Here is a 113,601-nt window from a genome sequence, read left to right as displayed (position 1 = left end):
ATCATGTAGGCCGGGAGCCGTTCGGCCAGCGCGGCCCGCAGGTCGCCGGGGTCGGCGGTGCCGACCAGGTAGGCGACCAGGGTCTCGCGGTGGACGGCGGCGACGGCCTGCTCGACGGCGGGGTGGCTTTCCAGCGCCGACTCGATCTCGCCCAGCTCGATGCGGTGGCCGCGCAGCTTGATCTGGTCGTCGGTGCGACCGAGGTATTCCAGGGTGCCGTCGGCGCGGTGCCGGGCGATGTCCCCGGTGCGGTAGAGACGGCCGCCGGGGGGACCGTACGGGTCGGGCACGAACCGGGCGGCGGTCAGGTCGGGACGGTGCAGGTAGCCGTGGGCCAGGCCGTGCCCGCCGATGAGCAGCTCACCGGGGGCGCCCTGGGGAACCGGGTCGAGGTGGTCGTCGACGATGTAGACCTGGGTGTTGGCGATGGGGCCGCCGATGGATACCCGGTCCGGGTCGGCCGGGATCTCCCAGGCGGTGGACCAGATGGTGGTCTCGGTGGGGCCGTAGACGTTGACCGACCGGCCGGTGCGGGCCCGCAACTCCTTGGCCAGCGGAAGGGGAAGGGCCTCGCCGCCGACCAGGGCCGTCACCGAGGAGTCGGCGTAGCCCGCCGCCAGCAGGACCCGCCAGCCCGACGGGGTCGCCTGCACATGGGTGACACCCTCGGACGCGACCAGGTCGGCCAGCAGACGGCCGTCCCTGGCCGTATCGGAGTCGGCGACGACGGTGCGTCCGCCGGTGACCAGCGGCAGGTACAGCTCCAGCCCGGATATGTCGAACGACAACGACGTCAGCGCCAGCCACACATCGTCCTGACCCGACCCCAGCGACTCCCGCATCGCCACCAGGAAGTTCAGCAACGCCCCGTGCGGCACCACCACACCCTTGGGCCGCCCGGTCGAACCGGAGGTGTACAGCACATAGGCCGAATCCGCCGGATCCACCACGCCAGGCGGGTTGCCGGCCGGATAAGCCGAGTGATCGGCGTCCAGCTCCAGCACCGTGCCACCGAAAGCCGGCAACCGCTCACGCACCCCACCGGACACCAGCGCCAGGCGCGCACCGCTGTCGGCCAGCACCAGCTCCACCCGCGCCGCCGGATACTCCGGATCCAGCGGCAGATACGCCGCCCCCGCCTTCAACACCGCCAGCATCCCGGCCAGCGTCTCCGCCGACCGGCCCGCGTACAGGGCCACCACCTGACCGGGCCCGGCCCCGGCCGCCCGCAACCGCCACGCCAGCCGGTTGGCCGCCGCGTTCAGTTCTCCGTAGCTCCACCGCACCCCGCCGGCCACCACCGCCGGCCGCTCCGGCGCCCTCGCCGCCCACTCCTCGAACAGCCCCACCATCCCGGGCGAGGCCGGCAACGCCAGCGCGGTGTCGTTGAGGGTGTGCAGCACCCGCTTACGCTCGGCGCCGTCCACCCGCAGCAGCCGTGACAGCCGCGCTCCCGGCTCGGCGGTGACGCCGTCGAGCAGACGGACGAACCGGGCCGCGAATCCCTCGATCGTCCCGGGGTCGAACAGCGCCCCGTCGTAGCCGAAGGTCAGCTCCAGCCCGCTGTCCGACATCCAGGCGTCCACCATGAGGTCGAACCGCGCCGGGGTGTGGTCGGCGTGGAACACCCCCACCGTCGTCTCCCCGAGGGTGTCGTTGCGGGCGCCGACCTGGGTGTGCAGGATGAACATGGTCTCGAAGACCGCCGCCGGGCCGGCGTCGCGCGCCCCGCCGAAGAGCCGTTCCATCGGGATGTCCTGGTGGGTGAACGCCTCCAGGACCGCCTCACGGGTCTGGCCGAGCAGGTCGGTGAACGCGGGATCGCCGGACAGGTCGCCGCGCACCACCACGGTTCCGGCCAGGTAGCCGATCACGGGCTCCAGTTCGACCCGGTCCCGGCCGGCGACCGCGGTCCCGACGGGGATGTCGTACTGCCCGGTCTGCTGGGCGAGCAGCGACTGGTAGGCGGCGAGCATCACCATGAACAGCGTCGTGCCCGTCGTCCGGCCGAGGTTCTCCAGCGCGGACACCGTCCGGGGCGGCAGCGTGGCGCGGTGGAAGGCGCCCTTGCGGTCGCCTCCGGGGGAGCGTGGATGGTCGGTGGGCAGGTTCAGGGCGGGGACCCCGGCCAGCCGTTCCCGCCAGAACTCCACGGCGGCGTCGCCCTCCCCCGCCGCGTCCCGTTCCCGCCGCCAGTGCACGACGTCGCCCTGGTGCAGCACCGGCTCGGGCAGTTCCCGTCCCTCGTAGAACGCGACCAGGTCGGCGAGGAGCACGTTCTGCGACCAGCCGTCGCCGATGATGTGGTGGAGCACCACGCACAGGACGTGCTCGCGCTCGGCGAGCCTGATCAGGGTCGCCCGCAGCGGAGGCGCGTCCGCCAGGTCGAGCGGCGCGTTCACCCGTTCGGTCACCAGCCGCCGGGCCTCGGTCTCCCGCTCGCCCTCCGGGAGGGCCGAAAGGTCGAAGCGTTCGAGCGGGAAGGGGGCGGGCGGCTCGACCACCGGGAGGAGCACGCCGTCGGTCTCGGGGAACCGGGTGCGCAGCGCCTCGTGCCGGGCCACGACGCGGGTGAGCGCGGCGGCCACGCGGTCCTGGTCGAGCGGGCCGCGCAGCCGGTACGCCAGGTAGACGTTGGAGATGTCCTTGGGGTCGAGCCGGTGCAGGAACCACATCCGTTCCTGCGCGGCGGACAGCGGTGGCGGGGTCCCGGCAGGGCGGGGACCGAGCGGCACCGAGGACGTCTCCAGGTCCTGCACGGCCGCGGCGAACGCGGCCACGGTCGGGCGGGCGAACAGCGCCTGGACGGGGACCTCGACCCCGAGCCGCGCGGTGAGCCGCGCCGCCGCCTTGGCCGCCAGCAGGGAGTGGCCGCCGAGCAGGAAGAAGTCGTCGTCGGCGCCGACCGCGTCCAGCTTCAGGACCTCGGCGAACACCTCGGCCACCTGGCGCTCGGCCGCGGTCCGCGGCGCCGCTCCCGACCCGGCTTCCGGGAGTTCCGGCCGCGGCAGGGCCTTGCGGTCGATCTTGCCGTTGGGGGTGAGGGGCAGGGCCTCCAGCGGCACGAAGACCGTGGGGATCATGTACGCCGGGAGCCGTTCGGCCAGCGCTCCCCGCAGGTCGCCGGGGTCGGCGGTGCCGACCAGGTAGGCGACCAGGGTCTCGCGGTGGACGGCGGCGACGGCCTGGCGGATGCCGGGGTGGTCTTCGAGGACGGACTCGATCTCGCCGAGTTCGATGCGGTGGCCGCGCAGCTTGATCTGGTTGTCGGTGCGGCCGAGGTATTCCAGGGTGCCGTCGGCGTGATGCCGGGCGATGTCCCCGGTGCGGTAGAGACGGCCACCGGCGGGACCGTAGGAGTCGGGGACGAACCGGGCGGCGGTCAGGTCGGGACGGTGCAGGTAGCCGTGGGCCAGGCCGTGCCCGCCGATGAGCAGCTCACCGGGAGTTCCCTCGGGGACCGGGTCGAGGTGGTCGTCGACGACGTAGACCTGGGTGTTGGCGATGGGACGGCCGATGGAGACGCGGTCCGGGTCGTTCGGTACCTCCCAGGCGGTGGACCAGATGGTGGTCTCGGTGGGGCCGTAGACGTTGACCAACCGGCGGGTGCGCGCGCGCAGGTCACGGGCCAGGGGAAGGGGAAGGGCCTCGCCGCCGACGAGCGCCGTCACGCCGGGGCCGGTGAAGTCCGCGGCCAGCAGGACCCGCCAGCCCGACGGGGTCGCCTGCACATGGGTGACACCCTCGGCGGCGATCAGCTCGGCCAGCAGGCGGCCGTCCCGGGCGGTGCCGGAGTCGGCGACGACGGTGCGGCCCCCGGTGACCAGCGGGAGGTACAGCTCCAGCCCGGATATGTCGAACGACAACGACGTCAGCGCCAGCCACACGTCGTCCCGGCCTGTATCCAGCAGCTCCCGCATGGCCACCAGGAAGTTCAGCAGTGCCCCGTGCGGCACCACCACACCCTTGGGCCGCCCGGTCGATCCGGAGGTGTACAGCACATAGGCCGGATCCGCCGGATCCACCACGACCGGCGGGGCCTCGGCCGGATAAGCCGAGTGATCGGCGTCCAGCTCCAGCACCGTGCCGCCGAAGGCGGGCAACCGCTCACGCACCCCGCCGGACACCAGCGCGACCCGAGCCCCGCTGTCGGCCAGCACCAGCTCCACCCGCGCCGCCGGATACTCCGGATCCAGCGGCAGATACGCCGCCCCCGCCTTCGACACCGCCAGCATCGCGGCCAGCGTCTCGGCCGACCGGCGCGCGTACAGGGCGACGACATCCCCGCGCCGCACCCCCGCCTCCGCCAGCCGCCAGGCGAGCCGGTTGGCCGCCGCGTTCAGTTCTCCGTAGCTCCACCGCACCCCGCCGGCCACCACCGCCGGCCGCTCCGGTGTCCCCGCCGCCCACTCCTCGAACAACCCCACCATTCCCGGCAGATCCGGCAGCTCCCGCGCGGTGTCGTTAGGATCCAACTGCTGGACCGAGTCGTTCGAGATCTCCCGCTGCGGCGTTTCGCGCATCGCGCCATCCTCTGTCGGACAGGTGTGGTCGTCCCAGCTCGAAGGTCGTTTCAGGCGCCCGCCAACCGGTGCCAGGTGGTGCCTATTGGTGCCTCGGGCCTCGCGTGGAAGCGAGCACGACGGCATCCGTCACGCGAAGGTGGAAACCTGCGTGGGAACGCTCCCACGGAACTGTCAGGGTAAGGAGCGGCTCCCTTTAGGTCAAGATCGAATCGATATGCACCCCTGCCGCGCGGCACCGAAAGTGCACATAATGCCGGACTGAAACCTTTACAGGGCGATATCGAGAACATTACAAAGTTTGTTCACTTGACATCCCTCGCAGGTGATTCCACTCTCTTTGCTGAAACCTTCCGGTGGACCATGGAGAAGCGCCCCCAGGTCGGCCCCTGCAAAAGACCGGAGAAGGGAATGAAACCGACCGAGGAAGTCGGCACCGGGATCTCCGGCACCGCCCCGTCCCCCGGACCGCCCGCCGAGGACACCCCGTGACGGAGGGCCAGGCGGAGCGGCTGGCGAGCCTGTCCGACCGGCGGCGCGAGCTGATGACACGGCTGCTCGCCCAGAAGGCGGCGGCCACGGCCATCCCGCGGCTGCCACGCACCGGGGCCCCGCTGGAGTGCTCCCACGAGCAGCGCCGGATCTGGCTGGCCGGGCAGGCCACCCCGGAGGCCGTCCCCCCCAACGTCACGCTGGGCGTCGCGGTCACCGGCGAGCTCGACCCGGCCCGCCTCTCGGCGGCGCTCACCGCGCTGGTGGCCCGGCACGAGTCGCTGCGCACCCGGTACACGGCGATCGACGGCCTGCCGTACCAAGTCGTCCGCGCCGCGCAGCCGGTGCCGCTGGAGCTCCTCGACCTGACCTGCCTTCCGGAGGAGGAGCGGGAAGCGGAGGCGCTGAAACTTTCCCTCACCGCGGCCGGGGAACGGTTCGACCTGACGCATGGCCCGCTGCTGCGGCTGACGGTGTACCGGCTCGGCCCGCTGGAGCACCGGCTGTTCCTGGTCTGCCACCACATCGCCTGCGACGGCGGTTCCGTGGGCCTGGTCGCGGACGACCTGGCGGCCCTGTACTCCGGCTCGGACCTCGCGCCTCCCCCGGACCCGCAGTACGCCGACTACGCCGCCTGGTCGGTGAAGCGGGCCCGGGAGCGCGCGCCGGGGCGCCTGCCGTACTGGCGGGAACGGCTGGCCGGCGTCGAGCCGGTGTTCCCGCGCATCCCGCACAAGGCCGGCACCGGACGCGGCAGCGCGACCACGGCCGTGCGGGTCCGCCGCGACGTGGTGGACGGCCTGCGCCAGACCGGTCCGGCCACGCCGTTCACCGTGCTGCTGTCGGCCTACCTGATCCTGCTGCACCGGCTGAGCGGGCGGCGCGACCTGGTGGTGGGGATGGTGACGACCGGTCGCGGCCGGCGCGAGCTGGAGCCGGTCGTCGGGTGCTTCATCAACCTGGTGCCGCTCCGGGTGAGCCTGCCCGGCGACTTCCCGGCGCTGCTCGCCCAGGTCAAAGAGGCAGTCGCCGGGGCACTGGCCAACGAGATCCCCTTCGACGCGCTCGTCTCCGGCATCGGCGGCCACCGCCTGCCCGGCGTCCACCCCGCCTTCCAGGCGGCCGTCGTGCACCGGGACGACCCGGCGCCCCCGCCGGGCTGGGAGGGTCTGCGCGCCCGGGTCTGGGAACACGAGGTGGACGACGCCAGCTTCGACCTCGGCCTGACCGCCACCCCGAGGGGCGAGGAGTACGAACTCGCGCTCACCGGGCGGCTCGCCCGTTTCACCCCCGCGGACCTGACGGACCTCACCGGACGCCTCCTCGGCATCCTGCGCGATCCGGCCGTCTGAACCAGGCCACCCCGACGGATCAGCCCACCTCGGCCGGCGGGACGAGCGGGGCCGACCACCGGCTGAGCCTGAGGACGTCCTCGGCGATGCTTGAGCCGGTGGCGGGGCGGAAGGGCGGGACGGGGTGGGCCTTCGGCCCGATGACCAGGCCGGTCCGCCCGTCCAGCGAGGCGTCCGTGGCGGCGAGGATCGACGGCCGCGCGGCCACCGACGCGGGGCCGGACGTGGCGCGTTCGAAGGTGCGCCGGACCAGCGGCCAGAGCAGCCGCAGCCCCGGCGAGACGATCGCGGGTGACCGCATGGTGCCGTCGGTCATGTCGGTGGCGGCGCCGCCGGGGTCGGCCGCGAAGACCGAGATGCCCGTGCCGCGCAGCCGCTCGGCCAGATTCAGGGTGTACGCGAGGTTGGCGAGCTTGGCCCGGCCGTACCAGTGAAAGCCGTAGTAGCCACCCGGCGGCTCCACGGCGTCGAAGGTGCGCTTGGCCAGCCGGATCGACCCCGAGGTGACGTTCACGACGCGGCTCGGCCCGCCGGCATGGAGCGGCTCCAGTAACAGCTCGGTCAGCAGGTACGGGGAGAGGTGGTTGACGGCGAACGTCGCCTCGATCCCGTCCACCGTGCGCTGCCGCTTCGCGAACATCGCGCCGACGTTGTTCACCAGCACGTCCAGCGGCCCCTCCCCGGCGAGCCGGGCGGCGAGCGCCCGCACGGCACCGAGCGACGCCAGGTCGGCCTGGACGAACCTCGCCCGCGGGCCGGTCGTCACCGCGTCGATCCGCTCGGCCGCGCGGGCGCCCCGCTCGGCGTTCCGCCCGACCACGGTCACCGCGTGACCCGTCGCCGCCAGCCCCATGGCGGTCTCCAGGCCGATCCCCCCGGTCCCCGCCGTCACCACAGCCCTTTTGCTCACGGCCCGCCCCTTCGGTTCAGTACCGGATAGTCATCCGGTTCCCGATCCGCACGGTAGCACAAGCGGATTACTATCCGTTTAGCTGGACAAGGGTGTGCGGTGACGGACTTCCGGACTGTCAGCGCGACGGGGACGGACTTCCAGGCCGTCGGCGCGACGGGGACGGACTTCCAGGCCGTCGGCGCGACGCGGACGGACTTCCAGGCCGTCGGCGCGACGCGGACGGACTACCAGGCCGTCAGCGCGGCGGGCGGAGGCCCTCGAGAAGGACGGCGAGGTACATCTCGGCGCGGCCGGCGTCGTCGCCGCCGGCGCGGACCGCGTGCTCGATGCCGCAGAGCAGGCGGCGGACGTCGTCCGCCTCGATGTCCCGCCGGATGGCCCCCGCGTCGCGGGCGCGGTCGAGCAGCTCCGCGACGGCGCGGTCGAGCTCGGCCTTCATCCGCGAGGTCTGCGCGTCGGCGTCGCTGGCGGAGGCGAGCACCGCCGCGAACCCGGCGTCGTCCAGCGCGCGCCCGAGCGCGTACCGCAGGAGGCGGTGCAGGCCCGCGAGCGCGTCCTCGTCGGCCGCCGCGGCCTGCGCCTCCGCGACGAGCTGCTGGAAGCGCTCCGCCATGAGCGCTTCGAGCAGCGCGTGCCGGTTGGGGAAGTGCCGGTACACGGTCCCGACACCCACCCCCGCGAGCCGCGCGATGGTGTTCAGCATGAGCGAGTCGTCCCCGTTGGCCAGCTGCTCACGGGCGACCTGCAACACCCGCACGCGGTTGCGCGCGGCGTCCGCGCGCATCGCCGTCCCGCGCTCGGCTCCGGATGTCACGTCATCAGCCTAATCATTCGCCGTCCGGGCCTCACAAGCCGATGTCGGACCGCGGTCCCGCGTACGTTCGCAGCAGCGCGGGGCCGATCCATCGGTGGGATGGAGATCGTCCTTGAGGGGTGACGGCCCTTGTCGTCGACATCGTTCATCCGCTCTCGGCTGGGAACCGCGCCAGCCGAAAGGCTAAAATTCCTGAAATAAGTTTGTCAACTCCACAAACTAATTGTCGATACTGACCTGGCCAGAGCCATGAAACTAGCAATTCCCGTGCATCTGAAGGGCTCCATGTTCCCGCTCGCCGCGATCCGCCGGACTTCGCCGCAGGCCCGAGGCAGCAACCCGGCTGCGTGCGCGTCTCTGTGATGTGGAAGTCGAACTGGTCTCCGCGAGGGACCCTCTGATCGGAGAACGCGTGGACGTCGCGGCGATCTTCTCCGCGCATCACCTGGGTCTCGTCAGGCTGGCACTGATCATGGTGGGTGACCGGGCCACGGCCGAGGACGTGGTGCAGGAGGCGTTCACCCGCACGCACGAGGGCCGCGCACGGCTCCGCGACCCGGACAGGGCGCTGGCGTACGTACGGTCGGCGGTGCTCAACGGCTGCCGTTCTGTGCTCAGGCGCCGGGCGGCGGTCCTGCGGCGGGGCGTGCCCCACGAGGCGCCGGTGTGGTCGGCCGAGAACGCGGCGCTGGCGGGCGAGGAGCACCGCGAGGTACTCGTCGCGCTGCAGAGCCTGCCGCCCAGGCAGCGGGAGGCCCTCACGCTGCGCTACTACCTAGATCTTTCCGACACGCAGATCGCGCGGACCATGGGGATCGGCGCGAGCAGCGCCCGGTCCGCCATCGCGCGCGGGCTGGCCGCGCTCAGCCGGGTGCTCAAGGAGGAGACATGAACGAGCGCATGGAGACACGCTTGCGGGACGCGCTGGCCGAGGCTGGTGCCACGATCGAGCCGGGCACCCTACGGCCGCTGGCAAGGACGCGGCGGCGTCCTTCCTGGCGTCCCTGGCTCGTGGCCGCCGGGGTGGCGGTGGTCCTCGCCGGGGCGGTCACCGCCTCCGGAGCGCGGGACGAGCCGGCGGACTCCCCGGCGGTGATGATGCCGATGGCGTTCACCGGGACTTACCGCGAGGGCGGCCCCGAGATCGCCGTCTTCCTGTGCACCGAGGACTCCCCGTACCCCTCGTGCGGCGGGCGGTGGGCCACTCCCGGGGCGGGCGGCGGCAGGGCCGTCACACCGGAACAGATCCAGGCCGTACGGCGCGCTCTCATCGCGATGCCGCAGGTGCGATCGGTGACCTTCCGCGACAAGGCGACGGCGTACGTCGAGTTCCGGGAGGATTTCGACAGCGACGAGGCGCTCCTCGATGCCGTCTCCGTGGAGGACATGCCGCTGACGTTCCAGCTGAGGATGCAGCCGGGCACCGACTGGCGCGCCGTCATGCGAGCCGCGCAGGCGATGCCGGGCGTCTCCAACACCGTCGACCTGAAGTGCGCGCAGGAGCACCGGGACGCCGCCGTGGCGTGCGCCACGGGCGACGGACCCCCCTCATGAGCGGCCAAGCCCGGCAGAGCCTTCGCCGATCCGGGATGCCATGATTCGGTTATGGAGCACGGAAGAGTTCGGGAAGCGGTCAGGAAGGGCTGGAACGAAGACGTCCTGCCCAGCCTCTCCGGCCTGGTGGAGATCCCCGCGGTGTCGGCCGCCTACGACGCCGCCTGGGAGCGGAACGGCCACCTGCGCGCCGCCGTCGACCACGTACGGGACTGGATCACCTCACGTGACCTGCCGGGCGCCCGGTGTGAGATCGTCCAGCTCGACGGCCGTGCCCCGCTGCTCCTCGTGGACGTGCCCGCGACCCCCGGCGCGGCGGCGAGCGGCACCGTGCTCCTCTACGGCCACCTCGACAAGCAGCCCCCGCTGGGCGACTGGTCGGAAGGCCTGGGGCCGTGGCAGGCGGTGCTGCGCGACGGGCGCCTCTACGGCCGCGGCTCGGTCGACGACGGCTACTCGGGCTACGCGGCGGCGACCGCCCTGACCGCCGTCCGGGCCGCGGGCGGCGAGCACGCCCGTGCGCTCCTGCTCCTGGAGACCGGCGAGGAGTCCGGCAGCCCCGACCTGCCCGCGTACCTCGAACACCTGGCCGGCCGTCTCGGCGAGATCACCCTGGTGGTCTGCCTGGACGGCGGCGGCGGCGACTACGAGCGGATGTGGCTGACCACGAGCCTGCGCGGCGCCGTGCAGGCGACCGTCACGGTACGCGTCCTCGACACCGCCGCCCACTCCGGGATCGCCAGCGGCATCGTCCCGAGCTCCTTCCGCGTCATGCGCCTCCTGCTCGACCGTCTGGAGGACTCCGCGACCGGCGAGGTCACCATCCCCGAGATGAACGTCCCGATCCCCGAGCCTCGGCGCGCCGAGGCCGAGGCACTGGCCGCCCTGGAGCCGGGAGCCGTCGCGCGCCGATTCCCGCTCGTCGCCGGCATGCGCCCGTCCTCGGACGACGACGTCGACCTCATCCTCAACAACACCTGGCGCCCGACCCTGTCCGTGATCGGCGCCGCCGGCCTGCCCGACCCCGCCGTGGCCGGAGCCGTACTGCGCGCCTCGACGTCCCTGCGCCTGAGCTTCCGCACCCCGCCGACGGTCGACGCGGAAGCCGCCAAGGCCGCCCTCGTGAAGATCCTCACCACCGACGTCCCCTACGGCGCCCAGGTGGAGGTGAGCGACTTCATGCTCCTGAACGGCTGGCAGTCCCCCGCACCCGCCCCCTGGCTCACCACCGCCCTGGAACAGGTCGACGCCCAGGTCTTCGACAAGCCCACCCACGGCTTCGGCATCGGCGGCGGCATCCCGTTCATGGACATGCTCACCCGCCGCTACCCCCGCGCCCAGTTCGTCGTCACCGGCGCCCTCGGCTCGGACTCGAACATGCACGTCCCCGACGAATGGCTGAACCTCTCCTTCGCCGAACAGATCACCGAGGCCATCGCCCACATCCTCGACGCCCACGCCCGCGACTGAGCGGCGGGGGGCTGACGGGCGTGGCGTTTTTGTCGGTCTCGATCAATACCGTGAGCCTCGCGTTCACCGCGCAAAGGGATGTCCCCGTCATCGGCGAGCGGAGGTAGCCGGGCATTTCCACAGCTCAGCGCCTTCTGCCCGCTGACGGCCTCCCTTCCTCTCAACCCCCCTCGGAGGACCAGTGAGACTACGGTCTCTACTGGCGAGCACTGCTGTGCTCGTCATCACCCTGACGGCCACGCCGGTCGCCGGCGCGTCGGCCCAGGCGACGGCCGCCGCCCCGGCCGTCGCGGAGAACCTCTTGGCCGAGGTGAGCCAAGGCAAGAAGGTGCGTGCGATCGTCGAGGTCAGAGGCTTCGTCACCCGGGTGGCCGCGGCCCTCGAAGCGGCGTCGGACGAGACCACGGTCATCGACGCGACCAGCTCCGGCGACTTCCTCGTCGTCACCGTCGACCAGCCGACCCTCGACGCGGCCATGGCCCACGACATGGTCAGGGCCGTCTACCGGGACGAGTTGAGCAAGGCGACGCTCGACGGCACCACCAGGCTGATCGGTTCGCGCAAGGCCAACAAGGCGGGCTGGACCGGCAAGGGGTCGACCATCGCGATCCTCGACACCGGCATCGACCGGGATCACCCGTTCTTCGCCGGGCGGATCGTGCGGGAGGCCTGCTTCTCCACCTCCGATCCCGACCCGCTCTACCAGGCCGACTCGTTGTGCCCGAGCGGGCAGCAGTCCGAGATCGGCGCCGGCGCGGCCGACGCCGAGACCGCGAAATGCGTGGTGGACGGCGTGGTCGAGTGCTACCACGGCACGCACGTCGCGGGCGTCGCGGCCGGGAAGAAGGCCGGTCCCGGGCCCTCCGGCGGCGTCGCGCCGGAGGCGGGCATCCTGCCGATCCAGGTGTTCTCCCGGTTCAACGGTCCCATCTGCCAGGAACAGGGCACCTCGGCGCCGTGCTTCCTCAGCTTCACCTCCGACCAGAAGCTCGCGCTGCAGTACGTCGACCAGGTTCACGCGGGCCTGAACGTCGTGGCGGCCAACCTGAGCCTCTCCGTGGGGCCAAAGCACAAGGTCCACTGCGACGCGGACCCCGCCTACGGGGCCCTCAAGTGGGAGATCCTCTGGCTCAAGGACTTCGGCGTCACCACCGTCGTGTCGGCGGGCAACGACCGGTACGCGGACGGCGTCGCCAGCCCCGCCTGCATCTCCTCGGTGGTGGCGGCCGGCGCGACCAACAACCACGACCGTCCTGCCCGCTTCGGCGACCGCGGCCCGCTGCTCGACCTCTTCGCGCCCGGCGTGGCCGTCAGGTCCGCCGTGCCCGGCGGCACCTTCAGGTCCCTGAGCGGCACCTCCCTCGCCGCGGCCCACGTCGCGGGGGCCCTGGCACTGGTCCGGCAGGCCAACCCGGACCTGCCCGGCGAAGGGCTCGTCGAGCGATTGCAGACCACCGGCAAGGACATCGTCTACCGCAGCGGCGGCACCAGGGTGACCACGAAGCGCATCGACCTCGCCGCCGCCCTTTCCCTCACCCCGACCCCGTCCCCCACGCCGAACGACTAGCGGCTTCAGACGGATGCCGGTCACGCCACCGCGTGGCCGGCATCCGCGCCGGGTCAGGCGGGCACCGGGAAGCTGACGGGGCTGCGGTGCCCGGCCCTGTCGACGGACCGCACGCCGAAGAAGACATTGTCCTTGGACAGGTCGATGCGCACCTCGGTGACGTCCCCGACCGGGATGACGTGGGTCCAGTCCGGGCTGGTGGTCTCGCGCCAGACGACCTCGTAGCCGGCGAGGTCCGGCTCGGTGCCGCGGGTCCAGACGAGGTCGGTGTCGTTGGTGAGCTGGTCGGTGCGGACCCTCGCGTTCTTGGGGGTGCCGGGCGCCTGGGCGAGCGACCACAGGGTGGCGGCGTTGACCCGGGCGACGCGGGCGATGTACGGGAAGTCGCAGAACTCGGGCAGGTCGCCGATCTGCTTGCCGTTCTCGACGCGGACGTCCTGGTGCTGGTGGTCGTAGTTCTCGTTCGGCTCGGTGAAGCGGGCGGCGGGGTAGGCCTGTTCGAGGAAGCCGATGTGGTCTCCGCCCCGTAGGTAGCGGTCGCGGCGGTAGATGACCCGGACGTCCATCCCGGTGGAGTCGTTCTCCGCGACGCTGGTGACGAAGCGGGCGAGCTGCCGGGCGGGCGAGTCGTTCTCCCCGCCGACCGCGCGGCGGACGTTCGCCTCGGCCGCGGTCTCGGCGGTGGGCACGCCCTCGGCGAAGAGCCGGACGGTGCGCGGATCCCGGGTGCCGTCGTCCGCGACGCTGCTGCCGACGATGTCGTTGGTGAACATCGCCTGCACGTCGGCCGCCGCGGCCTTGTACTGGGCCGCCATGTAGCGCGCGCCGTAGAGGTTCTGCTCCTCCCCGGCGACGGCCGCGAAGACGATGGTGGCCTTCGGCCGGCGCGTGGCCATGACGCGGGCGAGCTCCATCGAGACGGCCACCCCCGAGGCGTCGTCGTCGGCGCCGGGCGCGTCCGCGGTGGCGTTCATGACGTCGGTGACCCGCGAGTCGTAGTGGCCGGACACCACGTAGACCCGCTCGGGCGTGACGGATCCGCGCAGCGTGGCGACGACGTTGGTGATCCGGGTGGCGGTGGGGATCCGGGTGCCGGGCGGCTGGATGTAGGACTGCAGCTCGACCGTCATGCGCCCGCCGGACGCCGCGGCGTACCGCTGCATCTCGGCGAAGATCCAGTCACGCGCGGCGCCGATGCCGCGGTTCGGATCGTCCTGGCTGGAGAGCGTGTGCCTTGTCCCGAAGCTCACGAGCTTGCGCACCGTGGCCTCGACACGCCGATGGTCGATCTCACGGAGCAGGGCCCGCAACTCGGCGTCCGGACGCTGCTTGTCGGCAGGCCGGCCCGGGCCGGACGACCCGCCCGAGCCCGCCGCCGCGGCCGGAGCGGCGCCGAGGGTGACACCCGCGGTCGCCGCGGTCGCCGCGGCGGCGGAGAGGGAGATGAAGGCACGACGGCTGGCTTGACTGGGGGGTTGCGAATCTGTGTTAGCCACAACGTGGGTGTATCCAGACGTGGGCACTTTGTCCAGGCCCATGACGGGCCGCCAGGTCGTCACCACAGTGGGCCGCACCCCGCGAGGGGTACGGCCCACTGCGGGTTGAGGTCAGCGGACGATGCCCTGGCTGTCCCTGCCGTCACCGTTCCAGTCACCGATCACCGGCAGGTCCCCGGGATCGCCGTAGGCGACCGAATGAGTGGTCTCGGTGGCCGTGGTCACCGCACTGGTCCGCAGATAGAACCCATTGCCCATGCGGACACCGATGTTGTCCTTACCGTCACCGTCCCAGTCCCCGACGAACGGCACAGAGTTGGGGTTGCCGTACAAGAACGTGTACTGAGCCTGCCCGGTCGCCGGAGTATTGCTGATGAAGAACCGGCCCGCCCCCGGATCGTAGGCACTGACGGTGTCCTTACCGTCGCCGTCCCAGTCACCCGCCAGCGGAAGCATCGGAGCATCCCCATAAGCCACCGACTGCGTCGTCTCGGTCGCGGTCGTCACCGGACTGGTCCGCATATAGAACCCATTACCCATGTGCACACCCACGTTGTCCTTACCGTCACCATCCCAGTCCCCAACAAACGGCACCGCGTTCGGATTGCCGTACAAGAACGTGTACTGAGCCTGCCCAGTCGCCGGAGTATTACTGATGAAGAACCGCCCCGTCGTCGGATCATAAGTACTCACCGTGTCGGTGCCATCGCCGTCCCAGTCACCCGTGATCGGCACCATCGGACTGTTGCCGTACTGGAACACCGGCCGCGTCGACCCGCTGGAACTCTGATCGTCGGTCAGATAGAAGTCCAGCACCCCCAGATCACCGGAGCCGCCGCAGTTCCGGCTCGTGACGTTCCTGTTGGTCTGGTTGTTGGCGCCGCCGTACAGGACACCGTTGAACATGGGCCTGACCCGCTCGGCGCCCTCGAATCCCCAGGTCGCCTCCCCGTTGCCGTTCGCGTCGTAACCGAGCTCGAAGTGGAGGTGGGGGTGATTGTTGGACGTGGGCCCCGTCCGCCCGACCCTCCCGATGACGGCACCCTGCGCGACCCTGGCGCCCACGCCGACGGCCCGGGACTGCAGGTGCAGGTAGGTGGTGAAATAGCCGCCGCCGTGATTGATCTGAATCACGTTGCCGGCGTTCTCGTGGTAGTACGACTTGTTCACCGTTCCGGGGGCGGGCGCGATCAGCGTGGCCCCCTCGGTGCCTTCCTGGTTCGGTTCCTTGACCATGTCGAGCGCCGGGGCGTGCCCCCAGGTGTCGAACCGCCACTGCTGGCCACAGGGGAAGGGCATCTGGATGTTGGGTGCGGCGACCGCCGCGTGCGCCGGAAGGCTCGGCAGACCGGCGGCGAGGACGGCGAGCGCAGCGGCGGTCACCGCGCTCGCCCACAGGGGGCGCCGTGTTCCTCGCGGCGCGGAGGGAAAGGAAAAGAACGGACGCATGTTCATGCATCTCCTGACGGTCGAGTGATCCGGGCGACCGGTAGGGGCCGAGTCAGATTGGTGATCTTCATCGCCTGACGGTCATCACCGTGGCCGGGCGCCCGTCCCACAGCAAGAGGATTGGGACAACTCGGGGACCGCGGGACATGGAACGGCTCTAACCAGCGCAATCCCGTACGCGTTGGGACAAGGTGGGAGATAAACCACTGATGCTGGTGGTGCTGCTGTTAACCTTCGGGGTGTCAAACTCGGGTCGGAACTCGAGGAGCCAAGGTGTCAGAGCCGTCTCCGGTCGAGGATTTAGCCACCTATCTGCGCCACCTGAAGAACAAGACCGGCCGTAGCTACGACGCCCTCGCCAAGCGGCTCGGCGTCGGTAAGTCCACCCTCCACCGCTACTGCTCCGGAGAGGGCGTGCCCCCGCGCTTCACCCTCTTGGAGCAGTTCGCCAAGGAATGCCAGGCGACCCAGCCGGAGATCATCGAACTCCACCAGCGCTGGGTACGCGCCCAGTCCACCGAGCTTTCCGAAGCGGAACCACCCGCGGAACACCCCGCCGAGGCCCCCTCGTCATCCTCGTCGTCTGCGGAGCCCGACTCCCCGGTCCCGGCGAAAGGCCTGCGCGAGTACCTGCCGATCCCACGCAAGGGCCGCACCTGGTGGACGCTGGCAGGAATGGCGATCCTGGTCATAGGCGGCGTCCTCATCTGGCGCCCCGGCCCGACCTACCGAGCCGACGCCGAAAGCTCACCCGCCTGCACCGACCGCAACGGAGTCAAACACGTCGACGCCAGAGAAGGCGGCCACGTATGGACCAGGGACTTCGTCTGCGTCAACCTCCCCGACACCCCGCTCTACGTCGACGTGAACAGCACCGAGAAAATCGCCGTCCTCGACACCCCGAAGAGCTGGTTCATCTGCTGGGAACTGGGCCGCGTCCAGGCCGACGGAGGAAGGATCTGGTACTACACCCGTGGCGACCGCTCGGAACCAGGCAAGGAACGCTGGCAGGGCTGGGGCTACGTAGGCGCCGAGGACGTCACCGCCCCCACCCACCCCGTCCCGAACATGCCCCGCTGCGCCGGCCGATGACCCGGCCCGCGATCAGCTGCCGGTAAACGCCTAAAACACGGAGCAAGGCCGCCGTCCGATGCCGCACCGGTTCGTTTAATGCCGGCATCAGGTCGTAAAAGGTTTGCGATCAGGTCACGAAGACGGCCAAGTGGCCTCACGTTGACTAGCCTCACCGCATGCCCCTTGCCTCGATTCCGAGCCCTTCCGAAGGGGTCTGGTATCTCGGATTCATCCCGATCCGGGCCTACGCGTTGTGCTTCATCGTCGCGATCGCCTTCGGCATCTGGCTCAGCGAGCGCCGCTGGCGCGCCCGCGGCGGCGAGAAGGGCACGATCAGCGACCTCGCGATCCCCGCGGTGATCTTCGGCCTGATCGGCGCCCGCCTCTACCACGTCATCACCGACTGGCAGACCTACTTCGGCCCACGCGCGATCAAGGAGCCCTACCAGGCGCTGTTCGTCTGGGAAGGCGGGCTCAGCATCTGGGGCGCGGTCGCCCTGGGAGGCGTAGGCATGTGGCTGGCGTGCCGCCGCCGTGGCCTGTCTCTGGGTGCCGTGGCCGACACGGTAGCGCCCGGCATCGCGTTCGGGCAGGCGATCGCCCGCTGGGGCAACTGGTTCAACCAGGAGCTGTACGGCAGTCCGACCACATTGCCCTGGGGCCTGGAGATCGACCAGGCGCACGGCGGCGAGCCAGGCGTGCTCTACCACCCGACCTTCCTGTACGAGTCACTATGGGACGCGGCCCTCGGTTTCGCCCTGATCCTGGCCGGCAGACGATTCACCCTGCACCACGGCCGCCTGTTCGCCCTCTACGTCGCCGGCTACACGTTCGGACGATTCTGGATCGAGGGCCTACGGATCGACCCGGTAGGCGGAGTGGACCACGCGGTGACACTCCTCGGACTCCGTATCAACCAGTGGACCTCGATCGTGCTGTTCGCCGGCGCCCTGGTCTACCTCTGGATGACACGCGACAAGACCACCGAACAGATCGCGGTACCGGCCTCACAACACAAAGCCTCACCCGAGGAGGACGACGGGCAGCCCTCCGATCCCAGCGGAAGCACCTGACGCGACAGACCTCGTCATTACCGCCTCGGGCAAATGACTCTCACCCGCCGGTGATTACTTGCGGTAGTTCTTCCCGATAGGCATGCCGGGGATCGGCTTGGCGATGAGCGCGACCGGGATGAAGAAGCAGATCTGGGCGATCGCCAGGGTGAGCGTCCAGAGTGCCTTGTCGTCGTAGTGAGCGGACGCCCTGGCGTACAGATCGTCGCCGACGCGCTCTCCGGACGGGTTCGGCAGGAGGACGGCCTCCGCGAGCTCCAGCGCGACCCGTTCCGCGTCGCTGAAGTAGGGGGCGTCCCGCCATGACGCCACGGCGGTGATGCGCTCCTCGGGCTCTCCGGCGTCGCGCAGAATGCCGGTCTGCCGGACGGTGTGGTACGTGCTGCCGGTGATCTGCCCGGCGCGCAGATGCACCAGGGTGATCGTGGCCTGCGGGATCGAACCGTTTCCGGGGGCCTTGGACATCGCCCCGGCGATCGTTCCCACCTCGGTGAAGAACTGCGCGGGGTCGGGGAGACGCGACCGCAGGTCGTCCTGCTCGATCGTCGTAGGTGTGGACATGGTGAGGTCTTCCTTTCCGAGTTCTGGACGGTCCCGGGGGGTGATCACACCCCCCACAGCCGGAGCTTGTCGGGGTTGCGCACCGCCCAGATGTGGGTGATCCGGTCCCCCTCGACGTGGATGGCCAGCACCGTCACGACGACGCCGTCACGCTGGGCCACCAGGCCGGGACGGCCGTTGACCGTACGTTCCAGGAACGTCAGGTCGGACACCCTGCCGGCGAGATCGGCGGCGTAGCGCGCGACCTGCTCGCGACCCACGATCGGGCGGAGCACGGCTTCGACCAGACCGCCGCTGTCGCTGGTCACCGTGACGTCAGGGTCGAGGAGACCGATGAGCGCCTCGATGTCCTTGGCCTCCCATGCCTGCTTGAACTCCTTGACGAGGCCGGCCTGCCGCGCCACCGGAGCCGCCGGGGCCCGCGACGCGCGAACGCGACGACGGGCCGAAGAGGCCAGCTGGCGACACGCCACCGGAGTACGCCCGACGATCTCCGCCACCTCGGCGAACGAGTAGCGGAACACGTCGTGCAGGATGAACGCGACCCGCTCGGCCGGAGTCATCGACTCCAGCACGACCAGGAAAGCCATGTTGATCGACTCGTCCAGAGTGACCCGGTCGGCGGGGTCGGCTCCACCGGCCCCCGTCCGCCCGCTGATCCACTCCGTACGCTCAGGCAACGGCTCAGGTACCCATTCCCCCACATAGCGCTCCCGCCGCGCCCGCGCCGATCCCAGCAGATCCAGGCATATCCGGCTCGCCACGGTGGTCAGCCAGCCACCGGACGACTCGATGCCTTCCCGCTGCCGCGCAGACATGGCGTACCAGCGCGCGTACGTCTCCTGCACGACGTCCTCGGCCTCCGTCAGCGACCCGAGCATCCGGTAGGCAAGGTTGATCAACTGCCTCCGCTCACCCATGATCGCGCCGACACTCGGATCGCCCCAGGCGGCCCCTGATCCAGATGAAGTGCTCATGACCTAGTCGGCTCCGTCGCTGCTCCTGCTGCTTTCACCAGTCCGACGAAACAACCCTCCGAAGTGTGAGCCCGGCACGCCACCTCACACTCCCACCACCTGACTCGTCGGACTGTAGAGACAACGCGTCCCCTGCCGTTCAGGAGCCCCCGTGTACCTACGCGTCGCGATCATCCTGCAGACCCTTGCCGTTTCCTCCGCGCCGGTGACCGCCGGCCTGCTGCTGTCCGCACCCGCCGGGCGACCACTGCACAGCGTTTCGGCGTACGCGGTCTTCACCACAGCCGTACTGCACGTGATCACCGCCATCCTTATATGGCACCCAGGCGGCGGCTCCCCCAGGTCCCTGCTGTACGCGACCGCCTTCCTGGCACTCACCCTGACCCAGATAGCCCTCGGCATCGCCCACATGAAAGCCCTGCACGTCCCCCTCGGCGTCCTGCTGTTCGGCATGAGCCTCGTCCAGCTCATCCAGCTCCCCGTGCGGTTCCCCCGCCAACCGTCGGCCACCACGATTCGATGACGGATACGTCGTGTTCCCGCCCTCAGGCCGCGCCGCCTTGGGAGCGGTCGAGCAGTCCCCACCGGGAACGGACGAGGTCCACGAGCGAGGGGCCGCCGCGGAAGCACCACAGGGCGATGACCGGGTCACAAATGGCGCAGCCGAGGGACGAGTCATGGGCGAACGGGATGATCGGGTTGCCCTTGAGATGGTGCAGGACGTCCCATGCGGTGTGCAGCAGCCAGCCGACGCCGATGAACGTCCACGACTCCAGCCCCCGGTAAGCGCAGTAGGTGACGGCCGCGGTGAAGGCGAACTCCCAACCGTCCAGACCACCGCCGCTGAGGTAGGCGCCTCCCGCCCCGGCCAGCATGACGGCGTTGAAGCGGCGCCGGTGCGGTTCGCGAATCAGGGACATCACCACGACATAGAGCAGGCCGATCAACACCGGCGGGACAACGGTCATGATCATCTGAGTGCTCCTGTGCGCCGGAAACGTCACCGACGCTAGCCGGGCCGCCGGTTCGCCCCCCAGAGGGATTCCCGACATCTCTCAACGGGATAGCGCCATAAGGGCCGACCGGGAGACCTCTCAGCGGCAGCGGATCCGGAGCCTCGGCGCGATACAGGCGGATGGGTACTGTTCCGCCATGCACACCGTCGCCGTCCTCGCCCTCAACCTGGTGATTCCCTTCGATCTCTCCACCCCGATCGAGGTCTTCACCCGTACGCGGTTGCGGGACGGCCGTCCCGGCTACCAGGTGCGCATCTGCGCCGAACACCCGGAGGTGGACGCCGGCCTGTTCACACTGCGCGCTCCCTGGGGGCTGGACGGTCTGGAGGCCGCCGACACGATCATCATCCCCGGCACCGCGAGCCCGATGGACCCCCTGCCCCCAGCCGTACACCAGGCCCTGAAGGCCGCCGCCGCCAACGGCACCCGTATCGCCTCCATCTGCTCGGGCGCCTTCTCCCTGGCCGCCGCCGGACTGCTCGGCGGACTACGCGCCACCACCCACTGGGCCGCCGCCGACCAACTGGCCACCGCCTACCCCGACATCGAGGTGGAGCCCGACGTTCTCTACGTCGACAACGGCCAGATCCTCACCTCCGCCGGCGCCGCGGCCGGTCTGGACCTGTGCCTGCACCTGATCCGCCACGACTACGGTTCCGCCGTAGCCGCCGACGCCGCCCGACTGTCGGTCATGCCCCTGGAACGAGAAGGCGGTCAGGCCCAGTTCATCGTCCAGCCACTCCCACCCACCCCCCGAGGTTCCGCACTAGAACCCCTGCTCATCTGGCTACAAGCCTCCCTGTCACGCGACCTGACCGTGCCCGACATCGCCACCCAAGCCCGCATGAGCCCCCGCACCCTGATGCGCCACTTCCGCGACCAGACCGGCACAACCCCCCTCCAATGGCTCCACCGAGCCCGCATCCGCCAAGCCCAACACCTACTGGAAACCACCACCCACCCCATCGAACACATAGGCACCCAAGTCGGTTTCACCTCCCCCACCACCTTCCGCGACCGCTTCAAACGAACCACAGGTGTCACCCCCCACACCTACCGCCGCACATTCCGCCGAGCCCACCAAGCCTGAAACCCCTGACGGTTTGCGCGACCAGCGCTCGAGCCGCCACCAAGGCCACGAACCGGGCGGCATTCAGGTTCGACTCCTGTCAGGGGTACGCAGTCGGGTCGTGGCGCAGCTGAGTCAACACGTTTCGTCGGGACCGAAGCAGGGTTATCCCTCTGTCGACGACGCCTTACGGCTCGCGCAATGATTGCGCTGACGATTGCGCCGTCCACGTGCCGGGGACAAATCGGAGGCGTTTCATGGCCGCCAGTGATGATCACCACGCCGCGCTCGATCGACAGACGGGGCCCTTCGACACACTGACCGCGGCGCTCGGGGGCCTGTTTGTCGGGCACTGTCTGGCCTCCGTGGCCAGGTTCAGCGTCGCCGACGCGCTCGACGACACGCCGCGGACGGCCCAGGAGCTGGCCGAAGTCACCGGGGCGGATCCCGAGGCCCTCAGTCGTGTGCTTCGCCTCCTCGCTGCCCATGGCGTCTTCGCGGCCGGCGACGACCGCTACACCCACACCGGCGCGTCACGAATGCTCCGTTCCGACCATCCCCAGTCCTGGCGTGACTTCGTGGCAACATTCGGAACCGAACGTACTGCGAAGCAACTGGGTTACTTCGACTACTCACTCCAGACTGGACTCCCGGCCACGAACAAGCTGAATCCGGACGGGTTCTTCGGCATCCTTCAGAGTGATCCCGAGGCGGGCCGGGTCTTCGACGCCGCGATGGTCTCAAAGGCGCGTATCCAGGTCGCGAGTGTCCTGGCCGCCTACGACTTCTCGGACTGCGGAACGATCGCCGACATCGGCGGCGGCCACGGACACCTACTGCGGGCGGTGGTGGACGCGGCCGAGCGAACCACGGGCATCCTTTTCGACCTGCCCCCGGTGATCGAGCGTGCCGCGGAGATCGCCTCCGATCGGCTCACACTGCAAGCCGGCGACTTCTTCAAGGACCCGCTGCCGGTCTGCGACACCTACATGCTCATGGACGTGATCCACGACTGGGACGCCGAGCGGGCCACGGCCATCCTGGCCGCCGTACGAAAGGCCGCTCCGCCGCATGCGCGGCTGTTGCTGGTGGAGAGCGTCATCCCCGACGACCCTGGGCCCGACTGGTCCAAAGCCATGGACATCATGATGCTCATCCACACCGGAGGCAGGCAACGCACCCGCAGCGAACACGAGTCGCTGTTGCAGACCTGCGGTTTCCGGCTCGAGCGGGTCGTTGCGACGACATCAGACATGTCGATCCTCGATGCGGTGTGTGCCTGACCTGGCACTGATTTCGGGTCCACGCCGAGCGGGATCCCGGCCGATCCCTTGGGAGGGTCGACAACAGCCAGATCGGGGTGTTCCTCGGCTACGCCTGCGCGGCCGGTCGGGCGCTGCCGGATGTCCGGCTCTACCTGCCGCGGTCCTGGGTCGCCGACCGGGCCGGTGTGCGGCCGCCGGTATCGAGTTCGCGACCAAGCCGCAACTGGAGTCGCAGATGATCGCCGCGGCGCTGCGTACGCGTATCACCACCACCGCCGCCGCTCCGACCCGGCCACCAGCACATAGATCACAAGTGCCGCTGCCGTACTAGGGCGGCCGGCAACGTACTCCCGTCCCGGCTGCGCGCCGGCCCGTTACGGCTACGAACACGGCGGGTCGCATACAAGGAGTGCCCTTCGACGCTACCGGCGGCCTCGGAATCACACATCTCCAGCATCGTTGGAGGGGGGCGGCTTCGTAGCAGGCAGGTGCCTTTTTAGATCGGAGACAGCGCAAGCGACTGCACCGATCATGAAGCCGATCCCAGCAAGACCCCACCCAGTACTCACACCTCCATTTTTTGACAAGGCGGCAAGGAAAGCGAAGAAGAGGACCGTTGATCCGAGGAGTAAGAATCCGTTTCGCCCATTCATGATCAGCTAGCTTAGCCCTGAGCACACATGCCGACCTTTCGGGACCACTTCGCCACAAAGTCACGCCGCTGTCCGACACGGCGACTGGTGGACCGTGATCGCGCCGGCGTACGGCGTCTACGTGCACGCCCGCACCCTGGCCCGCTTACAGGCCGGCGCGCAAGCGGCGATCGCGCCGATATCTGAAGACGGCCGGCTCCCGACAACGCAGGTCCGACCGCAGACCCGTAGCGCGCGAACTTCCAGCGTGTGAGCGGGGAGCTACACGGCCAGCGGCCTACTCAAGCGGCTCTCAGTTCGGCCACCGACTGGACCAAGCCGCTTCGCTCAAGACTTGCGAGGACGTCTTCGACTGCGCCCGGCGGGTTCTTCCACGAATCGGCGATCTGCTGGACGCATGCCCACACGACCTTCTGGTTGAGGTGGATCTGGTCAAGGACGAAATCGTCTGCGCTCTTGGCTTCCACATCCCAGCTGGAAAGGGAGTCCGCAGGGAAATCTCTCAAGTTGTTCGTGACGATCACCTGAGCTCGAGCGCGGATAGCAGCGGCAAGAACATGACGATCATGGCTATCCGGCAACTTGAGACCTTCAATCAGCGGCTCGTAGCCTGTCACGAGACAGTCACGCACTGCCTTTACCATCAAGGTGCGGGTGCGCTGAAGAGCTTCCGCCTGAATGTCTGGTCGATTCTCCCTGATCGCTTCGAAGACCTCGTCCAGGATTTGATCCGTCCACTTCGCCTGCACCAGACCTGCTTGCGCAACCCTGATCAGGAGATCGCGCAGCGTACTCGGATACAGGACACAAGCGTCGTAGACGACGACAAACGCCACGTCAGCCGAAGCCCAACTCTCGAGTCATGGCCGAGAGCGCGTCTGCGGCCTCGCGACGCCGCTGGTCATCTTTGCGCTTGTAGTCCATGAGCGATTCGGCTCTAACCCTCCGATGGGTTCCCACCAAGCGATACTGGATCTCACCCGCATCAAGAAGCCCTATGAGGTAGGGCCGTGACACGTTGAGCAGATCAGCCGCTTCCTGAGTCGTCAGTTCCGCATGAGCCGGCACCACCGACACTCCACGGCCGGCAGCCATATGAGCGAGGATCGTCGCCAGCAACTCTACCGCTGCACGGGGCAGTACCAGGGCTTCTCTGGTCTCCTCCACCACTATGTCGATTTGCGCCGGACTCTCATGATGGCGACGCAGGTAGCCGCGGACCTGTGGGAGCGCACCGCGAGCGGCCACGGCATCTCGCGAGTTCGGTCGAACCGGAGCAACTGTCATGTCATCCACCTCCTCACCTGCAGTATGTGCTCCAAACGAAATAAACGCAACATCTCTGCGGCGCCGCCCGGCTACTCTGCGTGCACTACTGAACAGGCCGGCACTCTCCCGGCTGTCGGACCGAAGAGGCCTGCCATCTGAAATCGGCAGTGACCTGCTCAGCATCCGCCTCCAGGTCTCGGCGTAGCGCGTCGCGCGTCGAGGGTGTTCGGTGGCAGACCAGGACTCGGCTGGTCGTGCCGTCCCTGGCGGTGACGGAGATCTGTCACCTGCTCTCTGACCCGGTACGGCGTGGCAGTCCAGTCCTTGCGGCCGAGTTCTGTGCGGCCATCGCCGATGATGAACTTCGTGTGATCGAGGTGACTCCGCACGACTTCGCCGGACGTCGGAATTGCTCTGGGTCTACGCCTCTCTGGGACTTCAGGCCGTCGATGCTTGTGTAGTAGCTCTGGCAGAGTGCTTCGACCTGAGTGAAGTCGCGACTCTCGATCGACGCGATCATCTGGTCGTAGCTCCTCGTCATCTCCTGAGGGGGCAACGGCTAACGGTCTTGCTGGACGACTGATCGGCTTCCCGTAGTCCATGCACGCCGGGTTCGGGGGTGTGGGGGCGGAGCCCCTGCCTTGGGGTTTGGGGGCGGAGCCCCTGCCTTGGGGTTTGGGGCGGGAGCCCCAATGTCACAGTCCGAGCGAAGCGAGGGCCATTTTTCTGCGGAGGACCTTATGACAGCGGGACCGTACCCCGAGGGTACGGCCCCGTCTGGAAGAGGATCAGGCTTCGCCGGTGGTGAGGCCGATGGGGCAGCTCACGCCGGTGCCGCCTATGCCGCAGTAGCCGTTGGGGACCTTGTACAGGTACTGCTGGTGGTAGTCGTATCGCCAGGGCGATAGATCGCACTGTCTGGCGGTGTGCTTCTCGATAGCGTGCTCCAGATATTGGCCATTGTGTCGGTGAGTCGCGAGATCTCGACGAGGCCGATGTTGACGGTCGTGGCTGGAGCGTGAGCGCGGATCAGCACGAAGCACCTCGAAGCATCGACGTGTGTCGGCCAGGGCGTGCGGGCACGACTCGTCCCAACCCCTGACCGCCTCACTGGTTCCAGATCGGACGTCTCGTAGCGCACAGGGTCGGCGCTGCTCTCGTCATGCCGCATTCCCGTCACAAGATCGCGCAGAGTGGGGCGTATTTTCCCAGCTCACCCTGCAAATGGCGGCTGCCGTATTAGCCGTTTGCTCCATCATGAGGACAACTGTTGCCAGAGTCTTGTGGCCGAGTGGTCAATACCGCGCTGTATCGATCCGCGCTAGACCTATGTTGATCGATCAAATACCCGTCCCCCATAAGGAGAAGCATGCAAGAAGTCACTTGGCTCCGCCGGATCGGCCTCGTCTCAGCGGTGATGGCAGTCGGCCTGGCCGCCGCGTCTGTGGCCGCGCACGCCGACGGCTACGACACTCCCCGCAACGCCACTGCTACGGGGGCAGGCAGCACCTACGCGGCCGGATTGGCGGCGGCCGAACAGCGGGCCCGGCAGTCCGTTCTCGCGGTCGGCCACGACTGCACCCCTGGGACCTATAACACGATGCTGACCTATGCTTCTCCGGGTGGCGGCACATGGGTCTTCCGGTCCACCCACCAGGCGATGTGCGTCGACTGATCAAGATTCAGCAGGTTTGCGCATGCCTCCACCAGGAGAACATGCGCTGGAGGTTCGATGCCTGTCAGGTCGATACATCACTGTCCGAGAGTGATGCTCAGGCGCCCGGTGGGGCTGGGTCGGCGCTACGCCGTGACACCCCGAAGGAGTTCGACTGGAACGACGTGGTTGATCGCGCGGCCCAGCTTCGCGTCTGTTGTCAGCAATGGGAGCCGCCGTTCCAGTGCAGCCTGGACGAACAGGGCGTCGAAAAGACGAAGGGAGTAATCGACGGCCAGGCCAGCAGCTCTCTGGACCCGATCCACATCGCAGACATGGACTAGGACTCCCAGATCACCGATCACCCGCGTCGCGGCCAGGAATGTCGCCCTATCCAACCGGCCTGTACGCAGCCCCTTCTTGCGTAGGACCTCGTGCATCACGGGTTGGGGGTGGGGGGCGGAGCCCCCGCCTTGGGGTTTGGGGCCGGAGCCCCAATGAAGACAGTCCGAGCGGAGCGAGGGCCATTTCCGGGCGGAGCCGCACACATGACTGAGGGGCCACACCCGGATGGGTGCGGCCCCTAGCTCGATCGATCAGGCTTCGCCGGTGGTGAGGCCGATGGGGCAGGTAACGCCGGTGCCGCCGATGCCGCAGTAGCCGTGGGGGACCTTGTACAGATACCGTGTTCAGGCGAAGGGCACTGCGTACACTGGGAGCATGCAGTTCGACCACGATGGCTCAGGGGTGTCCGAGGATGCCTCTGAGGAGATGCGACTACCGCGGCATCTCGCGGGGTTGGTCGGTGCGCTCCAAGGGCCAGCGGATCTAGCCGCCCATCATGATCGGTATCTCTCGTATCCTCACCATGAGGAGTCCGGCGGGGTTGCCACAGCGTGATCCTCTGCGACACAGGTCCACTGGTCGCCGCCTTCAACAGAGCCGACAACGATCACCAGCGCTGTTTGCGGTTCCTCACCCGGCACTGGGCCCGCTTGGTCGTGCCTTCCCTGGCGGTCACAGAGATCTGTCATCTGCTGTCGGACCCGGTGCGCCGCGGCAGCCCAGTCCTGGCCGCCGGGTTCTGCGCGGCCATCGCCGACGACGAACTTCGCGTGATCGAGGTGACTCCGCATGACTATCGCCGGATGTCAGAGCTGATGTCGGCCTACGCTTCGTTGAAACTACAAGCAGTCGATGCTTGCGTGGTAGCTCTGGCGGAGCGCTTCGATCTGCGTGAGGTCGCGACACTCGATCGACGCGACTATCAGATCATCGCTCCTCGCCATCTTCCCAAGGGCGAACGGCTTGTGATCTTGCCTGAGGACTGAGCCCACGCCCAGGAGTTGAGCGCGAGCCGTACAGCGAGATCTGTGAAGGCTACTCGTTGATCGGGACCAGGCCGTCTGGCAGGCGGCCCACTCGGATGGGTCACCTAGCTTGACGTTGGTACCGCCTATGCCGCAGTAGCCGTTGGGGACCTTGTAGAGGTACTGCTGGTGGTAGTGGTATTGCCAGGGCGGCAATTTGTCGGCGCTACACACGGACTAGGCGGACTGTTTTGCCGCAAAGCTTGCTCATGTCGTCATCGTCTGACGTGAGGATGACGACCGGGCGGATGGAGCGAAGGGCGGTGGCGGCGACGACGGCGTCGATCGCATACTTGTGGCCGTGGAGACCGGTGGCACGGAGCAGATCCAGCGCATGGACGGAGACATCCTCGGTCATCGGCTCTACGCGCAAGCGCGACAGGTGCCAGCGCAGGCGGTCGTTCGTCACACGGGTGTCAAAGGCTTCGATAGGCGTCAGAGCGCTGACAGCGACGCGGAAATCGTTGCTCTGTGCCTCTCGGATGATCGCGGTGACACGCTGATCGGCCGCACACCACTTGGAGAGGCCTTCGGAGTCCAGGATGACGGTCCCGGCGCTCAGCTTGCTTCGTGCGCGTGCCATCCGCTGTCCTCCTGCAACTCGGGAGCGGATTTCACGCTGCGGAACAGATCCTCCGCCTCGTCACGGAAGTGCTGAGGAATCGGGCCGTTCTCCTGTTCGTTGGCCTGGAGCGCCTCCTCCAGCAGGTCCCGCTCGATTTGACGCTCCACGGCGGCGTCCACGTAGGCGGAGAAGCCGCGGGCACCGACACGTTCCTTGACGGCGCGGATGTTGCCGACACGCAGGGAAACACTGACCTTGGCCGCCGGCCCCTCCCCTGGCGGAAAAGCTCGTTCAGGCAGACTCATGGAGCAATCTTACTACTTCGAGTAGCAAATCACTCGCCTTCCGAACGGAGCGTCATGCACTGCGCACGCACGTGACGCACTCCAGCGATCACCCGAGCCCAGACGACCGCGGGCAGACCTACTTACGGGTTCGGGGGTGTGGGGGGCGGAGCCCCTGCCTTGGGGTTTGGGGCGGGAGCCCCAATGTCACAGTCCGAGCGAAGCGAGGGCCATTTTCCTGCGGAGGGCCTTATGACAGCGGGGCCGTACCCCGGGAAGGGGTACGGCCCCGTCTGGAAGAGGATCAGGCTTCGCCGGTGGTGAGGCCGATGGGGCAGCTCACGCCGGTGCCGCCTATGCCGCAGTAGCCGTTGGGGACCTTGTATAGGTACTGCTGGTGGTACTCCTCGGCCGGGTAGAAGGTGGGGGCTGGGCGGATTTCTGTGGTGATTTCGGGGTGGCCGGCTTGGGTTAGGGACTGCTGGTAGGTGTGGCGGGTGGTTTCGGCGGACTTTTGCTGGGACTCGGTGTGGGTGTAGATGGCGCTGCGGTACTGGGTGCCTACGTCGTTGCCCTGGCGCATGCCCTGGGTGGGGTCGTGGGCCTCCCAGAAGACCTTGAGGAGTTCCTCGTAGGAGACTTCGGCGGGGTTGTAGACGACGCGGACGGCCTCGGTGTGGCCGGTCAGGCCGGTGCAGACCTCTTCGTAGGTGGGGTTGGGGGTGTGGCCGCCCTGGTAGCCGACCAGGGTGGTCACCACACCGGGGGTTTGCCAGAACTTGCGCTCGGCGCCCCAGAAGCAGCCCAGGCCGAAGTCGGCGATCTCGGTGCCCTCGGGGTAGGGCGGGGCCAGGGGGGCGTCCAGGACGGCGTGGCGCGCGGGGAGGGGGATCGCGTCCGCGCGGCCGGGGAGCGCTTCGTCGGGGGTGACCATGGACGTCTTGTTCTTGCCGAAGAGCCAACCCATCAGGGCACCTCCGTTGGTATCAGGGGTTGCAGTCTCAGCAACCAGTGTGGGGTCCGACTTGTTCCCTGGGATTAGTGTTCCTTAACGGTTGGGCAAGAGTTACTTATTTGTGGTTAAGGAGAGCACAAGGGAAGATGGGGATTATGCCTGACTCACGACGTGGTGTCCTGTTCGGTGCGGCAGCGTACACCCTGTGGGGGCTCTTCCCTCTGTACTGGCCTCTGCTCCAGCCCTCGGGGGCCGTGGAGATCCTCGCGCACCGTATGGCCTGGTCGCTGGTCGCCGTGCTCGCCGTGCTGCTGGTGCGGCGGCACTGGGCCTGGATCAGGGACATCGTCCGGCGGCCGAAGACGATACTGCTGCTGGCCCTCGCCGCGATGTTCGTGTCGGTGAACTGGGGCGTGTACATCTACGCGGTGAACAGCGGGCACGTCGTGGAGAGCTCGCTCGGGTACTTCATCAACCCCCTGGTGAACGTGCTGTTCGGTGTGGTCGTGTTCCGGGAGCGGCTGCGGCGCTGGCAGTGGGTCGCGGTGGGGCTCGGGACGCTGGCGGTGCTCGTGCTGACCGTGGACCACGGGCGGCCGCCGTGGATCGCGCTGGTGCTGGCGGTGAGCTTCGGGACGTACGGGCTGATCAAGAAGTCCGTGGGGGTCGGGGCCGCGGAGAGCCTGGCGGTGGAGACGGTGCTGCTGCTCGGGCCGGCGCTCGGCTACCTGCTTTTCCTGGAGATCCAGGGTGAGGCGACCTTCGCGCGGTTCGGGCTCTGGCACGCGGTGCTGCTGGCCGGTGCGGGCGTGGTGACGGCGGTGCCGCTGATGCTGTTCACCTCGGCGGCCATCCGGGTGCCGCTCAGCACGCTTGGACTGTTGCAGTACATCGCGCCGATCCTGCAGTTCCTGTGCGGGGTCCTGGTGGCCCGGGAGGTCATGCCGGCGAGCCGTTGGATCGGCTTCGCGGTGATCTGGCTGGCGCTGGCGGTGTTCAGCTGGGAGGGCCTGCGCCACGCCCGAGCGGTACGGCACGTGGCCGTACCGCTTGTGGAGCGGGTGCCTCAGCCGGAACGGTCGGCCACGTAGGCGCACAGCGCGAGGAGGGCCTCGCGGGCGGGGATGTCGGGCAGGGCCAGGAGGTCCAGCCGGGCCCGTTCCACCCAGGACATCAGCTCGGCGCGGGCGCGGTCCATCGCGGGGTCGGCGCGCAGCAGCGTCACCGCCTCCTCGACGTGCTCCTCGGGCACCGGGCCGGCGAGCAGCTCGCGCAGCCGGGGGTTGCCGGAGGCGCCCGCGGCTTGGACGTACAGCACCGGCAGGGTGCGGATGCCCTCGCGCAGGTCGGTGCCGGGCGTCTTGCCGCTCTCCCCGGCCGAGGACGCGACGTCCAGCAGGTCGTCACCGAGCTGCCACGCGACGCCGATCGCCTCGCAGGCCCTGGTGAGCCGCTCGACCACGGCGGCCGGCGCCCCGGCCAGCATCGCGCCGAAGCGGCCGGAGGTGGCGATGAGCGAGCCGGTCTTGTCGGCCAGCACCTCGAGGTAGTGGGTGATGTCGTCGACGCCGGGGCGCGGGCCGATGGTCTCGCGGATCTGGCCGCGGACCAGCCGGGAGAACGTGCGGGCCTGGATGCGCACCAGCTCGGGCCCGAGGTCGGCGAGGATCTCGGACGCCTGGGCGAAGAGGTAGTCGCCGGTGAGGATGGCCACGGTGTTGTCCCACCGGGCGTTGGCGGACGGGGAGCCCCGGCGCACCGGGGCCTCGTCCATCACGTCGTCGTGGTAGAGCGTCGCCAGGTGGGTCAGCTCGATCACCACGGCCCCGGGCACGACGCCCGGGGCGCTAGGGTCGCCGAAGTGCGACGCCAGCAGCACGATCATCGCGCGGAAGCGCTTGCCCCCCGCCTCGATGAGGTGCTTGGACGCCTCCGCGACGAAGGCGTCCTCACTGTCGGCGGAGGCCCGCAGCAGCTTCTCGACGGCGTCGAGACCGCTGGCGATGTCCGCTGCCAATCCCTCGTCGATGAAAGGCAGGTCGACAACGGGCGGCGCGGCCATGAGACTCCTAACGAACGAACAACGACTGCGCGGCCGAGTGCGCCAGGTCGAGCACCGGCTGCGGGAAGACCCCGAGGACTACGGTAGCCGCAGCCGAAAGGGCGACCACAGCCGCGGTCCCCATGCTGGGCACCGCGATGGTCGGACCCTCGGGGGCGGGGTCGCTGAAGAACATCAGCACGATGACGCGGACGTAGAAGAACGCCGCCATCGCCGAGGTGACCACACCCACGATGACCAGGCCGGTCGCGCCCCCCGCCACTGCGGGGGCGAAAACTGCATACTTCCCGAAGAATCCAGAAGTAAGCGGAATGCCGGCGAATGCCAGGAGGAACAACGCGAAAATTCCAGCCAGCGCGGGCGACCTCTTGCCGAGCCCGGCCCACCGGGACAGGTGCCCGGCCTCGCCGCCCGCGTCGCGCACCATGGTGACGACCGCGAAGGCGCCGACCGTCGCGAAGCCGTAGGCCACGAGGTAGAACAGGATGCCGCCGAGAGCCGCGGCGTTCTGCTTCAGCGACCCGGTGGCCACCACCGCGACCAGCAGGAAGCCGGTGTGCGCGATCGAGGAGTACGCCAGCATGCGCTTGATGTCGGTCTGGGTGATCGCCAGGATGGCGCCGATCACCATGGTGAGGATGGCGACGGCCCAGAACACCGGCTGCCACATCTCGTCCAGGTTGCCGAGCGCGACCCAGAACACCCGCAGCAGCGCGCCGAACGCGGCGATCAGCGTGCCGGACGCCATCAGCGCGGTGATCGGCGTGGGCGAGCCTTGGTACACGTCCGGCTTCCACGCCTGGAAGGGCGCGGCGCCGATCTTGAACAGCAGCCCGACGCCGAGCATCGCGATGCCGATGTACAGCAGGTTGTCCTGGCCGAGGTGCGTGCCGATCATCTGCTCGATGGCGCCGAGGTCGACCGAGCCCGCGAAGCCGTACAGCAGCGCGGTGCCGTACAGGAAGAACGCCGACGAGAAGGCGCCGAGCAGGAAGTACTTCATCGCCGCCTCCTGGGACAGGAGACGACGGCGCCGGGCCAGGCCGCACAGGAGGTACAGCGGCAGGGACATGACCTCAAGGGCCACGAACATGATCAGCAGGTCGTTGGAGGCCGGGAACAGCATCATGCCGCCGACGGCGAACAGCACCAAGGGGTAGATCTCGGTGTGCGCGCCGCCCTGGCTGAGCGCCTGGTCCTCCTCGGCGCTGCCGGGCACGGCGGACGCCTGGGCGACGAAGTGGTCGTCGTCGTTGACGAGCAGCACGCTGACGATCGCCAGCAGCAGGATGGCGCCCCAGATGAACAGGGACGGCCCGTCCACCGCGACCGCGCCCATGGCGGCGGCCTCGCGCACGCCCTGGGTGCCCTGCCACACGGTCAGCGCGAACGCGCCGATCAGCGACAGCAGCGTGATGGGCATCTGCAGGGATTTGCGCAGGTAGCGAGGCGTGAACGCCTCGACGAGCACACCGGCGATGGCCGCGCCGAACACCAGGAGCATCGGGGACAGCGTCCCGTACTCGATGGTCGGCGAGGTGATGGGCTCGAAGGCGAGCAGGCTCATTCTCCTGGCCCCTTCTGGTCGGCAGCCGCGGGTATGGCCGGAGTGAACTGCGGCGCCTGCACGCTGGTGAGAGTGTGCTTGACCGCGGGGTTGATCACGTCGAGCAGCGGCTTGGGGAAGAAGCCGAACCCGATGAGCAGCGCGATGAGCGGCGCGATCACGATCTTCTCGCGGAGGTTCAGGTCGGGCATCCCGCGCACGCTCTCGGCCGTGGGGCCGCCCATCATGCGCTGGTACATCCACAGGATGTACACGGCCGCGAGGACCATGCCGGCCAGCGCGATGACGCCGGGCACGACGTACCGCTCGAAGGTGCCGATCAGCACCAGGAACTCGCTGACGAACGTGGACAGGCCGGGCAGCGACAACGACGACAGGCCGGCGACCAGGAAGGTGCCCGCGAGCACCGGGGCCACCTTCTGCACCCCTCCGTAGTCCGCGATGTACTGCGACCCTCGCCTGTTGATCAGGAAGCCGGCCAGCAGGAACAGCGCCCCGGTGGAGAAGCCGTGGTTCACCATGTACAGCGTGGCGCCGGAGCCCGCGTCGGCGGTCAGTGCGAACACGCCCATCGTGATGAAGCCGAAGTGCGAGATCGAGGTGTACGCGATGAGCCGCTTCATGTCGGTCTGCCCGATGGCCACGACCGCGCCGTACACGATGCCGATCACGCTCAGCGCGATGATCACCGGCGTGAAGAACTTGGCGGCGTCGGGGAACAGCTCCAGGCAGAACCGCAGCATGCCGTAGGTGCCGACCTTGTCGAGCACGCCGACCAGCAGCACGGCCGCCCCGGCGGGCGCCTGCGCGGCGGCGTCGGGCAGCCAGGTGTGGAACGGCCACAGCGGGGCCTTGACCGCGAAGGCGATGAAGAAGCCGAGGAACAGCCACTTCTGCGTCGCCGGGTCGGTGACGGCCCCGATCAGCTCGGGCTGCAGGAACGTGCCCTTGGCCGCGACGTGGTACAGCGCGATCACCGCGACCAGCATGAGCAGGCCGCCGAACAGCGAGTACAGCAGGAACTTGACCGCCGCGTACGACCGCTGCGCCCCGCCGTACGACCCGATCATGAAGTACATCGGGATGAGCATGGCCTCGAAGAACACGTAGAACAGGAAGACGTCGGTCGCCGCGAAGACGCCGATCATCATCGCCTCGAGCACCAGGATCAGCGCGAAGTACGTCTTGACCGACCGCTTGGCGTCCGACCGCTCGGCGTCGTGCCAGGAGGCCAGCACCACGATCGGCACCAGCACCACGGCCAGCGCGATCAGCACCAGCGCGATCCCGTCGACGGCCACGGCGTAGTGGACGCCGAACGACGGGATCCACTGGTGGACCTCGCTGAACTGCTGGCGCGCGCCCGACGGGTCGAACTGGGACGCCATGGCGAGCGTGAGCGCCAGGACGACCAGCGACACCGCGAGCGTGAGCTGCTTGGCGAGCTTGGCGTTGCCCTTGGGCACCGCCGCGACCGCCAGCGCGCCCACCACGGGCACGCCCATCAGGATTGAGAGCCAGGGCATCACAGGTTCCCTACGAAGAACAGTGCGCCGACCAGGAGAGCGGCACCGAAGAATATCGACAAGGCGTACGAGCGGACGAACCCGGTCTGCACGCGGCGCAGCCGGCCGGACGTGCCGCCGATCGTCGCCGCGAGCCCGTTGACGAGGCCGTCGATGCCGCGGTTGTCGAAGAACACCGCGAGCCGCGTCAGCCACTGGCCGGGACGCATGAACAGCGCCTCGTTCAGCGCGTCACCGTACAGGTCGCGCCGGGCGAAGACCGTGAGGAACGACCCGCGCGGGGCGACGGCGGGCACCGGCGCCCGGCCGTACCGCAGCCAGGCGTACACCGCGCCGATCGCGACCAGCGCCAGGGTGGCGAGGCCGGGAACGCTGAGCGCGTGGAACACCGGTAGCTCCTCGGGCCGCCCGACGGCGGGCGACAGGAACTCCATGAAGCGGTTGCCGACGATGAGGTACGCGCCGCCGAACACCGAGCCGATGGACAGGACGATCAGCGGCCAGGTCATCACGGCGGGCGACTCGTGCGGGTGGGCGTCCTTCTCCCAGCGGCGGGTGCCGTGGAAGGTCATGAAGAACAGCCGCGACATGTAGAAGCCGGTGATGCCGGCGCCGACGACCGCGAGCCAGCCGAGGATGGGGCTGTGCTCCATCGCGGCCTCGATGATGCCGTCCTTGGTCCAGTACCCCGACAGCAGCGGGAAGCCGATGATGGCGAGGTAGCCGAGCCCGAACGTGATCCAGGTGATCTTCATGACCGAGGACAGGCCGCCGTACTTGCGCATGTCGACCTCGTCGTTCATCGCGTGCATCACCGAGCCCGCGCCGAGGAACATGGAAGCCTTGAAGAAGCCGTGCGCGATCAGGTGGGCGATCGCCAGGGCGTACCCGATCGGGCCGAGGCCCGCGGCGAGCATCATGTAGCCGATCTGCGACATCGTGGAGCCCGCCAGGGCCTTCTTGATGTCGTCCTTGGCGGTACCGATGATCGCACCGGCGAGCAGCGTGGCCACGCCGACGATGGTGACGACGAGCTGCGCGGTGGGCGCCCCCTCGAAGATGGCCCCGGAGCGGACCACGAGGTAAACCCCGGCGGTGACCATGGTGGCCGCGTGGATGAGCGCGGAGACCGGGGTCGGGCCCTCCATGGCGTCCAGCAGCCAGGACTGCAGCGGCAGCTGCGCGGACTTGCCGCACGCGCCGAGCAGCAGCGCCAGGCCGATCAGGGTGAGCGTGCCCTGGGAGGCCTCGGAGGCGTGCGCGAACACCGGGCCGAAGGAGATGGTGCCGAACGTCGTGAAGATCACGAAGATGCCGAGCGCCAGGCCCATGTCACCGACGCGGTTGACGACGAACGCCTTCTTGGCGGCCGTCGCGGCCGTCGGCTTGTGCTGCCAGAAGCCGATCAGCAGGTACGACGCCAGGCCCACGCCCTCCCAGCCGATGTACAGGCCGAGGTAGTTGTCGGCCAGCACCAGCAGGAGCATCGCGGCGACGAAGAGGTTCAGGTAGCCGAAGAACCGCCGCCGGCCCGGGTCGTGGGCCATGTAGCCGACCGAGTAGATGTGGATCAGCGACCCGACACCGGTGATCAGCAGGGCGAACGAGATCGACAGCGGGTCCAGCAGCAGGCCCATCTTCACCTGGAGCGACGCGCCGGCGGGCAGGAAGTCGTACAGCTCGACGAGCCTGCGGCGCTGGTCGGCCCCGAAGCCGAGCAGGTCGAAGAGGACGAGCGCGGCGACCACGAACGACGCCAGCGACATGGCGACGCCGAGGAGGTGCCCCCAGCGGTCGGTGCGGCGGCCGCCCAGCAGCAGGATCGCCGCGCCGAGCAGCGGCAGGGCGATCATCAGCCAGGAGACGCCGACCACTCCACCGGAGTGCTGGATGATCTCAGCGGGTTCCACGGCCACCTCTTAGTACTTCAGCAGGTTGGCGTCGTCGACCGACGCGGACCTGCGGGTTCGGAAGATCGTCACGATGATCGCCAGACCTACGACGACCTCGGCCGCGGCCACGATCATCACGAAGAACGCGATCACCTGGCCCTCGAGGTTGCCGTGCTGCCGGGCGAACGTGACGAAGGCCAGGTTGCAGGCGTTGAGCATCAGCTCCACGCACATGAACACCACGATGGCGTTGCGGCGCACCAGCACGCCGACGCCGCCGATGGCGAACAGCAGCGCGGAGAGCACCAGGTAGTGGGTGGTCACTTGCCTTCCTCCTCGACGTGACCCTCGGCGGTGACGATCCGCGTCGCGGCCTGGCTCTCCGCCTCGGCGGGGGTCGTGGCGTCCTTGGGCCCGGCGGCGACGTTCCTGATCGCCTGGGCGAGCCGCGGGTCGTCCGGCAGGTGGCTGTCCTCCACGTCGTGCCGGGCGATGACCCGGTTGACCGACAGCTCCGACACCGTGCCGTCCGGCAGCAGCGCCGGCATGTCGATGGCGTTGTGCCGGGCGTAGGTGCCGGGGCCGGGCAGCGGGGTGGGGTGGCCGCCGAGGAACCGGGCGCGCGACAGGTCCTTCTGGGTCGCCTTGGGCGTGCTCCGCTCGCGGTGCGCCAGCACCATCGCGCCGAGCGCGGCGGTGATGAGCAGCGCGGAGGTGACCTCGAACGCGAAGACGTACCGGGAGAAGATCAGCTCGGCCAGCGACGGGACGTTGCCGCCCTGCTTCTGCACCGCGCCGCCGAGGCCCGCCGCGCCCGCGAACGCGACGTTGCCGAGGCCGGCCGCCAGCAGCACGGCGAAGCCGAGCCCGGCGACGAACGCCCAGAACCGCTGCCCCCTGATCGTCTCGACCAGCGAGTCGGAGGAGTCGACGCCGACGAGCATCAGCACGAACAGGAAGAGCATCATGACCGCACCGGTGTACACGATGATCTGCACCACGGCGAGGAAGGGAGCGTCCTGGACGGCGTAGAGCACCGCGAACGAGAGCATGACGACGCCCAGCATCAGGGCGGAGTAGACCGCCTTCCTGCTGAAGACGAGCCCGAACGCGGCGGCCACCGAGACGACGGCCAGCACCCAGAACGTGATGGTCTCACCCATTGCTACGGCCCAACCGGTAGTAGTCCTCTTCGGTCTCGCCGAGCCGCATGGGGTGCGGCGGCTGCTCCATGCCCTCGGACAGCGGCGCGAGCAGCATCTCCTTGGTGTAGATCAGGCTCTCACGGCTGGAGTCGGCGAGCTCGTACTCGTTCGTCATGGTGAGCGCCCGTGTCGGGCACGCCTCGATGCACAGCCCGCACAGGATGCACCGCAGGTAGTTGATCTGGTACGTCCTGCCGTACCGCTCGCCCGGGGAGTAGCGCTCGTCGTCGGTGTTGTCCGCACCCTCGACGAAGATCGCGTCCGCCGGACAGGCCCAGGCGCACAGCTCGCACCCGATGCACTTCTCCAGACCGTCCGGCCACCGGTTCAGCTGGTGGCGACCGTGGAACCGGGGCGCGGTCGGCCGCTTCTCCTCCGGGTAGTTGGTCGTCACCGGCTTCTTGAACATGTGGTGGAAGGTCACGCCGAACCCCTTCACGGGGTTCAGGAAATCAGTTAGTCCCACTGGGGACCTCCTTGCGTCCGTTGACGCCGTGGTAGTGCGGCAGGTCCAGCGCCGGCACCGGGAACCCGCCCGCGGTGGGCTCCGTGCTCAGCTGCTCGAACTCGGCCTGGACCTCTTCGGCCCTGGCCTCCCTGCGGCGCTGGTTGACCGTGTCGAACCAGAAGTAGATCGCCAGGCATCCGACCACGACCACCGCCGCGATGACCATCGCGAGGTTCCGCTGCCCCTGCGGGACCTGCAGGGCCCGGAAGCTGGCCACGAGCAGGATCCACGCGAGGTTCAGCGGGATCAGCACCTTCCAGCCGAAGGCCATGAGCTGGTCGTAGCGGATGCGGGGCAGCGAGGCGCGCACCCAGATGAAGAAGGCGAACAGCAGCACGAGCTTGATGAAGAACCACAACATCGGCCACCAGCCGACGTTGGCGCCGTCCCACAGCGAGATCGGCCACGGGGCCCGCCACCCGCCGAGGAACAACGTGATGCTCAGCGCGGACACGGTGAACACGTTGACGTACTCGGCCAGCATGAACATCGCGAACTTCAGCGACGAGGAGTACTCGGTGTGGAAGCCACCGACCAGCTCGCCCTCGCCCTCGGGAAGGTCGAAGGGCACGCGGTTGGTCTCGCCGAGCATCGTGATCACGTAGATCAGGAAGGACGGGATGAGCAGCACGGCGTACCAGGACGGCAGCGGGATGTCGAGCCCGAGCAGCGCGAAGCTGCGGCCCTCGGCCTGCGCGGCCACGATCTCGGACGTCGACAGCGTGCCGGCGAAGATGAACACCGCCACGAACGAGAGCCCCATCGCGATCTCGTAGGAGATCACCTGCGCCGTGGAGCGCAGCCCGCCGAGCACGGCGTACGGCGAGCGCGAGCCCCAGCCGGCCAGCACGATGCCGTACACGCCGATGGAGGCCATGGCGAGCACCACGAGCACCGCGACCGGGAGGTCGGTGAGCTGGAGCGGCGTGCGCACCCCGAACATCGACACCATCGGCCCGAACGGGATGACGGAGAAGGACAGGAAGGCCGGGACCGCGATGATGATCGGCGCGAGGATGTAGATGACCTTGTCGACGGTCCGCGGGAGGATGTCCTCCTTCAGGCCCATCTTGATGCCGTCGGCCACCGACTGCAGCAGGCCGAACTTCCCGGCGCGGTTCGGACCGTAGCGGTGCTGCATGCGCGAGATGAGCTTGCGCTCGGTCCACACGCCGAACAGCACACCCATCATCAGGAAGACGAAGATGAACAGCGCCTTGATGATGGAGATCCACAACGGATCCTTGCCGAAGTCGGCCAGGGTCGGCCCGACCGGGTCGGCTGGGTTAGCCGGGTTGGCCAACAGAAGAGTCATTCCGCGCTCCCGATCTCGACGACGTCCCCGGCCACCGCGCGCAGGTCCCGGGTCACCGAGCACCCGGCCGAGTTGGCCGGCACCCACACGACGCGGTCGGGCAGGTCGGCCACCCGCACGGGCAGGCTGACCGTACCGCCTTCCGTGGTGATCGTGACCTTACCGCCGGAAACGACGCCGATCTCGGCGGCCGTGGTCTCCGACAGCAGTGCCTCGACCGCCCTGCCGGTGCCCGAGAGGTACGGCTCGCCGTCCTGCAGGCGGCCGGAGTCGAGCAGCAGGTGCCAGCTCGCCAGCACGGCCTGACCGGCCTTCGGGTCGGCGTGCGTGCCACCGGTGACGGCGGGGCCGCTCGGCCGGGCGCCACGCCAGGCGCCGAGGGCGGTCAGCTCGCGGCGGGCGGCGGCGGTGTCCGGCAGCCCGAGGTGGACGTCCATGTGGTCGCTGATCGCGCCGATGGCGGCGAGGTCGCTCAGGACGCCGGGGACCTCGATGGCCCGCTCGAAGCTGCGGCCGCGGCCCTCCCAGTCGACGAACGTGCCGCTCTTCTCCGACACGGCGGCGACGGGCAGGATCACGTCGGCGCGGTCGGTGACGGCGCTGGCGCGCATCTCCAGCGAGACGACGAACGGGGTGTTCTCCAGGGCCGCGAGGGCGGCCTCGGGGTCGGGCAGGTCGTAGGGGTCCACGCCGCCGATCACCAGCGCGTCCAGGTCGCCGTCCAGCGCGGCGGCCAGGATGGCGGTGGTGTCGCGGCCCGGCGCGGCCGGGATGGAGGAGACGTTCCAGGCGCGGGCCACCTCGGCGCGGGCGGCCTCGTCGGTCACCGGGCGCCCGATCGGCAGCAGGCCGGGCAGCGCGCCCGCCTCGACGGCGCCGCGCTCACCGGCCCGGCGGGGCACCCAGGCCAGCCGGGCGCCGGTCACGGCCGCCAGCCGGACGATGGCCGACAGCGCGCCGCGCGAGGTGGCGAGCCGCTCCCCGACCAGGATGATCGCCCCGGAGGTCTTCAGCGCCTCGGCCGAGGGCGAGGAGTCGGAGATCAGGCCGCCGATGGCCTCGGCCTCCGCGCCCGGCAGGGTGCGCAGCAGCGTGCCGCCCATCTTGGCGAGGCTCTCGGTGGCGAACGGCGCCATGGAGAAGACCCGCAGGCCGTGCTTGCGCCACGCCTTGCGCAGGCGCAGGAAGACGATCGGCGACTCCTCCTCGGGCTCGAACCCGGCGAGCAGGACGGCGGGCGCCTTCTCGAGGTCGGCGTAGGAGACCTCGATGCCCTTGCCCGCGACCACGTGCGCGAGGAACTCGGCCTCTTCCTGCGAGTGCGGGCGGGCACGGAAGTCGACGTCGTTGCTGGCGAGCGCGACCCTGGCGAACTTGGCGTAGGCGTAGGCGTCCTCGACGGTGGCCCGGCCGCCGACCAGCACGCCGGCCCGGCCCCGGGCGCGCGCGAGCCCCTCGGCCACGGCGGCGAGGGCCTCGGGCCAGGAGGCGGGCCGCAGGTGGCCGGTCTCGTCGCGGACCAGGGGGTTGCGCAGCCGGTCGGGCTGGGTGGCGTAGGAGAACGCCCACCGGCCCTTGTCGCAGTTCCACTCCTCGTTGACCTGCGGGTCGTCCCCGGCCAGGCGGCGGGTGACCCGGCCGCGGCGGTGGTCGGTGCGCAGGGAGCAGCCGCTCGCGCAGTGCTCGCAGGCGCTCGGCGTCGACACCAGGTCGAACGGCCGGGCCCGGAACCGGTAGGCGGCGCCGGTCAGCGCGCCGACCGGGCAGATCTGCACGGTGTTGCCGGAGTAGTACGACTGGAACGGCTCGCCGTTCGCGACGCCGACCTGCTCCTCGGCGCCCCGCTCGAAGAAGTCGATCAGCGGGTCGCCCGCGATCTCGTCGGAGAACCGGATGCAGCGGGCGCACTGGATGCAGCGCTCGCGGTCCAGCAGCACCTCGGTGGACAGCGGGATCGGCTTCTCGAAGGTGCGCTTGGCCTCGGTGAACCGCGACTCGCCCTGGCCGTTCGACATGGCCTGGTTCTGCAGGGGGCACTCGCCGCCCTTGTCGCAGACCGGGCAGTCGAGCGGGTGGTTCATCAGCAGCAACTCCATCACGCCGCGCTGCGCCTTCTCGGCCACCGGCGAGGTGAGCTGGGTCTGCACGACCATGCCCTCGGTGCAGGTGATGGTGCACGAGGCGGCCGGCTTGGGCATGCCCTCGACGGTCACCAGACACTGGCGGCAGGCGCCGACCGGCTCCAGCAGGGGGTGGTCGCAGAAGCGCGGGATCTGGATGCCGAGCAGCTCGGCGGCCCTGATCAGCAGCGTGCCCTTGGGCACGGAGATCTGGAAGCCGTCGATGGTGAGGTTCACCATCTCGACGGGCTGCTCGAGCTGCCCTTCCGGCGTCGTCTGAACGGTCATGCGGTGGCCCCCCACACAGTGGACGCCGCCCGGTCGAACGGACATCCGCCGATCTCGAAGTGCTTGAGGTATTCGTCGCGGAAGTGCTTGACCGACGAGTGGATCGGGCTGGTGGCGCCGTCACCGAGGGCGCAGAACGACCGGCCGAGGATGTTGTCGGCGATGTCGGTGATGGTGGTCAGGTCCTCTTCGGTGCCCTGGCCCTTCTCCAGCCGCCGCAGCACCTGCTTGAGCCAGTAGGTGCCCTCCCGGCACGGCGTGCACTTGCCGCAGGACTCGTGGGCGTAGAACTCGGTCCACCGCAGCACGGCCCGCACCACGCAGGTCGTCTCGTCGAAGATCTGCAGGGCGCGGGTGCCGAGCATCGAGCCCTTGGCGCCGACCGACTCGAAGTCGAGCGGCACGTCCATGTGCTCGTCGGTGAAGATCGGGGTGGAGGAGCCGCCGGGGGTCCAGAACTTGAGCCGGTGCCCGGCCCGCACGCCGCCCGCCATGTCGAGCAGCTCGCGCAGCGTGATGCCGAGCGGCGCCTCGTACTGCCCGGGGCGGGTGACGTGGCCGCTGAGCGAGAAGATGCCGAAGCCCTTGGACCGCTCGGTGCCCATGCCGGCGAACCAGTCGGCGCCGTTGGAGACGATGCTGGGAACGCTGGCCACCGACTCGACGTTGTTGATGACGGTGGGACACGCGTAAAGACCCGCGACCGCGGGGAAGGGGGGCTTGAGGCGAGGTTGACCCCGGTAGCCCTCCAGCGAGTCCAGCAGCGCCGTCTCCTCGCCGCAGATGTAGGCGCCCGCGCCGGTGTGCACGACCAGCTCCAGGTCGTACCCCGAGCCGAGGATGTCGGTGCCGAGGTAGCCCTTCTCGTACGCCTCGCGCACGGCCGCCTGCACCCGGCGGACGACGTGCAGCACCTCGCCGCGGATGTAGATGAAGGCCTGGTTGGCGCGGATGGCGTAGGACGTGATGATGACGCCCTCGACCAGCGAGTGGGGGTTGGCCATCATGAGCGGGATGTCCTTGCAGGTCCCCGGCTCGGACTCGTCGGCGTTGACCACGAGGTAGTGGGGCTTGCCGTCGCCCTGCGGGATGAAGCCCCACTTCATGCCGGTGGGGAAGCCCGCGCCGCCGCGCCCGCGCAGCCCGGAGTCCTTCACGGCCTTGATGATGGCGTCGGGGTCCGTGCCGAGCGCCTTGCGCGCCGCGGCGTACTCCCCGTAGCCGTCGATGGTGAAGGAGTCGGCCTGGTCCCAGTTCGCGGTGAGGACCGGAGTCAGCGTGGTCATTCCGAGGCCCCCTTCGGCGCCGTCCAGCCGTTGGCCTTGGCGATCTTGAGCCCCTCCAGCGACGGGCCGGCCGCCGACGGGCCGTCGCCCGCCAGGCCGTCCGGCAGGCCGGCCAGCACCCGCGAGGCCTCCTTGAACGAGCACAGGCGCCCGGGGCCGCGGGTGGGCCTGACCTCTTTGCCGGCGCGCAGGTCGTCGACGAGCTGCTTGGCCGACTCGGGGGTCTGGTTGTCGAAGAACTCCCAGTTGACCATCATGACCGGCGCGAAGTCGCAGGCGGCGTTGCACTCCAGCCGCTCCAGCGACACCCGGCCGTCCGCGGAGGTCTCGCCGTTGCCGATGCCGGCGTGCTCGGTGAGCTCCTCCCAGATCTGGTCGCCGCCCATGATCGCGCACAGCGAGTTGATGCAGACGCCGACGTGGTACTCACCCGCGGGCTTGCGCTTGTACATCGTGTAGAACGTCGCCACGCCCGTGACCTCGGCCTTGGTGAGCCCGAGCATCTCGGCGCAGAACTCCTGCCCGGCGTCGGAGACGTAGCCCTCCTCCGACTGCACCAGATGGAGCAGCGGCAGCAGCGCCGAACGGGTCTTCGGGTAGCGGCCGATGATCTCTTTGGCGTCGCGTTCGAGACGCTCTCGGACTTCCGGCGAGTAGGTCGTCACCGGTCCACACCTCCCATGACCGGGTCGATGGACGCGACCGCGGCGATGACGTCGGCAACCATGCCGCCTTCGCAGGTGGCGGGCACCGCCTGCAGATTAGTGAAGGACGGGTCGCGGAAGTGCACGCGGTACGGCCGGGTGCCCCCGTCGCTGACCACGTGCGCCCCGAGCTCGCCCCGCGGCGACTCCACCGCGACGTACGCCTGGCCGGCGGGGACCCGGAAGCCCTCGGTGACCAGCTTGAAGTGGTGGATGAGCGCCTCCATGGAGGAGCTCATGATGTGCGCGATGTGGTCGGGGGAGTTGCCGAGGCCGTCGGGGCCGAGCGCCAGCTGCGCGGGCCATCCGATCTTCTTGTCCTCGATCATGACCGGCTTGCCCTTGAGCTCGGAGCCGGAGAGCCGGTCCAGGCACTGGCTGATGATCTTGAGCGACTCCTCCATCTCGGCCACCCGCACGAGGTAGCGGCCGTAGACGTCGCAGGAGGTCTGCGTCGGCACGTCGAAGTCGTAGGTCTCGTACCCGCTGTACGGCTGCGACTTGCGCAGGTCCCAGGGCAGGCCCGCCGCGCGCAGCATGGGGCCGGTGATGCCGAGGGCCATGCAGCCGGTGAGGTCGAGGTAGGCGACGTCCTTGGTGCGCCGGGTGTACGCGGGGTTGGCGTCGAGGAGCTTGCGCATCTCCTTGATGCGGCCCGGCATGAGCTTGAGGAACTCACCGATCTTGTCGACCGCGCCGGCGGGGAGGTCCACCGAGACGCCGCCCGGCCGGACGTACGCCATGTTCATGCGCAGGCCGGTGATGTACTCGAACAGGTCGAGCACCAGCTCGCGCTCGCGGAAGCCGAACAGCATGGGCGTGGTGGCGCCGAGCTCCAGGCCGAAGGTCGCGATGGCCACCAGGTGGGAGGAGATGCGGTTGAGCTCCATCATCATGACCCGGATCGCCTGCGCCCGCGCCGGCACCCGGTCGGTGATGCCGAGCAGCTGCTCGACCGCCATGCAGTACGCCGCCTCGTTGAAGATCGGCGAGAGGTAGTCCATGCGGGTGACGAACGTGACCCCCTGGGTCCACGTCCGGTACTCCATGTTCTTCTCGATGCCGGTGTGGAGGTAGCCGATGACGGTGCGGGCCTCGGTGACGGTCTCGCCGTCCAGGGTCAGCACGAGCCGCAGCACGCCGTGGGTCGACGGGTGCTGGGGGCCCATGTTGATGACGAGGCGCTCCTCGGAGGACTCGTTGACCGCGCCGACGACCTGGTCCCAGTCCTGGCCGTTGACGTTGTAGACCCGGCCCTCGGTCGCGTCGTCGTCGTGGCGCGCGGTGTCGCCGTCGTGGACGGTGGTCATGCGTACGACCTCCTCTGGTCCGGCGCCGGGATGGTGGCGCCGCGGTACTCCACCGGGATGCCGCCGAGCGGGTAGTCCTTGCGCTGCGGGTGGCCGTCCCAGTCGTCGGGCATCTCGATGCGGGTCAGCGCCGGATGTCCGTCGAAGACGATGCCGAAGAAGTCGTAGGTCTCGCGTTCGTGCCAGTCGTGGGTCGGGTAGATCGACACCGTGGAGGGCACGTGCGGATCGGCGTCGGGGCAGGAGACCTCGACCCGGACACGGCGGTTGTGGGTGATCGAGCACAAGTGGTAGACCGCGCGCAGCTCGGCGCCGGTCTCCTCGGGGTAGTGCACGCCGGAGACGCCGAGCGACAGCTCGAAGCGCAGCGCGGCGTCGTCGCGCAGGTGGCTCATGACGTCGGTCAGGTGCTCGCGCGCCACGTGCAGGGTGAGCTCGCCCCGGTCCACCACGACCCGCTCCACCATGGCGCCGAACGCCTCGCCCGCCGCCTGCTCCAGCGCGTCGGCCAGCTCGTCGAAGTAGCCGCCGTACGGCCGGGCGGTCCCGGGCTTCGGCGGGCGGCGCACGACCAGGCGGCCGTACCCGGAGGTGTCACCGGTGCCGGTGACGCCGAACATGCCGTGCCGCGCGACAGGCTCCTCCGGCACCCCGGGAAGGTTGTCGGTGCTCATTTCGGGCTCCCCTGATCGATGAGCGGAAGCGACCGCAGAGCCTGCTGCTCCAGCTCGTCGATCTGCTTGGCGCGGTGCGCGCCGAACTTCGTGTTCTGGATCTTGTCGTGCAGCTTGACGATGGCGTCGATGAGCATCTCGGGGCGGGGCGGGCAGCCCGGCAGGTAGATGTCCACCGGCACGACGTGGTCGACGCCCTGCACGATCGCGTAGTTGTTGAACATGCCGCCGCTGGAGGCGCACACGCCCATCGCGATGACCCACTTCGGCTCGGCCATCTGGTCGTAGATCTGGCGCAGCACCGGCGCCATCTTCTGCGACAGCCGCCCGGCGACGATCATCAGGTCGGCCTGGCGCGGCGAGGCGGAGGCCCGCTCCATGCCGAACCTCGCCAGGTCGTGGTTCGGCCCGCCGGTCGCCATCAGCTCGATGGCGCAGCAGGCCAGGCCGAACGTGGCCGGCCAGACCGAGTTCTTGCGCGCCCAGCCCGCCGCCTGCTCCACCGTGGACAGGACGAACCCGCTCGGCAGTTTCTCTTCGAGACCCATGTCAGTGCTTCCTCCCGCGCGCCATCGGCACGCCGCCTCTCAGTCCCAGTCCAGGCCGCGACGGCGCCACACGTAGGCGTACGCGACCAGGACGGTGACGATGAACAGCACCATCTCGACCAAACCGAAGACGCCGAGATCGTCGAAGGCGACCGCCCACGGGTACAAGAAGATGATCTCGATGTCGAACACGATGAAGAGCATGGCGGTGATCATGTATTTGAGCGGGAACCGGCCGCCGCCCACGGGCTGCGGTGTCGGCTCGATGCCGCATTCGTAGGCGTCGAGCTTCGCGCGGTTCCAGCGCTTGGGCCCCGTGAAGGGCGCGATGCCCACGGAGAAGACCGCGAAGCCGGCCGCGAGAACCGCCAGCACCACGATCGGCACGTACAGTTCCATCGCTATGCGTCTCCTCTGTGTCTCGTGGGTCTGCCGGTTCCGAGCGCGCGGGCGCCTCTCGATCGGTTGCTGAGTCTAGGCAGGGCGATCATCTGTCTTCGTTCCGGGTGTCTGGTCATGCCGGTGGCGTCACCTTGGACAGGGCGTTGATGAGCCGGTCTGACGCGTCACCCCGCCGGTCCGTGAGATTAGCAAGGAGCTTCAGCGCGAACCGCATCAGAGTGGGGTGCGGGAGCCCGTGCCGTGTCAGGAAGCCCATCACACCGGGTTTTCCGATCGCCTGGACGAACAGCCGCCCGAGGGTGAAGTAGCCGCCGTAGGCGTCCTTCAGGATGTCCGGATAGGCGCGGAGCAGGCGCTCACGCTGGGCCGACGTGCCGGCGGCCAGCGCGGTGACGATGGCGTCCGCGGCGATCCTGCCGGTCTCCATGGCGTACGCGATGCCCTCGCCGTTGAACGGGTTGATCATGCCGCCGGCGTCGCCCACCAGCACCAGCCCGCGGGTGTAGTGCGGCTGCCGGTTGAACGCCATCGGCAGCGCGGCGCCGCGCACCGGGCCGGTCATGTTCTCCTCGGTGAAGCCCCACTCGGACGGCATGTTCTTCACCCAGCGGCGGAGAAGGTCGCGGTAGTCGAGGTTCTGGAACGCCTCGCTGGTGTTGAGCAGGCCGAGGCCGACGTTGCTGGTGCCGTCGCCGACGCCGAACACCCAGCCGTACCCGGGCAGCAGCCGCGCGGTGCCGTCGTCGGCGGTGTCCCACAGCTCCAGCCACGACTCCAGCCACTCGTCCTCGTGCCGGGGGCTGGTGAAGTAGGTGCGCACGGCGACGCCCATGGGCCGATCCTCGCGCCGGTGCAGGCCCATCGACAGCGACAGCCGCGTGGAGTTGCCGTCGGCCGCGACGACCAGGCGCGAGCGGTACGTCACCGTCTCGCCGTCCCGCTTGGCGGTCACCCCGACGATGTGGTCGCTGCGGGGGTCCAGCACCGGGCCGGTGACGTTGACGCCCTGCAGCAGGGTGACCCCGCCGGCCTCGGCGCGCGCGGCGAGGATCTCGTCGAAGTCGAGGCGGGTGCGGACCAGGCCGAAGTCGGGATAGCTCGACAGCTCGGGCCAGGGGATCTCCAGGCGCAGGCCGCCGCCGATCACGCGGAGGCCCTTGTTCCTGATCCATCCGGGGGCGTCGATGTCGACGCCCATCGCGATCAGTTCTTTCACCGCGCGTGGTGTCAGCCCGTCCCCACAGACCTTTTCGCGGGGGAAACGGCTCTTCTCCAGCAGCAGCACGTCGAAGCCGGCCTGTGCGAGGTAATAGGCCGTGGTCGAACCCGCTGGTCCGGCGCCGACGACGATGATGTCGGCGTCCGCCGCGGGGGCTGACTCGCTCACGGGACCTGTCCTGTCCTGGGTGTCGAGGGCCTTGGGAAGTGTGGGGCCTTCGTGCCTTTGTGAACCACTTCACAAACTTGTCCGGCGGAAGTCTAGCCCTTTTCCCTGCCCTATGTCAGAAGGAGCTTACCTACTCCCCCGCCGTCGGTTTGACACCCCTGTGCAAGGCGACGATACCGAAGGAAAGATTGCGCCACCCGACGCCCTCCCAGCCCGCCCGCCGGACGATCGCCGCCAGCCCCGCCTGGTCGGGCCAGGCGCGGATCGACTCGGCGAGATAGACGTAGGAGTCGGGGTTCGAACTGACCGCGCGGGCCACCGGGGGCAGGAGTTTCATGAGGTACTGGCTGTACACGAGGTCGAACGACTTGATCGGCGGCCGGGAGAACTCACACACCACCAGGCGCCCGCCCGGACGCGTGACCCGCAGCATCTCGCGCAGCGCCGCCTCGGTGTCCTGGACATTGCGCAGGCCGAAGGAAATCGTCACGGCGTCGAAGACGTCGTCGCCGAATGGAAGTTTCAGCGCGTCACCCCCGACGAACGCGACGCCGCCCTTCCCACCCGCCTCACGGGAGACGCCCGAGCCGCCGTGGCGCTCGGCGCCCGCGCGCAGCATGCCGAGGGAGAAGTCGCACGCGATGGCCCGTGCCCCGAGGACGGTGAAGGCGTCGGTCGAGGTGCCCGTGCCGGCGGCGAGGTCCAGGACGAGCTCTCCGGGGCCGGCGTCGACCACCGCGGCGGTCGCCTTGCGCCAGAGGCGGTCCTGGCCGAGCGACAGGACGTCGTTGACCAGGTCGTAGCGCCGGGCCGTGCGATCGAACATCGCCGCGATCTCCCGCGGCTGTTTGTCCAGGGATGCACGTGTCATGCAATCAGCTTAGTGGGGCCGGGCGATCGACCTAAAGTGACCGCGTCATCACGCTCCGTCTGCTAGGACTTGGCAAATGTTTACCGGAAAATCACCCGCGGCGCGGGCCCTTCCCGCCGCCGCGCTGCTCGCCGGAGCCCTGGCGCTCGTGCCCGCCGCCCCGGCCGGCGCGGGTGCCGTCCCGCACGACCGCGTCGTGTCCGCCGACCCGGTGGGCACCACGCCGCACGTGCTGGACGGCATCGTCAACGCCCTCGCCGTCGCCGGGCGCACCGTGATCGTCGGGGGCTCGTTCAGCCGGGTCCGCGAGGCCGGCGCCACCGCGCGGCTGCCAAGGAGCAACATCTTCGCCTTCGACCTGTACACCGGGAAGGTGGACCGCCGCTTCGCGCCGACCCTGGACGGCCCGGTGGCCGCGCTCGCCGCGGGCGCCGACGGCTCGGTGTACGCGGGGGGCGCGTTCCTCGGGCCGGGCCGGGCCGCCGGGCTGGCCCGGCTGCGGCTGTCCGACGGGAAGCCCGTGCCGGGCTTCGACGCGCCGGTGCGCGGCGGCGACGTCTCCGCGCTGGTGCTGCGCGGCCGTCACCTCTACGCGGGCGGCGACTTCACCGCCGTCGGGCGCACCGGCCGTCCGGCGCTGGCCCGGCTGGACGCCGCGACCGGCGCGGTCGATCCCGCGTTCACCGTCAGGCCCGGCGGCGGCCGCGGCCCGCTCAAGGTGCACGCGATGGCGGCGTCCGGGCGCCTGCTCGCGGTGGACGGTTCGTTCACCACCCTTTCCGGGCTGCGCCGTCCCCAGGTGGGCCTGATCGACATAGGCGCCGCACGGCCCGCGGTGACCGGCTGGCGCACCGAGGCGTACGCGGCGCGCTGCAAGGACGCCTTCCCCTATTACGTGCGCGGCCTTGACTTCTCACCCGACGGCCAGTATTTCGTCGTGGTGACGACAGGAGGCGCCGGCGGGAGCCGCAAGCTGTGTGATTCGGCCGCCCGATTCGAGACCGCGGCGCGCGGCGCGGCGCGGCCCACATGGGTCAACCACACCGGCGGCGATTCGCTCTACTCGGTGGCGGTCACCGGCGCCGCGGTGTACGTCGGCGGGCACCAGCGGTGGCTGGACAACCCGCGCGGCCGGGACGCCGCCGGTCCGGGGGCGGTGGCGCGGCCGGGGATCGGCGCGATCGATCCGGCGACCGGCCGGGCGCTGCCCTGGAACCCCACCCGTGACCGGGGCATCGGGGTGAAAGCGTTCCTCGTCGACAAAGGTGGCCTTCTCCTCGGAAGCGACACCACGCGGCTCGGACACGAGTACCATGCCCGGGTCGGCATGTTCCCGCTCGTCTAGCCCTTGTGGCGCTCACTGATCTGTCGGCTCACCGCGTCCCGCTGCCCCGACAGGAGCACATAGCTGGCGACTCCGCTGATCGCAAAGCTGATCACGAGAAGCCAGAGGGCGTTGTGGACGCCGATCAGATAGAGCACACCGAGGGTGACCGCGAACAGACCGAGGCGTGACGCGGTGTAAACGAGAATCGGTCGCACACGGTCGAGGTTACGCCACCCCCTGATGGAGCGGTCTACCCCCGGCTCCCCACGGGACCCCGATTTCGCAGGTGGAGCTTTACAGCGCTCGCTTCGCATCGGGAGCGAGCACTGCTAGTGTTCCCAACACGGCGCTTATGTAAAGAAACACCCACGAGCGCCCCAAAGAGGCTCTATCATATAACAAACGGGCAGTCAGCTGATAACAACCCGTGATCTTTCACGCTAAATCACGGATATATCAGATTTCGCTCGGCAAACTGGATACCTGTCCGCCCGCTTCAAGATGCGGGACGCGAGGGGGAGAGATTGTGGAGAGTAGCAGCGAGCGTCTGCTGACCCCTGGAGAGGTGGCCGCCCTCTTCCGGGTCGATCCAAAAACGGTGACGCGCTGGGCGGCGGCCGGTCGCATCAGCAGTATCCGCACCCCCGGAGGGCATCGGCGTTTCCGAGAGTCGGAGGTGCACGCCCTCCTGCGTGGCGAGGAAGTCCTCACGGCCGACCGGCCGAGTGGCGACTCACCGCGTGTCTGAACCACCGGCCCGAGCCCGCCGAGCACGACGCCCGGTGATCTCGATCCGGCCCCGCACCACCCGGTGATCCTGCGTGCCCCCCGGAAGCCGCAGGGTCACTGTTCTTTTTACGGACATCCTTAAATGCTTTAAATATCTATCACCTAATGCGCGTCCGTGATTGGCGCGCACTGGGCCCCCCTAAGCCGGCCGCGCACGCTCAGCGGTCGGAGCCGGCCTGTGACTCCTTGAAGGCCAGAAATTCCCGCTCCAGGTCGTCGTTCTCCTCGCGCCACCGCCTGCGCCGCTCCGCGTCCTGCTCCTCGGTGATCGACTCGGCCAGCCAGCGCTCGTAGTCGGGGTCGCTCGGCGCCACCTCGAGGTAGGCGTTGCCGATCAGGCGACCGTCGCCACTTGTCAGGGACCGCGGGATCCGCAACGTCCCGTCCGCGAGCCGGATGACGTACATGACGGATCACCTAGATTCCGTAGCGCCGGTTGAAGAACAGCATGACGTTGAGCGCGGCGCGTGTGTCCCCGCCCAGCATGTCCACCAGCGCGGGCCGCTGCCGCGAGGCGATGGCGGCGAAGGCGTCCGCGAAGAACTCCTTGCGGCCGAGGCCCGCGGGCTGCTTGTGGAACGTCGAGGCCAGCAGCGGGCCGCACTCGTCGTACAGGGCGGCGAACTCCGGTGAGTCCGACACCCAGTCGCCGGGCGGCGAGTCGATGTCGTCAAGGGCGTGACCCGTCTCGTGCATCATCACGTCGGGCGTCGGGGAGGGCCGGTCCCCCACGACGATCTTGCGGTCGCCGTACGCGCCGGCGCAGACGTCCCACGTGGCCTTGCCGGAGGGCAGCGGCGCGCCCCGGAGATAGCCCATGTCGTCCAGATCGGGCACTCCCCCCGGCCCGACGTAGATGCCGTCGAGTCCGACCGCCAGAAGCGACTTCAGGCGCTCGGGGAGCCGGGCGAGGCTGTCCACGGCGCGCACCGCGTCCGCGGACGGCGGGCCCGCCGAGGCGTCCCACTGGCGGTAGAGGATCCGTTCCAGGGGGCCACAGTGTCGTAACCCGTCTCCCAGGTCGGGGGTGTCGGGAGAGTTGGGCTGGGCGAGCGGCGGCTCGTCGTCCAGTTCGAAGTCGCGCCAGATGTACTGCGGCCGGTCCACCACCGGGGCGGTGACCGCGCCCGGGGTGTCGACGCGCGGCCGGTCGTCCTGCCAGAACGCCTCGGCGCCGCGGCGGCCCTCCCCGCGGCCGTTGCCCCGCCCGGGACGGCCCTCGCGCGGCGGGTCGCCCCGGCGTTCGCCGGTGCCGTCGGCGCGGCGGGAATCGGCCGCCGGCCGGGGATCCGGCGCGTCAGGGCCCTCCCGCGGGGTCTCCACGCGGTACGGGAACGCCGACGGACCTCGCTGCCGCCAGCGCGGCCCCCTGCGGTGGCGACCTTTGTCGCCGGAGAACGCCGTCAAGGCGCCGACGGGTGGGCCGGGACTGGCGGGGGCATCGGCGGACACCTTTCCGTGCTGGTCTTCGCTCGGATCGTGGTCACGGTCCACGGTACGACGGAGCAGGGCGGGAAGCCATCAGGAATGTCCTATGGCGATGAATCGGAGGCTTCCGCCGTCGCCCCCGAAAACACGATCTACCGCGGAATGGCTTACGCTGCCGACATGCCTAGCGTGCTTCTCGGCCTGGCGCTGTTGGCCTTCTGGCTGTACTGCCTGTTCGACGTGATAACCACACCGGAGCAAGATGTAAGAAACCTGCCCAAGATGCTGTGGGTTCTCATCATCGTTCTGCTACCCGGGCTCGGCGGCGTCCTGTGGCTGCTGCTCGGCCGTCCGCTCGGCGAGCAGACGGCGAGCCGGCGCCCCCCCGGCGACACCGGCCGGCCCAGGCCATCGGCCCCCCGCGGCCCCGACGACGACCCCGACTTCCTGCGCGACCTGGACCAACGCATGCGCCGCGAGGAAGACTGACCCCCGGCCCCCGCCGAAGCCCTGCCCTCGACGCCCTACCGAGCCTCGTCCCCGCTCAGGGCACCTGCGCGTAGGAGTGCAGGCCCGACAGGAAGATGTTCACGCCGACCAGGTTGAACATCAGGCACCCGAAGGCCACCAGCTGCACGATCGTGGCGGAACGTCCCCGCCAGCCCGCGGTGGCCCGCGCGTGCAGGTACGCCGCGTACGCGATCCACGTGATGAACGACCAGACCTCCTTGGGGTCCCAGCCCCAGTAGCGGCCCCACGCCTTGTCGGCCCACAGGGCGCCCGCGATGACGGCGAAGGTCCACACGGGGAAGGCGAACACGATGGCCTTGTGCGCCACGGCCTCCAGCTCCGCGCGGGACGGCAGCCGTGACGGCCCGTCCTTGCGGGCGAGGTAAAGGATGCCGGACACCCCGGCGACGATGAACAGGCCGCTGGCGAGGATGGCGGCGGTGACGTGGATGGCGATCCAGTAGGAGTTCAGCGCGGGCACCACCGGCCCGGCCTGCACGTGCAGGTAGCGGACCGCGAACCCCAGCCCGAGCGCGGCGGCGAGCGTCACGAAGGCGCCGAGGAAGCGCACGGGCTGGCGGGCCTGCATCACCAGGAACGCGGTCACGGCGGCCAGGCAGATGGCCACCACGAACTCATACATGTTGCCCCACGGCCAGCGGGACACGGCCAGCCCCCGGCCGATCACGGCGCCGAGGTGCGCGGCCCAGCCGAGCCAGGTGAGGGCGACCGCGACGGCGCCGGCCCTGGCGGCCCAGGCGGGCGGCTCCTGCGCGGGCGTCTCCGCCGCGCCGCCGTCCGCCCCGCCGGTGTCCGCGCCGTCGCCCGCCCCCACGCGGGCCGGCACACGGTCCTCGGCGGGGACGGCCTCGCGGATCCGGCCGAAGCCGAGGTCCAGGGCGTAACCGATCATCGCGAACACGTACAACAGGACTGTCACCAGGATCAGCTGATCGCTGAGCGTGGCGAGCCCGGAGTCAGTGGGCATCCTTCACTCCTTGACGCGGGGCCGCCTCGCGGCCGGAAAGGCCGGAAAGGGCCGTGACGATCTGGGAGAACTCATCGGCGAACGCGGCGGCGCCGCCCTCGGCGCGGGTCAGGCCGCCCGCCTCGACGGTGACCGCGCCGTCGCCGTCCGGCTCGCCGGTCCGCACCCAGAGGCGGCGGCGGCGCACGGTGAGCGTCAGCACCAGGCCCAGCACGGCGAGCGTGGCGGCGATCAGGGCGGGCACCCGCCCGGGGTCGTAGGCGATCTGCAGGCTGATCCACTCCCGCACGCCGGAGAGGCGGATCGTGCCCGCGCCGCCCGGCAGGGTCAGGGACTCGCCCACGGCGAGCGGCTTGCTCTTGTCGCCCATCACCAGCGGCTTGAGCTTGGCGGTGTCCAGCCGGTACACCGACTGGGGCGCGCCGTCGCGCAGCCCGAGGTCGCCGGAGAAGGCGAAGACCTGGACCCCGGGGTTGACCGCGCCGGGGAAGACCGAGAGCCACGAGCCGTCCTCGGCGGGCACCGCGGTCGGCAGGAACCGCACCAGGAACCCGAGCTGCTCGGGCTCGGCGTCCGGCGCCTTGATCACGCATTCCGAGGTGTAGGTGTTCTGGTCGACCGGAAGGCAGGGTACCGGGCCGTCGAAAGCGACCTGGCCCTTGCCGTCGGTGACCTTGAAGACGGGGGCGTAGCCGTGGCCGAGCAGGTAGGTCTGGGTGCCGTTCACGTCCAGCGGCTCGTTGACCTTCAGGTCGTACGGCCGCTCGGGCGCCCCGGGGTGGTCCGACACCCTCAGCTGGGCCGAGAAGTCCAGCGGCTGTCCCCGGCGCTCCCCGGCGGCGACGTAGGTGGCCTGGAAGTCCTTCAGGGTGAAGGAGAACGGCTCCAGGGACTCGGCGGTGACCCGCTGGCCGGGGATGTAGCGGTCGTAGGCGGCGACGGTGTTGGCGAAGCCGTTGCCCTCGACCACCAGCACGTTGGCGCGGTAGCCGAAAAGGCTTCCCGCGCCGACGGCCAGCAGCATGGCGAGCAGCGCGGCGTGGAACAGCAGGTTGCCGGTCTCGCGCAGGTAGCCCTTCTCGGCGGCCACCCAGCCGGGCCCGGTGACCGTGCGCCAGCGCTTGCCGCGCAGCAGCGCGGCGTACTGCGGAGCCGTCACGCCGCGGGCCTCGAACGACTCGTGGTGCGGCAGCCGGGACAGGTTGCGCGGCGCGGCGGGCGGCGGGCGGCGCATCTCGCGCCAGTGCGCGGCCGTGCGGGGCAGCACGCAGCCGGCCAGGGAGATGAACAGCAGCAGGTAGGTGGCGGCGAACCACGGGGCGGTGAAGACGTCGAACAGCGACAGGCGGTCCAGCCAGCGGGCCGTGCCGGGGCTGTCCTGGAAGTATTTGGCCACCTGGTCCGGGCTGATCGAGCGCTGCGGGAAGATCGAGCCGGGCACCGAGGCCAGGGCGAACAGGAACAGCAGGATCAGCGCGGTACGCATCGAGGTGAGCAGGCGCCAGGCCCAGCGCAGCCAGCCCACCACGCCGAGGCCCGTCGGGGTCGTCGCCATCAGATCACCGGCTCGAATCCGCCGACCCAGCCCTGGATGGCGGCGATGAACTGCCCCCACAGGCCGGTCACCAGCAGGACGCCGACCAGGACCAGCATGCCGCCGCCCACTCTCGTGATCAGCCGGGACCGTGCGCGCACCGCGGCGAACGCGCTGAGCGCCTTGCGGTAGGCGAGCGCCGCCAGCACGAACGGCAGGCCGAGCCCTAGGGCGTACGCGAGGGCGAGCAGCGCGCCGCGGCCGGCGCTGGCCTGGTCCAGGGACAGGGTGAGGACGGTGGACAGCGTGGGGCCGATGCAGGGGGTCCAGCCGAGGCCGAACACCACGCCGAGCAGCGGCGCCCCCGCGAGGCCCGCGGCCGGGAAGCGGTGGACGCGCAGGTCGCGCTGGAGGCCGGGGACCAGGCCGATGAACGCCAGGCCGAGCACGATGGTCAGGGCGCCGAGCACCCTCGTGATCGCCTCGGCGTTGCCGAGCAGCAGGGACCCGACGCCGCCGAACAGGGCACCGCCGAGCACGAAGACCAGGGAGAACCCGAGCACGAACAAGACGCTGCCCGCGACCATCCGGCCGCGCCGGGGGTCGCCGCTCATCCCGGTGACGTAGGACAGGTAGCCGGGGACGAGCGGCAGCACGCACGGCGACAGGAACGACACCAGGCCGGCCGCGACCGCGACCGGCACGGCGAGCAGCAGGGAGCCGGCCGCGATGGTGCCGGCCAGGTCACCGCTCATCGCTGACCTTGGTCACCGCGTCGAGGAGATCGGTGTACCTGACCTCGCCGAGCGCCCGCGCGGCGACCCGGCCCTGGCGGTCGATCACCAGCGTGGAGGGGATCGCCGCGGGGTTCACCATGCCGTGGAAGGCCAGCGCGACCTTGCCCGGCTGGTCGAACAGGCTCGGGTACCCGGGCTTCTGCGTCCGCTGGAAGGCCAGCGCCTGCGCCCGGTCGTCCTTGAAGTCGACCCCGAGGAACCGCACACCCTTGTCCTTGGTCTTGGCGGCCACGTCCTTGAGCACCGGGGCCTCGCCGCGGCAGGGGCCGCACCAGGACGCCCAGAAGTTCAGCACGACCACCTGCCCCTTGTGGTCGGTGAGCCGCGCCCGCTGCCCCTCAAGGGTCTCGCCCTCGATGGCCGGCGCGGCCTTGCGCTCGGCGGCGGTGAAGAGCTGCACCCTGCCGTCGCCCGCGACGAACCGCGTGTCCCCCGACTGGGGCTGCGCCGAAGGGTTGTTCCCCGCACATCCCGCCAGGACCACCATGACGAGCACGGCGGTCAGGGCTCGTGACATCGCGAACACGGCGCTGGGACTCTCCTTGCACTACAACCGGTAGAGCGCCTCAACCCTACCCATCCCGGCGACCGCCCCGGAAATCGGGGCTCCCGGGGGCGGCTGTGATCGCGACCGAGGTGAGGCTAGCGGCGGCTGCCGCGGGAGTTCGGGCCGGGAGGCTTGATGAGGGCACCGGCGGGCTCGCTGTAGCCGATGCTGGTCAGGCGGTCGCCCTCGAAGGTGAGGCTGGTGACGCTGGCCAGCGCGCACTGGCGGCGGCGCGGGTCGTGCCACAGGCGGCGGCGCTCGGCGGCCTGGCGGATGGTCCAGATGGGGAGCTGGTGGCTGACCAGCACGGCCTCGTGGCCGCGGGCCTCGGCGCGGACGTCGTCGATGGCGCCGCGCATGCGCCGGATGATGTCGGCGTAGGGCTCGCCCCAGGAGGGACGGCCCGGATTCCAGAAGTGGCGGTAGTGACGAGGGGTGCGGAACATGGCCCCGAGGGCGACGCCCTCGAAGATGTTGGCGGCCTCGATCAGGCGCTCGTCGGTGCGCACGGTGAGACCGAGGGCGTCCGCGAGGGGGGCGGCCGTCTCCTGGGCGCGCTCAAGAGGCGAGCTGAGGAGGGCGGTGATGTCACGGCCGGAGAGCGCCTTGGCCACCATGTCGGCCATGGAGCGGCCGGTCTCCGAGAGGTGGTATCCGGGCAGACGGCCGTAAAGCAGGCCCTCCGGGTTGTGCACCTCCGCGTGCCGGAGCAGGTGAACAACGGTGCTGGCAGTCATAACGGACAACAGCCTACTGGTCGGTGTGAGCCAGGACGCGGCCCGACACCGCCGTCGGGCTCATCTCCCGCAGCACCTCGACGGCGGCGCGGATGGCCGGTCGCCGCGCGGCGTCGGCCCGCCACAGCGCGTAGATGCGCCGGGTGGGCCTGGGCCTGATCGGCACGGCCCGCACCTCCGGCGGCAGTGTCCCCCGGCCGAGGCGCGGCACGATGGTGCACCCGAGGCCGACGCCCACCAGCGCGATCTGCGTGGGGTATTCGTCGGCGACGCAGGAGAAGTCGGGCTCCAGGGAGGCGGTGCGCAGGGTGAAGACCAGCCAGTCGTGGCAGACGGTCCCCGGTGAGGAGCTGATCCACCGCTCCCCGTGCAACTCTGCCAGGTCGATCTCGCGCCGCGCCGCCAGCGGATGGCCCGCGGGGAGCACCACGTCCACCACGTCGTCGAACAGCGTGGCCCTGGCCAGTCCCTCAGGTGTGGCCATCGGGCGGTTCAGCCAGTCCTGCGCCACCGCCAGGTCCAGCTCGCCCCTGGCCACCTCCCGGACCTGGCGCTCGGGCTCCCGCTCGTACAGCACCACGTCCAGCTCGGGATGACGGACCTTGAGCTCCCTGAGCGCCTGCGGCATCAGCCCGCGGGCCGCCGTGGGGAACGCCGCGATCGACAGCCTGCCCACCACCGCGCCGCGCAGCGCCTCGAAGTCGGCCTCCGCGGTCTCCACCAGCGCGAGGATGCGCTCGGCGTGCTGCGCGAGCAGCCCCGCCGCGTCGGTGAGCTTCACGCCGCGCCCGTTGCGCTCCAGCAGCGTGGCGCCGGTCTCCCGTTCCAGCTTGGCCAGCTGCTGTGAGATCGCCGACGGTGTCACCATGAGCGCCTCGGCGGCGGCCCCGACCGAGCCGTAGACGGCGACCGCGTGCAGCGCCTTGAGGCGGTGGAGATCGAGCATATAGAGATGCTAAACGATGGAGTCGCCATTGAGGAGCGCCGCTGAAGAACTCCGGGGTTCAGGAGGCGACGGCGGCGGCCTTGGCGGCGGCGGGAAGGGCGCCGATCACGTGGTCCAGGGCCTGGTCGTCGTGGGCGGCGGAGAGGAACCACGCCTCGTAGGCGGACGGGGGGAGGTAGACGCCCTGGTCGAGCATGGAGTGGAAGAAGGCGCGGTAGGCGTCGGAGTTCTGCGTGCGGGCGGTGGTGAAGTCGGTGACGGGGGTGCCGGTGAAGAAGACGGAGAAGAGGTTGCCCGCGCGCTGGAGGCGGTGCGGGACCCCGGCGGCGGTCAGGGCGTCCGAGGCGGCCTGGCCGAGGACGGTCGCGGCGGTGTCCACCCGGGCGTAGACGTCGGCGTCGCAGGCGCGGAGGGTGGCCAGGCCCGCCGCCACGGCCAGCGGGTTACCCGAGAGGGTGCCCGCCTGGTAGACGGGGCCCTCGGGGGCCAGGTGGGACATGACGTCGGCCCGGCCGCCGAAGGCGGCGGCGGGGAGGCCGCCCCCCATGACCTTGCCGAAGGTCATCAGGTCGGCCGGCACCGGGTCGAGGCCGTACCAGCCGGACGCCGAGACCCGGAAGCCGGTGAGCACCTCGTCGATGACGAGCAGGGCGCCGTGCGCGGTGCACAGGTCGCGCAGCAGCCGGTTGAACCCGGGCGCGGGCGGCACCACGCCCATGTTGGCGGGGCACGCCTCGGTGATGACGCACGCGATCTCGGCGCCGTACGCCGCGAACGCGTCGTTCACCGCGTCGGGGGAGTTGTACGGCAGCACGATCGTGTCCGCGGCCGACGCGCCGGTCACGCCGGGGGTGTCGGGCAGGCCGAAGGTCACCACGCCGGAGCCCGCCGCGGCCAGCAGCGCGTCCACGTGGCCGTGGTAGCACCCGGCGAACTTGACCACCTTGGACCGGCCGGTGACGCCGCGCGCCAGCCGCACGGCGGACATGGTGGCCTCGGTGCCCGAGCTGACCAGACGGACGCGCTCGACCGGGGCGACCCGGGCCGCGATCTCTTCGGCCAGCTCGACCTCGCCGGGGGTGGCCGTGCCGAAGGACGTGCCGCGGGTCAGCGCGGCGGTGAGCGCCTCGACGACGGCCGGGTGCCGGTGGCCGAGGATCATCGGCCCCCAGGAGCACACCAGGTCGACGTAGCGGTTGCCGTCGACGTCGGTGAGGTAGGGCCCGTCCCCCGACGCCATGAAGCGCGGGGTGCCCCCCACGGCGCCGAACGCGCGCACCGGGGAGTTGACGCCGCCCGGCACCAGGACGCGGGCGCGCTCGAACAGGCTCTCTGAGATCTCCGTACGGCTCACGCGTCCAGGGTAGTGCCGCACATGGCCGCCGCCGGAAGGAGGGCGATCCCCGCCGGGCCGCCGCGGAAGGGGCGCGCGGTGGCGGCGGTCAGTCGATGGCGTCGGCCAGGTGGTCCAGGACGTGCAGCGGGTCGGGCAGGGGGCGGCCGTCGGGGGGACGCAGCCAGCGGGACTGGCTGCCGTCGGGGAGGGTGGAGGGCGGGGCGAGGACGTAGCTGTCGCGGCAGTGCCAGCGCAGGCCGGGGGTGTCCTCGATGGTCTCGGGGGCGTAGTCGAGGTGGCAGGACCACCATTCGTCCTCGTCCTCGGGGGCGCCGCGGGTGGCCACGAAGAAAAGAACCCGGTCGCCGTTAACGGCGACCGGGCCTGTCTCGAAGCCGGAGGCGTCCATCGCGGCGAGCGCCGTATGGCCGTTCACGGCGGGTACGTCGAACACGTCGAACACCCTGCCGGTGGGGAGAATGATGTTGGCCTCCGGGGCCTGCTCCCACCAGCGTTGCAGCTGGACGGCGTCGGTGGTGGCCATCATGCGCCAGGCCGGCGACGCCGGGTGGGTCCCCGGGTCGGGACAGCCGACCCGGTCGCAGGAGCACGCCCGCCGCCCCTCACGCAGCGGATGCGCGCCTGGGCAGGCGGCCCAGCCGAGTGCGGCGTAGTCGAGCACCGAAGTGATCAGACGCGCCTTTCCGTGCGCACGTCCGCGCCGTTTCGCCCTTCGAGCCGCCAACGGTACCCCGACCATTACGTTTCCTTCCACCCGCGCCTTTCCCCGATGATGCCTGATGGCAACCGGTCAAGGTGCGGCGACCCCCGGAAATGGCCCGTCAGGATAGTCTCCTGGCCACTTCGATGGCCCAGTAGGTGAGGATCAGGTCGGCCCCGGCGCGCCGGATGGCCACCAGGGACTCCATGATCGCGCGGTCCCTGTCGATCCAGCCGTTGGCCGCCGCGGCCTCCACCATGGCGTACTCCCCGCTGACCTGATAGGCCGCCACGGGGACGTCCACCACGTCGCGGACCTGCCGCAGGATGTCCAGGTAGGCCAGGGCGGGCTTGACCATGACGGCGTCCGCGCCCTCGGCGAGGTCCAGCGCGATCTCGCGCAGCGCCTCGCCCACCGGCCCCGCCGGGTCCTGCTGGTAGGCGCTGCGGTCGCCGAACTTCGGCGCGCACTCGGCGGCGTCCCGGAACGGGCCGTAGAAGGCGGAGGCGTACTTGACCGAGTACGCCAGGATGGGGATCTGCGCGAAACCGGCGCCGTCCAGCGCGGCGCGGATGGCGCCGACCTGGCCGTCCATCATGCCGCTCGGCGCGATCACCTGGGATCCGGCGCGGGCCTGGGCGACCGCCACCGAGGCGTAGCGCTCCAGGGTGGCGTCGTTGTCGACCTCACCCTCGGGGGTGAGGATGCCGCAGTGGCCGTGGTCGGTGAACTCGTCCAGGCAGGTGTCGGTCATCACGACCAGCGCGTCCCCGAGGTCGGACCGCAGGTCGGCCACCGCGAGCTGCACGATGCCTTCCGGGTCGTCGCCCGCCGAGCCCCGGTCGTCCTTGACGGCGGGGATGCCGAAAAGGATCACGCCGCCGACCCCGGCCTCGGCCGCCTCGTGCGCGGCCTTGCGCAGGGAGTCGCGCGAGTGCTGCACGACCCCGGGCATCGAGCCGACCGGCTGGGGGCCGGGCACGTCCTCCTTGACGAACATCGGCAGCACCAGATCGGCCGGGTGCAGCCGGGTCCCCGCCACCATGCGGCGCAGCGACGCGGTACGGCGCAGCCTCCTCGGCCGGGCCACCGGGAACTCCGCGTTCGGCATCATGCTCTCCCTGTCCCTTCCTGACCCACGGCCACGGAACGACGGGCCTGACCCTGGGATATGGGGTTGTGGACGCGGCCCGGGGGCCGCGGGGGGCTATCGGGCGCGGCGCCGGGCGCCCCTGCGGGTCTGCGAGGGCCGCCGGGGGACGTCGCCGGCCGCGAGGGCCGACTGGCGCTGCTTGGCACCGTAGTCCGCCAGCGCCGCCGCGAGGGCCGACGCCGACGGGCTGTCGGCCATGATGTCGACCCGCAGCCCGAACTCCTCGGCCGTCTTGGCGGTCTGCGGGCCGATGACCGCGATCACGGTGACGGTGTGCGGCTTGCCGGCGATGCCGACGAGGTTGCGCACCGTGCTCGACGAGGTGAACAGCACCGCGTCGAAGCCGCCGCCCTTGATCGCCACACGGATCGCCTCGGGGGGCGGCGCCGCGCGCACCGTGCGGTACGCGGTGACGTCGTCGCACTCCCAGCCGAGCTCGGTCAGCCCGGCGATCAGGGTCTCGGTCGCGATGTCGGCGCGGGGCAGCAGCACCCGGTTGATCGGGTCGAGCATCGAGTCGTACGGGGGCCACTCGGCGAGCAGGCCCTCCGAGGAGTGCTCGCCCACCGGCACCAGGTCGGGCTTGACGCCGAAGCTGACCAGCGCGCTCGCGGTGGCCTCGCCGACCGCCGCGACCTTCAGCCCGGCGAACGCGCGCGCGTCCAGGCCGTACTCCTCGAACTTCTCCCTGATCGCCTTGACCGCGTTGGCCGAGGTGAACGCCACCCACTCGTAGCGGCCGGTGACCAGGCCCTTGATGGCGCGGTCCATCTGCTGGGGGGTGCGCGGCGGCTCCACCGAGATGGTCGGCACCTCCTCGGGCACCGCGCCGTAGGACCGCAGCTGGTCCGACAGGTCGGCGGACTGCTCCTTGGTGCGCGGCACCAGCACCCGCCAGCCGAACAGCGGCTTGCTCTCGAACCACGACAGCTTCTCGCGGGTGCCGACCGCGTCGCCCACGACGATCACCGCGGGCTCGGCGATGCCGGCGTGCTTGAGGTCGGCGGCCAGCCTGCCCAGCGTGGACACCACGGTGTACTGCTCGGTGGTGGTGCCGTTCTGGGTGACCGCGACCGGCGTGGTGTCGGGCTTGCCCGCCGCGACCAGCGCCTTGCCGATGGCGACCGCGGCCGAGACGCCGTTGTAGACGACCAGGGTGCCCTCGCACGCGGCGTGCGGGGCCCAGTCGTCCACCTGGTCGGCGTCCACGACCCGGAACTCCGGCATGCCGACCGCCGGGGCGATGCCCGCGTAGGTGGGCACGGCGGTGGCGGGCGGCACGCCCGGCACGATCTCGAACTCGACCTCGGCCTTGACGCAGGCGGAGACCTCTTCGGCGACCGAGGAGAAGAACCCCGGGTCGCCCGGGCACAGCCGCACCACGCGGCACCCGGTCTTGGCCTCGCGCACGGCCTTCAGCGACACAGCGCCGAGGTCGGCGGCGATGTCGACGACCTTGACGTCCTCGGGGCAGTGGCGGAGCAACCCGCCGTACGCCTCGCGGTCCAGCACCACCACATCGGCACGGGACAGCAGGTCGGCCCCGCGCAGCGTCAACAGGCCCTCGTCACCGGGGCCCGCGCCGACGAAGGCGACGAACCCGGTCGAACGCCGGGCGTCGGCCTCGGGTGCGCCGGCGGCCTGCTCGGCGCCGGTCTTACTGGTCTGGCTTCCGGAGCTCAATGGGTCCGCTCCTCCATCAATGTGCCGGCCCCCTCGGCGATCATGGCGGCCGCGAGGTCGCGGCCGAGATCCATGGCGGCCGAAAGGTCCCCGGCGGTGGACTTGCGCACCGACCGCGTGCCATCGAGGGCCACCACGGCGGCGGTCAGGTTGAGAATGTGCCCGGCGTCGGCGGCGAACGCACCCACGGGGGCGCTGCAACCGGCTTCCAGGGCGGCGAGCACGGTGCGCTCGGCGGTGACGGCCGCGCGGGTGCGCGGGTCGTCCAGCGCGGCGAGCAGCCCGATCAGGTCGTCGTCGCCGGCGCGGCACTCGACCGCGAGCGCGCCCTGGCCGGGGGCGGGCAGCATGTCGCCCGGCTCGAAGACCTCGGAGATCTCGCCGTCCCTGCCGAGCCTGCCGAGGCCCGCGGCGGCCAGCACGACCGCCTGCAGCTCGCCGGAGGCGACCTTGCCGATGCGGGTGTCGGCGTTCCCGCGGATCGGGACGTACTCGAGGTCCGGGCGCAGGGCCCGCAGCTGGGCGATCCGCCGCGGCGAGCCGGTGCCCACCCGGGCGCCCGGGGGCAGGTCGGCGAGCTTGGCCGGTCCGACCAGCGCGTCCCTCGGGTCGTCGCGTGGCGGTATCGCCGCGACGAGCACCCGTGGGTCGGGCGTGGTGGGCAGGTCCTTGAGCGAGTGGACGGCGAAGTCGATCTCGCCGTCGATCAGCTTGTCGCGCAGCGCGCTGACGAACACACCGGTGCCGCCGATCTGCGACAACTGCGCCTTGGTCACGTCGCCGAAGGTCGTGATGCCGACCAGTTCGACGGTGGCGCCGGTCAGCGTGGTGAGCCGGTCGGCGACCATCTGGGACTGGGTGGTGGCCATGAGGCTGCGTCTGGTGCCGAGGCGCAGCACGCCCCGGCGGGCGTACGTGTGCTGGGTGACGGTCATGCGTCCTCCTCGCCGGCTCGACCGGACGAGTCGGTCTCGACTTCGGCCACGTCGGCTCTCGTCACTGCCTCGGGCACCTTCGGGTTCAGGTCGAACAACTCGCGCAGCGCCTCGGCATAATGATCTCCTGCCGGGGACGCCGCCAGGCGCTTGACACGCACGGTGGGCTCGTGCAGCAGCTTCTCCACCACCCTGCGCATCGTCTGCGCGATCTCGCCGCGCAGCCGGCCGTCGATCTCGGGCATCCGGGTGACCAGGCGCCCCAGCTCGGTCTCGACGACGTCGGAGGCCTTGGCGCGCAGGGCGACCACGGTGGGGGTGACCCGGGCGGCGCGTTCGGCCTTGAGATACTCGCACACCTCGGAGGCCACGATGCCGCGCACCGCCGCGACGTGGTCGCCGTCCTGGTCGCCGAGGCCAGCCTCCCGCATCGACTCCAGGTCGACCAGCGTGACGCCGGGCAGGGTGCGCACTCCGGGGTCCACGTCGTGGGGAAGTGCCAGGTCAAGCAGGAACAAGGGCCCGGGGTGGGCGGCGCCGGCCACCATCTCGGTGGTGACGACGACGTCGCCCGCGCCGGTGCAGGAGATGACGAGGTCGGCGCCGGTCAGCTCGCGGCCGACGTCCGCCAGTTCCACGGCGCGCCCGCCGACGCTCTGCGCGAGGCGGGCGGCCCGCTCGAAGGTGCGGTTGGCGACCACGATGTCGGTGACCCCGGCGCGGCCGAGGGTGGCCACCGACAGGGCGCTCATCGAGCCCGCGCCGACCACCAGCGCCCGCTTGCCGTCGAGGGGGCCGAGGACCCGCTCGGCGAGGGTGAGCCCCACGCCGACCAGGGAGGCTCCGGCGCGGTCGATGCCGGTCTCGGTGTGCGCGCGCTTGCCGACGCGCAGGGCCTGCTGGGCCAGGTCGTTGAGGGTGCTGCCCGCCGTGCCGTGCTCCTGGGCGAGCCGCAGCGACTGGCGCACCTGGCCGAGGATCTGGCCCTCGCCCACCACCATCGAGTCCAGTCCACAGGACACCGTGAACAGGTGCTCGACAACGCGGTCCTCGTAGTGGACGTACAGGTGGCGGGTGAGCTGCTCCTGGGGCACGCCGGAGTGGGCGCTGAGGAGGTCGGTGATCGCCGTGACGCCGCCGTGGAAGCGGTCCACCTCGGCGTAGATCTCGACCCGGTTGCACGTGGAGACGATCATCGCCTCGGACACGTGGACGTCGCCGCGCACGTCGTACAGCATCTTGACCAGGGCGTCCCCGGTCATCGAGACACGCTCCAGCAGCGCCACCGGCGCCGTCCGGTGACTCAGGCCTACCGCGAGAAGGCTCATGCGTCCATCGCCTCGGCCCAGTCCTCCGTCATGATGGGGCTCCCTGCTTCACGATCGGCTTTGCGCTGCTCGTGGAAGGCGAGGATCTGCAGCTCGGTCGACAGGTCGACTTTGCGGACATCCACCCCATCCGGCACGGTCAGCACAGCGGGCGCAAAATTCAAAATACTCGTGATTCCGGCGGCAATGACCCGCTCGGCCACCTCTTGGGCCGCCGACGCCGGTGTGGCGAGAACCACAATGGAGACGCCCTGGCGGCCGAGGACCTCCTCCAGGTCGTCGATGTGGTCGACGGCCATCCCCACGAGCCGCTCCCCCACCACTGCCGGGTCGGCGTCGAATAACGCCGCCACCCGGAAACCCCGGGAGACGAACCCGCCGTAGTTGGCGAGCGCGCGGCCGAGGTTGCCGAGGCCGATGATGGCGACGGCCCAGTCCTGGGTGAGACCAAGCTCACGGGAGATCTGGTAGATCAAGTACTGGACGTCGTAGCCGACGCCGCGGGTGCCGTACGACCCGAGGTGCGACAGGTCCTTGCGCAGCTTCGCGGAGTTGACCCCCGCGGCCAGCGCGAGATCCTCGGAGCTGACGGTGGCGGTGCCCCGCTCCGCCAGTCCGTTGAGTGCGCGCAGGTAGAGCGGCAGTCGCGCGACTGTCGCATCGGGGATGCCACGTTCTCGCGCTTGCGACATGCGGCGGATCACTTTTGCCGGAACTCCAGGGGACGGCGGGGCGGCCGGTGCGCCCCGGCCGCGCTCGCGATTGCGACGGATGACGAACAGCGGACGCAAATCCAGGTTAGTCCCTTTGTGAAGCGATGCACAAAGTGAGGACCGCGGACCGTCGGGCGCCAAGTCTTCCAGCCGGGGGCGCCGCCCTCGAATCCGGGCCGCCGCCCCCGCGCGGCCGCGACCCGCCCCGCCCGGGACCGGCCAGCTTGCTCCACCCGCGTCACCACCCGCCATACCGGGTCAGATCTTGCTCCGTCGACACTACGCCGCCGGCCGCCTGAAAGCTTCTTCACCGCTGCCGTCCTGAACACATCGGACGAACTGGTTTAAACCCATTAGGCCGCCGCTAAGCTGTGCGCATGGCTCCGCGAGACCACACGATCACTTTGCTCGGCAAGCCCGGCTGCCACCTCTGTGAGGACGCCAGAGCGATCATCGAACGTGTGGCCGGCGAGCTGGGCGTCCCCTGGGTGGAGCGGGACATCACCGAGTCCGACGAGGACATGCGGGCCTACGGCGAGATGATCCCGGTGACCTTGATCGACGGGGTGCAGCACGACTTCTGGCGGGTGGACGAGAACCGTCTGCGGACGGCCCTCGCCACCTGACCGAACTTCCCCTCAGACCCGGTAAGCCGTGGGCAGGGGGACGACCTTCGCCGCGTTGAGGTTGAGCTCGATCACGTTGGCCGCGAGCACGTGCGCGACGCGTTCGCGGGCGAACCTCTCCATGTGGGGCTGGCGCTGGTGGTCGGTGTACGCCACCTCGTCGCGGTAGATCTCGTAGACGATGCGCTGCAGCGGGGCCGACTTGACCGCGTGGCAGATGAAGATCAACGTGTCGGGCTCGCTGCGCCGGACCTCCTCGACCGTCTCCTCCGACAGGCGGTCGAACGCCTCGCCCGCGCCGTCCATCAGGGTGAACACGGTGAGCAGGCCGTAGATCCGCGGCGACGGGCGGACACCGCCGGCCGCGGCGGGCGGCTCGGCGCGGCCGAGGGCCTGCTGGAGCTCGGCCCCCGCGAACAACGCGCCCGTGGCGGGCATCGCGAGGCTCTCCACGCCCGGCCCGAGGCCCTGCCCCGCGGGGCCGAGGTGCTGGGGACCCGGCGCGCCCTGGTGGGTGCCGTTGGGACCGCCCAGCGGATCCTGGACGTGCGGGGCGCGACCGTAGGAGGGGTCCAGCGGGTCGGCGTACGAGGCCGCCCCGGGCAGCTGCTGCCCCGGACGCCCGCCGAGCGGATCCGGTCGCCCGCCCAGCGGATCCTGGCCCGGACGCCCGCCGAGCGGATCCGGCGGGATCACCTCACCGGTCGCCGGGCCGCCGAACCACCCGGACTCCCCCGGGGCACCGGGGCCCATCGGACCTCCGGGCAGTCCGGGCCCTCCAGGCCCTCCAGGCCCGGGCGGGGCGCCGAAGCCCTGGTCCGCACGGCCGAAGCCCTGGCCGGGGCCGCCGTACGGGCCCTGCTCGTCAGGACCGCCGTACCCGCGCTCGCCGGGGCCGCCGCGCCCGACCGGGGCGCCGTACGTCCCCGGGTCGCCGCGCCCGGAGCGGGCCGGCTGACCGGGCCCGAGCTGGCCGGGCCCAGCGGGCTGACCGGGCTGACCCGGCCCCCCGGGCTGGCCGGGTCCACCATGCTGGCCGGGCTGACCGGCGAAGCCGCCGGACGACTGCATGCGGGCCGCGTAGTCCACTTCGCCGTGGTCCCCCGCGCGGTACTCGGCCACCAGGTCGCCGAGACCCGAGCGGCGCGGCGCCCCGGCCGGCGTCACGGGCATCGGGCCGGAGTCGGGCGACGCGGCCGGCGCGGCGCGGCGGGCGGGGGCCGGGCGCGGGTCCTCCTCCCAGTCGTCGGAGTCGTCCCGCTCCTCGTCGTAGGGTGCCAGCGGCCGGGCCACGGCGTACCAGACGGCGCCCACCATCAGCGCGATCACCAGCGCCGCGAACACCCCGGGGATGGCGAAGCGCACGACGCCGACCAGCGCCAGGCCGGTCGGTGCGAGCACCACCCCGGCGTGCATGTTGTCCGCGTCGAGGTCGTCCCCGCCGCGCCACCGCAGCACCGCCAGGATCAGGCACCCGATGAGGATCAGGTACGTCAGGGCGTGGGCCACGTTGAGCAGCGCGGTCGGGATGATCGTCCAGTGGGTGTCGCCCAGCGGCAGGGTCTTGCCGAACTTGTCCACCTGGCTCACCGGGTCGACGACCATGATGACCGTGGTGACGACGGTGAAGGCGATCCCCAGTAACCAGGCCGCGAACTTGGCGGGGGTCTTCACGGCGAGCATCTGGATCATCCCGATGGCCAGCCAGAACGGCGCGAGGAAGGCGCCGGTGATCTGGTAGACGCGGAACGTCGCGGGCCCGAATCCGATCAGGTGCCCGATGGCGATCGACCCCAGGGCCAGGCAGAGTGCCGTGGTGGTCACGGTCCAGGCGATGAGCCAGCCGGTCCGCTCGTCCCGCAGCCGTCCGACCAGAACCCCGGTCGTGATGGCGGCGAACAGCGCACCGGCGAAGGCGGTGACGGCTACGAGGGCTTCCATGATGGTCCCAACTCTGCCGGACATTACCTCCCAACCGGTAGCCGGTACCCGATGTGCCGCTCGACTCTCGTTACGAGAGGTAGTTACTGAGGCAAAGTGGATTGTGTAATTTCCACATGATTTCCTAGAGTGGTCGCGCAGCAACGCGCCCTTCCCTTTCTTCCCCAGGGATCACCGGATGTCGAACACATGGTCGGTCGCCGGGCTTTCCCCTCCGGGATCGGCCGACACGGCGGACCGAACCCGGGCCGCCGGCCGCCGAGACCTCTCCAGCCCGGAGATCGACGAGCTACGGCGGGTGGTGCTCCGCGCCAAGACCGGCGACGCGGACGCCTTCGCGGCGTTGTACGACCGCTATGTCGATCTCGTTTATCGCTATGTCTACTTCCGGGTGGGTTGCCACGCGCTGGCGGAAGATCTCACCAGTGAAACGTTCCTACGTGCGCTGCGCCGGATGGCCGACTTCACGTGGCAGGGCCGGGACTTCGCCGCCTGGCTGGTCACCATCGCCCGCAACCTGGTCACCGACCACTACAAGTCGGGCCGCTACCGCATGGAGGTGTCCACCGCCGAGGTGCTGGACACCCCGATGGACGGCTCGCTCATCCCGGAGAACGCCGTGGTCGCCACCATGGTGAACGAGCGCATCCTGCGGGCGGTGCGCGAGCTCAATCCCGAGCAGCAGGAATGCGTGGTGCTGCGGTTCCTGCAGGGCATGTCCCTGGCCGAGACCGCCCTGATCATGGGCAAGAAGAGCGGGGCGGTCAAGGCGCTGCAGTTCCGCGCCGTCCGCGCGCTCGCCCGGGCGCTCCCCGACGACCTCGGCTGATCAGAGGCGGGCCGATGGGCCTCAGCCCGTAACTTCCGGCCGCCTCCCGTCGTTGTGCATGTTGCACCTATGGATCATCGGAGTGCGGCAGGGAGCATTCATGGGTAAGCGGGGGGGTTCAGGGTGGTCGCTCGACCTTTGGGCCACCCTCACGCGGCGGGGCGCCTCGGCGCGCCTGCTGTCCGTCCGCCTGCGGCAGATCGGCGGCGACGCGGGTGACGAGCCCTCTCCCGACTTCCGCGCGCGGCTGCGCGGGGAGCTCCTCGCCGCGCACGGCACCGAGGGCGACCCCGTCCCCGAGCCGTCCCGGCGCCGCCCGCCCCTGCTGCTCCGGCTGCGGCCGGCGTTCCTGGTGGTCTCGGTCACCGGGCTGATGATCCTCACCGGCGTGCAGACGTACGCCTCGGTGCCCGGCGACCGCCTGTACCCCATCAAGCGCGCGGCCGAGGCGACCCTGCTCAGCCTGACCCCGGACGACGTGGAGCGCGCCCAGCGGGAGCTGACGGCCGCGCACTCGCGCGCCGCCGAGGCCGCGGCGCTGCTCGGCTACCCCGACGACACCCGCTCCCGGCTGATCGGCCCGACCCTGGACGAGATGGCCATCACCACCCGCTCGGCGCTGTCCGCGCTGCAGCACGTCAAGCGCCGCGACAAGCACACGCCGACGCTCAAGCGCTTCACCGAGGAGCAGCGCGATCTGGTCGCCCCGATGATCCCTCAGCTCGGCGGGGACGACCGGATGAAGGCCAGCGCCTACCTGGACATGATCGACGATCTGGCCCCGTGACCCCGGCGCCGCACCCGTGATGTGCGTCAGACGTCACGCCACGCTAACGCCACGTACACCGGGCGCACCCCCCGCTCCCGGTTAAGCTGAGGTGCTATGAGGCGGTTACTGCGACGGCGCACCGAGGCAGAGAAGGCCGGGGAAGTCGCGGCAGCCGCCGCGGTCTCCACTCCGGTGGCGGATCCCGATCCCACGGCTGCGGCCTTCTTCGACGTCGACAACACGATGATGCGCGGCGCGTCCATCTACCACTTCGCCAGGGGCCTCGCCTCACGCGGGCTGTTCACCACCTCCGACCTGGTCAAGTTCGCCATCGGGCAGGCGATGTTCCGGGTCCGCGGCAACGAGAACCCCGACCACATCGCCAGGGCCAAGGAGACCGCGCTCGCGTTCGTCGCCGGGCTGCGCATCGAGGACGTCGTGCGCCTCGGCGAAGAGATCTACGACGAGGTCATGGCCGACCGCATCTGGGCGGGCACCCGCGCCCTGGCCCAGGGCCACATCGACGCCGGGCAGCGGGTCTGGCTGGTCACGGCCACCCCGGTCGAGCTGTCCCGGGTGATCGCCCAGCGCCTCGGCCTGACCGGCGCCCTCGGTACGGTCGCCGAGACCGTGGACGACGTGTACACCGGCCGCCTGGTGGGGGACCTGCTGCACGGCCCCGCCAAGGCCGAGGCGGTCAAGGCGCTGGCCCGCCGCGAGGGCCTCGACCTGAGTCGCTGCACCGCCTACAGCGACTCCGCCAACGACCTCCCCCTGCTGCGGCTGGTCGGCCATCCCTACGCCGTCAACCCCGACAGCGAGCTCCTGGAGCAGGCCAGGGCGAACGGCTGGGCGGTGCGCGACTTCCGCACCGGCCGCCGGGCCACCATGATCGGTCTGCCGATAGCGGCGGGCGCCGGAGCCGTCGCGGGCGGCATCGCCGCGGCCATCGCGCTGCGCAGGCACTACCGCTCGGCCTGACCTCGCGGCCGGGCCGCTTTTACCGCGTGATCACAGGAACGGCGGGAAGGCCGGTCCCCGCTGGAGGCGCAGCTGGCTGAGCTGCTGCTGGATCAGCTCGCGCACCTGGTCGGTGAGGTTGAAGACCAGCATGGGGTCGTCCGCCTCCTCCGGGTCGTACTGGTCGGTGCGCACCGGCTCGTGGAAGCGGATCATCCACTTGGACGGCAGCGGCAGCAGCCCGAGCGGGCCGAACCACGGGAACAGCGGCGTGATCGGGAGGTACGGCAGGCCGAGCAGCCGGGCCAGCGTGCGGAAGTCCCCGATCTTGGGGTAGATCTCCTCGGCGCCCACGATCGAGCACGGGATGATCGGCACCTGGGCGCGGATCGCCGAGGCCACGAAGCCGCCCCGGCCGAAGCGCTGCAGCTTGTAGCGGTCGCGGAACGGCTTGCCCACGCCGCGGAAGCCCTCGGGGAACACCCCCACCAGCTCGCCCTTGCGCATCAGCCGGTCGGCGTCCTCGGGGCAGGCCAGGGTGTGCCCGGACTTGCGGGACAGGTGGCCGAGCACCGGCAGTTGGTACACGAGGTCGGCGCCGAGCAGCCGCAGCGGCCGGCGCGCGGGGTGCTCGTCGTGCAGCGCCACCTGGAGCATGAGCGCGTCCACGGGCAGCGTGCCCGAGTGGTTGGCGACGACCAGCGCGCCGGACTCGTCGGGGACGTTCGAAAGGCCGGAGGTCTCGACGCGGAACCAGTGGCGGTACAGCGGGCGGATCAGCTCCAGCAGCACCTTGTCGTTCAGCTCGGGGTCGAACCCGAACTCGTCGATCTCGTACTCCCCGGCCATGCGCCGCCGCAGGAAGGCCAGCAGGTCGGCCACGCGCTCCTCGATCGCGCTCGTGCCCGCGTCCGTGTCCGTGCCGTCGGCCCGCCCCCGCGCCGCCGTGATCGGGATCACCTGGGCGGTGCCGGGCTCCTCGTCCCCGTCACCGTGCCGGTCCCGCTCTGAGTTGATCTGTTTCACCGTTTCACGCCCCCACCCAGCAGTGTCCCCAGCAAGTCGATCACAGAGAGTGGCGTAGCGGCAAACAGGCCACGCGAGTGGAGGAAGTCATCGAACGCCGTCGCGGTGGTGAACTTCGGGCGCCAGGCGAGTTCGGCGGACAGCCGCTCGGCGTCCACGGCCCGGCCGTAGCTCATCAGCGCGATCTGCTCGGGGGAGAAGTCGACCCTGCCGAGGCCGCGGGCCATCTCGCCGAGGACGCGGAACGCCGGCGAGGGCACCCGCACCGTCGGACGGCCGCTGCGCCGCACGCACTGCGACAGCAGCATCACGCCCTCACCGGTCACGTTGAACGTGCCGGGGTGGTCCTCCAGCGCCATGCGCCGCAGCACCTCGACGCCGTCGTCCTCGTGGACGAACTGGAAGCGCGGGTCGAAACCCAGCACGGTGGGCACCACCGGCTGGGTGAAGTAACGGGTCAGGGGCGAGTCGACGCCCGGCCCCATGAAGTTGGCGAAGCGCAGGGTGGACACGGTGACGTCCGGCCGCCGCCGGGAGAAGCCGCGGATGTACGACTCGACCTCGGTGGCGTCCTTGGCGTAGCCGGAACTCGGCACCTCGGCCGGCTCGACCTCCTCGGTGAACACCGCGGGGGCGTGCGGGGAGGAGCCGTAGACCGCGGTGGTGGAGCGGACGACGACCCGGCGCACGAGAGCGGACCGCTGGCAGGCGGCCAGCAGCTGCATGGTGCCGATGACGTTGTGCTCCTTCATCGAGGAGCGCCCCGCGCTCTTGGACGGAGCGGTCACCAGGCTCATGTGCACCACGGTGTCGATGTCGGCCGCGCCGATCACCCGCGCGATGTCCGGGCTGCGCAGATCAACCCGGACGAACTCGGTGCGGCCCAACGCGCCCACGTCGCCCCGCTCCGCCGCGGGCGGCGGAACGGTGTCCACACCGATCACCCGGTCGATGCCGGGGTCGGCCGCGAGGACGCTCGCCACCCGGGCTCCGATGTGCCGGGAAACCCCGGTCACGAGCACGGTGTGAGTCATGGGCGCCTCGCAGGATCACGTGTAGTGGGTCGCGCACGCCCGGATGTGCCCGCGGTGTGAACGCGTCACACCCGGCCCGCCGCTCTGCGTCGTCTTGTCCGCGCCGCTGTACTACTTCTTGTTACGCCGCTGGATGCGGGTCTTCTTCAGAAGCTTGCGGTGCTTCTTCTTCGCCATACGCTTACGGCGCTTCTTGATCACAGAGCCCACGGGACCCCCAGGTGAAGGTAGGTTGGTCAGAGCGGTCAGGTGCCACGATGACGCGCGCCTCTCCCGTTCGACGCGCGTGCCGTAGACACGGCACGTCGCGAGCACGGGATCAGCCGCTCGTCACGAAGCACACCGATCCAACAGCCTACCGGCGTTTCGCGGTCGATCGTTCCCGGGGGGAACCCGCGGCCACCGAGAGGTCGCAACCGGACACCGGGGCAGGTGTGGGCGGCGGGCCGCCCACCCCGTTCCCGGCCAAGGTCGCGTTCCTAGCGAAGCATGCGCCGGTCATCAGGTGGTTTCCGGCTCATGACGGGGTGATGTCGCTCAAGGCGTCAGTCAACCCGCTTCGATGAACGCATCCCTGAGGTAGTCGTGCACCGCCTGCTCGGGCACCCTGAAGGAGCGCCCGACCCGGATGGCCGGCAACTCCCCCGAGTGCACAAGGCGGTACACAGTCATCTTGGACACCCGCATGACGGTGGCCACTTCTGCCACCGTCAGGAACTTCACCTCGCTGAGAGGTCTTTCGCCTGCACCCATCGGACGCCTCTTCCGCACGTGTTTCCGGGTTATCCCCACTGGTGCCATTGCTCACGCACGTGTACTGCTGTCAGCGTAGAACGCGTCTCCGATCGCGCAAACCCCCTATTCCATCAGTCCGAGGAGACGCCTGCCACCAGAATCAGGAAAGTCGCTGGCCAGCCGCCTGGTCAACCACTGATCCCGATGTTGTACACGGTTCCATCACGTCCCATTAGAGTCGCTCAGGATCACAAAAAAGTTGGCAAACGGTCGACGCGTCAGACCCAACGGGCGCGCGAAACGGCGGTTACGGGTGGTCCGAATATTCCGGGATCGCCTCACAGGCCACTCAGGACCCGGGAGACCAGATAGCTCGTCATCGGAGCGTAATGCCTCGGTAGCACATTGTCGTCGAGTGGCACCACGACCGCGACCTTGCCCTCGGCCTCGCCGACGAACAGCCCGGGGTCGTTGCTGTCGGCGAACCCCACCGTCTCCACCCCGGCCTCCCCGGCCGCGCCCGCCCAGCCGTGGTCGCCGATCACGAGGTCCGGACGGTCGTCGCCGAGCTCGTTGAGCATCGCCTGCATCGGGGCGGGGTCGTGGGTGTGCACGAGCGCGCCGCCGTCGTCCAGCATCGCCACCTCGTCCAGGTAGCGGATGCGGCGCCGCCGGCCGAGACCCTTGCCGATGAACGACCGCTGCTCGGCCGGGGTGAGCAGCGTCGCGCCGCACTCCCGCGCCAGCCGGGCCAGCGCCAGGTGGGTGGTGAGCAGGCCCGTGGGGTGCCCGGTGGCCACGACGACGCGGGGGTTCTCGCGCCTGAGCGCCGCCGCGACGCGGTCGCCCATGGCCTCCAGGGCGTCGATGGTGCGGTCGGGGTCGATGGTGTCCTGCCCGTACCGGTGGTCGGGATCGGAGCTCACCCCGGCGGACTTGGCCATCAGGGCGAGGATGTCGCGGTAGGTCCAGTCGCCCTCAAGGGTGAGGCCGAACATGTAGTGGGGGTCGCGTGCCGCCAGGGAACGGTAGTGGTCGAGATTGTTCTCCCGGCTGGTCGCGATGTCCCCGGCGATCCTCGTCCGGATGAGATGCTCTCTCAGCTCGTCCCGCGAAGGCGCGGTCTGCATTGTTCACTCCGTCCAATCTGCGGGTCACGTGCGTCGTGCGACCCTCACGGCATGAGCCCCGGCTCCGGCTCCCCGGGCGCCGGCCGGGGACTAGGGCTGCGGGTCCAGCCCGTGGTAAGGGAAGACGGCCTTCCGCGTGGCGATGATCGCCCGGTCCACGGCGTCCGCAGGATCGTAACCATCGGCGAAATCGCGGAATTCCGCGCTCCGCCCGTCCGTCATCGACAGCGGCGGCACCTCGCCGGTGCGCAGCCGGACCAGCTCGTGCCAGCTCTCCGGCGTCACGGTCGCCGGGTCGAGCGGGGCGCCCGCCGCCTCGGCGATCAGGTGGGTCCACGCGCGGGGCACCACCCGCACCAGCTCGTAGCCCCCGCCGCCGGTGGCCAGCCACCGGCCGCGCGCGGTCTCGTGGGCCAGCGCGTGCAGCGCGGCGTACGTGCGCCGCTGGCCGTCCACGCTGAGCAGCAGGTTCGCCAGGGGGTCCAGGGCGTGGCCGTCGCATCCCTGCTGGGACACCAGGACCTCCGGCTGGAACTCGCGCAGCAGCGGCGGGACCACCGCGTGGAAGGCGCGCAGCCACCCGGCGTCCCCGCATCCGGCGGGCAGCGCGACGTTGACGGCCGTGCCCTCCACACCGGTCTCGTGCGGGTAGCCCGTGCCCGGGAACAGCGTGCGGGGGCTCTCGTGGAGGCTCACGGTGAGGACCCTCGGGTCGTCGTGGAACATCGCCTGCACGCCGTCGCCGTGGTGGACGTCCACGTCGACGTACGCGACGCGGCGCGCGCCCTGCGACAACAGCCACGCGATGGCCACACCGGGGTCGTTGTAGACGCAGAAGCCGCTCGCGGCGCCGGGCATGGCGTGGTGCAGGCCCCCGGCGATGTTGAGGGCGTGCTCGGCCTCGCCGGTCCACACGGCGCGGGCGGCGGCCAGCGTCGCCCCGGCGACCAGCGCCGACGCCTCGTGCACACCGGGGAAGGCGGGGTTGTCGGTGGTGCCGAGCCCGATCGCGGGGTCGGGGCGGCCGGTGGCGGACACCCGCCGCACCGCCTCCATGTATCCCCGCTCGTGCACCAGGGCCAGCTCGTCGTCGGTCGCGGGGTCGCATCCGGTGAGCTCGACCTTGTCCAGTACGCCGAGGTCGCGGGCGAGCGCCATGGTCAGCTCCACCCGGACGGGCGCCAGGGGATGCCCGGGGCCGAAGTCGTAGGTGACCAGTCTGTCGTCCCAGACGACTCTCACGGATCGGCTCACACGCTCACCCCACCTGTGACGAACCGGCCGCCCCGCAGGCCCTCCCAGCGCGGACGATCACCGGCCCGCCGCGCTACCCTCATGCACCCGACCGTACCGCACTCGGGTCCGTCTCCTGAGTGGCCGCCACCGGGGATCACGGCCATGTCCGCCCCCGGGGCGGGCCCGTCCGGGCAGAGGCGGGGGCCGTCCGGGGCAGGGGTCACTCGGCGCGCAGGGCGATCACCGGGTCCAGCCGCGCGGCCCTGCGGGCGGGGGCCACGCCGAAGAAGACGCCGACCGCCGCCGACACGCCGAAGGCCAGCGCCACCGACCACCAGGTGATCGCGGCCGGCACCGGGGACACCGCCTGGATCAGCAGCGAGCCGCCGACGCCGAGCAGGATGCCGATGATCCCGCCGATGGTGGTGAGCAGGACCGCCTCGATGAGGAACTGCCCAAGCACGTCGCGCTGGCGGGCGCCGAGGGCCTTGCGCAGCCCGATCTCGCGGGTGCGCTCCCGCACGCTGACCAGCATGATGTTGGACACCCCGACCCCGCCGACCAGCAGCGAGATGCCCGCGATGGCGGCCAGCACGCCGGTGAGCATGCCGAGCACGCTGCCGATGGTGCCGAGCAACTGGGTCTGGGTGACGGCGCTGAACCGCTCGCCCGGGTACCGCTCGGCGAGGCCCTGGATCACGCGCTGCCGCAGCGGCTCGATCTCGTCCGGGCCGGACGCGCCGACCGCGATGCCGTTGATGCGGTCCAGCCCGACGAGGCGCTGCGCGGTGGTCACCGGGACGTGCACCTCCTGGTCGCGCGCCACGCCGAACGTCGCGCCGACCGGCTCGTACAGGCCGATGACCCGGAACCGGACGCCCGCGACGGTGACCTGACGGCCGATCGGGTCGACGTCCTGGAAGAGCTTGCTCGCGACCTCCGAGCCGAGCACCGCGACGCGGCGGCGGGTGTCGACGTCGGCGACGCTGAGGTAGCGGCCCCGGCGCAGCGGGCGATCGAAGATGTTGGGGAGGTTCTGGTCGGTGCCGGTGATCGTGGCGAACACCTCGGTCCGCCCGACCCGCACCGACTCGCCGGAGTTCACCGCGACGGTGACCTTGGACGGATCGCCCACCACCCTGCGGATGAACGCCACGTCCGCCAGGTCGAGCCTGCTCTGCGTCGGCGCGGCCCCCAGCCCGACCTGACCCGGCACCACCAGGATGATGTTGCTCCCCAGCCCGGCGATCTCCCGCTCCACGGCCTGCTTCGCCCCGGTCCCGATCGCGACCAGGATCACCACCGCCGACACGCCGATCACCACACCGAACATGGTCAGCGCGCTGCGCAGCCGATTGACCCGGAGCGCCTCCAGCGCCATCCGCAGCGCCTCGGCCCCCCTCACCGCGCGTCTCCCGGCGCGGCCGCCGCGTCGTCGAGCTCGATGAGGCCGTCGCGGACGTGGATGCGGCGGCGGGCCCGGGCGGCGACCTCGGCCTCGTGGGTGACGAGGACCACGGCCACGCCGCGTTCGGCGTTGAGGCGGGCCAGGATGCCCATGACCTCCTCGCCGTTGCGGGTGTCGAGGTTGCCGGTGGGCTCGTCGGCCAGCACGACCTTCGGGTCTCCGACCAGCGCTCGCGCGATGGCCACCCGCTGCTGCTCGCCGCCCGACATCTGGGACGGCCGGTGGTCCATCCGGTGCCCGAGCCCCACCGACTCCAGCGCCTCCCTGGCCCGCCTGCGCCGCTCGCCCCGGCCCACCCCCCGGTACACCAGCGGCAGCGCCACGTTCTCCAGCGCCGAGGTCCGCCCGAGCAGATGGAACGACTGGAACACGAACCCGACCACCTGATTACGCAGATCCGCCAGCCCGCTGTCGTCCAGCGTGGCCACGTCCACCCCGTTGACCCGCAGGGTCCCGGCGGTGGGCCGGTCCAGGCACCCCAGCAGATGCATCAGCGTCGACTTCCCCGACCCGGACGGCCCCACGATCGCCACGAACTCCCCCGGCTCGATCCGCAGGCTCACCCCCCGAAGCGCGTCGACCGACACCCCCTCCAGCCGGTACGACCGCGTCAACTCCACGGCCTCGAACGCCGCGGCCCCCTCGGTGGGCCGATACCCGGAGGTGACAGGGCCGGAGGCGGGCATCAGCCGGTCAGGTTCTGGCCGGGGCGGACGGAGTCGGCGCCGCGGACGACGATGCGTTCGCCGACGGAGACGCCGCGGGCGACCTCGACGGTGGCGTCGCCCTGGGCGCCCAGCTTGACGACGCGGCGCTCGGCGGTGCCGTCGCGGCGGACGACCCACACCACGGTGTCCCGGCCGCTGGTGACGACGCTCGCGGCCGGGACGGCCACGGCGTCGGGGGACTCACGCACGGTCAGGCGGACCACGGCGCTCATGCCGGGCTTGGGGGTGGGGGCCTCGCCGCCGTCGTCGTAGGTGCCGTCGCCGAGGGTGAGGCGCACGGGGTAGCTGACGCCGCCGGTGGTGCCCTCCCTGGGGGTCACCCCGACGCCGGTGACCTCGGCGCGGTAGGTGGCGCCGGTCACGGCGTCCAGCTCGACCTCGGCCTTCACGCCGCGGCTCACCAGCAGCACGTCGGTCTCGTCCACGTCGGCGGAGAGGGTCAGCTTGGACACGTCCGTCACGGTGGCGATCGCGTCCCCCGCCGACACCGGCACCCCGGCCGCGACGGTGCCGCCCGAGCCACCCCCGGAACCACCCGAGCCGCCCCCGGCGCCGCCCGCCGCGCCCGCCTGCCCGGCGAGCTCCGGCGGGAGGGAGCCGAGCAGCGAGCCGAGCCCCGCGGAGCCGCCGCCGGACGGGCCGCCGAGGGTGACCACGCCCCGGAACGGCGCCTTGATCACCAGCCCGTCCACGGTGGTGCGCGCCACCCGGACCGCCGCCTTGGCCTGGGACGCCGAGACAGCCTGGAGCGAGCCCATGGACGAGGCCAGGCCGCCGAGGCTCGCGCCGAGCTGGCCGCTGACCTGCGCGAGCACCTGGTTGATCGACCGGGTCAGCCCTTGGGTGATCTTGTTGAGCTCCGCGCGCTGCGCCCGGTGCCGCGCCTCGGCGGTGTCCACGGCGGCCACCAGCTGCTTGCGCAGCCCCGCGTCGTCGATCTTGCGGGCCGCCGCGCGGGCCCGCTGGAAGTCCCGTGCCACCTTGCGGTCCAGCGACGTGCCGGTGGACAGCCCCGCGAGGCTGATGTTCGGCGCGGGAAGCCCGCCGCCGAGCCGCACGGGCTTGGACGCCTGCCGCTCGGCCTTGCGCGCCTGCTTGAGCTGCTCCTGCGCCTGCGGTGAGCTGATCTTGGCGAGGATCTGGCCCTTGTCGACGGTCTCGCCGTCCCGCACGTACAGCTTGGCGACCGTCCCTCCCGCCGGGGAGCGCAGCGTGGCCGTCGCCCGTGCCGCGATGGTGGCGGGCGCCTCGACCACCTCGCTGACCGCCGCCCGTCCGACCTCGGCGATCTGCACCCGGGGCGCGTCCTCGCCCGAGCAACCCGGCACCAGAAGGATGAGACCGATGAGGAGCGGGGGGAAACCGCGACGAACCGTCACCCGAGCAATCGTAGAAGCCCCGCCACCCGCCTGGTTTTCTGCCCCCACGTCACCGGATCTTCGGCCCGCGCGCCCCCCGGATCACCTGGGGCGGCGGTACCGGAGGAGGACGACGCCGTTGCCGAAGACCCGGGTCTCGGTCAGCTCCAGGTCGAACGCGGCACCCGGCGGCAAGAGGGGCTTGCCCGCGCCGAGGACCAGCGGATGGACGTAGAGGTGGTACTCGTCGATCAGGTCGTGGCGCTGGAAGGACGCCACCAGGCCGGCGCCGCCGACGGTCATGTTCCCGCCGGGCCGCGCCTTCAGCTCCGCGATCTCCTCGGGGACGACGTCGCGGACGAGGGTGGCGTTCGGGCCCACGTGGTCCAGGGTGCGGGAGTAGACGAACTTCGGGGTGTCCCGCCAGATGGCGGCGAACTCGGCCACGGGCTTGGGATTGGCCGGGTCGGCGTCGGCGGCCGGCCAGAACCCCTCCATGAGCTCGTAGCTGACGCGGCCGTTCATGAAGGCGCTCATCGTGCCGAGGTGCTCGTTGAAGTGGGTGTGCAGCTCGTCGTCGACCATGTGCCAGTCGATCTCGCCGCCGGGGCCCTCCATGAACCCGTCGAGGCTCACCGACATCGCTGTGACGATCTTTCGCATCGTGGTCCTCCGCACCGGGGGGTCAGGGTCGGACGGCACGGTCACCCTGGTCAGGAGGGATGCGCCGGCCGTGGAGCCCGACCCTACGCCGCGCGTACGACAAGTTCAGGGGGTGGCGGACGCCCGGCGCAGGCCGCGGATCGAGGGGACGGCGATCAGGCAGACGCAGCTGCTCACCGCGACCACCGTGGAGACGGCGAGCACCTCGCGCGGGCCGAGCAGCGCGGCGGCGGGCCCGGCGAGCGCCTGGCCGATGGGGATCGCCATGATCGAGCCGGCGACCTCGTAGGCGTGCACGCGGTTCAGCGCGTCGGGCGGGACCTGGGTCTGCACGCTGGTCATCCACATGACGCCCCAGAACGCCGACCCGGCGCCCGCCGCCAGGTGGCAGGCGGCCATCACCGGCAGCGGCAGGCCGAGCGTGATGGACAGCGGCTCCAGGGCGAACAGGAACATCGCGGCCGCCCCCGCCGCCAGCGGCCTGGACGGTTTGACGCGCATCGCGACCAGCCCGCCGGCGATGGTGCCCGCCCCGAAGGCCGAGGTGACGAGGCCGTAGCTGGTGGCCCCGTAGGCGGCGCTGACCAGGGTGGCGCCGAGCGGCAGCACCGGCCCGAACACCGCGATCCCCATGGCCGACCAGACGAGGATGACCCCCCACATCCAGGTGCGGGACCGGAACTCCTGCCACCCTTCCCGCAGGTTGACCCACACGGTCGCCTCCGTGCCCACCCGGGGCACGTCACGCAGCCGCAGCAGCGCGAGGCAGAGGGCGCTCACCCCGAAGCCCGCCGCGTCCACGAGGAAGACCACGCCCACGTCCGCGAACGCGACCAGCACCCCGGCGATCGACGGCCCGACCAGCAGCATCAGCGACTCCGACGTCCGCTGCGTCGCCACCGCCCGCTGCACGTCCGACGCGATCCGCGGGATCAGGCTGGCCAGCCCCGGCTGGAACATCGCCGCCGCCGTGCCGTTCACCGCCGAGATCACCATGAGCTGCCACAACTGCGGCGTCCCGCCGAGGAACAGCACGGCCGTGACGGACTGTGTCACCAGCCGCACCGAGTCGGCCCCCACCATCATCCGCCGGGGCGTGAACCGGTCCGCGAAGACCCCGCCGAACAACACCAGCAACGCCATCGGCAACGTCGACGACGCCAGCGTGTACCCCACCCCGCTGATGCCGTACCCGGCCTGCAGCACCCCGAGCGACATCGCCACCGGCACCATCGCCGTCCCGAGCGTCGAGACCGACCTGGCGGTGAAGAACAGCCCGAAGTCCCGCGTCCAAACGGCCCGAGGCGCGACCTCTTGAACGACCTGAGTCACCGATTCCCCCATGTCCCCCGTTCGACCAGGGAACATGATGCCTTCCGACTACAAACTTTCCTAATCGTTTCCGTAGACGGGTCGGCAGGCGGCCGATGCGGGAAGGGTCAGCCGGCGGCCAGGCGGTGGCTGCGGTCGCGGGCCGCCTCGATGGCGGCGAGGAACGCGGCGCGGACGCTGTGGCGCTCCAGCTCGGCGATGGCGGCGATGGTGGTGCCGCCGGGGGAGGTCACGGCCTCGCGGAGGATCACCGGGTGCTCGCCGGAGTCGCGGAGCATTATGGCGGCGCCGACGATGGACTGGGTGACCATGTCGAGGGCGGCGGCGCGGGGCATGCCGAGCAGGATGCCGGCGTCGACCATGGCCTCGACCAGGTAGAAGAAGTAGGCCGGGCCGCTGCCGGACAGGGCGGTGGCGGCGTCCTGCTGGGACTCGGGGATGCGCAGCACCTTGCCGACGGGAGCCAGGAGGTTCTCGGTCTGCTTGAGGTGGTCCTCGGAGGCGTGGGCGCCCGCCGAGATGACGCTCATCGCCTCGTCGACCAGAACGGGGGTGTTGGACATGACGCGCACCACCGGCACCTCGCCGCCGAGCCGCGACTCGACGAAGGCGGTGGTGATGCCGGCGGCCACCGACACGACCAGCCGCCCCTCGGGCACGTGCGGGGCGATCTCGGTGAGCAGCGCGGCCATGTCCTGCGGCTTAACGGCGAGGATCAGCGTGTCGGCCGTCCTGGCCGCCTCGGCGTTGGACACCATCCGCACGCCGTACCGCTCGCGCAGCGACAGCGCGCGCTCCTCCCGCCGGGCCGTCGCCATGATCTCCCCGGCGTCGATCCCCGCCCGCATCAGCCCGGACAAAAGGGCCTCGCCCATCTTGCCGGTCCCCAATATCGCGATCATCCGAAGGCACCTCGCCTATACAGTCCGAGTCCTCCGCAGCCTACCGACTCCCCGGCCGCGTCCCCCGCGCGAACAGCGCGAAAGGATGATCGGCCAGCCGGCGGGCGAGATGGGGATACCAGTTCTCGCCGTAGGGCACGTGGACGCGCACCCGGGCGCCGGGAAGCCGGTCCAGCGCGGGCGGCCGCAGACCGTAGGAGATCTGGTACTCGAACCCGTCGGGCTCGCGTTCGTTCAGCACGGCGAGCGCGGACGCGATCTCGATGAGGCGCCGGTCGTGTGTGGCGATCATGAGCGTCCCGGCCCCGGCCATGAGCGCGCGCAGGCACCGCACGTACGACCGGTCCACCTCGTGGGGGTGGAGATACGCCGGAGCCCCCCACACCCCCGGGGTGGACCCCCGGATCAGCCGCACCCGGGCCGGCGCCAGCGACCGGCAGATCTGCTCGGCGTCGTGCAGGGACGCGGGCACGACCACCCCGAGCCCCGGGTGGTCCTCGCGCAGCGCGTCGTGCACGCCGAGGACGGCGTCGGCGGTGGCCGGATCGGCGTCGAGGGTCACGGTGGCGCCCACCTCGGCCGCGGCCTCGCAGACGCGGGCGGCGCCCCGCCGGGCCAGGCCGAGATCGAGCCCGAGCCCCATCGCGGGCAGCCGCACCAGGATGTCGGCCCCCTTGGCGATGTCGCGGCGGGCGAGCGCGTCGACGAGAGTCAGGGACGCCTTCACCGCGTCCTCGGCGTCGGCGGCGGTGCGGGCGGGCCGTCCGAGGTGGTCGAGCGTGACCGGCAGGCCGTCCGCGGCGAGCCCGGCCGCGGCCGAGGCGGCCTCTTCGGCGCCGGGCCCGGCGACGTGCCGTTCCACCAGCGCGCGGGCCGGCGGTGCCGACCTCACCAGTCTCTCGACCCGATCGCTGCTCGAAGCGGCCACCAGAACGCGACGCAACACCATGGCACCTTCCCGGCTGACGGCGGAGGGGAGGAGATCTCCCTCAGCCTACGGGTCCGGGCGCGCCGATCCAGAGCGACACCGCCGCGGATCCGCGCGGCGGAACCATATCGGTGCTCCCATGGTTCCGAACCCCCGGAAAGCGGGATACGTCAATAGGACATGCGAAGGGACATGCGGATGATGACGACAGTGCTACTGGCGGCCGGATCCCTGCTGCTGACCATGGGCTGCGGCAACGTGCCCGGAGACTCCGCGGCGTCTCCCCGCCCGGAGGACGACCAGCCGGTCTCCACCGACGTGGGGTCCCCGCCGGCGACGTCGACGCCCGGCACGAAGGCGAGCCCGGTGCGGCCGGAGGGGAACACGATAAACCCGCGCCCGATCCCGTTCGAGCAGACCGAACCTTCGGCCGACGGCCGGTCGCTGAAGGTCTACTGGTGGTCCGGCGTCGAGCCGTGCCACGTGCTCGACCGGGTGGAGGTGAAGGAGGCCGCGGGCTCGGTGACGGTCACCCTGTTCGAGGGGCCCTCCGAGCCGGACGCGATCTGCGTGCAGATCGCGGTGCGCAAGATGACCACGGTGGACCTGAAGGCTCCGCTCGACGACCGGAGGATCGTCGACGGCGCGAAGTAGCCACCCGGCTGTCGGCGGCGGCCCGGCCCGGGCACCCGGGCCGGGCCTGCGTCGTTCTCCAGGATGAACCGTGTCGTCCTGCGGGGTGAAAAGGGGGAATAGCCGTCCCACACCCAGGGTTGAGCCGGTTAGACTCAAGCTGCTTGACAAAGCCGCAAGCGGATCACATGATTGAGTCACTCGGACTCAACTTTGACTACAAGGACGTACTCATGGCACGTGCGGTAGGTATCGACCTGGGGACGACCAACTCCGTCGTCTCGATTCTCGAGGGCGGTGAGCCCACGGTCATCGCCAACGCGCAGGGCTCGCGGACCACGCCGTCCGTGGTCGCGTTCGCGAAGAACGGCGAGGTTCTGGTCGGCGAGGTCGCCAAGCGCCAGGCCGTCACCAATGTCGACCGGACCATCCGCTCGGTCAAGAGGGAGATGGGCACCAACTGGTCCGTCGAGATCGACGGCAAGAAGTTCTCTCCCCAGCAGATCAGCGCCTTCGTGCTGCAGAAGCTCAAGACGGACGCCGAGGCCTACCTCGGCGAGAAGATCGCCGACGCGGTCATCACCGTCCCGGCGTACTTCAACGACGCCCAGCGCCAGGCCACCAAGGAGGCCGGCCAGATCGCGGGCCTCAACGTCCTGCGCATCATCAACGAGCCCACCTCCGCCGCCCTGGCCTACGGCCTGGACAAGGAGAAGGACCAGACCATCCTGGTGTTCGACCTCGGCGGCGGCACCTTCGACGTCTCGCTGCTGGACGTCGGCCAGGAGGACGGCCACGGCTTCGTCGAGGTCAAGGCCACCAGCGGTGACAACCACCTCGGTGGCGACGACTGGGACCAGCGGGTCGTCGACGAGCTGGTCACCCGCTTCAAGAACGCCCACGGCGTCGACCTGTCCAAAGACAAGATGGCCCTCCAGCGCCTGCGTGAGGCCGCGGAGAAGGCCAAGATCGAGCTGTCGGCGCAGACCGAGACCTCGGTCAACCTGCCCTACATCACCGCCTCCGCCGAGGGCCCGCTCCACCTCGAGGAGAAGCTCACCCGCGCCGAGTTCCAGCGCATCACCTCCGACCTGCTCGAGCGCTGCAAGGGCCCGTTCCACCAGGTCATCAAGGACGCCGGCATCAAGGTCGCCGACATCGCCCACGTGGTGCTGGTCGGCGGGTCCACCCGCATGCCGGCCGTCAGCGAGCTGGTGAAGGAGCTGACCGGCGGCAAGGAGCCCAACAAGGGCGTCAACCCCGACGAGGTCGTGGCCATCGGCGCCGCGCTCCAGGCCGGTGTGCTGAAGGGCGAGGTCAAGGACGTCCTGCTGCTGGACGTCACCCCGCTGAGCCTCGGCATCGAGACCAAGGGCGGCATCTTCACCAAGATCATCGAGCGGAACACCACCATCCCGACCAAGCGGTCCGAGGTCTTCACCACCGCCGAGGACAACCAGCCGTCGGTGCAGATCCAGGTGTTCCAGGGCGAGCGCGAGATCGCGGCGTACAACAAGAAGCTCGCGACGTTCGAGCTGACCGGCATCGCCCCGGCCCCGCGCGGCATCCCGCAGATCGAGGTCACCTTCGACATCGACGCCAACGGCATCGTGAACGTCGGCGCCAAGGACCTCGGCACCGGCAAGGAGCAGTCGATGACCATCACCGGCGGCTCCGCGCTGCCGAAGGAAGACATCGAGCGCATGATGCGCGAGGCCGACTCCTACGCCGAAGAGGACAAGAAGCGCCGCGACGAGGCCGAGACCCGCAACAACGCCGACTCCCTCGCGTACCAGACCGAGAAGTTCCTCGGCGAGAACGACGACAAGATCCCGGCCGACGTCAAGACCGAGGTCCAGGACGCGCTGGCGGAGCTCAAGAAGACCCTCGAAGGCACCGACTCGGCCGCCATCCGCACCGCCGCGGAGAAGCTCGCCACGGTCAGCCAGAAGATGGGCTCGGCGATCTACGCCCAGTCGCAGGCCACCGGCGACGCCACCCCGCAGGACGCGCCGCCCGCCGACGGCCAGGCCAAGGCCGACGACGACGTCGTCGACGCCGAGATCATCGACGACGAGCAGCCCAAGCGGGAGGGCGGTGCCGCGTGACGTCCCCGACCTCTGGGAGCGAGCACGAGGGCCTGGTCATCCGCGACAACCGGCGCATCGACCCGACGACCGGCGAGGTGCGGGAAGCGGCGGGCAAGGCGGCCGACCAGCCGCCGCCCGCCGCCCCGGCGGAGGAGACCGCGCCGGACGACGGCCTGGCCGCCCAGCTCGCCGAGCGGACGGCCGACCTCCAGCGCCTCCAGGCCGAATACTCCAACTACCGCAAGCGCGTGGAGCGCGACCGCGTCGTGGTCCGCGAGCAGGCGGTGGCCAACGTCCTGACCGAGCTGCTCCCCGTGCTCGACGACATCGGCCGGGCGCGCGACCACGGCGAGCTCACCGGCGGCTTCGCCAAGGTGAGCGAGGCCCTGGAGAGCGCCGTCGGCAAGCTGGGCCTGGTGACCTTCGGCACCAAGGGCGACCCGTTCGACCCCACGGTGCACGAGGCCCTCATGCACAGCTACTCCCCCGACGTCACCGAGCCGACCTGCGTAGAGATCCTTCAGCCCGGCTACCAGATCGGTGACCGCATCCTGCGCCCGGCGCGGGTCGCGGTCGCCGAGCCCGAGGATCCGGCCCCGGCCGCCGATCGCTCCGCGTCAGATGCGGGCGAGGCGGCCGAACCCGAGGACAATTGAGCGAAGTCCCCTTTGCGCACCGAAGGAAGCGATAGATGAGCACCAAGGACTACTTGGAGAAGGACTACTACGCGGTCCTTGGTGTGTCGAAGACCGCCACAGCCGAAGAGATCAAGAAGGCCTACCGCAAGCTGGCCCGCAAGTACCACCCCGACGCCAACCAGGGCAGCACCGAGACCGAGGCGAAGTTCAAGCAGGTCTCGGAGGCGTACGACATCCTGTCGGACCCCAAACGGCGCAAGGAGTACGACGAGGCCCGGACTCTGTTCGGGTCCGGGCTCGGCGGGTACGCGGGGGGCGGCGCCCCCCGCCCCGGCGGCGGGGGCTTCTCGTTCGAGTTCGGCGACCTGTTCGGCGGCAACCAGGGCGGCACCGGGGAGCGCATCGGCGACCTGTTCGGCGGGCTGTTCAACCGGGGCGGCGGGCGGCCCACGGGCACCACGAGCCGTCCGCGCCGGGGACAGGACATCGAGTCCGAGGTCACCCTGTCGTTCAGCGAGTCGGTCGAGGGCACCACGGTGTCGCTGCGGCTGACCAGCTCGTCCGCCTGCCCGGCCTGTAGCGGCACGGGCGCCAAGGCGGGCACCACCCCGCGGGTCTGCCCGACCTGCGAGGGCACCGGGGCGGCCAGCCGCAACCTCGGCAACTTCGCCTTCTCCGAGCCGTGCCGCGACTGCAAGGGGCGCGGGCTGCTCGTCGACGACCCCTGCCCGGTGTGCGAGGGCAGCGGGCGCGGCAAGAGCACCCGCAACCTCCAGGCCCGCATCCCGGCCGGCGTGGCGGACGCCCAGCGCATCCGCCTCAAGGCCAAGGGCGCTCCCGGGGAGAACGGCGGCCCGGCCGGCGACCTCTACGTCCAGGTCCACGTCAAACCCCACCCGGTCTTCGGCCGCTCGGGGGACAACCTCACCGTCACCGTCCCGGTGACGTTCACCGAGGCGGCCCTCGGCGCCGAGATCAAGGTGCCCACCCTGCACGGCCTTCCGGTCACCCTGCGCCTGCCGGAGAGCACCCCGAACGGCCGCACCTTCCGGGTGCGCGGCCGGGGTGTCACCCGCAAGGACGGCACCAAGGGTGATCTCCTGGTCACCGTCGAGGTCGCGGTGCCACAACACCTCGACGACAAGGCCAAGTCCGCCCTGGAAGAGTTCCGCGCCGTGTCCGACGGCGAGGACGTACGGGCCGAGCTGCTGAAACAGGCCGGAAGCGAGTAACCCGAAGGGAGGCGACGCCGGTGGACGCCAGGTATTTCGATCTGTCCGACGACACACCCGTGTACGTCATCTCGGTGGCCGCTCAGCTCTCCGGGCTGCATCCACAGACCCTCCGCCAGTACGACCGTCTCGGCCTGGTCAGTCCCGGCCGGACGGCCGGACGGGGCAGGCTCTACTCCACTCGTGACATCGTCCTGCTCCGCGAGGTCCAGCGCCTCTCCCAGGAGGAGGGCATCAACCTGGCCGGCATCAAGCGCATCCTCGCCCTGGAGACCGAGAACCTCCGCATGCGCGAGGAGCTCAACCGCCTCAAGGGCGAGATGGCGATGATCCGCGCGCTGATCCAGTACCAACTGCCGCCGGCCTGATTCTTCCGCCGCCTCCCCGGCGGCGATCCCATAGCACGGCACCCGGCGGGGGCCCCGGGAAGATCCGGGCGAGCCGCCATGCGAGGAAGGCAAGGTCAACGTGGACTACAAGCTGACGCGCAAGAGCCAGGACGCACTGTCCGCCGCCATCCGGCGCGCCGCCGCCGAGGGCAACCCCGAGGTCGCGCCCGCCCACCTGTTCACCAGCCTGCTCGCCCAGACCGACGGAACCGCCGTCCACCTGCTGGAGGCGGTCGGCGCCGACTGGAAGAAGCTGCGCGCCGACGCCGAGAAGCAGCTGGAAGGGCTGCCGAAGGCGCAGGGCGCCACGGTGAGCGCGCCGAGCACGTCCCGGCAGCTTCTGGTCGTGCTGAACACCTCGGCGGCCCGGGCCAAGCAGCTCGAGGACGAATACGTCTCCACCGAGCACCTTCTGGTCGGCCTGGCCGCGGACGGCGGCCCCATCGCGCAGCTCCTCAAGGCCCAGGGCGTCACGCCGAACGCCCTGCTGGAGGCGTTCGACAAGGTCCGCGGGCACGCCAGGGTGACCAGCGAGAGCCCCGAGGACACCTACCGGGCGCTGGAGAAGTACGGCGTCGACCTCACCGAGCGCGCCAAGTCCGGCAAGCTCGACCCCGTCATCGGCCGGGACAACGAGATCCGCCGCGTGGTGCAGGTGCTGAGCCGCCGCACCAAGAACAACCCCGTGCTGATCGGCGAGCCGGGTGTCGGCAAGACCGCCGTGGTCGAGGGCCTGGCCCAGCGCATCATCGCGGGCGACGTGCCCGAGAGCCTGCGGGGCAAGCGGCTCGTCGCGCTCGACCTCGGCGCGATGGTCGCGGGTGCCAAGTACCGCGGCGAGTTCGAGGAGCGGCTGAAGGCCGTGCTCACCGAGATCAAGGAGAGCGACGGCCAGGTCGTCACGTTCATCGACGAGCTGCACACCGTGGTCGGCGCCGGCGCCGCCGAGGGTGCCATGGACGCCGGCAACATGCTCAAGCCCATGCTGGCCCGCGGCGAGCTGCGCATGATCGGCGCGACCACCCTGGACGAGTACCGCGAGCGCATCGAGAAGGACCCCGCGCTGGAGCGCCGGTTCCAGCAGATCTTCGTGGGCGAGCCCACCGTGGACGACACCATCGCGATCCTGCGCGGCCTCAAGGGCCGCTACGAGGCCCACCACAAGGTGCAGATCTCCGACGGCGCGCTGGTCGCGGCGGCGGCGCTGTCCGACCGGTACATCACCGCGCGGTTCCTGCCGGACAAGGCCATCGACCTCGTGGACGAGGCCGCGAGCCGCCTACGCATGGAGATCGACTCCCGTCCCGTCGAGATCGACGAGCTGCAGCGCGCCGTGGACCGTCTCAAGATGGAGGAGCTGGCGCTCGCCAAGGAGACCGACGAGGCGAGCGTGCAGCGGCTGGAGCGGCTGCGCAAGGAGCTGGCCGACCGGCAGGAGGAGCTGGACGCGCTGGTCGTGCGCTGGCAGAAGGAGAAGACCTCGCTGAACCGCGTCGGTGAGCTGAAGAAGCAGCTCGACGACACCCGCTCCACCGCCGAGCGTTCCCAGCGCGACGGCGACTTCGAGGCCGCGTCCCGCCTGATGTACGGCGACGTGCCGCGCCTGGAGAAGGAGCTGGAGGAGGCCATCGCCCAGGCCCAGCCCGAGGACGCCATGGTCAAGGAGGAGGTCGGCGCGGACGACATCGCGCAGGTCATCTCCTCGTGGACCGGCATCCCCGCCGGCCGCCTGCTGGAGGGCGAGACCGCCAAGCTGCTGCGCATGGAGGACGGGCTCGGCCGCCGCCTCATCGGCCAGCGCGAGGCCGTCCAGGCCGTGTCCGACGCCGTGCGCCGCGCCCGGGCCGGCATCTCCGACCCCGACCGCCCCACCGGCTCGTTCCTGTTCCTCGGCCCCACCGGCGTCGGCAAGACCGAGCTGGCCAAGGCCCTCGCCGAGTTCCTGTTCGACGACGAGCGCGCCATGACCCGCATCGACATGAGCGAGTACGGCGAGAAGCACAGCGTCGCCCGCCTGGTCGGCGCCCCGCCCGGCTACGTCGGCTACGAGGAGGGCGGCCAGCTCACCGAGGCCGTCCGCCGCCGCCCGTACACCGTCGTCCTCCTTGACGAGATCGAGAAGGCCCACCCCGAGGTCTTCGACATCCTCCTCCAGGTCCTCGACGACGGCCGCCTCACCGACGGCCAGGGCCGCACCGTCGACTTCCGCAACACCATCCTGATCCTGACGTCCAACATCGGCTCCCAGTACCTCGTGGACCCCTCCCTGGACTCCACCGCCAAGCGCGACAAGGTGCTGGCCGCCGTCCGCACATCCTTCAAGCCCGAGTTCCTCAACCGCCTCGACGACGTCATCCTCTTCGACGCCCTGGGCGCCGAGGAACTCACCCAGATCGTCGAACTCCAGGTGGCCCGCCTCGCCACCCGCCTGGCCGACCGCCGCCTGACCCTGACGGTCACCCCCGCCGCCCGGGAATGGCTGGCCCTGACCGGCTACGACCCGATGTACGGCGCCCGCCCCCTACGCCGCCTGGTCCAGTCCGCCATCGGCGACAAACTAGCCAAGAGCCTCCTCTCCGGCGAAATCCACGACGGCAACCAGGTAACCGTCGACCTAGACGAAACCGCCGACACCCTAACCGTCTCCACCACCCCCTGACCCCCCGAAACCCGCCCTCCCCCGGCCACTCACCGGCGAGGGCGGGTTTCGGCGTTCAAGACGGCATGGTGGGGAGCACCGTGTTCGAGACGTCTCCAGGGGGTCACGGCGTGGTCCGTGGTTCCTTAGAGGCGTGCCTCTGCGGCTGCTGGGATGCGTACGCGGACCGTTGTGCCTTCGCCTTGGGCGCTTCGCACCTCCATGGTTCCGCCTAGTTCGGTGACGCGTTCGCGCATCAGGCGTAGGCCCAAGCCGTGGCGTTCCTTGGTCTGTTCGGGGTCGAAGCCTCGGCCGTGGTCGCGGACCAGGACCTCGACCTGGTCGTCCACGGTCGTCACGCCCAGTTCGATGGCTTCGGCGCCGCTGTGTTTCACGGCGTTGCCCAGGGCCTCCTGGGCCACGCGCAGGACGGTGTGCTCGGCGCGGGGGTCCAGGTCCACCGGGTCCAGGGCGGTCGTGATGGCGATGCCGAGGCGTGCTTGGTAGGTCTGGCAGACCTCCCGTAGTGCGCCTGCGAGGCCGGCCTCGTCCAGTTCGGCGGGGCGTAGTTCCAGCAGCATCATGCGCATCTCGCGCATGGTGCGGCGGACGGTCTGCTCGACCGACTCGGCCTGGTCCTGGGCGCGGGAACCCTCCGGGAGGGTGCGGCGCAGGTTGTCGGCGGTCAGGCTGACCGAGAACAGGTGCTGGGAGATCGAGTCGTGCAACTCGCGGGCGATCCGGGTCCGTTCGGCCGAACGTGCCTGCACGCCGGCGGCCTCGCTCTCGGCCCGCGCCGCGGCCTCCACCCGTTCGGTCATCAGGTTGAAGCCCGCTTCCAGCCGGCCGACCTCGTCGGTGCCGGAGATCGGGACCCGGGCGCGGAGATCACCCTGCGCCATCAGGGCCGTCGCCGCGGCCAGCCGCCGGATCCGGGAGATCAACGGGCGGGTGCTCAGCAACCCGAACGCGACGCACACCGGCACCAGCAGGAGCAACGCCAGCCCGGCGGTCCCCAGCCACCCGGAGTCGTTCGGCTCCCAGCCCGAGGTGATGAGCGGCACGGACGGCACGTAGCCTTCCGGCTCCTCGGCCGACACGTAGACCACGCCGATCACCCGCATCGGCTGCAGGACCTGTATCGGCATCGTGACCCACACCAGCGGCTGTCCCGGCTTCTTGCTCAGACCGCTGCCCGCGAAGGTCCCCGCCTCCAGCCCGGGCGGCGTCGACCCGGCCGGGTAGACGGCCGGCGACGACTCCCGCACCAGTCGCCCGTCCATCCCCGCCACGGCCAGCACGATCGTCAGACCGGTCGGGTCGGCCGGCCGCTCGACCTTCTCCGCCCATCGTTTCGCCGCCTCGACCAGCAGGGCATGGTCGGACAGCGTGCGGTCGCGCACGGAGAGGTCGATCGCCATCAGGCCCAGCCCGATGGCGTTCCCGCCCGCGAGGATGTGGGCCTGCTCCTCGATCGACCTGCCGGTGTTCTTGCCGTAGTCGACCTGGATCCAGGGGGACAGCCCGCGCGGGACGATGAACCACGCGATCACCGCGGCGAGCAGTGCGGCCACCGCCGAAATCAGCACCAGCGACGCGGCCATCCGGAACCAAAGACCGTAACGGGAGAAGAGTCCGCGTCTCCCCCCAGAAGGGGTTAACCCCTTCGTAGGTGTGACATCACGCTCCACGCTGCCAGGCTAACCAGCATCACGGAGTTTGCGCTTGATCGTCATAAGGTTGCTACCGCAACCATGATCTCGGTCACCGGTTCGAGCCCGGCCGGCACGGCGGGCTTCACGGTGAGGCGCCAGGGACCGGGCCGGGGAAGGGTCACGGTCGTGTGGTAGCGGCCACCCCCGTGATTGCGCATGGTGGGTGCCGCCACCTTGGCCCCGGTCTCGTCGTGCTCGGCGGTGACGGCCAGGGGGAGACGGTCGGACCCGGTGGTCACGGCGACCTCGGCCGGCTCTCCGACCGGGACGAGTTCCGGGATGTCCAGCGAGAGCACGTCCTCCACGGTCGCCTGGTACTTGCGCACAGGTGTGGCGGTGAGGATCGCGTGCAGCGCGTGCAGCAGAGGACGCGCCCCGGCCAGCGCGGCGTGCCGGTCGCCCGAGAAGCGCACCTGGCCGTCGTCCTGGAACTCCGGTGGCACGGAGGCGAAGCGGGGGACGGTGCCGTCGCCGCGCGGGTTCTCACCGTTCCAGGTGGGGAGGGCGGCCAGGCCCGCCGCGTCGTGCCGGATGCTGAGCGTGGTCGGCTGGCCGTGCCCCCCGAAGGTCCACAGCCCGTACGGCGCGGGCCCGTTCGCCGTGACGGCGTCAAGGATGTCCTGATGGAACGCCGCGCCGTGCCGGACGGACTCCGTGGGAACGTCCGGAAGGCCGGCGTCCGCCAGGGTGCGCAGGTCACCGTTCCCCCGGTCCACGCAGCGGTACGTCGGGAGCAGCTCGTGCACCGACCGGAAGGTGGCGACCACGTCCCGCAGCTCGTCGAGCACCGCGCCGAAACGCCCGAGCCGCGACCGGATCCCCGGCGCCAGCCCCAGGCTGAGCGCCGCCGCGGCCTTGGCGGCGCCCTGATGCGGAGTGCCGATGGTGACGAGGCCGCGCGCGATCTCCCGGCCGCCCAGCACCTCCAGGTAGTACCGGGCGATCAGCCCGCCCATGGAGTGACAGACGAAGACGACCTTGGCCCCCGGCACGGTCTCCCGCCAGCGCAGGAGCTCCCGCTGCACCGTCGCCTCAAGACGGCACGCGTTGACCTGGCAGGACAGCCGCCAGTCGTACGGGAACTCCACCAGGTTCCCCCGGCTGACGTCGAACACCCTCGCCAGATGGTCGAGCAGCGGCCCGTATCCGTCGATCCCCCACAACCCCGGAATGACGTGCAACCCCCGGATGATCCGAGGCGCGGTGACCGTCCCCTTCCCACCCAGCCGAAGCCCCTCCACGAGCCCGCCGGGCGGCAGCACCCGCCGCATCGCCGCCAGCGACAGATCCCAGACCGGCCGCCCGTCCCGCTCCAGCACGCTCCCGATGATCCCCGGGATCACCACGATCAGATCGTCGAAGCGCTCTGACACCTTGTCTCCTACTTTGGTGGCGTTTCCGTAGTCAGCCGGTGACCCGCAGGCCATCATGGTCTTCGCAGGCCCGTCAAGACACCCCCGGGGAGCACGCCCGACCATGGCAGAGGCACCGCCCGCGCGGGGCGCGTTCATCGTCGTCGGCATGGCCGAGTACGACCACCACGACGACCTGGAGCACGTCAAGCGAGTGGTGCCCGACCTGTGCACGGCCCTTGCCTCGTGCAGGCTCGATCAACGGTTTCCCGAGCTGGCCGGCGGTGGCACGTTCCTGGACGTGGCCTCCGCCCTCCGCCTCCCCCTGGGCGACCGCCCCGACTCCCTGATCATCTACTGGGCCGGGCACGGCACCCACGCCCCCCACGGCGACTACCTGCTGGTCCGCGACTCCCCCGGCGGCGACCAGGACGACCTCACCGCGATCAGCGCCCGGGTCCTGGCCAGCAAGGTGGCCGCGTGGCGCATCCGCCGTGCCGTGGTCGTCATCGACGCCTGCTACTCCGGCAGCTCCGCCCAGGAGGTCGCCGAGCTCCTCGGCCGCGCCTTCACCCAGCAGACGTTCCCCGACGGGGAGCCCGACATCTCGATCATCGCCTCCTGCGGCTCCTTCGACCAGGTCCAGGACGGCCACTTCGCCGAACGCTTCGCCGGCATCGTCCGCGAGGGCGGCTCGTCCCGCGACTGGGCTCCCGGCAACGAGTACGTCTTCCCCTTCCAGATCGTCGACGAGATCAACGCCGAGGCCGACCGGCGAGGTCTCCCCCGCGCCCGCCACCGGGCCATCGGCAGCCCTCCTCGCCTCATCCCCAACCCCAAGGCGATGGTCCTCCCCACCGACGACGTCCACACCCAGGCCCGCCGCCAGCAACGCATCCTGGACACGGGCCTGCGCGACCACTTCCGCCGCGCCGCCAGCGGCATCGAGGTCGACTCCACCGGTTGGTTCTTCGTCGGCCGCACCCGCATCCTCAGCACCCTGCTCACCTGGCTGGACGAGGACCGCACCTACGGCCTCCGCGTCATCACCGGCAAGCCGGGCTCCGGCAAGTCCGCCGTCCTCGGCCGCATCGCGACGTTGTCCCACCCCGCCTACCGGGAACTGGCCGAGCAAGAAGGCGCGCTGGAAGGCGCCGCCCCCGGCACCATCCCCAGAGAGGGCCTGATAGACGTGGCCCTCCACGCCAGGAACAAGTCCCTGCACGACTGCTGGGACCTGCTGTCCTCCGGCCTGGACATCCCCCCACCCCCCGACGGCTGGCGCTCCAGCGCCGAGCTCATCGACCGCGTCACCGCCTTGCACCGCCCCGTCCGCATCATCATCGACGCGCTGGACGAGGCCCGCCGCGACGCCATCCTCGCCATAGCCACCGACCTGATCCGCCCGCTGGGCCAGCGACAGGACATCCGCGTCCTGGTGGGCACCCGCCCCAACGCCCCCTGGATGACCACCCCCACCACCCCCGGCCGCGGCCCCCTGACCACGCTCCTGGACCCCGACGCGCAGCACACGACGGTCCTGGACACCGACCCCCACACCCGGCAGGACATAGAGCACTACGTGACCCGCCGCCTGACCCGCACCCCCGGCTCTCCCTACCCCTCGGCCCCCGATCCCACCGTCCCCGCCACCGCCGCCGCCGTGGCCGAGGCCAGCGCGGGCGTCTTCCTCTTCGCCCGCATAGTCACCCGAGCCCTCCTGGCCCGCGACGCCCCCCTGCGCCTGGGTACCGAGGAAGCCGCCCACATGCTCTCCGGCGAGGTGGCCGACGTCTTCGCCGCCGACCTCGCCCGCTTCGGCGACGACGAATGGAAGGTCCGCGAACTCCTCTCCCCATTGGCCTGGGCCGAAGGCGCCGGCTTCCCCCGCCACCTGATCTGGCCCGCCGTGGCCACCGCCCTCTCCCCCACCGGCACCACCTACACCACCCCCGACATCGACTGGCTCCTCGACATAGCGGGCTACCACGTCAGCGAGTCAAGCGAGGACGGCCAGGCCGTCTACCGCCTCTACCACCAGGCCTTCGCCGACTACTTCCGCGCCCTGGCCACCAGGACCCCTTGATGCGGGACTCCGAGATCCAGTCCCGGATCGCCGAAGCCCTGCTCGGCACCCTCGGCACGAGCCCCGACTGGTCGACGGCCGATCCGTACGTGCTCCGGCACCTGGCCGCGCACGCGACGGCGGCCGGCCGCCTGGAAGAGCTGGCCGACGACCCCGGGTACCTCGTGCACGCCGACCCCACCCGCCTGCTGGACGTGCTCGGCACCGTCGCCGCCGACGAACACCCGTTGGCGCGCACCTATCTGCGCGCCGCCCACCACCTCCGTGACGCCGGCCCGCACGCCCGCGCCGGCATCCTCCACACCACCGCCGTCGAGGACGAGCCCGACGCCGCCGCGCACCTCCCGGTCACCGGTGCCCGGCCGCTCACCGCGCGCTGGGCCCACCTGTCGCCCACGGACTTCCACCGCACACTCACCGGTCATACCGGCTCGGTGAAGGCCCTGGCCCTGACGGCGATGCCCAGCGGTGGCCTTCTCCTGGCCAGCGGTGGCGACGACCACACGGTCCGGCTGTGGGATCCGGCCACCGCGTCGGCGTACACCACCCTCACCGGTCACACCGGCAGCGTGAGCGCGCTGACCTTCCTGCCTCTGCCCGACGGCACCATGTCGCTGGCCAGCGCGGGAGCCGACCGCACCATCCGCACATGGGACCTGGCCACCGGAGTCGGAAGCATCCTCACCGGTCACACCGGCTCGATGAACGCACTCGCCCACGCCACCCTGTCCGACGGCACGGCCGTCCTCGCCGGCGCGGGGGACGAGGGGAACATCCGGCTGTGGAACCTGGCGAAGGGCACGCTTCACAAACTCGTCTACTCCTCCGGCCCGGTGACGGCGCTGGTGTTCGTCCCGCTGCCCGACGGCACCGTGCTGCTGGCAGCCGCGGGAAGCGACGAGACCGTCCGTTTGCGGGACCCGGTCACGAACAGCCTCACCGCCCTTCGCGGCCACTCCGGACGGGTGACGACTCTGGCCGTCACCACCCTGCCGGACGGCACCCCGTTGCTGGCCAGCGCGGGCTACGACCACACCGTCCGGCTGTGGGATCCGGCCACCGCCACGGCTCGCGGAACCTACCCGTGCTCGACGTACTGGACCGACGCCCTCGCCTTCGTCACCCTGCCCGACGGCACGTTGTCACTGGCCGACGCCGCCGGACTCCGGCACACCATCCAACTCCGGGACACAGGCACAGGGCGGGTCCACATCATCTTGAGCGGCCACACCGGACAGAGCGGCCACACGGCCTCGGTGAACGCCCTGCGCTCCACCACCTCGGCCGACGGCGGCGCTCTGCTGGTCAGCGCGGGGGAGGACGGGACCATCCGGCTGTGGGACCCGGTCACCACGTCGACCCGGCCCACCACGGGCGTCGGGCCGGTGGGCGCGGTGGCCCTCACCACCCTGCCCGACGGCACCTCGTTGCTGGCATGCGGCGGAGGCGACCAGGACATCCGGCTGTGGGACCCGGCCACCGGGGACCATCAGGAGCCCACCCCGGACATCACCCTGACCGGCCACGACGACGAGGTGCACGCGCTGGCGTTCACCACCCTGCCCGGCGGCGCTCCGCTGCTGGCCAGCGCGGCGGGCGACCACACGGTCCGGCTGTGGAACCCGGGCGCGGATCCCCCCACTCCCACCACGCTCGCGACGGGCGACGGCTCGCTGTACGCGCTGGCGTTCACCACCCTGCCCACAGGCGCTCCGCTGCTGGCCGGCGCCGGATGGGATTACACCATCCGCCTGTGGAAACCGGCCGACGCCACCACCGCCCCCGTCGCGCAGGTCTCACTGACCAGCCCGGTGTACGCGCTGGTGTTCGTCACCCTGCCCGACGGCACCCTGTCACTGGCGAGCGCGGGAGACGAACGCGCCATCCGGCTGTGGGACCCGTGGCGCCCGTCCATCTCCACATACACGACCCTGACCGGCCACACCGGCAATGTGCACGCCCTGGCGTTCACCACCCTGCCCGACGGCACCCCCCTGCTGGCCAGCGCGGGAGCCGACCCGACCATCCGCCTGTGGAACCCGGCCTCCGGCACCCACACCACCCTCGAAGGCCACACCAAGCCGGTGCACGCCCTGACCTTCACCACCCTCCCCGACGGCACCCCCCTGCTGGCCAGCGGCGGCGACGACCACACCGTCCGCCTGTGGAACCCGGCCACCCGCCGCGCCCTCCAAACGACGCCCGTCTCCTCCGCCGTCCACGCACTGGCCGCCACCGGCCCACACCTGGCGGCGGGAACCACCCGCGGAGTGATCGTCTTCGACGTCAACCAACCTTGAGAAGCGAGAGGAAAGACCGCCACTCACCGGGCTCAACGGTGATCAGCGGCGAGTCAGACATCTTGCTGTCGCGGACGGCCACCACACCGGGGAGATTGTCGGCTACTTCGACGCACTGAGCGCCATTCGAGCCGGAACGCGAGGACTTGCGCCACTGGGCCGCGTTCAGGTCCATTGATCCATCACGTCCTTAATCTTTTGCAGGGATACGTGCTCAGGGTAAGCCCAGGCTCGTATCAGCTCATATCTACTCCAGAGCATGGAAACCACATCGGGAGCGGATGTAAGTAGTCCCTCGGCAGGGGAGTCGGCGTAGACCGTATCCGGTTCGCCGTCAGGGAGTTGAGCGATCATGAATGCGCCTAGGAGGCCGGAGACGCATTCCGCGTCCACCACCTGGATCGTCACATTGGTGCGGGTTGCGATCTCTATTAGGAAAGTCAGTTGTTCGCGCATGACCTCCGGGGCGGCGCCTATGCGCCGGCGCAGAACGCCCTCGTCCATGAGGGTAACGAAGAGGGGAGGGTCGTGCCGGTCCAGGACGGCGCGGCGTTGCATGCGGGCGTGCGTGCGCCGTTCCACCTCGTCGGGGGTGACTCGGGGCTCCCTGATCAGCAGGTGGCGAGCGTAGGACTCGGTTTGCAGGAGGCCGGGAATCAGGAGTGGGTCCCAGCTTCGGATAACTGTGGCGCGGGGTTCGATCTCCTCTGGCCAGTCGAGCCACCAGCGGGGACCTTCGGGGTGGGAGAGGATTCGCCGGTACAGCAGGGCGAAATAGCCTTTATCGGACAACCCGAAGACGCGGTCCAGGATTTCAGCATGGTCGCGGTGAGGTCTGCGTAGGCCCAGTTCCAGGCGGCTCACCTGGGTTTGGGTGCAACCGAGACGTGTCGCGAGGGCGTCTTGGGACAAACCTGCGCTCTCGCGGAGGCGACGGATCTCGCCTCCGAAACGGGCGACCGGGGAAGGGATTTCCGGTTTGGTGGGTGGGGGGTCGGGAGGTGGGGTGGTGTTCATTGCTTCCTCTCAACCAACAGAGAAAACGAGGGAGGGAGGCGGAAGGGGCAGACCGGACTTACATCTTGCTGACGCCTGACCGTGTCCTGATCTGGCGTGGGGAGGGCTTGGTATTCGAGCGCCGATTCATTCCGCCGACGGCAATCTAAGCACAAGCCACCACCCTGGGTGGCCGGGAAATCACAATGCGTGATTTCGCTTTCAGCCCACACGAGACGAGGGCAGCATGGCGTTGGCGGCGAACCCCCTCAGCAAGTCGATCTGCCTGGCCGGCACGTTCGAGTCGGTGGGGGTGGCGCGGGGATTCGTCCGGGATGTGCTTGGGGAGGGGCATCCGGACATCGACGTGGTGACGTTGCTGGCGTCGGAGTTGACGGCGAACGCGGTGCGGCATTCGCGGTCGGGGCGGCGGGAAGGGGGGCGCCTGGTGGTGACGGTGGCCGTCGGAGACGCGGGCGTGCGGGTGGAGGTGGTGGATGAAGGAGCGGACGACACGGTCCCGGTGGTTGCGGGGCGGGAGGACGCGCTGAGTGAGGGAGGGCGGGGGTTGTGGCTGGTGCGGGAGATGGCCGCGGAATGGGGGTGGGCGGAGGACGGGGTGGGGCGTACGGTCTGGTTTCACGTGGGGGCGGACGGGGGTGGGCTGGTTGAGGAGGGGGATTGATGCGTGAGGTGGAGATCCAGGCGAGGATCACCGAAGCTCTGCTGGGCACGCTCACGGCCGCAGAGGGACGAGCCGGGGCCGGAGAGGATGTCTGGGGAACCGCGAATTCCTACCTGCTACGGCATCTTGCGGCGCACGCTGCGGTATGCGGAAAGCTTGAGAAGCTGGTGGATGACGCGGGATATCTGACACACGCCGATCCGGGGCACTTACTGACGGTGCTCGGGATGGTCGACGCCGGCACCCATCCGATGGTGCGCGCCTACTGGCGGGCCGCACATCACCTTCCCGACGCGGAACCGGTGGACCGGGCGAACATTCTGCACACGATCGCCGTACAGGATGAGCCGGAGGCCGCGCGGCGGCTGCCGGCGCCGGCAGGTCGTCCCCTCACCATCCGCTGGGCCAGGGGCAGGGACTCGGACTTCCATCGGACGCTCACCGGACACACCGACCGGGTGAAGGCGCTCGCCTTCACCACCCTTCCCGGCGGCATGCCCCTGCTCGCCAGCGGCGACAGTGACGGCGCGGTACGGCTGTGGGACCCGGCCACGACCGAGCTGCACACCACGCTCAGGGGGCATCGGGGCGCCGTGAACGCCCTGGCCTCCATCACGTTGCCGGAGAGGACTCTGCTCGCCAGTGGAGGATCCGACGAGACCATCCGGCTGTGGGACCCGGCGACCGCCGACGCGTACGCGATCTCCATGAGTCGCACCGGCCAGGTGACGGCGATGACCTTCATACGGATGCGGGGGGACGCGATACTGCTGGCCTCCGCCGACAACGACGGCGTCATCCGCCTCTGGGAACCCTTCACCGGAGCCTGCCATGCCACCTTCGCCCACTCCCCTTGGATAAGGACGCTGACCTCCACCGTCCTGCCGGACGGAAGACCGGTGCTGGTCAGCGGCGGCAACGATCACGACGTCCGGTTGTGGGACCTGGCGAGTGACACCAGCATGCTTCTCAGTGGCCACACGAACTCGGTGAGCGCGTCGACCTTCCTCACCTTGCGTGACGGCACCGTGCTGCTGGCGACCGCCGACATCATGGGGGGCATCCGGCTGTGGGACCCGGTGACCGGCAGACCCCATACCAAGTTGATCAACAGTACCGAGTGGGTGACCGCGCTCGCTTTCACCACCCTGCGGGACGGCACTCCCCTGCTGGCCAGCACGGGTTCCACCGGGGGGATCCGGCTCTGGAATCCGGGGGCCCCGACACCGCACACTACCCTCAGTGGTCATACCGACTGGGGAAACGCGCTCGCCTTCTCCACGCTGGACGATGGCAGCACGCTCCTGGCCAGCGCGGGGGACGACCACACCGTACGGCTCTGGGATCCCCTCACCACCGGCCGCGAGGGAACCTCCACCGGTTACACGGCAGGGGTCGAATCACTGGCTTTCACCGTCCTGCCGGATGGCGTCTCTCTACTGGCCGCTGAGGGCACCGGGGGGGACATCCAATTGTGGAATCCACGCGACGGCATTCCGACGGGCGTTCTCCAAGGCCACTCGACGTCAGTGCACGCGCTGGCTTTCGCCACCGTCCCCGACGAGACCCCGTTGCTGGCCAGTGTCGGCTCCGACGCGTCCCTCCGGCTGTGGAATCCGGTGACCGGCGCCTCCGACACCGTCCTCACCGGCCACACCGAGCCGGTGAGGTTGCTGGCCACCGCGACCCTGCCCGGAGCGGCGACGATCATGGCCAGCGCGAGCCGCGAGCACGCCCGTCAGGACGGAAAATCGAAGTACTCAAGCCTGATCCGCTTGTGGAACGTGGTGGGCCCCACCCCTTACGCCCAGTTCAGCCATAAGAACTCGGTGACCGCACTGGCCTTCATCACTCTCGAGGATGGAACCGTGGCCCTGGTCACGACCTGTACCGACCGCAAGGTACGGCTATGGGACCCGGTCACCACCAAGCCACGGGGGACCCTGGTCGGCCATACCGACGTCACCACGGCCCTGGCATTCAGCACCACGCTCCGCCTTCTCGCCAGCGCCGGCCACGACGGCACCGTGCGACTGTGGGATCCGGCCACAGGCGCGCACCGCGGCACCCTCACCGGGCACACCAGCTGGGTCATGGCGCTGGCGTTCACAACGCTCCCCGACGGCTCGACGATCTTGGCCAGCGGAGGGTACGACGGCACGATGCGGCTCTGGAACCCGCTGACCGGGCGGGCGTTGCACACGATGCCGGTAGGGGCCGGCGTGCACGCACTGGTGTTCGCCGGGCCGATGCTGGTGGCCGGGACGGGGCGGGGGATCGTCGCGTTCGACGTCGATCCGGGAGGTGTCTAGCAGGGGACGTCGAGCAAGGCGTCCAGGTCGTCCTCCGGGAGGCCGAGGTCGACGCGGATGCGGTAGCGGGTGCGCAGTAGTGCGTCGCGGGTGGTGCCGGCGTCCTCGCCGGACAGGATGCCGTCGGTGGCCCAGTCGTGGGCGGCGGAGAGGTCGCCGTAGGCCAGTAACGTCTCGGCTACGTGTAAGGCGGTCGAGGGGGAGACGGGTGGGGTGGACTTGATGGAGTCGATCAGTTCGCGGGCCTCGGCGGGGCGGTCCAGTTCGAACAGGGTGTCGGCGATGCCGGCCCGGGGGTCGACGCTCACCTCGCCGCCGTCCTCCAGGGCGCGCTGGTAGCACTCCAGGGCCCTGGCGGGCTGGCCGGCCTGGCGCCATTCCTCGGCCGCGAGGACCAGGATCGCGGCACGCGACACCTCTCCCGACGCGTAACCGCGGGCCAGGGCGTCGAGGCGGTCTGCCAGGGTGCCGTGGTCGTCGTTGAGCAGGGCCTGTTCCAGCAGCCGATCAAGCTGCTCACGCGTCACATGTGCCACAGGGACGAGATTACCGAGCGACGCTCGACTTTGCCGGGACAACGGCAGGCATTGCTTCGGTCGCGATTCGCACATGCTTGCGTACGCTCCGCGTGGCGTTCGAGACACGCGGGCATCTCCCCGTCGCCTGGAAGCTCACCCGTTCGAGGGAGCTGCGATGGACATCACCTGGCCGACCACCTTCGCCCTCGCCTGCGCCGCCATAACGGCCGCGGTCGTCCCCGGGACCATCGGGTACACCACGGCCCGTCTGGAGTCGGCCGACCGGCACCGCTACGAAGTGGTGCGATTGCGGGCCGATCTGCAGGCCGCCCGCCAGGCCGTCCAGCAGGTGTCGGCGACCTGCGGCCCGGAGGCGCAAGGGCAGTCCTGGGCACCGCCGTCCACGGACACGTGGTGGCCGCACGCCGGGCGGCGGCCGGGAAGCGGCGAATGATCCACATCCCGGCCGAGATCCGGGCCGAGGAGAGCCGGGAGCAGGAGGCCGCGGCGTCTCCGGTGCGCGAGGTGTGCTTCGTCGAGTCGGCCGGGTCATCGGAGCATTTCTGAGCCGCCGCCGTGACAAGGCCGGCTGAGCACCTCCAGCAGCCGCTCCGCGAACGCCCTCGGGTGGGTGATGGGACCGTTGTGCCCGCCGGGGAACTCCAGCGCCTCGGTGCCGAGCGCCTCGGCCAGCCGGTCCACGCACGCGCGGTCGAAGAACCGCGCCGAGGTGCCGCCGCCGACGGCGGCCACGATCGGCACCGGCGTGGCGGACAGCGTCTCGTCGTCCAGCTCGCAGCAGCGGATGGCAGGGACGTCATAGGTGAAGAAGTAGTGGAAGTTGGCGACGCGCTCCCTGGACAGCGGCGGCGGGAGCTCGGCGTCCGGCTCCCTGTCCTCGGTGGCGGCCCCGGTGATCTCGGCCAGCTGCTTGAACGCCGCGACCCAGCCCTCCTCGCGGTAGGTGCGCTGGAGGCCGTCCAGCATCTCTTCCGCGCCGGCCCGCCCGGCGGCCGGGAGCAGCCCGATCGCGGGCGGCTCGTGGGTGACCAGCAGGCGCACCCAGCGGGGGTGGCGGACGGCGAGGACCAGCCCGACCAGCCCGCCCATGCTGGAGCCGAACACCCGCGCCGGCTCGCCGGCCAGCGCGGACAGCAGGTGGCAGGCGTCGTCGGCGTGCGTCGTCATGGTCGGCACGACGAGGGAGCGCGGCGCCCCGGGCAGGGGGTCGTCCAGGGTGCTGCGGGACAGGCCGCGCCGGTCGTAGGTGATCACCATGTAGTGGACGGCGAGCCGCCGGACCAGATCGCCGGTGCGGCGGGCGTCCCCCTCGCCGCCCTGGAGCATCAGCAGCACCGGGCCGGAGCCGCGCGTCTCGTAGTAGATGCGCGCCCCCGGGACCTGCAGCGTCCCCGTCGTGACCACGTCCCTATACCTCCCCTCAGCAGGGAAGGTACCCACCTCGGGTCACCGTTCGGAGGGAACGGCCTCCAGGCCCGAGCGGCGGCGGGAGCGCTGCATGGCCTTCAGCTGGCTGAGGAGGTATTCGCGGATGAGGCGCTTGGCCTCGTCGATCAAGGGCTGGGCGCCCCGCGGGTCGCGGCGGAACGCCAGCGCCAGCACCGCGCCGCCCGCCTCGACGGCGACGGTGAGGGAAAGATCGAGCTCTTCGCTGTCGGCCATGCCGAAGTCGGCGAGCAGCAGCTCACGCAGCCGCGCGGCGATGACCATGTTGTTCTCGGACGCGGAGTCGAGCAGGTTGAGGTCGACCGCGTCGCCGAACCGCAGGGCGCGGAAACCTGGAACGGTCCTGTGCATGTCGACGTACTCGTCGATGATGGCGTCCACGGCGTGCCACCAGCGGGTGTGCTGCTCGTTCATGAAGCGTGTGCCGACCCGGGAGATGAACAGCTCCACGTTGCGCTGGGTCAGCGCCAGGGTGACCGCTCGTTTGTCCGGGAAGAATTGGTACACCGAGCCGATCGCCACCGCGGCGCGCTCGGCGATCCGCGTGGTGGACAGGGCGTCGTAGCCGGACTCGTCGAGCAGCTCGGCGCAGGCGTCCAGCATGCGCTCCACCCGGCGAGCGCTTCGGCGCTGGGAGGGTTGTCGGCGCAGAGGGTTCTGCTCGTCGTCGCACTGGTCGGATCGCTGGCCGGGCACAGCTTCATCTTGCCCTTTCATCGCCGCCCGGTCAGTCCTTCCGGCGCGGTTGTCTGATTGCGGCATCGTTTCGCGTGCGGCAAATCATTACATGGCCGTATTCGGACACGTCATCCCCGAAATCAGGGGTCGGCGTCGAGCCCGGCACAGGACCGCAGCGAGTTCCACGACGAGAGGGCGCTGCGCCGGGCCGCGCCGGTGAGCGGGATGGGGATGCCGCCGTTGATCCGCGCCGGGGTCCACTGATCCTTGAGCACCTTGCGGCCCTGGATGGTCAGGGTCAGCACGCCGGTGGCGCCCGTCTGCGGGCCGGAGTTGTAGAAGACGAAGTTGCCCATGCCGTAGTTGACGTAGCGGCCCTTGAGGTACCCGCTGCCGAGCAGGATGTGCGCGTGGCCGCCGACGATCACGTCGGCCCCCGCGGCGATCAGCTTGGGCGCGAGGCCGCGCTGCGCGGGGTTGGGGCAGCCCTGCAGCTCGGTGCCCCAGTGCAGGTGGACGATCACGGTGTCGGACGTCTTGCGCGCCTGGCGGACGGCCTGCAGCAGCCGGTCCTCCTCCTTGGCCGAGGCGAGGCCGCCCTTGCTGGAGGTGGCCGTCCACGACTGGATGAACTCGGCGTCCAGCACCTGGGTGGCGCCGATGATCGCGACGCGGTTGCCGTTGACGGTACGGCGGAACGGTTTGTACGCCTCGGCGGCGTTCCGGCCGATGCCCACGATGGGGAACTTGGAGCGGCGGATCGCGGCGAGGGAGTCGCGCAGGCCGGACTCCATGTAGTCCATGCCGTGGTTGTTGGCCATGGAGGCGACGTCCACGCCCGAGGCCTTCAGTGCGGTGAGCGCGCTCGGCGGCGCGCGGAAGGTGAACTGCTTGCCGGGGGCCGGGGTGCCGCCGGTGGTGATGGCGGTCTCCAGGTTGACCATGGCGAGGTCGGCGCGGCGCAGCACCGAGGCGATCGGCCCGAGCGCGGTGCGCGGGCTGGCGAGCCTGCCGCGCAGGGAGCCCTCGAAGTGCGTGTCCCCGCCGAAGGCGATGGTGAACGGCTCGCGGCGCGCCGCCTGCGGGGTCTTCTCCCCGCCCGGGGCGGTCGCGGAGGAGCCGCTCTTGGTGCCGGGGGACGACGACTCGGCCGGCGAGCACGCCGCGCCCGCCGCCACGACCGACGTGGCGAGCACGACGGCGGCCGTGCGGCGGGCGGACCCGGGGAGGATCGCCGTGCGCCGCTGGGGGGCCGGGGGCGGTATGGGTGGGCTGGGGTGACTTCTCATCGAACCAGAGCATGCCATCTTCCGCCCCTCGTTGGACACCACCCCACGGATGTGCAGGAACTTCGTCTAACTTGGACGATTCCTTTACTTGAATCATTCAGGTTTAGGTTCTAGGGTGGCATTTGTGGGGGATGCCGAACGACTTCGCGAGGCCGGGCTTCGGGTGACCGCGGCACGGGTGGCGATCATGCGGACGGTCCGGGACGGCGACCACCTCGACGTGGACGCCGTCCATCAGGGCGTGCGCGCCCTCGTCGGGCAGGTGTCCCTCCAGGCCGTCTACGACGGGCTGCACGCGCTGCACGCGGCCGGGCTGGTACGCAAGATCGAGCCGATGGGCAGCCCGGCACGCTACGAGGGACGGGTGGGCGACAACCACCATCACCTCGTCTGCCGCAGGTGCGGCATGGTGACCGACGTCGACTGCGCGGCCGGGGCCGCCCCCTGCCTCGACCCGGCGGACGCCGCGGGCTACCTCGTCGAAGAGGCCGATGTGATCTATTGGGGCATTTGCCCCAAATGCCGATCCCAACGCATTTAACGGAGTGTATGGGCAGTAGCCGCACTCTTTACCGACGAGCGATCCCGGAGGATTGCGCGATGACCGAACGGCCTGTCACGACGACGGACGCGGGCATTCCCGCGCCCAGCGACGAGTTCTCCCTCTCCGTGGGCCCCAACGGCCCCCTGCTCATGCAGGACCACTACGTCATCCAGAAGATGGCGCAGTTCAACCGGGAGCGCGTCCCCGAGCGCGTGGTGCACGCCAAGGGCGGCGGCGCGTACGGCGTCCTGCAGATCACCGAGGACGTGAGCCAGTTCACCAAGGCCGGCCTGTTCCAGAAGGGCAAGGAGACCGACCTCTTCCTGCGCTTCTCCACCGTGGCCGGCGAGCTCGGCAGCGCGGACACCCAGCGCGACCCCCGCGGTTTCGCGATCAAGTTCTACACCGACGAGGGCAACTACGACCTCGTCGGCAACAACACCCCGATCTTCTTCATCCGCGACCCGTCGAAGTTCTCGGACTTCATCCACAGCCAGAAGCGCCGCGCCGACACCCACCTGCGCGACCACAACATGCAGTGGGACTTCTGGACGCTGTCGCCGGAGTCGACGCACCAGGTGACCTTCCTGATGACCGACCGCGGCACCCCGAAGAGCTGGCGGAACATGCACGGCTTCGGGTCCCACACCTTCCTCTGGTACAACGCGGCCGGCGAGAAGTTCTGGGTGAAGTACCACTTCAAGACCGACCAGGGCGTGGAGAACTACACCGACGCCGAGGCCGGCGCCGTGATCGCCCAGGACGCCGACCACCACATCCGTGACCTGCACACCGCGATCAGGAACGGCGACCACCCGTCGTGGACGGTCAAGGTGCAGATCATGCCGTTCGAGGCCGCGGCGGACTACCGCTTCAACCCGTTCGACCTGACCAAGGTGTGGCCGCACGGCGACTACCCCGAGATCACCATCGGCAGGTTCACCCTGAACCGCAACCCGGAGAACTACTTCGCCGAGGTCGAGCAGGCCGCGTTCGAGCCCGCCAACCTGGTGCCGGGCATCGGCGCGTCCCCGGACAAGATGCTCCAGGGCCGCCTGTTCTCCTACCCCGACACCCACCGCTACCGCATCGGGGCCAACTACCTGCAGCTTCCGGTCAACCGGCCGAAGGTGCCCGTCCACAGCTACAACAAGGACGGCCAGATGCGGTACGCCAACTCCCCCGACCCGGTGTACGCGCCGAACTCCGCCGGCGGTCCCGTGGCCGACCCGTCGCTGTTCGCGGGCGAGAGCTATCAGGTCACCGGCGAGATCATCCGCAGCGCCTACGCCAAGCACGCCGAGGACGACGACTTCGTCCAGCCGCGCACCCTGTGGGAGAACGTGCTGTCCGACACCGACCGCGAGCACCTCGTGAGCAACATCGTAGGCCACGCGTCGGCCCCCGAGGTGACCGGCGACATGAAGAAGCGCGTGGTCGAGTACTGGACCAACGTCCACAAGGACCTCGGCGAGGGCGTCGCCGGCGGCCTCGGCATCGTCTGACCGCTCGCGGGGGACAGCCCGCGCTCCCAGGGTGAGAAAGGCCCGCCGCCACACCATGACGGCGGGCCTTCGCCTTGGCCGCCCGGCGGCGCGACACCGGCACGGGCGGCGGCGTGGAGGTGGGTGAGAGGCCGGGCCGAAGGCTGCCACCTGCCGGCCCGGCTGGGGGGTGAAACATATGCGTGCCACCGAAGGGCGTCGATGGCGGCACCACGGTACCAAGCCGGTTCCGGTTTCTCAGGGTTTGCCGCACCACGCTTCTCCGCATCCGCTCCACGGTTCCGCGCCCAGGGCTACAGTTCGCCACACTCATCCCACACGTGTGCACGGGGCACCTTCCCAGGGCGCGCCCGGCGGGCAAAGATGAGTCCATCGGACGAACTCAGGAGGCGCTCATGCGTACGGCGCACCGGACCTGCCCGCTGTGCGAGGCCGTCTGCGGCCTGACGATCACGCTGGACGACGGCGGCCGGGTGACGCGGGTGCGCGGCGACGACGCCGACCCGTTCAGCAAGGGCTTCATCTGCCCCAAGGGCGCGAGCCTCGGCCGGCTGGACGAGGACCCCGACCGGCTGAGCGCGCCGCTGGTGCGCCGGGACGGCGAGTGGCACCAGGTGAGCTGGGCCGAGGCGTTCGCGGCCGTGGAGCGCGGCCTGGCCGCCGTGCCGGGGCCGTCCCGCGCGATATACCTCGGCAACCCCAACGCTCACACCATGGCGGGCACGCTGTACGCGTCGCCGCTGGCCCGCTCCCTCGGCACCCGCCAGGTGTTCTCGGCCAGCACCGCCGACCAGATGCCCAAGCACGTGTCGGCGGGCCTGATGTTCGGCGACCCGCTGGCCATCCCGGTCCCCGACCTGGACCGCACCGGCTACCTGCTCATGCTCGGCGCCAACCCCCTGGAGTCCAACGGCTCGCTGTGCACCGCGCCGGACTTCCCCGGCCGCCTCAAGGCGCTGCGGGCGCGCGGCGGGCGCCTGGTGGTCGTGGACCCCCGCCGCACCAGGACCGCCGCGCTCGCCGACGAGCACGTCTTCGCCCGGCCGGGGACCGACGCCCACCTGCTGATGGGCATGGTCCACACCCTTTTCGCCGAGAAGCTGACCGACGTCCGGGTGCCGGTGAGCGGCCTGGACGAGCTGGAGGAGGCGGCGCGGAACTTCACACCCGAGGCGTGCGCGGCCGTGTGCGGCGTGCCCGCCGCGCAGATCGCCCGCCTGGCGCGGGAACTGGCCGCCGCGCCCGAGGCGGCGGTGTACGGGCGGATCGGCACCTGCACGGTGGAGTTCGGCACGCTCACGCAGTGGCTGGTCGACGTGCTCAACGTGCTGACCGGCAACCTGGACCGGCCCGGCGGAGCGATGTTCCCCCGCCCGGCGGCCGTGGGGCCGCGCCGCCGCAAGCCGTACGCCACCGGACGCTGGCACAGCCGGGTGCGCGGCCTGCCGGAGGCCAACGGCGAGCTGCCGGTGGCGGCGCTGGCCGAAGAGATCGAGACGCCCGGCGAGGGGCGGATCAGGGCGCTGGTCACGGTCGCGGGCAACCCCGTGCTGTCGGCGCCGGGCGGGGAGCGGCTCGACCGGGCGCTGGCCGGGCTGGAGTTCATGGTCAGCGTCGATCCCTACCTGAACGAGACCACCCGGCACGCGCACGTGATCCTGCCGCCGCCGAGGGTGCTGCAGTCCGGGCACTACGACTTCGCCCTGCTCGGGTTCGCCGTGCGCGACTACGCCCGCTACTCGCCGCCGGTGCTACCGATGGCCGACCGGCCGTCCGAGTCCGAGATCCTCGCCCGGCTCGCCATGATCGCCTCCGGGCAGGGCGCCGAGACCGACCCCGCGCTGCTGGACGAGCTGATCCTCGACCAGGCGCTGCGCGCCGCGGTGGGCACCCCCGGATCCCCCGTGGAGGGCCGCGACCCCGCCGAACTGCGGGCCATGCTGACCGGGACCACGGGCGCCGAGCTGCGCCTGGACGCGATGCTGCGCCTCGGGCCGTACGGCGCCTGGGGCGGGCGCCTGCCGTACGGCGACGGCGCTCAGGACGCGGACCTCGGCGCTCGGGACGCGGATCACGGCGCTCAGGACGCGGACCTCAGCGCTCAGGACGCGGACCTCAGCGCTCAGGGCGCGGATCACGGCGGTCAGGGCGCGGATCACGGCGGTCAGGGCGCGGACCTCGGCGGTCAGGGCGCGGGCTCCGGCGTGAACGGCACCGGCGCGGGGAACGGCTCCGGGTCCGGGGACGAGGGGCTGTCGCTGGCGACGCTGCGGGCGTATCCGCACGGGCTGGACATCGGGCCGCTGCGGGAGCGCCTCGGCGAGGTGCTGCGGACCGCGTCGGGGACGGTGGAGCTGGCGCCGGAGACGATCACGGCGGACGTGGCGCGGCTGCGGGACGCGCTCGGGCGGGAGGCGAGCCCGTTCGTGCTGATCGGGCGGCGGCATCTGCGGTCCAACAACAGCTGGATGCACAACGTGGCCCCGCTGGTGGGGGGCAGCAACCGGTGCACGCTGCAGATCCACCCCGCGGACGCCGCCGAGCTCGGGCTGACCGGGGAGGCGGTGGTGCGGTCCGCGTCCGGCAAGCTGACCGTCACGGTGGAGCCGACCGACACGATCATGCGCGGGGTGGTGAGCCTGCCGCACGGCTGGGGCCACGCCGGCTCCACCCAGGCGGTCGCGGCCGAGCACGCCGGGGTGAGCGCCAACGTGCTGACCGACGAGTCGGTGGTCGACCCGCTGTCGGGGAACGCCGTCTTCAACGGGGTGCCCGTCACCTTGGCCCCCGCCTGATCCGGCGGCGGCGCCTGGTGCGGTGTTTCCTCGGAGTGTCAGGGGTACGTCCCTTAGGCAAGAGGGGGCGAAAGTGGAGGAAACTTCGAATTCGATCAACTCACGGCGCCGCACACTCCGGGAGACCCTGGGGCTGGGGCGCATGTCGCTGCCGGCCGGGTTCACCGAACGCCTGGAGCATCTGGGCGCCCTCGACCGCATCACCCAAGGGCTGGCCAAGGCCGTCCGCCAGGTGCTGCCGTCCGGTCATCCCCTGCGGGACGTGCTGCACGGCGTGCCCACCGGGCATCCGCTGCACCCGCCGCTGGCCACCGTCAGCCTCGGCTGCTGGACCGCCACGGCGGTGCTCGACCTGATCGACGCCGATCCCCGGGCCGCCCGGGCCGTGCTGGTCACCGGCATCGCGGGCGCGCTGCCCGCCGCCGCCGCGGGGATCACCGACTGGTCGGTCCTGCACCGCGAGCAGCAACGCGTGGGTTTCGTGCACGCGGTGGTCAACCTCACCGCCCTGGGGCTGTACACCGGGTCGCTGTGGCTGCGCGTCACCGGACGGCAGCGGGCCGGGCGCACCTTCGGGTTCCTCGGCCTCGCCGCGGCCGGGGTGGGCGGCTTCCTGGGCGGCCACCTGGCGTACCGCATGACCGCCGGCCCGTCGCACGCCGAACCGCTGACCCACCTGGTCCCACTCGGCTGGCACGACCTGTGCCGCCTGTGGGACCTGCCCGACGGCCGCCCCGTGACCCGCCGCCTCGGCTACATCCAGCTGTTCGTCCTACGCCACGGCGCCCACGTCAAGGTACTGGCCGACCGCTGCTCCCACCTGGCCGGCCCCCTGCACCAGGGCCGCCTGGTCCTGGAGAACGACGAGGCCTGCGTCGTCTGCCCCTGGCACGGCAGCGTCTTCCGCATAGAAGACGGCGCCGTAGTCCACGGCCCCGCCACCTCCCCCCAACCAGCCTTCGAGGTAAACGTCCGCGGCGACGGCGTAGTCCAAGTCCGCCCCCGCCAAGGCTGACCCCCCGCCTAAAGACGCCGGAGCAGCCCCACCACCAGAGCCCCACCGCCTCGTAATACCGGCAGGTCCGCCACCAGGGCTGACCCGCCACCCGACGACACCGACGGCGGACCCCCACCGCCCCGTGGCCCCACCGCCCCGTGGCCCCACCGCCCCGTGGCCCCACCGCCCCGTGGCCCAGTGGCCCCGTGGCCCGGCAGGCCCGCCGCCCCGTCGAGCTCGTCTGAGAGCGGCGCCGGGTCGGCGGGACGGTGTACGGCGAAACCGGCGCCTTCATACGGCGGGACACCGGCCAACAGAACACCTAGCGGTGGAACACCATGAGCCCGGCACGACCCGGGGATACGGAGGTGGCCCCGCCGCCCCGCCGCCCGCCGGCCCCGTCGAGCTCGTCTGAGACCGGCGCCGAGTCGGCGGGACGGTGTACGGCGAAACCGGCGCCTTCATACGGCGGGACACCGGCCAACAGAACACCTAGCGGTGGAACACCATGAGCCCGGCACGACC

The 113,601-nt window shown here is 70.5% G+C and carries 104 protein-coding genes and 2 pseudogenes (1 of these 106 running past the window's edge); 37 read left to right on the top strand and 69 right to left on the bottom strand.

Translation table 11 applies throughout. From position 1 onward, the window contains the following. A protein-coding gene (locus ACFP1K_RS00640; protein ID WP_380745908.1) for an amino acid adenylation domain-containing protein crosses the window boundary here: on the bottom strand, positions 1-4,523 show its 5' portion. Its footprint begins 1,954 nt before the window's first position; 4,523 of the gene's 6,477 nt are visible here — the first part of the coding sequence; the start codon lies at positions 4,521-4,523; its stop codon lies beyond the left edge, outside the window. Between the two features lie 488 nt (positions 4,524-5,011). Here ACFP1K_RS00640 and ACFP1K_RS00635 point away from each other — a divergent pair, with 488 nt between their 5' ends. Continuing rightward, entirely contained in the window at positions 5,012-6,367 is a 1,356-nt protein-coding gene (locus ACFP1K_RS00635) for a condensation domain-containing protein (protein ID WP_380745905.1), read from the top strand. Between the two features lie 19 nt (positions 6,368-6,386). On the opposite strand, the gene ACFP1K_RS00630 is transcribed toward ACFP1K_RS00635, so the two are convergent. Next, complete coding sequence (locus tag ACFP1K_RS00630) at positions 6,387-7,277, bottom strand: SDR family NAD(P)-dependent oxidoreductase (protein WP_380745903.1); 891 nt, start codon at positions 7,275-7,277, stop codon at positions 6,387-6,389. A 238-nt stretch (positions 7,278-7,515) separates the two neighbouring features. Further along, positions 7,516-8,094, bottom strand: a complete 579-nt coding sequence (locus ACFP1K_RS00625) for a TetR/AcrR family transcriptional regulator (protein ID WP_380745901.1) — start codon at positions 8,092-8,094, stop codon at positions 7,516-7,518. 364 nt (positions 8,095-8,458) lie between these two features. Here ACFP1K_RS00625 and ACFP1K_RS00620 point away from each other — a divergent pair, with 364 nt between their 5' ends. From ACFP1K_RS00620 to ACFP1K_RS00605, 4 genes are all read left to right on the top strand, one after another. Continuing rightward, on the top strand, positions 8,459-8,986 hold the full coding sequence (locus ACFP1K_RS00620) for an RNA polymerase sigma factor (RefSeq protein ID WP_380745899.1): 528 nt from the start codon (positions 8,459-8,461) through the stop codon (positions 8,984-8,986). After that, positions 8,983-9,648, top strand: coding sequence for a permease-like cell division protein FtsX (locus ACFP1K_RS00615; RefSeq protein ID WP_380745897.1), 666 nt, complete (start codon positions 8,983-8,985; stop codon positions 9,646-9,648). Before ACFP1K_RS00620 ends, ACFP1K_RS00615 begins: the two co-directional genes overlap by 4 nt. 51 nt (positions 9,649-9,699) lie before the next feature. Continuing rightward, a complete protein-coding gene (locus tag ACFP1K_RS00610; protein WP_380745895.1) occupies positions 9,700-11,118 on the top strand; it encodes a M20/M25/M40 family metallo-hydrolase in 1,419 nt (472 codons plus the stop codon). A gap of 214 nt (positions 11,119-11,332) precedes the next feature. After that, complete coding sequence (locus ACFP1K_RS00605) at positions 11,333-12,685, top strand: S8 family peptidase (RefSeq protein ID WP_380745893.1); 1,353 nt, start codon at positions 11,333-11,335, stop codon at positions 12,683-12,685. 53 nt (positions 12,686-12,738) lie between these two features. Here the strand turns inward: ACFP1K_RS00605 and ACFP1K_RS00600 are convergent, their stop codons facing one another. Further along, positions 12,739-14,181, bottom strand: coding sequence for a M20/M25/M40 family metallo-hydrolase (locus ACFP1K_RS00600; protein WP_380745891.1), 1,443 nt, complete (start codon positions 14,179-14,181; stop codon positions 12,739-12,741). Between the two features lie 111 nt (positions 14,182-14,292). Further along, entirely contained in the window at positions 14,293-15,636 is a 1,344-nt protein-coding gene (locus tag ACFP1K_RS00595; protein WP_380745889.1) for a M23 family metallopeptidase, read from the bottom strand. Positions 15,637-15,903: 267 nt separating this feature from the next. Between ACFP1K_RS00595 and ACFP1K_RS00590 the strand changes: the two genes are divergently transcribed. Continuing rightward, complete coding sequence (locus ACFP1K_RS00590) at positions 15,904-16,722, top strand: helix-turn-helix domain-containing protein (RefSeq protein ID WP_380745887.1); 819 nt, start codon at positions 15,904-15,906, stop codon at positions 16,720-16,722. Positions 16,723-16,880: 158 nt separating this feature from the next. After that, positions 16,881-17,777: a prolipoprotein diacylglyceryl transferase gene (gene lgt, locus ACFP1K_RS00585; protein WP_380745885.1), complete on the top strand. Its 897-nt coding sequence runs from the start codon at positions 16,881-16,883 to the stop codon at positions 17,775-17,777. A 54-nt stretch (positions 17,778-17,831) separates the two neighbouring features. On the opposite strand, the gene ACFP1K_RS00580 is transcribed toward lgt, so the two are convergent. After that, positions 17,832-18,338, bottom strand: coding sequence for a carboxymuconolactone decarboxylase family protein (locus ACFP1K_RS00580; RefSeq protein WP_380745883.1), 507 nt, complete (start codon positions 18,336-18,338; stop codon positions 17,832-17,834). A 44-nt stretch (positions 18,339-18,382) separates the two neighbouring features. Continuing rightward, positions 18,383-19,315 carry an RNA polymerase sigma factor SigJ gene (gene sigJ, locus ACFP1K_RS00575; RefSeq protein WP_380745881.1) on the bottom strand — a complete coding sequence of 311 codons (933 nt, stop codon included), beginning with the start codon at positions 19,313-19,315 and terminating at the stop codon, positions 18,383-18,385. A gap of 151 nt (positions 19,316-19,466) precedes the next feature. Between sigJ and ACFP1K_RS00570 the strand changes: the two genes are divergently transcribed. Next, positions 19,467-19,838, top strand: coding sequence for a hypothetical protein (locus ACFP1K_RS00570; RefSeq protein WP_380745879.1), 372 nt, complete (start codon positions 19,467-19,469; stop codon positions 19,836-19,838). A 22-nt stretch (positions 19,839-19,860) separates the two neighbouring features. Here the strand turns inward: ACFP1K_RS00570 and ACFP1K_RS00565 are convergent, their stop codons facing one another. Then, positions 19,861-20,289, bottom strand: a complete 429-nt coding sequence (locus ACFP1K_RS00565) for a DUF6010 family protein (protein ID WP_380745877.1) — start codon at positions 20,287-20,289, stop codon at positions 19,861-19,863. Positions 20,290-20,467: 178 nt separating this feature from the next. Between ACFP1K_RS00565 and ACFP1K_RS00560 the strand changes: the two genes are divergently transcribed. From ACFP1K_RS00560 to ACFP1K_RS00550, 3 genes are all read left to right on the top strand, one after another. After that, a complete protein-coding gene (locus tag ACFP1K_RS00560) occupies positions 20,468-21,421 on the top strand; it encodes a GlxA family transcriptional regulator (RefSeq protein ID WP_380745875.1) in 954 nt (317 codons plus the stop codon). 236 nt (positions 21,422-21,657) lie between these two features. Beyond that, positions 21,658-22,683 (top strand): methyltransferase, encoded by a 1,026-nt coding sequence (locus ACFP1K_RS00555; protein ID WP_380745873.1) that lies wholly within the window; start codon positions 21,658-21,660, stop codon positions 22,681-22,683. Between the two features lie 77 nt (positions 22,684-22,760). Further along, the gene (locus tag ACFP1K_RS00550) at positions 22,761-22,904 is read left to right on the top strand and encodes a hypothetical protein (protein ID WP_449329142.1); all 144 of its coding nucleotides are present in this window, start codon (positions 22,761-22,763) and stop codon (positions 22,902-22,904) included. Between the two features lie 695 nt (positions 22,905-23,599). On the opposite strand, the gene ACFP1K_RS00545 is transcribed toward ACFP1K_RS00550, so the two are convergent. The 3 genes and pseudogenes from ACFP1K_RS00545 to ACFP1K_RS00535 form a co-directional block, all read right to left on the bottom strand. Next, positions 23,600-24,154: a PIN domain-containing protein gene (locus ACFP1K_RS00545; RefSeq protein WP_380745871.1), complete on the bottom strand. Its 555-nt coding sequence runs from the start codon at positions 24,152-24,154 to the stop codon at positions 23,600-23,602. A 1-nt stretch (position 24,155) separates the two neighbouring features. After that, the gene (locus ACFP1K_RS00540; protein WP_380746246.1) at positions 24,156-24,605 is read right to left on the bottom strand and encodes an excisionase family DNA-binding protein; all 450 of its coding nucleotides are present in this window, start codon (positions 24,603-24,605) and stop codon (positions 24,156-24,158) included. A 770-nt stretch (positions 24,606-25,375) separates the two neighbouring features. Beyond that, positions 25,376-25,477 (bottom strand): annotated as a pseudogene (locus tag ACFP1K_RS00535) (peptide-methionine (S)-S-oxide reductase MsrA); the annotation flags it as partial. Between the two features lie 479 nt (positions 25,478-25,956). On the opposite strand from ACFP1K_RS00535, the gene ACFP1K_RS00530 reads away from it, so the two are divergent. The 3 genes from ACFP1K_RS00530 to ACFP1K_RS00520 all read left to right on the top strand — a co-directional run bounded on the left by ACFP1K_RS00530 (position 25,957) and on the right by ACFP1K_RS00520 (position 27,572). Further along, positions 25,957-26,262, top strand: coding sequence for a hypothetical protein (locus ACFP1K_RS00530; RefSeq protein ID WP_380745869.1), 306 nt, complete (start codon positions 25,957-25,959; stop codon positions 26,260-26,262). Between the two features lie 41 nt (positions 26,263-26,303). Further along, positions 26,304-26,585 (top strand): hypothetical protein, encoded by a 282-nt coding sequence (locus ACFP1K_RS00525; protein ID WP_380745867.1) that lies wholly within the window; start codon positions 26,304-26,306, stop codon positions 26,583-26,585. 552 nt (positions 26,586-27,137) lie between these two features. Next, positions 27,138-27,572, top strand: coding sequence for a type II toxin-antitoxin system VapC family toxin (locus ACFP1K_RS00520; protein WP_380745865.1), 435 nt, complete (start codon positions 27,138-27,140; stop codon positions 27,570-27,572). Positions 27,573-27,777: 205 nt separating this feature from the next. Here ACFP1K_RS00520 and ACFP1K_RS00515 read toward each other — a convergent pair whose 3' ends face one another. From ACFP1K_RS00515 to msrA, 3 genes are all read right to left on the bottom strand, one after another. Further along, a complete protein-coding gene (locus ACFP1K_RS00515) occupies positions 27,778-28,194 on the bottom strand; it encodes a PIN domain-containing protein (RefSeq protein ID WP_380745863.1) in 417 nt (138 codons plus the stop codon). Then, positions 28,170-28,481 (bottom strand): hypothetical protein, encoded by a 312-nt coding sequence (locus ACFP1K_RS00510; RefSeq protein ID WP_380745861.1) that lies wholly within the window; start codon positions 28,479-28,481, stop codon positions 28,170-28,172. Before ACFP1K_RS00510 ends, ACFP1K_RS00515 begins: the two co-directional genes overlap by 25 nt. Positions 28,482-28,764: 283 nt before the next feature. Next, positions 28,765-29,427 (bottom strand): peptide-methionine (S)-S-oxide reductase MsrA, encoded by a 663-nt coding sequence (gene msrA, locus ACFP1K_RS00505; protein ID WP_380745859.1) that lies wholly within the window; start codon positions 29,425-29,427, stop codon positions 28,765-28,767. Between the two features lie 143 nt (positions 29,428-29,570). On the opposite strand from msrA, the gene rarD reads away from it, so the two are divergent. Next, entirely contained in the window at positions 29,571-30,506 is a 936-nt protein-coding gene (rarD, locus tag ACFP1K_RS00500) for an EamA family transporter RarD (protein ID WP_380745857.1), read from the top strand. On the opposite strand, the gene ACFP1K_RS00495 is transcribed toward rarD, so the two are convergent. The 17 genes from ACFP1K_RS00495 to ACFP1K_RS00415 form a co-directional block, all read right to left on the bottom strand. Then, complete coding sequence (locus ACFP1K_RS00495) at positions 30,482-31,477, bottom strand: polyprenyl synthetase family protein (protein WP_380745855.1); 996 nt, start codon at positions 31,475-31,477, stop codon at positions 30,482-30,484. The two genes, rarD and ACFP1K_RS00495, sit on opposite strands and share 25 nt — an antisense overlap. A gap of 7 nt (positions 31,478-31,484) precedes the next feature. Further along, a complete protein-coding gene (gene nuoN, locus ACFP1K_RS00490; RefSeq protein WP_380745853.1) occupies positions 31,485-33,044 on the bottom strand; it encodes an NADH-quinone oxidoreductase subunit NuoN in 1,560 nt (519 codons plus the stop codon). After that, entirely contained in the window at positions 33,041-34,570 is a 1,530-nt protein-coding gene (locus ACFP1K_RS00485) for an NADH-quinone oxidoreductase subunit M (protein ID WP_380745851.1), read from the bottom strand. Before ACFP1K_RS00485 ends, nuoN begins: the two co-directional genes overlap by 4 nt. Continuing rightward, positions 34,570-36,423 (bottom strand): NADH-quinone oxidoreductase subunit L, encoded by a 1,854-nt coding sequence (nuoL, locus tag ACFP1K_RS00480; protein ID WP_380746244.1) that lies wholly within the window; start codon positions 36,421-36,423, stop codon positions 34,570-34,572. The genes ACFP1K_RS00485 and nuoL overlap by 1 nt, the downstream gene beginning before the upstream one ends. Positions 36,424-36,489: 66 nt before the next feature. Then, positions 36,490-36,786 (bottom strand): NADH-quinone oxidoreductase subunit NuoK, encoded by a 297-nt coding sequence (gene nuoK, locus ACFP1K_RS00475; RefSeq protein WP_363915337.1) that lies wholly within the window; start codon positions 36,784-36,786, stop codon positions 36,490-36,492. Further along, positions 36,783-37,625 carry an NADH-quinone oxidoreductase subunit J gene (locus tag ACFP1K_RS00470; protein WP_380745849.1) on the bottom strand — a complete coding sequence of 281 codons (843 nt, stop codon included), beginning with the start codon at positions 37,623-37,625 and terminating at the stop codon, positions 36,783-36,785. Before ACFP1K_RS00470 ends, nuoK begins: the two co-directional genes overlap by 4 nt. Beyond that, on the bottom strand, positions 37,618-38,133 hold the full coding sequence (nuoI, locus tag ACFP1K_RS00465) for an NADH-quinone oxidoreductase subunit NuoI (protein WP_380745847.1): 516 nt from the start codon (positions 38,131-38,133) through the stop codon (positions 37,618-37,620). The genes ACFP1K_RS00470 and nuoI overlap by 8 nt, the downstream gene beginning before the upstream one ends. Next, on the bottom strand, positions 38,120-39,490 hold the full coding sequence (gene nuoH / locus ACFP1K_RS00460; RefSeq protein ID WP_380745845.1) for an NADH-quinone oxidoreductase subunit NuoH: 1,371 nt from the start codon (positions 39,488-39,490) through the stop codon (positions 38,120-38,122). Before nuoH ends, nuoI begins: the two co-directional genes overlap by 14 nt. After that, the gene (locus ACFP1K_RS00455) at positions 39,487-41,898 is read right to left on the bottom strand and encodes an NADH-quinone oxidoreductase subunit G (RefSeq protein ID WP_380745843.1); all 2,412 of its coding nucleotides are present in this window, start codon (positions 41,896-41,898) and stop codon (positions 39,487-39,489) included. The genes nuoH and ACFP1K_RS00455 overlap by 4 nt, the downstream gene beginning before the upstream one ends. Beyond that, positions 41,895-43,184 (bottom strand): NADH-quinone oxidoreductase subunit NuoF, encoded by a 1,290-nt coding sequence (nuoF, locus tag ACFP1K_RS00450; RefSeq protein ID WP_380745840.1) that lies wholly within the window; start codon positions 43,182-43,184, stop codon positions 41,895-41,897. Before nuoF ends, ACFP1K_RS00455 begins: the two co-directional genes overlap by 4 nt. Then, positions 43,181-43,849 (bottom strand): NADH-quinone oxidoreductase subunit NuoE, encoded by a 669-nt coding sequence (gene nuoE / locus ACFP1K_RS00445; RefSeq protein ID WP_380745837.1) that lies wholly within the window; start codon positions 43,847-43,849, stop codon positions 43,181-43,183. Before nuoE ends, nuoF begins: the two co-directional genes overlap by 4 nt. Then, a complete protein-coding gene (locus ACFP1K_RS00440; protein ID WP_380745835.1) occupies positions 43,846-45,198 on the bottom strand; it encodes an NADH-quinone oxidoreductase subunit D in 1,353 nt (450 codons plus the stop codon). The genes nuoE and ACFP1K_RS00440 overlap by 4 nt, the downstream gene beginning before the upstream one ends. Further along, the gene (locus ACFP1K_RS00435) at positions 45,195-45,872 is read right to left on the bottom strand and encodes an NADH-quinone oxidoreductase subunit C (RefSeq protein WP_380745833.1); all 678 of its coding nucleotides are present in this window, start codon (positions 45,870-45,872) and stop codon (positions 45,195-45,197) included. Before ACFP1K_RS00435 ends, ACFP1K_RS00440 begins: the two co-directional genes overlap by 4 nt. Further along, positions 45,869-46,420, bottom strand: a complete 552-nt coding sequence (locus ACFP1K_RS00430; RefSeq protein ID WP_380745831.1) for a NuoB/complex I 20 kDa subunit family protein — start codon at positions 46,418-46,420, stop codon at positions 45,869-45,871. Before ACFP1K_RS00430 ends, ACFP1K_RS00435 begins: the two co-directional genes overlap by 4 nt. A gap of 39 nt (positions 46,421-46,459) precedes the next feature. After that, the gene (locus ACFP1K_RS00425) at positions 46,460-46,819 is read right to left on the bottom strand and encodes an NADH-quinone oxidoreductase subunit A (protein ID WP_380745829.1); all 360 of its coding nucleotides are present in this window, start codon (positions 46,817-46,819) and stop codon (positions 46,460-46,462) included. Between the two features lie 115 nt (positions 46,820-46,934). Then, positions 46,935-48,209 carry a geranylgeranyl reductase family protein gene (locus ACFP1K_RS00420; protein ID WP_380745825.1) on the bottom strand — a complete coding sequence of 425 codons (1,275 nt, stop codon included), beginning with the start codon at positions 48,207-48,209 and terminating at the stop codon, positions 46,935-46,937. Positions 48,210-48,339: 130 nt separating this feature from the next. Next, entirely contained in the window at positions 48,340-49,080 is a 741-nt protein-coding gene (locus ACFP1K_RS00415) for a demethylmenaquinone methyltransferase (RefSeq protein WP_380745822.1), read from the bottom strand. Between the two features lie 76 nt (positions 49,081-49,156). Between ACFP1K_RS00415 and ACFP1K_RS00410 the strand changes: the two genes are divergently transcribed. Continuing rightward, positions 49,157-50,425 (top strand): hypothetical protein, encoded by a 1,269-nt coding sequence (locus ACFP1K_RS00410; protein WP_380745819.1) that lies wholly within the window; start codon positions 49,157-49,159, stop codon positions 50,423-50,425. On the opposite strand, the gene ACFP1K_RS00405 is transcribed toward ACFP1K_RS00410, so the two are convergent. Beyond that, complete coding sequence (locus ACFP1K_RS00405) at positions 50,422-50,622, bottom strand: DUF4229 domain-containing protein (RefSeq protein WP_380745817.1); 201 nt, start codon at positions 50,620-50,622, stop codon at positions 50,422-50,424. The genes ACFP1K_RS00410 and ACFP1K_RS00405 overlap by 4 nt on opposite strands. A 311-nt stretch (positions 50,623-50,933) precedes the next feature. On the opposite strand from ACFP1K_RS00405, the gene ACFP1K_RS00400 reads away from it, so the two are divergent. Continuing rightward, positions 50,934-51,155 carry a BldC family transcriptional regulator gene (locus tag ACFP1K_RS00400; RefSeq protein WP_380745815.1) on the top strand — a complete coding sequence of 74 codons (222 nt, stop codon included), beginning with the start codon at positions 50,934-50,936 and terminating at the stop codon, positions 51,153-51,155. A gap of 199 nt (positions 51,156-51,354) precedes the next feature. Here ACFP1K_RS00400 and ACFP1K_RS00395 read toward each other — a convergent pair whose 3' ends face one another. Together ACFP1K_RS00395 and ACFP1K_RS00390 are read right to left on the bottom strand one after the other, a co-directional pair. Further along, positions 51,355-51,603 carry a hypothetical protein gene (locus tag ACFP1K_RS00395; RefSeq protein ID WP_380745813.1) on the bottom strand — a complete coding sequence of 83 codons (249 nt, stop codon included), beginning with the start codon at positions 51,601-51,603 and terminating at the stop codon, positions 51,355-51,357. A gap of 10 nt (positions 51,604-51,613) precedes the next feature. Continuing rightward, the gene (locus ACFP1K_RS00390) at positions 51,614-52,648 is read right to left on the bottom strand and encodes a hypothetical protein (RefSeq protein WP_380745810.1); all 1,035 of its coding nucleotides are present in this window, start codon (positions 52,646-52,648) and stop codon (positions 51,614-51,616) included. A 156-nt stretch (positions 52,649-52,804) separates the two neighbouring features. Between ACFP1K_RS00390 and ACFP1K_RS00385 the strand changes: the two genes are divergently transcribed. Then, positions 52,805-53,113 carry a PLDc N-terminal domain-containing protein gene (locus ACFP1K_RS00385; protein ID WP_380745809.1) on the top strand — a complete coding sequence of 103 codons (309 nt, stop codon included), beginning with the start codon at positions 52,805-52,807 and terminating at the stop codon, positions 53,111-53,113. Positions 53,114-53,168: 55 nt separating this feature from the next. Here the strand turns inward: ACFP1K_RS00385 and ccsB are convergent, their stop codons facing one another. From ccsB to ACFP1K_RS00320, 13 genes are all read right to left on the bottom strand, one after another. Then, a complete protein-coding gene (gene ccsB / locus ACFP1K_RS00380; RefSeq protein ID WP_380745808.1) occupies positions 53,169-54,122 on the bottom strand; it encodes a c-type cytochrome biogenesis protein CcsB in 954 nt (317 codons plus the stop codon). After that, positions 54,112-55,677, bottom strand: a complete 1,566-nt coding sequence (gene resB / locus ACFP1K_RS00375) for a cytochrome c biogenesis protein ResB (RefSeq protein WP_380745806.1) — start codon at positions 55,675-55,677, stop codon at positions 54,112-54,114. Before resB ends, ccsB begins: the two co-directional genes overlap by 11 nt. Next, positions 55,677-56,411, bottom strand: coding sequence for a cytochrome c biogenesis CcdA family protein (locus ACFP1K_RS00370; protein ID WP_380745804.1), 735 nt, complete (start codon positions 56,409-56,411; stop codon positions 55,677-55,679). The genes resB and ACFP1K_RS00370 overlap by 1 nt, the downstream gene beginning before the upstream one ends. Beyond that, positions 56,401-56,970 carry a TlpA family protein disulfide reductase gene (locus ACFP1K_RS00365; RefSeq protein WP_380746242.1) on the bottom strand — a complete coding sequence of 190 codons (570 nt, stop codon included), beginning with the start codon at positions 56,968-56,970 and terminating at the stop codon, positions 56,401-56,403. The genes ACFP1K_RS00370 and ACFP1K_RS00365 overlap by 11 nt, the downstream gene beginning before the upstream one ends. Before the next feature lie 125 nt (positions 56,971-57,095). Beyond that, entirely contained in the window at positions 57,096-57,737 is a 642-nt protein-coding gene (locus ACFP1K_RS00360; protein WP_380745802.1) for a histidine phosphatase family protein, read from the bottom strand. Positions 57,738-57,750: 13 nt separating this feature from the next. Next, positions 57,751-58,683: a LysR family transcriptional regulator gene (locus ACFP1K_RS00355; protein ID WP_380745800.1), complete on the bottom strand. Its 933-nt coding sequence runs from the start codon at positions 58,681-58,683 to the stop codon at positions 57,751-57,753. A gap of 58 nt (positions 58,684-58,741) precedes the next feature. Continuing rightward, complete coding sequence (hemL, locus tag ACFP1K_RS00350; protein ID WP_380745798.1) at positions 58,742-60,037, bottom strand: glutamate-1-semialdehyde 2,1-aminomutase; 1,296 nt, start codon at positions 60,035-60,037, stop codon at positions 58,742-58,744. Between the two features lie 88 nt (positions 60,038-60,125). Continuing rightward, on the bottom strand, positions 60,126-60,779 hold the full coding sequence (locus tag ACFP1K_RS00345) for a bifunctional DNA primase/polymerase (RefSeq protein WP_380745796.1): 654 nt from the start codon (positions 60,777-60,779) through the stop codon (positions 60,126-60,128). Positions 60,780-60,861: 82 nt separating this feature from the next. Beyond that, positions 60,862-61,854, bottom strand: a complete 993-nt coding sequence (gene hemB, locus ACFP1K_RS00340) for a porphobilinogen synthase (protein ID WP_380745794.1) — start codon at positions 61,852-61,854, stop codon at positions 60,862-60,864. A 93-nt stretch (positions 61,855-61,947) separates the two neighbouring features. Continuing rightward, positions 61,948-63,576: a bifunctional uroporphyrinogen-III C-methyltransferase/uroporphyrinogen-III synthase gene (locus ACFP1K_RS00335; protein WP_380745792.1), complete on the bottom strand. Its 1,629-nt coding sequence runs from the start codon at positions 63,574-63,576 to the stop codon at positions 61,948-61,950. Further along, a complete protein-coding gene (hemC, locus tag ACFP1K_RS00330; protein WP_380745790.1) occupies positions 63,573-64,511 on the bottom strand; it encodes a hydroxymethylbilane synthase in 939 nt (312 codons plus the stop codon). The genes ACFP1K_RS00335 and hemC overlap by 4 nt, the downstream gene beginning before the upstream one ends. Continuing rightward, the gene (locus tag ACFP1K_RS00325; protein WP_380745788.1) at positions 64,508-65,839 is read right to left on the bottom strand and encodes a glutamyl-tRNA reductase; all 1,332 of its coding nucleotides are present in this window, start codon (positions 65,837-65,839) and stop codon (positions 64,508-64,510) included. Before ACFP1K_RS00325 ends, hemC begins: the two co-directional genes overlap by 4 nt. Then, positions 65,836-66,531: a redox-sensing transcriptional repressor Rex gene (locus ACFP1K_RS00320; protein WP_380746240.1), complete on the bottom strand. Its 696-nt coding sequence runs from the start codon at positions 66,529-66,531 to the stop codon at positions 65,836-65,838. Before ACFP1K_RS00320 ends, ACFP1K_RS00325 begins: the two co-directional genes overlap by 4 nt. Before the next feature lie 398 nt (positions 66,532-66,929). Between ACFP1K_RS00320 and ACFP1K_RS00315 the strand changes: the two genes are divergently transcribed. Continuing rightward, complete coding sequence (locus ACFP1K_RS00315) at positions 66,930-67,178, top strand: glutaredoxin family protein (RefSeq protein WP_380745786.1); 249 nt, start codon at positions 66,930-66,932, stop codon at positions 67,176-67,178. A gap of 12 nt (positions 67,179-67,190) precedes the next feature. Here ACFP1K_RS00315 and ACFP1K_RS00310 read toward each other — a convergent pair whose 3' ends face one another. Then, positions 67,191-69,119, bottom strand: coding sequence for a putative quinol monooxygenase (locus ACFP1K_RS00310; protein WP_380745784.1), 1,929 nt, complete (start codon positions 69,117-69,119; stop codon positions 67,191-67,193). 178 nt (positions 69,120-69,297) lie between these two features. Here ACFP1K_RS00310 and ACFP1K_RS00305 point away from each other — a divergent pair, with 178 nt between their 5' ends. The 3 genes from ACFP1K_RS00305 (at position 69,298) to ACFP1K_RS00295 (ending at position 71,698) form a co-directional block, all read left to right on the top strand. Then, positions 69,298-69,948, top strand: a complete 651-nt coding sequence (locus ACFP1K_RS00305) for a sigma-70 family RNA polymerase sigma factor (RefSeq protein WP_380745782.1) — start codon at positions 69,298-69,300, stop codon at positions 69,946-69,948. Between the two features lie 100 nt (positions 69,949-70,048). Further along, positions 70,049-70,735, top strand: a complete 687-nt coding sequence (locus tag ACFP1K_RS00300) for a DUF5667 domain-containing protein (protein ID WP_380745780.1) — start codon at positions 70,049-70,051, stop codon at positions 70,733-70,735. 96 nt (positions 70,736-70,831) lie between these two features. Further along, the gene (locus tag ACFP1K_RS00295) at positions 70,832-71,698 is read left to right on the top strand and encodes an HAD family hydrolase (RefSeq protein ID WP_380745778.1); all 867 of its coding nucleotides are present in this window, start codon (positions 70,832-70,834) and stop codon (positions 71,696-71,698) included. A gap of 30 nt (positions 71,699-71,728) precedes the next feature. Here ACFP1K_RS00295 and ACFP1K_RS00290 read toward each other — a convergent pair whose 3' ends face one another. The 13 genes from ACFP1K_RS00290 to ACFP1K_RS00230 form a co-directional block, all read right to left on the bottom strand. Further along, positions 71,729-72,703, bottom strand: coding sequence for a lysophospholipid acyltransferase family protein (locus tag ACFP1K_RS00290; protein ID WP_380745776.1), 975 nt, complete (start codon positions 72,701-72,703; stop codon positions 71,729-71,731). Further along, positions 72,700-73,737 carry an NAD-dependent epimerase/dehydratase family protein gene (locus ACFP1K_RS00285; protein ID WP_380745774.1) on the bottom strand — a complete coding sequence of 346 codons (1,038 nt, stop codon included), beginning with the start codon at positions 73,735-73,737 and terminating at the stop codon, positions 72,700-72,702. The genes ACFP1K_RS00290 and ACFP1K_RS00285 overlap by 4 nt, the downstream gene beginning before the upstream one ends. 111 nt (positions 73,738-73,848) lie before the next feature. Continuing rightward, positions 73,849-73,947, bottom strand: a complete 99-nt coding sequence (locus tag ACFP1K_RS00280; protein ID WP_018654693.1) for a 30S ribosomal protein bS22 — start codon at positions 73,945-73,947, stop codon at positions 73,849-73,851. Between the two features lie 339 nt (positions 73,948-74,286). Then, positions 74,287-74,490, bottom strand: coding sequence for a helix-turn-helix domain-containing protein (locus ACFP1K_RS00275; RefSeq protein WP_030456159.1), 204 nt, complete (start codon positions 74,488-74,490; stop codon positions 74,287-74,289). 320 nt (positions 74,491-74,810) lie between these two features. Further along, positions 74,811-75,602, bottom strand: coding sequence for a phosphatase (locus tag ACFP1K_RS00270; protein ID WP_380745772.1), 792 nt, complete (start codon positions 75,600-75,602; stop codon positions 74,811-74,813). Between the two features lie 90 nt (positions 75,603-75,692). After that, on the bottom strand, positions 75,693-76,856 hold the full coding sequence (locus ACFP1K_RS00265) for an acetoin utilization protein AcuC (protein ID WP_380745770.1): 1,164 nt from the start codon (positions 76,854-76,856) through the stop codon (positions 75,693-75,695). 202 nt (positions 76,857-77,058) lie between these two features. Beyond that, the gene (locus ACFP1K_RS00260) at positions 77,059-78,243 is read right to left on the bottom strand and encodes an ABC transporter permease (protein WP_380745768.1); all 1,185 of its coding nucleotides are present in this window, start codon (positions 78,241-78,243) and stop codon (positions 77,059-77,061) included. Then, positions 78,240-78,992, bottom strand: coding sequence for an ABC transporter ATP-binding protein (locus tag ACFP1K_RS00255; protein ID WP_380745766.1), 753 nt, complete (start codon positions 78,990-78,992; stop codon positions 78,240-78,242). The genes ACFP1K_RS00260 and ACFP1K_RS00255 overlap by 4 nt, the downstream gene beginning before the upstream one ends. Next, positions 78,992-80,413: an efflux RND transporter periplasmic adaptor subunit gene (locus ACFP1K_RS00250; RefSeq protein WP_380745763.1), complete on the bottom strand. Its 1,422-nt coding sequence runs from the start codon at positions 80,411-80,413 to the stop codon at positions 78,992-78,994. Before ACFP1K_RS00250 ends, ACFP1K_RS00255 begins: the two co-directional genes overlap by 1 nt. An 81-nt stretch (positions 80,414-80,494) precedes the next feature. Next, positions 80,495-81,055: a dihydrofolate reductase family protein gene (locus ACFP1K_RS00245; RefSeq protein ID WP_380745760.1), complete on the bottom strand. Its 561-nt coding sequence runs from the start codon at positions 81,053-81,055 to the stop codon at positions 80,495-80,497. A gap of 105 nt (positions 81,056-81,160) precedes the next feature. After that, complete coding sequence (locus ACFP1K_RS00240) at positions 81,161-82,387, bottom strand: MFS transporter (protein ID WP_380745758.1); 1,227 nt, start codon at positions 82,385-82,387, stop codon at positions 81,161-81,163. A 107-nt stretch (positions 82,388-82,494) separates the two neighbouring features. Next, positions 82,495-83,289: a pyrroline-5-carboxylate reductase gene (gene proC, locus ACFP1K_RS00235; protein ID WP_380745756.1), complete on the bottom strand. Its 795-nt coding sequence runs from the start codon at positions 83,287-83,289 to the stop codon at positions 82,495-82,497. Positions 83,290-83,329: 40 nt separating this feature from the next. Beyond that, positions 83,330-84,238 (bottom strand): proline dehydrogenase family protein, encoded by a 909-nt coding sequence (locus ACFP1K_RS00230; protein WP_380745754.1) that lies wholly within the window; start codon positions 84,236-84,238, stop codon positions 83,330-83,332. Between the two features lie 177 nt (positions 84,239-84,415). Between ACFP1K_RS00230 and ACFP1K_RS00225 the strand changes: the two genes are divergently transcribed. The 6 genes and pseudogenes from ACFP1K_RS00225 to clpB all read left to right on the top strand — a co-directional run bounded on the left by ACFP1K_RS00225 (position 84,416) and on the right by clpB (position 91,858). Next, on the top strand, positions 84,416-84,871 hold the full coding sequence (locus tag ACFP1K_RS00225; protein WP_380745752.1) for a hypothetical protein: 456 nt from the start codon (positions 84,416-84,418) through the stop codon (positions 84,869-84,871). Positions 84,872-85,083: 212 nt separating this feature from the next. Further along, positions 85,084-86,958, top strand: a complete 1,875-nt coding sequence (gene dnaK / locus ACFP1K_RS00220) for a molecular chaperone DnaK (protein ID WP_380745750.1) — start codon at positions 85,084-85,086, stop codon at positions 86,956-86,958. Beyond that, entirely contained in the window at positions 86,955-87,596 is a 642-nt protein-coding gene (gene grpE / locus ACFP1K_RS00215; protein ID WP_380745748.1) for a nucleotide exchange factor GrpE, read from the top strand. Before dnaK ends, grpE begins: the two co-directional genes overlap by 4 nt. Before the next feature lie 35 nt (positions 87,597-87,631). Further along, entirely contained in the window at positions 87,632-88,810 is a 1,179-nt protein-coding gene (gene dnaJ, locus ACFP1K_RS00210; protein WP_380745746.1) for a molecular chaperone DnaJ, read from the top strand. 41 nt (positions 88,811-88,851) lie between these two features. Continuing rightward, a pseudogene (locus ACFP1K_RS00205) lies at positions 88,852-89,083 on the top strand (heat shock protein transcriptional repressor HspR); the annotation flags it as partial. Between the two features lie 195 nt (positions 89,084-89,278). Then, positions 89,279-91,858, top strand: coding sequence for an ATP-dependent chaperone ClpB (clpB, locus tag ACFP1K_RS00200; RefSeq protein WP_380745744.1), 2,580 nt, complete (start codon positions 89,279-89,281; stop codon positions 91,856-91,858). 125 nt (positions 91,859-91,983) lie between these two features. Here clpB and ACFP1K_RS00195 read toward each other — a convergent pair whose 3' ends face one another. Together ACFP1K_RS00195 and ACFP1K_RS00190 are read right to left on the bottom strand one after the other, a co-directional pair. Continuing rightward, a complete protein-coding gene (locus tag ACFP1K_RS00195; protein ID WP_380745742.1) occupies positions 91,984-93,441 on the bottom strand; it encodes a HAMP domain-containing sensor histidine kinase in 1,458 nt (485 codons plus the stop codon). Between the two features lie 128 nt (positions 93,442-93,569). Beyond that, positions 93,570-94,925 carry an esterase/lipase family protein gene (locus tag ACFP1K_RS00190; protein ID WP_380745740.1) on the bottom strand — a complete coding sequence of 452 codons (1,356 nt, stop codon included), beginning with the start codon at positions 94,923-94,925 and terminating at the stop codon, positions 93,570-93,572. A gap of 103 nt (positions 94,926-95,028) precedes the next feature. Here ACFP1K_RS00190 and ACFP1K_RS00185 point away from each other — a divergent pair, with 103 nt between their 5' ends. Further along, on the top strand, positions 95,029-96,990 hold the full coding sequence (locus tag ACFP1K_RS00185; protein WP_380745738.1) for a hypothetical protein: 1,962 nt from the start codon (positions 95,029-95,031) through the stop codon (positions 96,988-96,990). Next, positions 96,990-99,290 carry a WD40 repeat domain-containing protein gene (locus ACFP1K_RS00180; protein WP_380745736.1) on the top strand — a complete coding sequence of 767 codons (2,301 nt, stop codon included), beginning with the start codon at positions 96,990-96,992 and terminating at the stop codon, positions 99,288-99,290. Before ACFP1K_RS00185 ends, ACFP1K_RS00180 begins: the two co-directional genes overlap by 1 nt. Here ACFP1K_RS00180 and ACFP1K_RS00175 read toward each other — a convergent pair. Both ACFP1K_RS00175 and ACFP1K_RS00170 read right to left on the bottom strand, forming a co-directional pair. Further along, on the bottom strand, positions 99,277-99,465 hold the full coding sequence (locus ACFP1K_RS00175) for a DUF397 domain-containing protein (RefSeq protein WP_380745734.1): 189 nt from the start codon (positions 99,463-99,465) through the stop codon (positions 99,277-99,279). The genes ACFP1K_RS00180 and ACFP1K_RS00175 overlap by 14 nt on opposite strands. After that, a complete protein-coding gene (locus ACFP1K_RS00170; RefSeq protein ID WP_380745731.1) occupies positions 99,456-100,307 on the bottom strand; it encodes a helix-turn-helix domain-containing protein in 852 nt (283 codons plus the stop codon). Before ACFP1K_RS00170 ends, ACFP1K_RS00175 begins: the two co-directional genes overlap by 10 nt. Before the next feature lie 226 nt (positions 100,308-100,533). Here ACFP1K_RS00170 and ACFP1K_RS00165 point away from each other — a divergent pair, with 226 nt between their 5' ends. Continuing rightward, complete coding sequence (locus tag ACFP1K_RS00165) at positions 100,534-100,971, top strand: ATP-binding protein (protein WP_380745728.1); 438 nt, start codon at positions 100,534-100,536, stop codon at positions 100,969-100,971. Further along, positions 100,971-103,283 carry a WD40 repeat domain-containing protein gene (locus ACFP1K_RS00160; protein WP_380745726.1) on the top strand — a complete coding sequence of 771 codons (2,313 nt, stop codon included), beginning with the start codon at positions 100,971-100,973 and terminating at the stop codon, positions 103,281-103,283. Before ACFP1K_RS00165 ends, ACFP1K_RS00160 begins: the two co-directional genes overlap by 1 nt. Here the strand turns inward: ACFP1K_RS00160 and ACFP1K_RS00155 are convergent. After that, complete coding sequence (locus tag ACFP1K_RS00155; RefSeq protein WP_380745722.1) at positions 103,280-103,819, bottom strand: tetratricopeptide repeat protein; 540 nt, start codon at positions 103,817-103,819, stop codon at positions 103,280-103,282. The genes ACFP1K_RS00160 and ACFP1K_RS00155 overlap by 4 nt on opposite strands. A 157-nt stretch (positions 103,820-103,976) precedes the next feature. Between ACFP1K_RS00155 and ACFP1K_RS00150 the strand changes: the two genes are divergently transcribed. Next, on the top strand, positions 103,977-104,255 hold the full coding sequence (locus tag ACFP1K_RS00150) for a hypothetical protein (RefSeq protein WP_380745717.1): 279 nt from the start codon (positions 103,977-103,979) through the stop codon (positions 104,253-104,255). A 95-nt stretch (positions 104,256-104,350) separates the two neighbouring features. Here ACFP1K_RS00150 and ACFP1K_RS00145 read toward each other — a convergent pair whose 3' ends face one another. The 3 genes from ACFP1K_RS00145 to ACFP1K_RS00135 form a co-directional block, all read right to left on the bottom strand. Beyond that, positions 104,351-105,226: an alpha/beta fold hydrolase gene (locus tag ACFP1K_RS00145; protein ID WP_380745714.1), complete on the bottom strand. Its 876-nt coding sequence runs from the start codon at positions 105,224-105,226 to the stop codon at positions 104,351-104,353. A gap of 42 nt (positions 105,227-105,268) precedes the next feature. Continuing rightward, positions 105,269-105,871 carry a TetR family transcriptional regulator gene (locus tag ACFP1K_RS00140; RefSeq protein WP_380746238.1) on the bottom strand — a complete coding sequence of 201 codons (603 nt, stop codon included), beginning with the start codon at positions 105,869-105,871 and terminating at the stop codon, positions 105,269-105,271. A 215-nt stretch (positions 105,872-106,086) separates the two neighbouring features. Then, positions 106,087-107,235 (bottom strand): CapA family protein, encoded by a 1,149-nt coding sequence (locus ACFP1K_RS00135; protein ID WP_380745711.1) that lies wholly within the window; start codon positions 107,233-107,235, stop codon positions 106,087-106,089. A 124-nt stretch (positions 107,236-107,359) separates the two neighbouring features. Between ACFP1K_RS00135 and ACFP1K_RS00130 the strand changes: the two genes are divergently transcribed. The 4 genes from ACFP1K_RS00130 to ACFP1K_RS00115 all read left to right on the top strand — a co-directional run bounded on the left by ACFP1K_RS00130 (position 107,360) and on the right by ACFP1K_RS00115 (position 113,094). Then, the gene (locus ACFP1K_RS00130; protein ID WP_380745708.1) at positions 107,360-107,776 is read left to right on the top strand and encodes a Fur family transcriptional regulator; all 417 of its coding nucleotides are present in this window, start codon (positions 107,360-107,362) and stop codon (positions 107,774-107,776) included. Positions 107,777-107,835: 59 nt separating this feature from the next. Continuing rightward, entirely contained in the window at positions 107,836-109,284 is a 1,449-nt protein-coding gene (locus tag ACFP1K_RS00125) for a catalase (protein WP_380745705.1), read from the top strand. Between the two features lie 395 nt (positions 109,285-109,679). After that, complete coding sequence (locus tag ACFP1K_RS00120) at positions 109,680-112,079, top strand: molybdopterin-dependent oxidoreductase (RefSeq protein WP_380745702.1); 2,400 nt, start codon at positions 109,680-109,682, stop codon at positions 112,077-112,079. Between the two features lie 142 nt (positions 112,080-112,221). After that, positions 112,222-113,094, top strand: coding sequence for a Rieske 2Fe-2S domain-containing protein (locus ACFP1K_RS00115; RefSeq protein ID WP_380745699.1), 873 nt, complete (start codon positions 112,222-112,224; stop codon positions 113,092-113,094). Positions 113,095-113,601: the final 507 nt, after the last annotated feature.

Origin of the sequence: Sphaerisporangium aureirubrum, from assembly GCF_042658925.1 — a bacterium.
GTDB classification, from domain to species: domain Bacteria; phylum Actinomycetota; class Actinomycetes; order Streptosporangiales; family Streptosporangiaceae; genus Sphaerisporangium; species Sphaerisporangium aureirubrum.
The sequence above is the reverse complement of the archived record's forward strand: the minus strand, read 5'-3'. Positions and strand labels throughout refer to the sequence as shown.

Bases quoted from the DNA above. Each gene is read 5' to 3' on its own strand.
- ACFP1K_RS00115 (WP_380745699.1), top strand. From the start codon at position 112,222: ATGTCGCTGCCGGCCGGGTTCACCGAACGCCTGGAGCATCTGGGCGCC.
- ACFP1K_RS00160 (WP_380745726.1), top strand. From the start codon at position 100,971: ATGCGTGAGGTGGAGATCCAGGCGAGGATCACCGAAGCTCTGCTGGGC.
- ACFP1K_RS00120 (WP_380745702.1), top strand. From the start codon at position 109,680: ATGCGTACGGCGCACCGGACCTGCCCGCTGTGCGAGGCCGTCTGCGGC.
- ACFP1K_RS00180 (WP_380745736.1), top strand. From the start codon at position 96,990: ATGCGGGACTCCGAGATCCAGTCCCGGATCGCCGAAGCCCTGCTCGGC.
- ACFP1K_RS00485 (WP_380745851.1), bottom strand. From the start codon at position 34,570: ATGCCCTGGCTCTCAATCCTGATGGGCGTGCCCGTGGTGGGCGCGCTG.
- ACFP1K_RS00580 (WP_380745883.1), bottom strand. From the start codon at position 18,338: ATGTCCACACCTACGACGATCGAGCAGGACGACCTGCGGTCGCGTCTC.
- hemC (WP_380745790.1), bottom strand. From the start codon at position 64,511: ATGACCGTCACCCAGCACACGTACGCCCGCCGGGGCGTGCTGCGCCTC.
- ACFP1K_RS00305 (WP_380745782.1), top strand. From the start codon at position 69,298: ATGTCGAACACATGGTCGGTCGCCGGGCTTTCCCCTCCGGGATCGGCC.
- ACFP1K_RS00510 (WP_380745861.1), bottom strand. From the start codon at position 28,481: ATGAGTCTGCCTGAACGAGCTTTTCCGCCAGGGGAGGGGCCGGCGGCC.
- dnaK (WP_380745750.1), top strand. From the start codon at position 85,084: ATGGCACGTGCGGTAGGTATCGACCTGGGGACGACCAACTCCGTCGTC.
- ACFP1K_RS00275 (WP_030456159.1), bottom strand. From the start codon at position 74,490: ATGGGTGCAGGCGAAAGACCTCTCAGCGAGGTGAAGTTCCTGACGGTG.
- hemB (WP_380745794.1), bottom strand. From the start codon at position 61,854: ATGATGCCGAACGCGGAGTTCCCGGTGGCCCGGCCGAGGAGGCTGCGC.
- msrA (WP_380745859.1), bottom strand. From the start codon at position 29,427: ATGGGTTGGCTCTTCGGCAAGAACAAGACGTCCATGGTCACCCCCGAC.
- ACFP1K_RS00470 (WP_380745849.1), bottom strand. From the start codon at position 37,625: ATGGGTGAGACCATCACGTTCTGGGTGCTGGCCGTCGTCTCGGTGGCC.
- sigJ (WP_380745881.1), bottom strand. From the start codon at position 19,315: ATGAGCACTTCATCTGGATCAGGGGCCGCCTGGGGCGATCCGAGTGTC.
- ccsB (WP_380745808.1), bottom strand. From the start codon at position 54,122: ATGCCCACTGACTCCGGGCTCGCCACGCTCAGCGATCAGCTGATCCTG.
- ACFP1K_RS00555 (WP_380745873.1), top strand. From the start codon at position 21,658: ATGGCCGCCAGTGATGATCACCACGCCGCGCTCGATCGACAGACGGGG.
- ACFP1K_RS00360 (WP_380745802.1), bottom strand. From the start codon at position 57,737: ATGACTGCCAGCACCGTTGTTCACCTGCTCCGGCACGCGGAGGTGCAC.
- ACFP1K_RS00170 (WP_380745731.1), bottom strand. From the start codon at position 100,307: ATGAACACCACCCCACCTCCCGACCCCCCACCCACCAAACCGGAAATC.
- ACFP1K_RS00495 (WP_380745855.1), bottom strand. From the start codon at position 31,477: ATGGCCGCGCCGCCCGTTGTCGACCTGCCTTTCATCGACGAGGGATTG.
- ACFP1K_RS00295 (WP_380745778.1), top strand. From the start codon at position 70,832: ATGAGGCGGTTACTGCGACGGCGCACCGAGGCAGAGAAGGCCGGGGAA.
- lgt (WP_380745885.1), top strand. From the start codon at position 16,881: ATGCCCCTTGCCTCGATTCCGAGCCCTTCCGAAGGGGTCTGGTATCTC.
- ACFP1K_RS00185 (WP_380745738.1), top strand. From the start codon at position 95,029: ATGGCAGAGGCACCGCCCGCGCGGGGCGCGTTCATCGTCGTCGGCATG.
- nuoN (WP_380745853.1), bottom strand. From the start codon at position 33,044: ATGAGCCTGCTCGCCTTCGAGCCCATCACCTCGCCGACCATCGAGTAC.
- ACFP1K_RS00440 (WP_380745835.1), bottom strand. From the start codon at position 45,198: ATGACCACCGTCCACGACGGCGACACCGCGCGCCACGACGACGACGCG.
- ACFP1K_RS00270 (WP_380745772.1), bottom strand. From the start codon at position 75,602: ATGCAGACCGCGCCTTCGCGGGACGAGCTGAGAGAGCATCTCATCCGG.
- ACFP1K_RS00615 (WP_380745897.1), top strand. From the start codon at position 8,983: ATGAACGAGCGCATGGAGACACGCTTGCGGGACGCGCTGGCCGAGGCT.
- ACFP1K_RS00595 (WP_380745889.1), bottom strand. From the start codon at position 15,636: ATGAACATGCGTCCGTTCTTTTCCTTTCCCTCCGCGCCGCGAGGAACA.
- ACFP1K_RS00245 (WP_380745760.1), bottom strand. From the start codon at position 81,055: ATGCGAAAGATCGTCACAGCGATGTCGGTGAGCCTCGACGGGTTCATG.
- ACFP1K_RS00135 (WP_380745711.1), bottom strand. From the start codon at position 107,235: ATGAGAAGTCACCCCAGCCCACCCATACCGCCCCCGGCCCCCCAGCGG.
- ACFP1K_RS00230 (WP_380745754.1), bottom strand. From the start codon at position 84,238: ATGGTGTTGCGTCGCGTTCTGGTGGCCGCTTCGAGCAGCGATCGGGTC.
- ACFP1K_RS00175 (WP_380745734.1), bottom strand. From the start codon at position 99,465: ATGGACCTGAACGCGGCCCAGTGGCGCAAGTCCTCGCGTTCCGGCTCG.
- ACFP1K_RS00455 (WP_380745843.1), bottom strand. From the start codon at position 41,898: ATGACCGTTCAGACGACGCCGGAAGGGCAGCTCGAGCAGCCCGTCGAG.
- ACFP1K_RS00415 (WP_380745822.1), bottom strand. From the start codon at position 49,080: ATGACACGTGCATCCCTGGACAAACAGCCGCGGGAGATCGCGGCGATG.
- ACFP1K_RS00345 (WP_380745796.1), bottom strand. From the start codon at position 60,779: ATGGTCGGGGTACCGTTGGCGGCTCGAAGGGCGAAACGGCGCGGACGT.
- ACFP1K_RS00165 (WP_380745728.1), top strand. From the start codon at position 100,534: ATGGCGTTGGCGGCGAACCCCCTCAGCAAGTCGATCTGCCTGGCCGGC.
- ACFP1K_RS00300 (WP_380745780.1), top strand. From the start codon at position 70,049: ATGGGTAAGCGGGGGGGTTCAGGGTGGTCGCTCGACCTTTGGGCCACC.
- ACFP1K_RS00525 (WP_380745867.1), top strand. From the start codon at position 26,304: ATGCGCTGGAGGTTCGATGCCTGTCAGGTCGATACATCACTGTCCGAG.
- ACFP1K_RS00365 (WP_380746242.1), bottom strand. From the start codon at position 56,970: ATGTCACGAGCCCTGACCGCCGTGCTCGTCATGGTGGTCCTGGCGGGA.
- ACFP1K_RS00320 (WP_380746240.1), bottom strand. From the start codon at position 66,531: ATGTCGCAAGCGCGAGAACGTGGCATCCCCGATGCGACAGTCGCGCGA.
- ACFP1K_RS00150 (WP_380745717.1), top strand. From the start codon at position 103,977: ATGGACATCACCTGGCCGACCACCTTCGCCCTCGCCTGCGCCGCCATA.
- ACFP1K_RS00285 (WP_380745774.1), bottom strand. From the start codon at position 73,737: ATGACTCACACCGTGCTCGTGACCGGGGTTTCCCGGCACATCGGAGCC.
- ACFP1K_RS00195 (WP_380745742.1), bottom strand. From the start codon at position 93,441: ATGGCCGCGTCGCTGGTGCTGATTTCGGCGGTGGCCGCACTGCTCGCC.
- ACFP1K_RS00125 (WP_380745705.1), top strand. From the start codon at position 107,836: ATGACCGAACGGCCTGTCACGACGACGGACGCGGGCATTCCCGCGCCC.
- rarD (WP_380745857.1), top strand. From the start codon at position 29,571: ATGCCTGACTCACGACGTGGTGTCCTGTTCGGTGCGGCAGCGTACACC.
- ACFP1K_RS00435 (WP_380745833.1), bottom strand. From the start codon at position 45,872: ATGAGCACCGACAACCTTCCCGGGGTGCCGGAGGAGCCTGTCGCGCGG.
- ACFP1K_RS00225 (WP_380745752.1), top strand. From the start codon at position 84,416: ATGATGACGACAGTGCTACTGGCGGCCGGATCCCTGCTGCTGACCATG.
- proC (WP_380745756.1), bottom strand. From the start codon at position 83,289: ATGATCGCGATATTGGGGACCGGCAAGATGGGCGAGGCCCTTTTGTCC.
- ACFP1K_RS00425 (WP_380745829.1), bottom strand. From the start codon at position 46,819: ATGGAACTGTACGTGCCGATCGTGGTGCTGGCGGTTCTCGCGGCCGGC.
- ACFP1K_RS00385 (WP_380745809.1), top strand. From the start codon at position 52,805: ATGCCTAGCGTGCTTCTCGGCCTGGCGCTGTTGGCCTTCTGGCTGTAC.
- nuoF (WP_380745840.1), bottom strand. From the start codon at position 43,184: ATGACCACGCTGACTCCGGTCCTCACCGCGAACTGGGACCAGGCCGAC.
- dnaJ (WP_380745746.1), top strand. From the start codon at position 87,632: ATGAGCACCAAGGACTACTTGGAGAAGGACTACTACGCGGTCCTTGGT.
- ACFP1K_RS00610 (WP_380745895.1), top strand. From the start codon at position 9,700: ATGGAGCACGGAAGAGTTCGGGAAGCGGTCAGGAAGGGCTGGAACGAA.
- resB (WP_380745806.1), bottom strand. From the start codon at position 55,677: ATGGCGACGACCCCGACGGGCCTCGGCGTGGTGGGCTGGCTGCGCTGG.
- ACFP1K_RS00410 (WP_380745819.1), top strand. From the start codon at position 49,157: ATGTTTACCGGAAAATCACCCGCGGCGCGGGCCCTTCCCGCCGCCGCG.
- nuoL (WP_380746244.1), bottom strand. From the start codon at position 36,423: ATGATCGCCCTGCCGCTGCTCGGCGCGGCGATCCTGCTGCTGGGCGGC.
- ACFP1K_RS00560 (WP_380745875.1), top strand. From the start codon at position 20,468: ATGCACACCGTCGCCGTCCTCGCCCTCAACCTGGTGATTCCCTTCGAT.
- ACFP1K_RS00540 (WP_380746246.1), bottom strand. From the start codon at position 24,605: ATGACAGTTGCTCCGGTTCGACCGAACTCGCGAGATGCCGTGGCCGCT.
- ACFP1K_RS00255 (WP_380745766.1), bottom strand. From the start codon at position 78,992: ATGCCCGCCTCCGGCCCTGTCACCTCCGGGTATCGGCCCACCGAGGGG.
- ACFP1K_RS00325 (WP_380745788.1), bottom strand. From the start codon at position 65,839: ATGAGCCTTCTCGCGGTAGGCCTGAGTCACCGGACGGCGCCGGTGGCG.
- ACFP1K_RS00310 (WP_380745784.1), bottom strand. From the start codon at position 69,119: ATGGAAGCCCTCGTAGCCGTCACCGCCTTCGCCGGTGCGCTGTTCGCC.
- ACFP1K_RS00370 (WP_380745804.1), bottom strand. From the start codon at position 56,411: ATGAGCGGTGACCTGGCCGGCACCATCGCGGCCGGCTCCCTGCTGCTC.
- ACFP1K_RS00530 (WP_380745869.1), top strand. From the start codon at position 25,957: ATGCAAGAAGTCACTTGGCTCCGCCGGATCGGCCTCGTCTCAGCGGTG.
- ACFP1K_RS00565 (WP_380745877.1), bottom strand. From the start codon at position 20,289: ATGATCATGACCGTTGTCCCGCCGGTGTTGATCGGCCTGCTCTATGTC.
- ACFP1K_RS00515 (WP_380745863.1), bottom strand. From the start codon at position 28,194: ATGGCACGCGCACGAAGCAAGCTGAGCGCCGGGACCGTCATCCTGGAC.
- ACFP1K_RS00140 (WP_380746238.1), bottom strand. From the start codon at position 105,871: ATGCTGGACGCCTGCGCCGAGCTGCTCGACGAGTCCGGCTACGACGCC.
- ACFP1K_RS00430 (WP_380745831.1), bottom strand. From the start codon at position 46,420: ATGGGTCTCGAAGAGAAACTGCCGAGCGGGTTCGTCCTGTCCACGGTG.
- ACFP1K_RS00315 (WP_380745786.1), top strand. From the start codon at position 66,930: ATGGCTCCGCGAGACCACACGATCACTTTGCTCGGCAAGCCCGGCTGC.
- ACFP1K_RS00355 (WP_380745800.1), bottom strand. From the start codon at position 58,683: ATGCTCGATCTCCACCGCCTCAAGGCGCTGCACGCGGTCGCCGTCTAC.
- nuoH (WP_380745845.1), bottom strand. From the start codon at position 39,490: ATGACTCTTCTGTTGGCCAACCCGGCTAACCCAGCCGACCCGGTCGGG.
- ACFP1K_RS00395 (WP_380745813.1), bottom strand. From the start codon at position 51,603: ATGTACGTCATCCGGCTCGCGGACGGGACGTTGCGGATCCCGCGGTCC.